Source organism: Parasulfuritortus cantonensis (genome assembly GCF_004337445.1).
In the GTDB taxonomy this organism is placed as follows: domain Bacteria; phylum Pseudomonadota; class Gammaproteobacteria; order Burkholderiales; family Thiobacillaceae; genus Parasulfuritortus; species Parasulfuritortus cantonensis.
Window position 1 is genome coordinate 1 of the sequence record NZ_SJZB01000027.1, and the last position, 109,356, is coordinate 109,356.

Below are 109,356 nucleotides of genomic sequence, written 5' to 3' on the forward strand. Positions count from 1 at the left end.
CAGCAGGGCCATGCCGCCCGAACTGTCGTTGAGTATCTGGCAGGCCACCGGCTCGGCGCCATCGCCAGGCGCGTCCGCCGAAGCAAGCCGGCCATGCACGGCCGGCAGCCCGATCAGGACGGTGCGCTGGCTGCGCTGGGCCGGCCGATGCCGGGAGGCAGTACGCTGGGTCGAGGCGCCCCAGCACAGCTTGAGGCGCTGCAACAGATCGCGATAGCCCGGGTGCCGGATGGCCGGAACGTCCTCGGGCGCGGCCCGGCCACGCTCGACCTGGCTGATCAGCAGGGCCAGCTTGCGTACCAACGGAGCGGTATTCAGGACCAGGTCGCAGTCCGGCACGACGTTGCGCTGCCAGGCGAGCGGGAAGGGCGGCCTGTCCTGGTGCGCCCGGATGCCGAAGACGCCGCTGTGGCGCGCCGATGCCGGCGGTTCGAGGGTCGCCAGGGCGCCATGGCGGGCGATCAGGTCGGTGACCCAGACGCGCTCCTGCGCGGACAGGTGATAGGGATCGGCGCTGGCTTCCAGCAACAGGGCCAGGTAGAGGTCGCGCAGGCTGGCCGGCGTACGGACCAGGTCCGGCGTCTCGGCCAGGCCGGACTGGAGCAGGCGCAGGCCGATCCGGTGGCAGTCTAGCCAGAAGCCCTCGGGCAGTTGGCGGTGGCTCAGGTGGCAGATGTCCATCGCCTCCAGCCGGGCGTGCAGGAAGCGGCTGTAGTAGACCGGCAGCGGATTGCCGCCGAACAGGTGCAGCGCCCGTTCGCCACTTTCCAGGAGCAGGTGCTTGGCGAAGTCGGCGACCGCGCCGAGCAGGGCGACGGCGCCCTCGACGTGGGCCTGCTCGACCTCGTCCATGGGCAGGGCCATGTGGCGGAACTGCCTTTCCAGGACGTTCAGGGTACGCCGGACGTCGGCCGAGACGAGATCGAGCAGTTGCTTGCGGAAACCGGCCGGCAGCTCGGCGCGGTCGTGCGCCGCCAGGTACCCGGTCAGGCGCCGCGCGCTCTCCAGGGGATCGTCGAGCGGCAGGGCGGCGAGCCAGGACTCGACTTGCCCGGCTTTCGTGGCAAGGGTTATATTGGCCCCCGCTTCCGGGCCGGACTGCTGTTGGGACGGCTTCATGGGACGATCCGTTTCTCGTCAGCCCAATCTATTCCGTCATTCTCGTCAAAAATCCATGAACCTGCTGGAAAAACTGTTTGAAGGCCTGATCTGGCGCAGCCGCTACGCCGTCCTGTTCGCGGTCGTCGCCAGCCTGGCCGCCGCCCTGGCGATCTTCTACATCGCCACCGTCGACGTCGCCTACATGGTCGGCCACCTGCTCCACTACGCCGACCCGAACCTCGACGCCGAGGCGCGCAAGGCCATCCACGACAGCACGGTGACCCACGTCGTCGAGGTGGTCGACGGCTACCTGCTCGGCACCGTCATGCTGATCTTCGCCCTCGGCATGTACGAGTTGTTCATCAGCGACATCGACGAGGCCAAGGGCAGCAAGGCGTCGAGCAAGATACTGGTGGTGGAGAACCTGGACGACCTCAAGCAACGCCTGGCCAAGGTGATCATCATGATCCTGATCGTGACCATCTTCGAAATGGCGCTCAAGCTCTCGGTCGGCACCACCCTGGACCTGCTCTTCCTGTCCGGCGCGGTCGCCCTGATCGGCCTGGCCCTCTACCTCACCCACGCCTCGGACGGCAGCGACCGCGGCGGCGGCCACCCGGCGGGCCCCGGGCATTGAGCGAACTTGCGGCGCCGCAGCCGGTCCACCGCCTGTTGCCCTGGATACCCGAACCATGCTGAAACGTGCCCTGCTGACCCTGTTCCTGCTCGCCTTTGCCGGCGGCGCCGCGGCCTTCGACCTGGTGGACAGCCAGGGCCGGAGCCACAGGCTGGCCCAGTACAAGGGCAAGTGGGTGCTGGTCAACTACTGGGCGACCTGGTGCCCGCCCTGCCGGATGGAGATCCCCGACCTGGCGGCCCTGCACCGCGACAAGCGGAACAACCTGGTGGTGCTGGGCATCGCCATGGATTACCAGGACCCGCGCGAAGTGCTCGAGTTCGCCAAGCGCAAGGCGATCCCCTACCCGATCATCCTGGGCGACGACCGGGTCGTCGACCAGGTCGGCCCGGTACGCGGGCTGCCCACCACCTACCTGTACGACCCGCAGGGCAAGCTGGTGGCCTACAATGTCGGCGCGCTCACCCGGGACGCCGTCGAGGAGTACATCGGCGCCAGGAAGAAGACGCCAGCCAGATAAGGCCGGCCCGGCCGCCGAACTTGAAGAGGAGATGAATCGTGCGTTGGATACTGTTGTTTCTGGCCCTGCTGAGCCTGCCGGCCGCCGCCGAGGTACGCGACCCGAACGAGAACTTCTTCCAGCCCAAGCTGGGCGACCTCAAGGATGACCTGGCCGCCGCCCGTTCCGAAGGCAAGCAGGGCATCCTGCTCATGTTCGAGATGGACGACTGCCCGTTCTGCGACCGCATGAAGCACACCGTGCTCAACCAGTCCCAGGTGCAGGACTACTACCGCAAGCATTTCATCATCTATCCCATGGACACCAAGGGCGACGCCGCCCTGGTCGACTTCAAGGGCAAGAACACCACCGAAAAGGACTTCGCCCTCGAGCAACGCGCGCGCGCCACGCCCACGTTCATCTTCTACGACCTCGACGGCAACGCCATGGCCCGTTTCACCGGCGCCACCCAGACGGTCGACGAATTCCTGCTCCTCGGACGCTACGTGGTGGAGGGCACCTACAAGAGCGTGCCCTTCAACGTCTACAAGCGCCAAGCCGCGGCCAAGTAAGCCGTGCGCCGCCTGATCGCCTCGTTCGGCCTGGCGCTGGCGCTGAACGCCGGCGCCGCCGACGAGCCCCTGACCCTGGAGCAGGCGCTCGCCTACGCCGACCAGCCGCACCCGGACCTCGGCCTCTACCAGGCGGAGGTCGACCTGGCCAAGGCGCAGGAACTCCTGGCCGAGAGCCAGAACGACTTCCGCGTCACCCTGGCGGCCGGCCTGCGCAGCGGCCGCAACAGCCTCAACCACGACGGCTTCGAGTCCGACAACCTGGCCAGCCTGAACGCCCGCAAGACCATCTGGGATGGCGGCCGCACCGAACTCGCCACGGCCGCGGCCCGTCTGGAGAGCGCCGGCCGGGTCAACCGGCTGCTGGACGCCCGGGCCCAGCGCCGCTTGGCCCTGATGACCCGCTTCTTCGACGTCCTGGCCACCGACCTGCAGTACGCCGCCGACTCGGAGTTCACCGCGGTCGCCTACGTGAACTGGGACAATGCCAAGGACCGCCAGCAGGTGGGCGAACTGTCCAGCGTCCAGATGGCCGACCTCGAGGCGCGCTTCCAGGAAGCCCGGGTGAAGCGCAACGACACCCTGCGCCAGGCGCGCGCGAAGCGGGCCCTCCTGGCCGCCGCCATGAATCGGCCGGGCGAGTTGCCGGCCGAACTGGCCGACCCGGTGCTGCGCGGCAACGACCGGGCCCTGCCCGAGTTCAAGGACCTGCTCGCGGCCCTGGAGGCCAACAGCCCCTTGCTGCAGGCCCAACGACAACTCCTCGAGGCCTCCCGGCAACGCCTGCAGGCGCAACGCGCCGAGAACCGTCCCAGCCTGGACGTCGAGGCCGAGACCGCCACCTACAGCCGGGAGACGGCCACCCGCGACAATCTCCGCGCCGGCCTGAACCTGACCTGGCCGCTCTGGCAGGGCCGCCGGGTGGACGCCGCCGTGGCCGTCGAACAGGCCCGTTTCCAGAGCCTCCAGGCCCAGTACGACCGCCTGCTCCTGGACCTGCGCCAGGCCCTCTTCGAAACCCGCGAGGAGATTGCCTTCCTGGTCGAGAGCGAACGGCCGGCGGCGCGCGCCAACGCGGCCATGGCCGACTGGAACCTGGAACGCGCCCGCGCCGAATACGAACTCGAACTGAAGACCACCCTCGGTACCAGCATGGCCGACAGCCAGCGCGCGCGGATGCGCAGCAAGGCCGCGGAATACCGCCTGGCCCTGGCCTGGGCACGCCTCGACGCGCTGGTCGGGCAACCCTGCTGCCAGGTGGCGAGCGCGGAGGCCGGCCGCTGATGTCCGTCCGCCCACCACTCCCCGCGCGCCGTGCGGGACGTCCGCCCCGGAGAACGACGATGATGACCCGTACCCTGATCCTGGCGCTGTTCGCCGCCCCGGCCTGGGCCGCCGACCTGTCCGGCCAGCTCGACTGGTCGCAGCGGGTGGTGATCGCCACGCCCCTGGCCGGCGTGGTCGAGACGGTCGAGGTCCTGCCCGGCCAGCGCATCGCCAAGGACGGCGTCCTGCTGAGCCTGAACCAGACCGTCTACAAGGCCGGCCTGATGGAGGCGAACGCCGACATCAGCCGGCTGACCGAGGAACTCGCCGACGCCCGGCGCGAGCTCGACCGCGCCAACGAGCTGTACAGCCGTACCGTTTCCTCCACCACCGAGCTGGACGCCGCCAAGCTGCGCCACGCCCGCGCCGCCGCCCTGCTCGCGGCCGCCGAGGCCCGGGTCGAAAAGGCGCGCCGGCTGCTCGACGAGAGCGCGCCGCGCGCCCCCTTCGACGCCCTGGTCCTCGACCGCCTCGCGGAACCGGGCATGGCGGTGGCCGGGCAATGCCAGCCGACGCCCCTGCTGGTGCTCGCCCGGGCCGACGAGATCGTCGCCCGCGCCGGCCTGCCGGCCGGCCAGGCCACCGGCCTGAAGCCGGGCGCAAAGGCCACGGTCGCGGTGGCCGGCAAGTCGGTGGCCGGCCGCATCGCGGCCGTGCGCGCCAAGGCGGACGGCCGCTACGAGGTCGACGTCGCCATTCCGCGCGGCGGCCTGGTGGCGGGCATGGCGGCGAGCATCCGCCTGCCCTGAACGGGCGACCGGCCCTGGCCGCGACGGCGCAGCAACCCGGCTGACGACATGACACCGCTGGCCGGCTTCGCCGATCGCCTGGTCGCCTGGCAGCGGCAACACGGCCGCCACGACCTGCCCTGGCAGGTCAGCGACCCTTACGCCGTCTGGGTCTCGGAGATCATGCTGCAGCAGACCCAGGTCGACACCGTCATCCCCTATTACGTCCGCTTCCTGGCCCGCTTTCCCGACCTGGCCAGCCTCGCCGAGGCGCCGGAGGACGCCGTGCTGGCGCTCTGGAGCGGCCTCGGCTACTACGCCCGGGCGCGCAACCTGCATGCGGCGGCCAAGCGGGTGCTGGCCGATCACGGCGGCGTCTTCCCGGGCGACGTCGCCGCCATCGCGGCCCTGCCGGGGATCGGCCGCTCGACCGCGGCGGCGATCGCCGCGTTCGCCTTCGGCGGACGCCACGCCATCCTGGACGGCAACGTCAAACGGGTGTTCTGCCGCCTGTTCGGGGTCGACGGCTGGCCGGGCGAGAAGGCCGTGGAGACCGCCTTGTGGCACCTGGCCGAGGCCCTGCTGCCGGAGCGCGAGATCGTGCCCTACACCCAGGGCCTGATGGACCTGGGCGCGACCTTGTGCCGGCGCAGCCGGCCGGACTGCCCGTGCTGCCCGTTCGCCGACGACTGCGTCGCCTGCCGCGACGGCCGCCAGGCCGAGCTGCCCGCGGCGCGGCCGCGCAAGGGCCTGCCCGAGCGGAGCACGGTGATGCTGGTGCTCCGCCACGGCGGCGAGATATTGCTCGAGAAACGGCCCCCGTCGGGCATCTGGGGCGGCCTCTGGAGCCTGCCCGAATGCGCCCCCGGGGACGACCCGGTGGCGGCGGCCCGGCGCCTCGGCTACAGCGCCGAACCGCTCGCCGAACTGCCCGGCCTGAGCCACACCTTCAGCCACTTCCGCCTGGCGATCCGGCCGGTCGCCCTGGCCGTGGCACGGCGCGCCCCCGGCGCCGGGGAACCGGGTGCCCTCTGGCTCGCCCCGGCCGATGCCGTCCAGGCGGCCCTGCCGACCCCGGTGCGGCGGATCATCGCGGCCCTGTAGGCGCGTTCCCGGCGTTGCCCTGGCAAGCCTCGGCGGCCGCCAGCAGGACGGCCTTCTCGGAACTGCCCAGTATGGGCAGGGACTGCACCACGGTGGCCAGGCTCGCGCCGGTCAGGTGGGCGGCCTCGGCGACGTCGTGCGGCAGGGCCGGGTCGTCCGGGCCGTTGCCCAGGTGACGCGCGGTGTCCACGGCCAGGCGGGCGAGACGGGCACGCAGGCTCTGGTCGCCGCGGATCAACTGGACGATCAACGTGGGCAACTGCCAGCGTTCGCACAGCAGCAGGGTCAGTTCGCGGAAGTCGAAGCCGCAAGCCTGGTGCTGGGCCTGGTCGCTACGCTCGGCACCGCCCCGGGCGAGGACGTCGAGGGCGGCCTGGGGAAGCTCCGGGGCGAAGGCCCACAGCTCGATCTCGGCCAGGTTGGCCAGCAGGGTCGCCAAGGCCAGTTCGTCCGGGTCGAGGTCGTAGTGATAGGAGCCGAACAGATGAGCGATGCGGGCCGCCAGGACGGCGCGCCATTCGCATACGACGAAGCCGGCGTTGTTCTCGTCGGCCACCTCGGCCTCGCGCAGCAACTGGCTGTACGTGGCGGTGCCGAGGGCGAGCACGGCGCCGAGCGGGGCGGTGATGTCACGCGCCAGGTGGCGGGGCAGGCGCCGGTTCGCCTCCTTGAGCAGGCGCAGCGAGAACAGGGGGTCTTCCAGCATGAGACCGGCCAGGTCCTTGGGCGCCAGCAGATCGCCCCGATTGGCCAGCAGTTCGTCCAGGGCCCACTTGGTGGCCTGCTTGACCGGCGGGTCCAGGGGCTCGAGGTAAGCCGCCCACTGGCTGGCGCCCCACCACTTGTGCCAGGTCATGCTCTCCTCCTTCCCCGGGCCGACCGGCGCCCGGCCGCATTATCGTTCGAGCGATTCCGACCAGATCAGGGCATTGACGTGGGCCAGGTTGACCTCGTCGGCACTCAGACCCTGAGCCGTGGCCAGGCTGGTCACCGCTTCCTGGTCGAAATGTTCGCATGCCCGGGCCAGTGCCAGCCAGGGGGCGTAGGGCCCCTGGCCGGCAACCAGCGCCTCGCGCATGGGGTTGGGCAGGCGCAGCGGCTCCAGGGCGTGCGCCATGGGCAGACTGAGCAGGGCGTCGAGATGCGACAGCACGCCGACGATGAACAGGCCGCCATGCAGGTCGGCGGCGAGATGGCCGCTGCCGAGGTTCTCCATCAGGCGGGCGCGCACCAGGGCGTTGCGCAGGAGGGCATCGTCGCGGCCGTCGCCGCGGCCGGTGCTGAACAGGAGCAGGGTCAGCCAGCGATAGAGCGGCTCGTAGCCGAGCCAGACCAGGGCCTGGGCGATCGACTGGATGGTGCGTATGAGGCCGTTCGCCGACGAGTTGATGTAGCGCAACAGCTTGTAGGTCAGCGTGGCGTCGCGCTTGAACACCGCCTCGAGCTTCTCCACCGGGGCCTGCTCGCGCGCCAGGTTGAGCAGGTCCATGACCTGCATGACGCCGCTGTCCAACCTGCGCAACCCGCCTGCCCGCGGCCGGGCCAGGAAGTCGCCCTGGCAGAGGTCGAAGGTCAGCTTGCGGCAGACCTCGAAGGACTCCTCGGAGCCGACGTTCCCGGCGATCAGGTGGCGGATGCCGTGCCGGCGCAGATACGCCGCCCGCTCACCCAGGGCCGGGGCGTCGTAGCGGGCGCAGTCCAGGCGCGCCCACTGGCACGCCGGCGGCGGCACGCTGGCGTCGTCGCCGGCGTCCTCCAGCACCGGGATCAGGCCGACCTCGGCCAGGCGGCTGGCGCGCGGGGCGAGGTCGGGATCCGCGCCGGGCAGGATCACGCCCACCTTGGCCGCCGGCAGTTGGCCGAGCATCGGGTTGTCGAGCGTGCCCGGGGCGAGGTCGAGCAAGGCCAGTCGGTTGCCGAGCGCGCCCTGGTAGTCGAGATCGACGATGCTGGCGATCAGGTGCTCGTCGCGCACCTGGTCCAGGTCCGCGGCGCCCGGCAGGACCTCGACGGGGATGCGGTCGCGCAGGCTGAACTGGTAGCCCGCCACCCGGTAGTGGGCGTCCAGGAGCGGCTGGCGGATCAGGAAGCTGGGCAGGCGCGGGGTCGGCTCATGCGGCATGGCGCTGCAGTTGGTCGATCATGCTGGTCACGGCGCGGTCCAGCAGGGGTGCGGCGTCGAGTACGCGTACCTCGCCGGCGCTCAGCTTGGCGGCCAGGCCGGCGGCGTTGATCGACATGGCGCGCAGGCCCTGGCGGTCGGTGAACAGGAAGATACCCTTGAGCGGACTGATCCACGACAGCTTGGCGCGCAGTTCCCTGCCGTCCTCGCCCCGGTAGGCGATCCAGGTACCGCGCTTCACGTTGGCCAGTTCCTTGAAGGCCAGCACGCCGGCGTCCGGTTCGGTCCCCGCCTCCAGGCTCTCGACGCCGTCGGCGTTCCCCGGCGGCAACTCGATGGGCTCGAAATCCGCGCTCAATTCCACCACCGGCACCCCCTCGGCACCGTCCTGGCCCGCCTCGCCGCGGGTGTCGTGCTCGGCCAGGCGGCCGGCGCGGATCAGCTCGGCATGGTATTGCACCAGCTTGGTGAAGAAGGCATTGCGCGTCGCCTCCGGCAGACCGAGGTAATGCACGCCCTCGTCCAGGCGCTTGAGCAGGTTGGGCAAGCGTTCGACCAGGCGGTCGCGGTACTTGGTGCCGGCCTTGGCCGAGACGCTCCAGATCAGCTCCTTCATGGTCTTCACGGCGCTGTTCCAGACGTCGCCGTTCGCCCCGGCCCGGACGTAGAGGATGGCCAGCAGGGCCGCCCAGTGCTCGGTCAGGAAGGCCCGGATGACCGGCGGAACGGCCTGCCCCTCCAGGCAGGCCGCCACCTCGGACAAGGCGGCCCGGCGCCCCATCTCGACCAGTTCGCGCGACTTCACCACCCGGGCGCTGCGCGCCGCGCGGCGGTCCGCCTCGCGTTTTTCGGCATCGAGCCACGCCTTCAGCTCGGTCAATGCGCTCTCGAACACCGCCTGGTCGGATTCGAAGTGCTCCAGGATGCCGGAGACCAGATCGGACGCCTTGCGGTACAGGCCACCGTCGCGGCCCTCGCGCGGGTCCCAGCCGACCGCCGCCTCGGCCAGCAGGTCGAGGAAGCGGCGCACCGGGTGGTTCTTGTGCGAGAAGAAACCCTTGTCCAGCACCGCCACCTTGAATACCGCGATCTGCAGGCGGCCGAGCATGGCCTTCATGGCGTCCGGGATGCGGGCATCGCCGTAGATGTAGTCGAACACCATCGCGACGATGTCCAGGGTCATCCGGTCGAGCGGGTCCATGACCCGGGCCAGGTCGCTGTCGTGCAGCCGGCGCAGCAGATTGGCGCGGCCGTCGCGGAAGGCCACGACGTCGACGCCGACCGGGGCGTTGGCGTGGCGGCCGTGCTGGATGGTATCCAGGGCGGCGACCAGGCGCTGCCTGTCGGTCACCTCATGCGCCGGCTGTCCGGGCAGGGCCGGCCCGGCGATTCCGGCGACCAGCCCGGCCAGGGCGGTCGGGCTGCCGCTCAGCAGGTCCTGCAGCACCTCGTAGAGGCCGCCCGGCTTGGCCGGCGCCGCCGCGAGGGCACGGCCGCCCGCGGCTGCCACCGGGCTCGCCACCGGCAGGCTGCACGGCACTTCCGGGAGGACATTGCGTTCCGCCAGGCGGACGTTGAGTTCCTGGTAGATGTCGCGCACCCGCTCGGGCAGGAAGCGGGCCAACTGGGCGACCAGCAGCAGGCGCACCTTGACCGGCACGCCCAGGCCGCCCAGGGCGCCCACGACCGCCTTGCCGATGGTAACCGGGCCGAGCGGGTTGTCGCCCTCGGCCAGGCCCGGATCGCCGATCAGCAGGCCGATCCGTCTGTCGAGACCGGGCAGTTCATCGGGGCAGGCCTCGACGATCGCCGCGGCCAGGTTGTCGACCGCCCCGGCCAGTTCCTGGTCGTAGGCGTCCTGCAGGCTCAACTCGCCGGATGCGCCGGGCACGAACGGGCTCTTCTGACGCCGGGCCTTCCAGTTGAAGGCGGCCAGGTAGTTGGCGCGGAAGGACTCGCCGATCTTGTCGGCGCGGTCGCGGGACAGCACCATCGCGTCCATGTACAGGCGGCAGATGTCGGCACCGCTGGATTGTTCGAACATCTGGCGCAGTTCGCCGGCGGCCAGGACCAGGCAGTCGCGCAGGGCCTTGCCCAGACGCAGGGCCGAGATGTCCCGGCTCTCCTCCAGGGGCTCCCGCCCGCGGGGGCCGCGCCGGCCGCGTGGGGGCCGATAGGCGTGACGTTGTTGCGACCAGCTTCCATGACCCGACTCCTGACCGAATGCGCGCGTCGACCGGCGACCGACGAAGGGGAAGTCAGGGATGGCCCAGCATGCCGGCGCCGATAAACCGCCACCGTTACCTTAGCGATCCCGCCGTCATGAGGCCGCAGCCTGTTAGACCGGTGACTTTGCGTCCCCGCCTTTCGGCGGGTTTGCCCCTGTAAGGTCGCGCCCACAATGAACTGTGACGCGCAATGTCATTATCGGGAAAACAGCAAAAAATTAAGTACTTTTTCAGTATTCGACGACGGACGGCGGACCGACACGGCGTCGGCGGTCATGTCAAGTCTTGTCACCCGCCGGTGCTTGGCCCATCCTGCCCGACCTTTCGTTCCCCCCGACGAGACATGCTGCCGAGTATCGAAGAACGCATCGCCCGCGAACTGGGCGCCCATATCGCCCAGATCGCCGCCGCCGTGCGCCTGCTCGACGAAGGCGCCACCGTGCCCTTCATCGCCCGCTACCGCAAGGAGGCCACCGGCGGCCTCGACGACACCCAGCTGCGCACGCTCGAGGAACGCCTGACCTATCTGCGCGAACTGGAGGAGCGCCGTGCCGCGGTCCTCGCCAGCATCGCCGAACAAGGCAAGCTGACCGACGTCCTGCAGGCCGAGATCGAGGCCGCCGACACCAAGCAGCGCCTCGAGGACCTCTACCTGCCCTACAAGCCGAAGCGCCGGACCAAGGCCCAGATCGCCCGTGAGGCGGGCCTGGAGCCGCTCGCCCTCGCCCTGCTGGCCGACCCGGGCCTGACGCCGGAAGCCGAGGCCGCGGGCTACGTCGATGCCGACAAGGGCATCGCCGACGTCAAGGCCGCCCTGGACGGCGCCCGCCAGATCCTCATGGAACGCTTCGCCGAGGATGCCGAGCTGGTCGGCAAGTTGCGCCGCCACCTGCAGGACTACGGCATGCTGGTGTCCACCCTGCAGGACGGCAAGGAGGCGGAAGGCCAGAAATTCCGCGACTGGTTCGCCTATTCCGAGGCCATCCGCGAGGTGCCCTCGCACCGCGCCCTGGCCATGTTCCGCGGCCGCAACGAGGGCATCCTGCGCCTGGAACTGAAGCTGCCGGAGGACCTTCAGGAGACGGCCGCGGCCGGCAAGGCGGCAAACGCCTGCGAAGGCATGGTGGCGAGCCACTGGGGCATCCGCGACGGCGGCCGCCCGGGCGACCGCTGGCTGCTCGACACCGTCCGCTGGACCTGGCGCGTGAAGCTGTCCCTGGCCATGGAGCTGGAGCTGTTCAACGCCCTCTTCGAGCGCGCCGAGGACGAGGCCATCCGGGTTTTCGGGGCCAACCTGAAGGACCTCCTGCTGGCCGCCCCGGCCGGCCCCAAGGCGGTGATCGGCCTCGACCCGGGCATCCGTACCGGGGTCAAGGTAGCCGTGGTCGACCGCACCGGCAAGCTGCTCGACACCGCCACCGTCTACCCGCACGAGCCGCGCAACGATTGGGAAGGCGCCCTGCGCACCCTGGCCATCCTGGCCGACCGGCACAAGGCCGAGCTCATCGCCATCGGCAACGGCACCGCCAGCCGGGAGACCGACAAGCTGGCGGCCGAACTGATCCGGCGTTTCCCGGAGGCGGGCCTTTCGAAGGTGGTGGTGAGCGAGGCCGGCGCCTCGGTCTATTCCGCCTCCGAGTTCGCCGCGCGCGAATTCCCGGAACTGGACGTCAGCCTGCGCGGCGCGGTGTCCATCGCCCGCCGCCTGCAGGACCCGCTCGCCGAACTGGTAAAGATCGAGCCGAAGGCGATCGGCGTCGGCCAGTACCAGCACGACGTCTCGCAAAGCAAGCTGGCGCACGGCCTCGACGCCATGGTGGAGGACTGCGTGAACGCGGTCGGGGTGGACCTCAACACCGCCTCGGCACCCCTGCTCGCCCGGGTGTCCGGCCTCAACACCAGCCTGGCCGCGAACATCGTCAGTTGGCGCGACCAGCACGGCGCCTTTCCGGACCGGGAAACGCTCAAGGAGGTGCCGCGCCTGGGCGCCAAGACCTTCGAGCAGGCGGCCGGCTTCCTGCGCATCCAGGGCGGCGACAACCCGCTCGACGCCTCGTCGGTGCACCCGGAGGCCTACCCCGTGGTGGAACGCATCCTGACCGAGACCGGACTGCCGGTGAAGGGCGTGATCGGCAACACCGACGTCCTGCGTCGGCTCGACGCCAAGAAGTTCACCGACGAACGCTTCGGCCTGCCGACCGTGCAGGACATCCTCAGGGAGTTGGAGAAGCCCGGCCGCGATCCCCGGCCGGAATTCCGCACCGCCCACTTCAAGGACGGCGTCGAGGACCTCAAGGACCTGCAGCCGGGCATGATGCTGGAAGGCACGGTGACCAACGTGACCAACTTCGGCGCCTTCGTCGACATCGGCGTGCACCAGGACGGCCTGGTGCATGTCTCGGCCCTGTCCAACAAGTTCGTCAAGGACCCGCGCGAGGTGGTCAAGGCCGGCGACATCGTCCGGGTCAAGGTCCTGGAGGTGGATATCGCCCGCAAGCGCATCGCCCTGACCATGCGCATGAGCGACGAGGCGCGCCCGCAGACGGCCGGCGCGGCGGCGCGCCCCAGCCGCAACGCGCGCGCAGCCCAGCCGGCCAAGCCGGCCGGCGGCGCCATGGCCGAGGCCCTGGCGCGGGCCTTGCGCCGCTGATCGTCCGGCTGGGCGGGCGCGCCGCTCAGCCGCGGATCAGCTCGCGCATGTCGCGTTCGAGCAGCCGGCTGTCGCCCAGATTGAGTTCGATCAGCCGGCGCAACTGGCCGATGCTGTCGGAGTCGATGCTGACGCAGCGGAAGCCGGCGTGGTTGCCCGCCAGGTGCGCCAGGGCCACGTCCATCTCGATCCGGATGGCGTAGGTCAGCTGGATGCTGAGGTGGTAGATCTGGCCCGGATCGAGCAACCTCGGCTCGGTCAGGTCGACCAGGCAACCGTTCAACGACAGGTCCTCGACCAGGCACGACCACGCCCGGCCGGCGCTGGTGAGGGTCGCCCGGGCATCATGGGCGACACGGTGGAAATGGCGTTTCTCGGCGTACATGCAGCTCCCTGTTCTTAGCTTGTCAGTATCAGGCTCCAGATTACCACCACATTGACCAGGGAAACGAACACCGCGGCGCTGCCGATGTCCTTGGCCCGCTTGGCCAGTTTGTGGTTCTCCAGGGAGATGCGGTCGACCGTGGCCTCGATGGCCGAGTTGATCAACTCGACCAGGAGCACCAGCAGGACGCTGCCGATCATCAGGGCGCGGGCCACCGCCGCATCGGCGAGCAGGAAGGCGGCCGGGATCATGAAGGCGGCCAGGATGGTCTCCTGGCGGAAGGCATCCTCGTGCTTGAAGGCGGCCTTGAAGCCGGCCATGGAGTAGAACAGCGCGTTCCAGACCCGCTTGGCGCCGGTCTTGCCTTTGAACTCGTTGGTTTCGGCCGGGGGCGGCGTCATTTCCATGCCAGATCCAGTTCGCGTGCCGCCTTGACGTCGTCCAGACGCTTGGCCGGGAGGGTGTGGGGGGCGCCCTTGACCCATTCGGGATCGCTCTCCGCCTCGGCCTTGACCTTGGCCATGGCGGCGACGAAGGCATCCAGGGTCGCCTTGCTCTCGGTCTCGGTCGGCTCGATCAGCAGGCACTCGGGCACCAGAAGCGGGAAGTAGGTGGTCGGGGCGTGGAAACCGTAGTCGAGCAGGCGCTTGGCGAAGTCCATGGCGGAGACGCCGGTGCTGTCCTTGAGCGGCTTCAGGGTGACGATGAACTCGTGGCTGGCCCGGCGCGCCGGGAAGGCCAGGTCGAAGCCGGCCTTGCGCAGCTCGGCGGCCAGGTAGTTGGCGTTCAGGGCGGCGTAGTCGGCGACCCGGCGCATGCCCTCGCGGCCGAGCATGCGGGCGTACACCCAGGCGCGCAGGAGCACCCCCATGTTGCCGCCGAAGGCGCTCATGCGGCCGATGCTGGCCGGACAGTCGGCCTCCCCGGCCAGCCGGTAGAAGCCGCGCTCCTCGACCACGTAGGGGATGGGCAGATAGGGCACCAGGCGCTCCGACACGCCCACCGGGCCGGCGCCGGGGCCGCCGCCGCCGTGCGGGGTCGAGAAGGTCTTGTGCAGGTTCATGTGGATGACGTCGAAACCCATGTCGCCCGGCCGTACCCGGCCCAGGATGGCGTTCAGGTTGGCGCCGTCGTAGTAGGTCAGGCCGCCGGCCTGGTGGACGATCTTCTGGATCTCGACGATGGTCTTCTCGAACACGCCCAGGGTGGACGGGTTGGTCAGCATCAGGCCGGCCGTCTTCGGGCCGACCGCCGCGCGCAGGGCGTCGAGGTCGACGTTGCCGTCCCGGTCGGTGGGTATCTCGCGCACGGCGTAGCCGCACATGGTGGCGGTGGCCGGGTTGGTGCCGTGGGCGGCGTCCGGCACGATGATCTCGGTGCGCGCCGTATCGCCGCGGGCGTCGTGGTAGGCCCGGATCATGGCCACGCCGGCGAACTCGCCGTGCGCGCCGGCCATCGGCGCCATGGACACCGCCGCCATGCCGGTGACCTCCTTGAGCATGGCCTGGAGGTCATGCATGGCGGACAGGAAGCCCTGGCCGGTGTCGGCGTCGGCGAGCGGGTGCCGGGCCAGGAACTGGGGCAGCATGGCCAGGCTGTTGCAGGCGCGCGGGTTGTACTTCATGGTGCAGGACCCGAGCGGGTAGAACTGGGTGTCGATGGCGAAGTTCTTCTGCGACAACGCCGTGTAATGGCGCACGACGTCCAGCTCCGAGACCTCCGGCAGGCCGGGGGCGTCGGCGCGCAGCAGTTCGGCCGGCAGGTCGTCGGCCGCGGCGACGGCCCGGGGTGCCTGGGCAGCCGCCCGGCGGCCCGCGCGGGAGTGTTCGAAGATCAGCATGGCCGCACGCCGGTCACTTGAGCGGCTCGCCGCGCGCCGCGGCCAGGGCGGCCTCGTAGTTCGGCTCGTGGGTGATCTCCGGGACCATCTGCGTGTAGATCACGCGGTCGTTCTCGTCCAGGACGATGACCGCCCGGGTGAGCAGGCCGGACAGCGGCGGGTCCATGATCATGACGCCGTATTGCTTGTGGAAGTCGCGCCCGCGCATGGTCGACAGGGTGATGACGTTGCTCAGGCCCTCGGCGCCGCAGTAGCGCGCCTGGGCGAACGGCAGGTCGGCGGAGATGACCAGGACCACCGTGTTCGGCAGGGTCGCCGCCTCGGCGTTGAAATAGCGCGCCGAGGCCGCGCACACCGGGGTATCCAGGCTGGGCACGATGTTGAGGATCTTGCGCTTGCCGAAGAAGGAGGACAGGGCGACGTCGTTCAGGTCCTTGTCGACCAGCATGAAGCTGGGGGCCAGTTCGCCCACGCGCGGGAAGTCGCCGCCGACGTTTACGGGTTCGCCCATCAGGGTCACGGTAGTGGACATGCGTATGCTCCTATTGCTCGGTTGGTCGTTTCAGGACTTGTAGGCGCAGGGCGGGGCCTCGCGCCGCTTGCTCAGGATGCGCTCCAGCTGGTGCGCATAGCGTTGCAGGTCGGCCTCCGTCTTGGTCTCGGTGGCGCAGAACAGGATGGCGTCGGCCAGGTCCGGGTAGTCCCGGCCGAGCGCGTAGCCGCCCAGGATGCCCTGGGCGCGCAGGGCGCGCAGGACCTCCTCGACGTTGCCGCCGATGCGGATCGCGGCTTCGTGGAAGAACGGCCCCGCGAAGGCGCGCCTGACGTTCGGGATGACCGTCAGGGCGTCGGCCAGTGCCCGCGTGTTGGCATGGCTGGCGAGGGCGACGTCGCGCAGGCCCCGGGGGCCGAGCAGCGCCATGTAGAGGGTGGCCGCGGTGACCATGAGGCCCTGGTTGGAGCAGATGTTGGAGGTCGCCTTGGCGCGCCGGATGTGCTGCTCGCGCGCCTGCAGGGTGAGCACGTAGCCGCGCCGGCCGTCCTTGTCCACGGTGGCCCCGACGATGCGGCCGGGCATCTGCCGGACCAGGGCCTGGCGGCAGGCCATGAAGCCGAAGTGCGGGCCGCCCGAGGCCAGCGGCACGCCGAGCGGCTGGCCGTCGCCGACGCAGATGTCGGCGCCCTTCTCGGCCCAGCTGCCGGGGGCCTTGAGCAGCGCCAGCGAGGTCGGGTTGGCCAGGGCGATGGCCAGCATGCCGTGTTCGTGCGCCCACGCGGTCAGGGCGTCGACCGCTTCCAGGGCACCGAAGAAGTTGGGCTGCGGGACGACCAGGGCGGCGGCCGGGCCGTCCGGCAGGTCCGCGACCCGGGTGGTGCCGGTGTCCGGGTCGTATGGGACGGTCACCATCTCGATGCCCTGGTTCTTCACCATGGCCTGCGCCACCGCCCGGTAGCGCGGATGCACCGTCGCCGGCACCAGCACCCGGCGCAGGCCCGTCCTGCTCGCCCGCACCGCCATCAGGACCGCCTCGCCGAGCGCCGTGGCGCCGTCGTACAGGGAGGCGTTGGCGACGTCCAGCCCGGTCAGCCGGGTGATCATGGTCTGGTATTCGTAGATCAGCTGCAGGGTGCCCTGGCTGGCCTCGGCCTGGTAGGGCGTGTAGGCGGTGTAGAACTCGCCCCGGGTCGCCAGTTGCCAGACCGCGGCCGGGATGTGGTGCTCGTAGGCGCCGGCACCGATGAAGCTGAGATAGAAGCCGTCCTGGGCCGCCAGTTCGTGCGCCCGCCGGGTGACCGCCATCTCCGATTCTCCCGCCGGGATGCCGGCCAGGCCCGCGCAGCGCAGGCCGGCCGGTATCTCGTCGAACAGGGCCTCGATGTCGGGCGCGCCGATGCTCGCCAGCATCTCGGCGACGTCCTGCTCGGTATGCGGGATGAAGGGCATGTCAGTGGGCTTCCGCGTCCACGTGGGCCTGGTAGGCGGCGGCATCCATGAGGCCGGCCAGGGCACCGGCGTCGGCCGGCTTGACCTTGAACATCCAGGCCCCGTACGGGTCCTTGTTGAGCAGGTCCGGGCTGCCTTCCAGTTCCTCGTTGATGGCGACCACCTCGCCGGAGATGGGCGCGTAGACGTCGGAGGCGGCCTTGACCGACTCGACTACGGCGCATTCCTCGCCGGCATTGAGGACGCGGCCCATGACCGGGTTCTCGACGAAGACCATGTCGCCCAGGAGTTCCTGGGCGTGGTCGGTGATGCCGATGGCGACCGTGCCGTCGGCCTCCAGGCGGGCCCATTCGTGGGATTGGGTGTACTTCAGTTCGGCGGGGATGCTCATCTAGGGGTCTCCATTAAACCAATGCCTTGCCGTTGCGCACGAAGGGATACTTGACCACCCGTGCCTTCAATTTCTTGTCGCGTATCTCGATCTCGACCGTATCGCCGACCTCGACGCCGAGCGGCACCCGGGCCAGGGCGATGCCGGCGTTCAGGGTCGGCGAGAAGCTGCCGCTGGTCACCTCGCCGGCGCCCTGCGCGGTATGTACCGTCTGGTGGCTGCGCGGCACGCCGCGCTCCTCGAGCAGCAGGCCGACCAGCTTGCGGGTGACCGGCAGGCGCAGCAGGGCGTCCTTGCCGATGAAGTCGCGCTCGGACTTCAGGTCCACGGTCCAGGCCAGGCCGGACTCCAGCGGCGTAACCTTTTCGTCCATGTCCTGGCCGAACAGGTTCATGCCGGCCTCCAGGCGCAGGGTATCGCGGGCGCCCAGGCCGACCGGCTTGACGCCGGCCTCCAGCATGGCCTGCCACATGTAGGGCGCGGCGCGCCCAGGCATCATGATCTCGAAGCCGTCCTCGCCGGTGTAGCCGGTGCGGGCGACGAACATGGTGCCTATCACGATCGCGGTGAACGGCTTCATCAAGTGGGTGGGGCCCTCGCTGCCGGGTAGCGATTCCCAGAACTTCCGGGCCGCGTTGGGACCCTGGATGGCGATCATGGCCAGATCCCGGCACGGCAATATCTGCACTTCCGGGGCGTACTGGTTGCGCTGGGTCTCCATCCAGGCCAGGTCCTTCTCGGCGCAGCCGGCGTTGACCACCATGCGGAACCAGGTCTCGGTCATGAAGTAGACGATGAGGTCGTCGACCACCCCGCCGCCCTCGTGCAGCATGCAGGAATACAGGGCCTTGCCGGTGGTCTGCAGCTTGTCGACGTCGTTGGCCAGCAGCTTCTTCAGGAAGGCCCGGGAGCCCTCGCCCTTGATGTCCACCGGCAGCATGTGGGAAACGTCGAACACGCCGGCATCGCTGCGCACGGCGTGGTGTTCCTCGATCTGGGAGCCGTAGTGGATCGGCATCTCCCAACCGGAAAAGTCGACCAGCTTGGCGTTGGCCTCGCGGTGCTTGGCGTTAAGCGGCGTCTGTTTGAGCATCTTGGATCTCTTCGGCGTAATAGGAACTGCGCACCAGGGGGCCGGCCTTCACCCAGGTATAGCCCATGGTGCGGGCGTCGGCCTCGTAGGCGGCGAACTCGTCGGGGTGCACGTAGCGCGCCACCGGCAGGTTGGCGAGCGACGGGCGCAGGTACTGGCCCAGGGACAGCCGGGTCACCCCGGCCGCGCGCAGGTCGGCCAGCACGGCCAGGACCTCGGCGCGGGTCTCGCCCAGGCCCAGCATGAGGGCGGACTTGGCCGCGACGCCGGGCAGGCCGGCGGCCAGCCGCAAGAGGTCGAGGGAACGTTCGTACTGCGCCCCCTTGCGTGCCTCCTTGTACAGGCGCGGCACCGTCTCCACGTTGTGGCCCCAGACCAGGTCGCGGCGGGCGGGCTCCGGCAGCCCGGCCAGGGTGGCGGCGAACAGGTCGGCGGCGGCGGCCTGGCAGGCGCGGAAATCGGGCGTGAGGAACTCGACGCCCATGTCGGCTTTGGCGTGCCGCAGTTGGGCCAGTGTCGCGGCGAAGCAGCCGGCGCCGCCGTCGGCCAGGTCGTCGCGGTTCACCGAGGTGAGCACCACGAAGGACAGCCCCATGTGCAGGGCCGCCTCGGCCACCCGGCGCGGCTCGTCGGCATCGGCCCAGGTCGGCCGGCCGGTCTTCACGGCGCAGAAGCCGCAGGCGCGCGTGCAGGTATCGCCCAGGAGCATGAAGGTGGCGGTGCCGCGGCTCCAGCACTCGCCCTTGTTCGGACAGCGCGCCTCGTCGCACACGGTATTGAGGCCCTGGACGGCGCGCGCCGTATCCGGGAAACGGTGGCCGCGGCCGAGGTTCTGGCGGATCCAGGCCGGCATGCGGGTCAGGTTGGCTTGCGGCTGCAATCTGGCCTCCATGGTTGCGGTGCAGAGCTTAGCTTCGCCACCCCTCTGTCCGGTTACCTGAGAGTTTTGCCCCATCGGTGGCCACCGGCAACCGGCGGCGCTCTCCAGAGTCGCCCCGAATCCGGCCCCGCCGCGACGAATCCGCCTCGTCGGCCGGCACCGAAACCTGGTCTTCCGTGGCCCTTTTGCCTGAGCGATTGACGGGTGGGTTGCGCCTTCGGCGAGGTCTCGCGACCTTCTCTCCCACGGAGACTGATGGGCGGATGCCACTATACCGAGGCCGCCCCATGCGGACAAGCCGTCCCGCCTGGGCTATCATTGCCCGCCTGAATCCGCCCTTCCGCCATGAGCAAGCCGAGCAAATCCACCCCGCCCAAGAGCTTCGAAGCCGCCGTCGCCGAGTTGGAAGGGCTGGTCGCGGCCATGGAGGCGGGCGACCTTTCCCTGGAGGACTCACTGGCCGCCTACAAGCGTGGCATGGAACTGACCGGCTACTGCCAGAAGACCCTGGCCGAGGCGGAACAACAGGTGCAGATACTGGAGAAAGGCCAGCTCAAGGACTTCGACCCCGAGGCGCCTGGCGGCCCGGAACAAGGATGACCGATTTCGCACTCTGGACGCGTGCCGTCCAGGCCCGCATCGAGGCCGCCCTGGCCCGCGCCCTGCCCGCCCCCGAACTGGAACCGAAGCGCCTGCACGAGGCCATGCGCTACGTCAGCCTGGGCGGCGGCAAGCGGGTGCGGCCCATGCTGGCCCTGGCCGCCGCCGAGGCGGTGGCTGCCGACTGCGCCCTGACCGAGGCGGCCGCCTGCGCCGTGGAACTGATCCACGTCTATTCCCTGACCCACGACGACCTGCCCTGCATGGACGACGACGACCTGCGCCGGGGCAAGCCGACCTGCCACGTCCAGTACGACGAGGCCACCGCCCTCCTGGTCGGCGACGCCCTCCAGAGCGCCGCCTTCGAGATCCTGGCCGAGGCCGGCGCGACCGCCGAGATGGTCGCCCTGCTCGCCCGCGCCGCCGGCTCGCGCGGCATGTGCGGCGGCCAGGCCGTGGACCTGGCCAGCACCGGCAAGCACCTCGACCTGGCCGAACTGGAGTTCATGCACATCCACAAGACCGGCGCCCTGATCCGCGCCGCCGTCCTGCTCGGCGCCCTGTCGAGCGGCCGACTGGCGGACGACCGGCGCGCCGCTCTGGAGCACTACGCCAAGTGCATCGGCCTGGCCTTCCAGGTCATGGACGACGTCCTCGACGCCGAGGCCGATACCGCCACTCTCGGCAAGACCGCCGGCAAGGACGCCGCCCAGGGCAAGGCCACCTACCTGACCCTGATGGACATCCGGGAGGCGCGCGGCTACGCCCGCGAGCTGATCGACGACGCCCTGGCCGCCATCGCGCCGTTCGGCGAACGCGGCCAGCGCCTGGCCGAGATCGCCCGTTTCATCGTCGAGAGGCAGTATTGAACGACTCCGTCCTTGACCGCGTCGGCGACCCGGCCGACCTGAAGTCGCTTTCCCGCGCCGAACTCAAGCAACTGGCCGGCGAGCTGCGCGAATTCATCATCGCGACGGTGGCCAAGACCGGCGGCCACCTGGCTTCCAACCTGGGCGTGTGCGAACTGACCGTGGCCCTGCACGCGGTGTTCGACGCCCCGACCGACAAGATCGTCTGGGACGTCGGCCACCAGACCTATGCCCACAAGATCCTCACCGGCCGGCGCGAGCGCATGGCCACCCTGCGCCAGACCGACGGCCTGTCCGGCTTCCCGAAGCGCGAGGAGAGCGAATACGACGCCTTCGTCGCCGGCCATTCCAGCACCTCGATCTCGGCCGCCCTGGGCATGGCCACGGCGGCCAAGCTGAAGGGCGAGGACTACCGCACCGTGGCGGTGATCGGCGACGGCGCCATGACCGCCGGCATGGCCTTCGAGGCGCTCAACAACGCCGGCGCCATGGACGCCAACCTGCTGGTCATCCTGAACGACAACGAGATGTCCATCTCGCCCAACGTCGGTGCCCTCAACGCCTACCTGACCAAGCTGCTCTCGGGCCGCTTCTACAATGCCGTGCGGCGGGGCAGCGAAAAGGTCCTGGCGCCCTTCCCGCCCATCCTGGAACTGGCCAAGAAGGCCGAGGAACACGTCAAGGGCATGATGACCCCGGGCACCCTGTTCGAGGAGTTCGGCTTCAACTACCTGGGCCCGATCGACGGCCACGACGTCGACGCCCTGATCGCCACCCTGACCAACATCAAGAAGCTGTCCGGGCCGCAGTTCCTGCACATCGTCACCCAGAAGGGCAAGGGCTACGCCCCGGCCGAGGAGAACCCCTGCGGCTACCATGGCGTCGGCAAGTTCGACCCGGCCGCCGGGCTGTCCGCCAAGGCGGGCGGCAAGCCGACCTACACCGAGGTGTTCGGCCAGTGGCTGAGCGACATGGCCGCGGCCGACGACGCCCTGGTCGGCATCACCCCGGCCATGGGCGAGGGCTCCGGCCTGACCGATTTCGCAGCCCTGTTCCCGGAGCGCTACTTCGACGTCGGCATCGCCGAGCAGCACGCCCTCACTTTCGCGGCCGGCCTGGCCTGTGCCGGCATGAAGCCGGTGGTGGCGATCTATTCGACCTTCCTGCAGCGCGCCTACGACCAGCTCATCCACGACGTCGCCCTGCAGAACCTGCCGGTCACGCTGGCGATCGACCGCGGCGGCCTGGTCGGCGCCGACGGCCCCACCCACGCCGGCGCCTACGACCTCAGCTTCCTGCGCTGCGTGCCCAACATGCTGGTCGCCGCACCGTCCGACGAGGCCGAATGCCGCATGCTGCTGTCCACGGCCTACCGGCACCCGGGCCCGAGTGCGGTGCGCTACCCGCGCGGCGTCGGCCCCGGGGCGCCCCTGCCGGAAGACCTCGAACCCGTGCCGGTCGGCCGCGGCGTCCTGCGCCGCCAGGGCGGCAAGGTCGCCATCCTGGCCTTCGGCAGCCTGGTACGTCCGGCCCTCGCCGTCGCCGAGCGGCTCGATGCCAGCCTGGCGGACATGCGCTTCGTCAAGCCGATCGACCGCGAACTGATCCGGCAACTCGCCGAATCGCACGACCATCTGGTCACGCTCGAGGAAAACACCGTCATGGGCGGTGCCGGCTCGGCCGTGGCGGAAGCCCTGGCCGACCTGGGCCTGGCCCGGCCGATCCTGCACCTGGGCCTGCCGGACCGTTTCGTCGAGCACGGCGACCCGGCCGTCCTGCTGGCCCGCTGCGGCCTGGACGCGGACGGCATCGAACGCTCGGTCCGCAGATTCATTTCCGAGTAGTGTACTCAACTATTGTGGGTGGCTTATACTTCGGCCGTCCATCGAACAGGAATACAGGTAATGAGTAACGGCAACTGCGACAGCGTCTGCGAGACCAACACCCCTTGTCCCAGCGACGCCATGCCGGACGTGCAGAACTATCACGACGCACGCCGGATCGCCATCGACAAGGTCGGCATCAAGGCCATCCGGCACCCGATCCGGGTCGCCGACCAGAACGGCGGCGTCCAGCACACCATCGCGACCTTCAACATGTACGTCTACCTGCCCCACCATTTCAAGGGCACCCACATGTCGCGCTTCGTCGAGATCCTCAACAGCTATGAGCGCGAGTTCTCGGTCGAGTCGTTCGAGGCCATGATGCGCCAGATGGTCGAGCGTCTGGAGGCCGAATCCGGCCACGTGGAGATGAACTTCCCCTACTTCATCAGCAAGAAGGCCCCGGTGTCCGGCGTCGAGAGCATGATCGACTACGACATCACCTTCATCGGCGAGATCCGGAACGGCGAATACATCCAGACCATCCGCGCCGTGGTGCCGGTGACCAGCCTGTGCCCCTGCTCGAAGAAGATATCCGACTACGGCGCCCACAACCAGCGCTCCCACGTCACCCTGACCGTGCGCACCAACAGTTTCGTCTGGATCGAGGATCTGGTCCGCTTCGCCGAGGACAACGCCTCCTGCGAGCTGTACGGCCTGCTCAAGCGGCCGGACGAAAAGTTCGTCACCGAGCGCGCCTACGACAATCCCAAGTTCGTCGAGGATCTGGTGCGCGACGTCGCGGCGGCCCTCAACAGCGACGAGCGCATCGACGCCTACGTGGTCGAGGCGGAGAACTTCGAGTCGATCCACAACCACTCCGCCTACGCCCTGATCGAGCGCGACAAGCAGGCCAAGGCGTAAGCCCGAAGCCGGACTACCCATGAAACCGGTCGCCATATTCCGCCACGTCGCCCACGAAGGCCCCGGCCGCCTGGGCGAGTTCCTCGACCGTCACGGCGTCGCCCGGCAGTTGATCGCGGTCGACCGCGGCGACCCGATACCGGAATCGCCGGCCGGGTTCGCCGGCCTGGTGTTCATGGGCGGGCCGATGAGCGTCAACGACGACCTGCCCTGGATCGCCCGCTCCCTGGCCCTGATCCGGGCCGCCGTCGCCGCCGACGTCCCGGTGCTCGGCCACTGCCTGGGCGGCCAGTTGATCGCCAAGGCCCTGGGCGGTGCCGTCACCGGCAACCCGATCAAGGAGATCGGCTGGGGCGAGGCCCAGGTGACCGGCGCGCCCGAGGCGGCGGCCTGGTTCGGCGACCTGCGCAGCTTCCCGGCCTTCCACTGGCACGGCGAGACCTTCTCCATCCCGGACGCCGCCGTCCGCGTCCTCGAGACGCCCTATTGCGGCCAGCAGGCCTTCGTCCTCGGCAAACACCTGGCGCTCCAGTGCCACGTCGAACTGACCGCGGAGATGATCGAGGAATGGTGCCAGGTCGGCGCCGACGAGATCGCCGCCGCGCAAAGCCCGGGCGTGCAGACGGTCGCGGCCATCCTGGCCCAGGCGCCCGCCAAGTTGCCGGCCATGGCCGCGGTCGCCGAGCGCCTGTACGGCCACTGGCTGGCCGGCCTGCGCCCCTGAGCCGGCGGCGCCGGCACGAATCCGGGCCACCGGCCCGCGCTTCATACTAAAATGGCGGCGGCCGGACGCCAGACGCCGGCCCGACACGTCGACACGGAACCCGCCCGCACCATGCACGGCTACACGCGATCCCGGCCCCGAGCCATCCTTTCCGGCAGCCTGCTGGCGGCCCTCCTGGGCGCCGCGCCGGCCGCCCTCGCCGCCCCCGGCGACTGCCCCGCCACCTGGCCGGCCTGGCTGCTGGCCGGCCTCGCCATCGCCCTCGCCATCGGGCTGACCAGCCGGCGTCGCCAGCCGCCGTCCCCGGCCGAAGCCACCCTGAACGCCCTGCCCGACGCCGTGATCCTGCTCGACCCGGCCGGCCGGCCGCGCTACCTGAACCCGGCCGGCAGCCAGATGTGCGGCGCCGGCCCGCAGGACGGCGGCGCGCCGGGCTGGCAGTTGCTCGACCACGACAGCCGGGCGCCGCTCCTCGATACCCTGCTCGCCCGGGCCCGGCGCGAGGGCCCCGCCCGCATCCCCGCCGGCACCCGTCTGCTCGGCAGCCATGGCCTGGAACTGGAGGTGGAGGGCTACTGCCAGCCGCTCCATGACGACGCCGGGGCGATCACGGACTTCCTCCTGCAACTGCGCGACGTCACCGAGGAAAGCGAATGGCGCCGGCGCCAGCCCGACCTATGGAACCGCGACCCGGTCTCCAACCTGCCGGGCCGGATATTCATGGAGAACCGCCTCAACCTGGCCCTGCTGAACCGGCGTGCCAGCGACCTGCCGATGACCTACATCCTGGTCCAGGTGAGCGGCCTGCGCGCGGTCTACGACAGCGCCGGCGGCGAGGCCGGCGACAGTCTGGTACGCCATCTGAGCGGCCTGCTGCATGCCAAGGTGCGCGATACCGACCTGGTCGCGCGCATGGCCGACGAAGCCTTCGCGGTACTCCTGGCGGCCTGTCCGGCCGAGGCGAGCCGGCGCATCGCCGGCAAGCTGCGCGCCAGCCTGGACGGTTTCCACTTCGAATGGGCGGGCCGCCGCCATGACATCCGGGCGACCCTCGGGGAGGTCGACGTACCCCCGTTCGCGGGCGGCCTGGACGAACTGCTGGCGACGGCACGCACCGGTACCGAGCCATGATCCTGGTCGCCGACATCGGGGGCAGCAACACCCGGCTGGCCCTCGCCGACGTAAGCCCGGACGGGGTCACGCTGCACGACCGCACGGCCTATGCCAACGCCGAGGCCACTTCCCTCGGCGATCTGCTGGCGCGCTACCTGGCCGACCGCCCGCGCCCCGAGCGCGCCTGCCTGGCCGTGGCCGGCCCGACCGACGGCCGCACGGTCGCCCTGACCAACCTGGACTGGCGCATCGATGCCGATGCCCTGGCCGGCGAATTCGGCCTGCCGTGCCGGCTGGTGAACGACTTCGAGGCGGTGGCCTGGGGCCTGGCCGCATTGACCCCGGACGGCCTGGCCAGTCTGCAGGACGGCCGGGCGGACGCCGGCGCGCCGCGCCTGGCACTGGGCCCCGGCACCGGCCTGGGCGTGGCCCTCGGCATCGGCGCCGGCGCCGGCTACCGCGCCCTGCCGGGCGAAGGCGGCCACATCGGCTTCGCGCCGACCAACGCCGAGCAGACCTCGTTGCTGCGCCACATGCAGGCGCTGTACGGCCGCGTCTCGGTCGAGCGCATCCTGTCCGGGTCGGGCATCGCCGACCTGTTCGCCTTCTGCCGGGCCGGGTCCGGGCGCCCGGTCAAGCGCGCACGCACGCCGGCCGAGGTGACCGACGCCGCCCTGGCCGGCAGCGACCCGATCGCCGCCTGGGCCATGCGCCTGTTCTGCCGCATCCTCGGCCAGACGGCCGGCGATCTCGCCCTGGTCGCCGGCGCCCGCGCCGGCGTCTACATCGCCGGCGGCATCCCGCCGCGCATCCTGCCCCTGCTCCAGGACGGCGAATTCCTGGCCGGCCTGCGCGACAAGGGGCGTTTCTCGGACTGGACGGCCGGCCTGCCGGTACACGTCGTCACCGACCCCGACGTCGGCCTCAAGGGCGCCGCCCTGGCGGCGCGCTGATCACGGCTCGATGCCGAGCCGCTCGATGCGGTAACGCAGGCTGCGGAAGGTGACCCCGAGCAGGCGCGCCGCCGCGGTCTTGTTGCCGCGGGTCTGCTCCAGGGCCTGGCTGATCTTGTCGCGCTCGACCTGGTCCAGGTAGTCCTGCAGGGCCAGGCCTTCGCCGGCGCTGGCCCCGGCGGTATCGCCGCCGAAGCGTTCCGGCGCCAGGTCGAGGTCGGCCACCTCGATGACCGCGCCGTCGCCGAGCGCGAGGGCACGTTCCAGGATGTTCTCCAGTTCCCGCACGTTGCCCGGGAAGCTGTACTGGCCGAGCGCCGCCAGGGCCGCCGGGGCGAGCCGGGCCGGGCCGCCGCCGACCCGCTCGATGATGAATTCGACCAGCGGCTCGATGTCCTCGCGCCGTTCGCGCAGGGCCGGCATGCGCAGGTCGATGACGTTGAGGCGGTAGTAGAGGTCGTGGCGGAAGCGGCCGGCGTCGACGGCGTCGGCCATGTCCTGGTGCGAGGCGCTGATGACGCGCACGTCGACCGGCTCCTCGGCCGTGCCGCCGACCCGGCGCACGCTGCGTTCCTGGAAGGCGCGCAGCAGCTTGACCTGCATGCTCATGGGCAGGTCGAGCACCTCGTCGAGGAACAGGGTGCCGCCGTTGGCGGCCTGGAAAAAGCCGTCCCGGTCGCTCTCCGCGCCGGTGAAGGCCCCCTTGCGGTAGCCGAAGAATTCACTCTCCATGAGGTTCTCCGGGATGGCGCCGCAGTTCACCGCCAGGAATGGCTTGCCGGCCCGGGGACCGAGCTCGTGGATCAGGCGCGCCGCGACCTCCTTGCCGGTGCCCGATTCGCCGGTGATGAATACCGGCGCCTGGCTGCGCGCCAGCTTCTCGGCCTTGGCCCGGATCTGGCGCATGGGCGGCGAATCGCCGATCAGGCGTGCCTTGCGGGGCCCGCCCGTCTCGTGGTGGGGCACCCGGAGCGCGGTGCGCACCAGGCTGCGCAGCTGCTCCAGGGAAACCGGCTTGGACAGGTAGTCGAAGGCGCCCGCCTTGAGCGCCGCCACGGCATTCTCGGCCGAACCGAAGGCGGTCAGCACGGCGACCGGGGTGAACGGCGCATGGGCACCGATGTGGCGGACGATCTCCAGGCCGTCGCCGTCCGGCAGGCGCATGTCGGTCAGGCAAAGGTCGTATTGCCGGGCGTTCAGGTGCGCGAGGGCGCTGGTCACGTCGGCGGCGCGCTCGACGTTCAGGCCCATGCGGGCCAGGGTGAGGTCGGCGAGATCGAGCAGGTCGGGTTCGTCGTCGACGATCAGGACGGTGGGAATCTGCGTCATCTCGCCATTTTAGCGGTCAGGCGGAAACGCGCACCCTGGCCCTGGCCCAGGCAGCGCAACTGGCCGTCGTTGGCCTCGGCCAGCTCCAGGGCGATGTACAGGCCGAGACCGGTGCCGGATTTATCGGTCGAGAAGAACGGCTCGAACAGGCGCAGACGCATCGCCTCGGGGATGCTGGCGCCGTCGTTGGCGATCTCGATCGCCACGCTGTCGCCGCTCGCGGCGTAGCTGAAGACGACGCTGCCGGGCTGGCCGGAACAATGCCGGCAGGCGTTGCGGCACAGGTTCCAGAGTATCTGGTGCAGGTGCAGGCGGTCGAACCAGACCGCCAGGTCGGCGCCCGGGTCGAGCCGGATCACGCCGGGGGCGACGCCCTCGGACTGCTGGTACTGGTGGACGAAGTCGGGCAGGAACTCGGCCAGCCGGATCGCCTCGCGGTTCTGGCGGTCGCGCCGGGACAGGGACAGGACATCCTCGACCAGGTAATTGAGGCGGCTGACGTTGTCCTCGATGATCCGGGTCAGGCGGGCCGCGCCGGGGTCGGCGCCGACGTCCTCGCCGAGCAGCTGGGCGGCATGGTTGATGGCCGAGAGCGGGTTGCGTATCTCGTGGGCCAGGTTCGCGGTCAGGCGGCCGAGCGCGGCCAGCTTCATCTGGGTCGCCTCCTGCTCGAGTTCGCTCATGTCCTCGACGATGACCACGGCGCCGGCACGCCGGTCGGGGCCGAGTTCGAGCAGGCGGTAGCGCAGCCGGACGCCGGCGTCGTTGGCCGCCAGCACCGCGGAACCGTTGCCCTGTCCGGACAGCCAGGCCTGCCAGGCGCCGGCCAGGTCGGCATGGCAGGCGGCCAGTTCGGCGCGCCCCGCCATCGGGCAGCCGAGCAGGCGCTCGGCCTGCTGGTTGTGTTGCATCACCAGGCCGTCGCCGGACAGGACCAGGATGCCGTTGGGCAGATCCTGGATCACCTTGGCGTTGATCCGGGCCAGCTCGGCCACCTCGCGGGTCTTTTCGCTCGCCGTGCGGGCGGCCCCGAGGGCGCCCTTGGCGAGGATATGGGAGATGCCCGCCACGGTGACGAAGCCGACCGAGAGCAGCGCGGCGCGCAGGTAGCCGCCGGTGGCGTCGTTCAGGGCCCCGCCGGTCAGGCCCTGCTCCACCAGCATGGCCAGGCTGGCCAGGGCCGGCAGGGCCAGCATCATGCGCGTGTTGGGGTGCAGGCCGGCGGCCGCCATGGGGACCGTGAGAACCAGGCCGAGACCGGTCTCGTTGCCGCCGCCGAAGTGCATGAAGGCGGTGATCAGCAGGATGTCGATGGCGAGCTGCAATTGCAGCTGGCGGCCGAAGTCGAGCAGGCGGATGCGGAGCAGGAAATGGAAGATCAGGGCGGCCGCGAGATAGCCGACGCCGAGCACCACCAGCAGGGGCAGCGGTCCCGGCTCGATGACGTGCAGACGCGACGAGAACAGCGCCGAAGCGGTGAAGAACACCGCGATGAACAAACGGAAGGCATTGAGCTGCTTGAGCGAGCGCCAGAAACTGTCGGGATAGAAGTCGGCGCCGGTCATGCCCGTGCGCTCAACCGAGGTCGCGGCGGCGGTGTTCTTCGCAGCAGTAGAAGCGGCCCTGGCTCAGGATCGCCTCGGAGCGCGGCAGGTTCACGCCGCACACCCGGCAACGCACCATGTCCTCGACCTGGGACCGCTGGCCGCCCTCCAGGTCCTGGCGGGGCCGGCCCATGTGCTTGAGCCAGAGCACGACGGCCCCGACCACGACGACGAGAAAGAGCAGCTTAGTCAACGTCGAGCCCGTTCTTGTGCGTTTCGTTGATGGTCATGAGCAGGCGCTGGAAGGGAATGAAGCGGCCGTACTTGACCACCAGGGGCATGAACGGCAGGTCCTCGCCGAACCCCCAGGCATAGCTGCCGCCGACCATGTCGTTGTAGATCTGGCGCACCAAGGCGTCGAGGTGCTCGATGAAGGGGCCGTACATCTCGGCGTTCTCCGGCTCGTACTCGAGGCCGGTACGGAATTCGTCGATCTCGTACACGGCCTGGTGCACCAGGTCGACGTACTCATCCACTGTCTTGGGGCGTTTCATGGCGGCGAATCTTCGGATTGCAGATACAAGGGCGCATTATGCGCGATAGCCGGCCGAAATGCAGGGCCGGCACGCCGCGGTTCCCCTGGCCCGCCGCTTGGCATAACCTAGCCGGCGGAAGCGAACGGCGTCCGACCGCCCTCGGCCGCCCGGAACCCGCGGAGGAAACCCACTTGCCGACCCGACCTGCCCGGACCCGGCGTCATCGCGCCCGGTCGAGCCTGACCATCGCCTGCCTGCTGTTGGCGGCGTGCGGGCGGCCGTCCGATCCGGCGCCCGTGCCGGAGGAATTCACCCTGCCGGCCACCCGGGGCGGCCTGGCCGGCCGCGTGCTCAAGGTCAGCCGGCTCGACGGCGACGGGCCCGGCTCGCTGCGCGCCGCGCTGGCGACGAGCGGCCCGCGCGTGGTGGTGTTCGAGGTCGGCGGCATCATCGACTTGGGGCGCCACGACCTGGAGATTCGCGAACCCGAAGTCACCGTGGCCGGCGAGACCGCGCCGGAGCCCGGCATCACGCTGATCCGCGGCGGCATCCGGATCACCGGCCACGACGTCCGCCTCAGCCACCTGCGGGTCCGCCCCGGCGACGCCGGCCAAGCCCCGGGCAGCGGCTGGCAACCGGACGGCATCAGCACCGACGGCGCCGGGGCCTACAACGTCGTGGTCGACCACTGCTCGGTCACCTGGGCGGTGGACGAGAACCTGAGCGTGTCCGGCCCCGTCGACGCCGCGCCGGAGGCCACCTCGCACGCGATCACCTACAGCAACAACATCGTCGCCGAGGGGCTCAGGCGGGCCTCCCACAGCAAAGGACCCCATTCCATGGGTTCGCTGGTACACGACAACTGCCGCGAGGTGGTCCTGGTCGGCAACCTGTATGCCCACAACGACACCCGCAACCCGCGCTTCAAGGCCGGCACCTCCGGCGTGGTGGCCAACAACCTGATCTACGACCCGGGCCACGCGGCCATCGTCCTCGGCCCGCCCACGAACGCCTCCGAAGGGCCGGCCGGCGCGCGCCCCCCGGCGCGGCTCAGCATCGTCGGCAACGTGTTGCGCCGCGGTCCGGACACGCGCCCAGGCCTGCCCCTGGTCGCCGGCCGCGGCCTGGCCTACCTGGACGACAACCGGGTCGACCGGCGCGACGGCAAACCCCACGAGCCGGCCCGGCTGGAACCGGCCCCGCTGGCCGGCAAGCCGGTCTGGGCGCGCGGCCTGACCGTGCTGCCCGCCGGCCAGGTGACCGAGTCGGTACTGCGCAACGCCGGTGCCCGGCCATGGCAACGCGACGCCGTCGACCGCCGTATCGTCGAGTCCGTGCGCGCCGCCGGCGGCCGCATCATCGACAGCCAGGACCAGGTCGGCGGCTATCCGGCCGCCGGCCCGAGCCGGCGTCCGCTCACGGTCCCGGAGGGCGACCTGGGGCCTTGGCTGGCCTCGTTCGTCCCGTCGGGCTGGCGCTGAGCGCGCCCTATTCCAGGTCGGCGCGCCGGTACAGCCGCGCCGGGCCCGGCAGGCGCCGGTAGTGCCCGACCAGGTAGGCATCCAGGTCGGGCCAGGCGAAGCGTTCCAGGAGGATCAGTTCCGGGCGCCAGACCGCCAGCGCGCGTGCCACCTCCGTGCCGGTCAGGCCACCGGTCTGCAGACGTTTCCAGGACACCACGGCGAGTGGCGGCGGCACCGCCAAGCCGGCGCGGAAGGCGTACATGGGCCGGTCGGTGTAGAGCCAGCGCACCCGTCCGGCGTAGCCGGAGAGCTGTGCCACCAGGGCGGCCTGGGCGGCCGTCACGGCAGTGTCCCGGGTCCGGAACGGGTAGGACTTCTGCAGCCGGGCCGACGAGTACGCCAGCGTGCCGACCAGCAGCAGGGTGACGGCGACGGCGGCACCGGCCATCCCGCGCGGCACGCCCTTGGCGACCAGACCGGCGTGGCCGGCCCGGGCGGCCAGGGTCACGGCATAGGCGGCCAGCAGGGCGGCCGGCAGGGTGGCCAGCAGGGTCAGGTGGTCCCAGACCGGCGCGTGCCCCGACAGTGCGATCAGTGCGCAGGCCAGCCAGCCGGCCGGATACAGGACCAGCTGATCGCCGCGCCGCCACCCCAGCACGGTCCCGAGCACGGCCAATGCGAACAACACCGGGACGATGCGGTAGCGGCCGACCTCGGCCAGGAACGAGAAATCCCGGAAGGCGGCCAGGGTGCGGGCCTGGACGTGGCCCGCGCTCAACTGTCCGTAGCCTTCGCCGGTCACGCTCGCGGCAAAAATGACCGCACCGACCAGACCGAACAAGGCCAGCCAGACCAGGGCCGGGCGCAGCCGCGCGCCGAACCCCGCGGACCCTGGCCGCTCGGCCAGGATCAGGACGAACACGATCACCGGCACCAGGACGACGGTGAAGGCCTTGGTGCCGACCGACAGCGCGAGCAGGCCGGCGGACAGGGCCAGGGCCGTCCGCGACCGGCGCCGGTGCCAGCCGACCAGGGCGGCCAGCGCCAGCATGGCGAGGGCCAGGGCCGGCAGGCCGATCATGATCGAAACGCTCAGGCGGGTGAAATAGGGCAGCACGCAGATCAGCGCGACGCCCAGGTGGCCGCAAGCCCGGCCGGCCAGCGCCGCCAGGAAGCGCCAGGCGGCCCAGAGCAGCAGGGCGGCAAAGGCCAGCACGGTCAGGCGGCCCACGTATACCGATGGGCCGAAACAGTCGAACACGGTGCTGAGCAGGAGCGTGAAGACGGGCGGCTGGTCGCTCCATATCTCCGCGTACAACCCGTATCCCTGGCCGACCAACATGGCCTTGATCAGGTTCAAGCCCTCGTCGCCGTCGAGCTCGAACGGTTCGTGGCCGTGCAGGCGCAGGGCCAGGACGATGAAATAGAGCAGCGGCAACAGCCAGCCGGCCAGACCGGCATACCGCTCGGGCGCCGCACCGCCCCGTTCCACGCCTGTCGTCATGATCCTGTCCCGCCACGCCATCGCGCGGCTATGGTAACCCACGCCCGCGCGGATCCCGATGACCCGGGGCGGGGCGGGAACCGGCACAGGCGCCGCCCGCTTCAGTCGAGGTGGTTTGCCTCGATCACCGTCTTAACCGACTTCCTCATGAGCTTGGCCAGGACGCCGTAGCCCTTCGCGGTCATGTGGTTGTCCGTCTGCCCGCCCTTCTTCATCTGCCATTCGCCCATCTGGACATGGTCGGCGTCCTTGGGCACGGCCCGGAACAGGCTGCCGTAGTAGACGGCGCCATGGCGCTCGGCCATCAGGCGTGCCTCGTCGTCGCTTTGCACGCGGCGGTTGGAAATCAGGATCGCGGGCAGGTGGTGGTCCTCGAGCCAAGCCAGGGACTTCTCCGTGTACTCGATCGAGGCCACGGAGTCGTTGGTGCTTTCCTGGAGGATGACGATCCGGGTCTTGTCCGTGACCTCGCCATGGATCAGGCGGTCGTAGATGTCGAAGGAACCGTTACCGTCGATGCCGGAATTCCTGACCGCGACGTCCAGGCCATCGGCGCGCAGGAGCGACTCGAGCTGCTCCGGATAGGAGCCGCCGGGCTCGACCCCCTTGCCGTTGGTCTGGCTGTCTCCGATGGCAAGGATCTCGAAGCTGCCCCCGCGGACACGGACGAACTGGCCAGGAACAAGGCAAGGAAGAAGGGGGCTGTTTTCATCACGGCTCCGGCTCGATGGGCGTCACGGCAATTTAGTATCGGGCCGGGGCGTTGACAACCGCCTGGCCGGCTCGGGCCCGCAACCGGCGCGCCGCCGCCACCATGTTGGCGAGCGCCGCCTCGGTCTCGGGCCAGGCCCGGGTCTTCAGGCCGCAATCGGGGTTGACCCAGAGCCGCTCGGCCGGGACGCGTGCGGCCGCCTTTTCCATCAGCCTCGCCATGGCCGCCACCTCGGGCACGTTCGGGGAGTGGATGTCGTAGACGCCGGGACCGATCTCGTTCGGATAGGCGAAGCCGGCGAAGGCGTCGAGCAGTTCCATGTTGGAACGCGCCGTCTCGATGGTGATGACGTCGGCATCCAGGTCGGCGATGGCGGCGATGATGTCGTTGAACTCCGAATAGCACATGTGGGTGTGGATCTGGGTCCGGTCCGCCACCCCGGCGCTGGCCAGGCGGAAGGCCTCGGCCGCCCAGGCCAGGTAGGCCTTGCGCCGGCCGCTGCGCAGGGGCATGGCCTCCCGGAAGGCGGGTTCGTCGACCTGGATGACGCCGATGCCGGCGGCTTCCAGGTCCCGGATCTCGTCGCGCAAGGCCAGGGCGATCTGGAAAGCCGTGAGGCGCCAGGGCTGGTCGTCGCGCACGAAGGCCCACTTCAGCATGGTGATGGGGCCGGTCAGCATGCCCTTCATCGGCTTGCCGGTGAGCGACTGGGCGTAGACGCTCCAGGCCACGGTCATGGCGGCCGGGCGCGCCACGTCGCCGTAGATGACCGGCGGCTTGACGCAGCGGGAGCCGTACGACTGCACCCAGCCGTTGCCGGTGAAGGCGTAGCCGTCCAGTTGCGCCCCGAAGTACTCCACCATGTCGTTGCGCTCGGCCTCGCCGTGCACCAGGACGTCCAGGCCCAGGCGCTCCTGGACCGCGACCGCGTGGCGGATTTCCGCGCGCATCGCCTCCTCGTAGGCCGCCCGGGCGATCCGGCCGGCCTTGAAATCGCGCCGGGCGGCGCGAATCGCGGCGGTCTGGGGAAAGGAGCCGATGGTGGTGGTGGGATAGAGCGGCAGTTGCAGCCAGGCGCGTTGGCACGCCGCCCGGGACGCATAGGGCGACCGGCGGCGGCTGTCCTCCGGTCGGACGGCCGCCAGGCGGGCGCCCACCTCGGCCCGGTGCACCCGGGCCGAGGCCCGGCGCGCGGCCAGGGCGGCGCGTGTTTCCGCGAGGGCCGCGGCGGCCGCCTCGCGGCCGTGGTCCAGGGCCTGTGCCAGGGTCGCCAGCTCGGCCAGTTTCTCGCGTGCGAAAGCCAGCCAGGGCTTGATCTCCGGATCGATCCCGGTGTCCGGCGCCAACTCCAGTGGAACGTGCAACAGGGAACAGGACGGCGCCAGCCAGAGCCGCTCGCCCAACCGGGCGCGGACCGGCGCCAGGCGGTCCAGGAGCGCGTCCAGGTCGGCGCGCCAGACGTTGCGGCCGTCCACGCAGCCGACCGACAGCACCTTGGTGGCCGGCAGCCAGTCGAGCGCCTGGACGAGTTCCTCCGGGGCGCTCACGGCGTCCACGTGCAGGCCGGCGACCGGCAGCTTGGCGGCCGTCGTCAGGTTGTCCTCCAGGGCGCCGAAATAGGTGGCCACCATGAGTTTGGGCCCGGCGCTCTGCAGCACGTGGTAGGCCCGCTCGAAGGCGGCCCGCCAGGCCGGCGCCAGGTCGAGTGCCAGGATGGGTTCGTCCAGCTGCGCCCAGGCCACGCCCTGGCCGGCCAGGCGCGCCAGGATCTGCCCGTATACCGGCAGCAGGCCGTCGAGGAGTTCGAGCTTGTCGAAGGCGCCCTGCGGCCGGGCCAGCCACAGCCAGGTCAGCGGCCCCACCATGACCGCCTTGGCGGCGTGGCCGAGGGCCTGCGCTTCGGCCACCTGGTCGAACAGATCGTCGCGTGCCAGGACGAAGCCTTGCCCCGGCGCCAATTCCGGGACGATGTAGTGGTAGTTGGTGTCGAACCATTTGGTCATGGCGCAGGCGAAAGCCGGTTCGCCGCGCGGCGCCCGCCCCCGTGCCATGCGGAAATAGGTGTCGATGTCGACCTCGCCGCCGGGCCAGGCGAACCGGGCCGGGACGACGCCCAGGCGGGCGGTCATGTCGAGGACCTGGTCGTACAGGGAGAAGTCGCCCACGGTCACGTAGCGGCAGCCGGCCGCTACCTGCATGTCCCAGTGCCGGGCACGCAGTTCACGCGCCCGGCCCAGGAGCGCGTCCCGGTCCGTGTCGCCCTTCCAGTAGCCCTCCAGGGCCCATTTCAGTTCGCGCCCGGCGCCCATGCGGGGCAGGCCCAGGGTATGGATGACAGTCATGCGATCAGCCTCGAAAAATGAAAGCGCGCAGTTTCAGGCCGGTGCAGAATGAAAACAAACGAAACGTTTTCAGTATTTGATGAGGATTTTTCATGATCGAACTACGCCACCTGCGTACCCTCGCCGCCCTCGCCGAGGCCGGCAGCCTGACCGCGGCGGCGGCGCGCCTGCACCTCACCCAGTCGGCCCTGTCCCATCAACTGAAGGAACTGGAAGAACGCCTGAATCTCAGCCTGCTGGACCGGGCCGCCCGGCCGCCGACGCCGACCCAGGCCGGCCGGCGCTTGCTGGAACTGGCGAACCGGGTGCTGCCCCAGGTGGACGAGGCGCTGGCCGACCTGCGCGGCTTGGCCGCCGGCCGGACGGGCCGGCTCTACATCGCCAGCGAATGCCACAGCTGCCTGGAATGGCTGCTGCCGCGGCTGCGCGGCTACCGGGACCGTTTTCCCGGCGTCGAACTGGACGTCGTCTTGTCGGCCAGCCTCGACCCGCTCCCGCGCCTGCAGGAGGGCGCCCTGGACGTGGTGCTGAGTCCGGACCGGCGGCCGCTGCCCGGCCTCGAATGGACGCCGCTGTTCGACTACGAGATGCGCCTGGTCGTGGCCGCCGGGCACCCGCTGGCCGGGTGCCCGGCGGTGCGGCCGGAAGATCTGGCCGAGCAAACCCTGCTGGTCTACCCGGTGGCGCGCCCGCGTCTGGACGTGTTCGCCCGCTTCCTCTGGCCGGCCGGCGTGGCGCCGGCGCGGGTGCGCGAGGTGGAGAGCACGGCCATGCAGGTCGAACTGGCCGCGCTCGGCCAGGGCGTCGCCGTGCTGCCCGATTGGGCCTGTGCCCACGGCGTGGCGGAAGACAGAATCCGGACGGTCCGGCTGGGCGCGGCCGACGGCCTGACCGGCCGCCTGCACGCCGCCGTGCGCGGCGCCGAGGCGCGCCTGGCCCACCTGGCCGGCTTCCTCGACGCCATCCGCTGACGCCCACGACGGACGGCGTTCCGCCGCCCGGACGGGGGGCGGATCAGCGCGCGCCGGCGGCCGGCGCCTCGGACTGGTCTGCCGGCTTGTGCGAGGCGTGGAAGGCGACCATGCCGCCCCAGATGCTCTTCTTGCAGCGGATGTCGGTGAAGCCGACCAGGCGGAACACCTCGGATAATTCCTCCGCCGTGTAGAAGTTCGCGATCGCGTGCTTGAAATAGTCGCGGCACTGCCTGGAGGTGGCGGTGGAGCGGAAGATCACCGCCGTCCAGGCCACCGAGAAGTGCAGGAACATCAGGTAGAACCGTTCGACCAGGCGGGACTTCGGCTTCAGCATGTCGCAGTGGTAGAACGTGCCGCCCGGCTTGAGGACCCGGCGGATCTCGGGCAGGACCTTGTCCAGTTGCAGGTGGCGCGAAGCCGCCTGCAGCGTGACGGCGTCGAAGCTGGCGTCCGGGAACGGCAGCGCGTGCACGTCGTCGACCACGCTGTCGATATGCACGCCGTAGCTGCGCGCCCTGCGCTGGCCTTCCTCCTGCATCTCCCGGCTGCGGTCGATGGCGGTCACGGCCAGGTCCGGGCGCCGGCGCAACAGCCGGATGCCGATGTCGTTGGTCCCGGCACAGACGTCCAGCACCTTGGCGCCGGCCGGCAAGTCCATGGTACCCAGGAACTGCCACACCCAGACTTCCCAGAGGCCGAAACTCGCCACCACGTTGCCCACCCGGTAATACCGGGGCACGTCCTTGAACACGTCGGGGATCAAGGCCTCCCAGGTATGCGAAAACAGGGAACGCCGCCGGTGCTCCCGTTGCTCGAAGCCAGCCGCAGTCATCGCCGTGGATTCAGTCATGCTCATCGTTCGCGCCACTCCTTATCGTACTGCCCGCCAGGGGCTGAAAAACGGCTGGGAGGGGTAAAGGCATGGCCGGCCCGACACCGTCTGCGACGGCAACGACGCGCCCCTGTCCGCCGGTTTCCCGGAGACCCCGCCCAAGCTGATTAATGATGACCATGGAGGCCGGTGGTCCGGCATCGCGGACACCGCCCCCGGCGCCGCTGCCACCGGAATTCGCCGGCACCGGCCGACGCCGGATTGCCGTCCTGCCGGCCTTCCGGCCGATCGGCAACCCCATGGTTGGTCCGCACTGTAACGAGCCCGACAAACGACCGTCAACCCTTGCCGGTCCGGCGGCCGCGCCGGCAACGCCCGGCAGGTGGTTGCCGGCGCAAAAAAAAACGGGGGCCGAGGCCCCCGTTTCGCAGTCGGCGTCGCCGCGCCTACTTGCCGGCGAACTCCTCCAGCCTGCGCGCCCGGATCACCTGGCCGTTGAGGCCGGCATCCTTGGCGGAGCCGCCGTAGGCCAGCACCATCAGCTGCGAGTAGTAGAGCACCGGCAGTTGGAACTTGGTGCCGTACTTCTTGTTGATCTGGCCCTGGTAGACCTCGGTGTTGGCCTGGCAAAGCGGGCACGGAGTGACCAGCATCTCGGCGCCGGAGTCGTAGGCGGCCTCGATGATGTCCTTGATCTGGGCCTGCGCCTTGTCCGGCTCCGAGAACGCCAGGGCGCCGCCGCAGCAGGTCACCTTCTGGTCGAACTTGGTCGCCTGGGCGCCCACGCTCTCGATCAGCTTGTCCAGGTACATCGGATTCTCGAACGACTCGCCCTGGATGCCGAACGGCCGGTTGGTCTGGCAGCCGACGTAACCGGCGATCTTCATGCCTTCGAGCGGCTTCTTGACGTGGCTGGCCAGCTCGGCATAGCCCAGGTCCTCGATCAGGACTTCCACCATGTGGCGGACTTCGGGAATCACCTTGAGGTTCAGACCGGCTTCCTTGAGCGCCTTGTTGGTGTCGTCCATGAGCGTGTTGTTGTGCTCCAGGCGCTCCTTGGATTCCCGCGAGCCGAGCCAGCAGGCGGCGCAGGTGGCGACGATGTCCTGGCCGGGCAGGTGCTGCTCGGACAGGGCGAAGTTGCGGGCGTTCATCGCCAGGCGCGGCAGTTCGCCGGCCTCGGCATAGCTGATGGAGGCGCCGCAGCAGTTCCAGTCCGGAATCTCGGTCATCTTGATGTCCAGGGTCTTGCACATCGAGTCGACCGAAACCAGGTAGTTGGACGCCGAGGCGCCCTTCTGGGACGAGCAGCCGGGGTAGAACGCGTATTCTTTCTTAGCCATCTCTAATTGCTCCTTAGGCCGCACGGCCCTTGCGCTGGTTTTCCAGTTCCTTGGCCTTGGCCAGCATGGCGTGGATGCCCTTGATGTCCTTGCACTTGTGGCCCCCGCCGATGGCTTCCATGACGTTCAGGCGCCCGGCCTTGACCAGCCCCAGGGCGACGTCCTGCATGGCCATGGCCTTCTTGATGCCGTCCATGATGCCGTCCTTGAAGTACAGGCTCTGGGTGAGCTGGACCTCGTTGACCCGGCCGGTCTTGGTGGCGTTGTTCCAGAAGGTCTGCGACAGGTGCAGGGTGGGCTGGTTCTTGGGCGCCCGGCCGATCCGGTAGGCATACTCGGCGATGCCGTGCATGATGTGGGTGATCGGCACCTTGCGCGGGCAGCGCACGTAGCAGTTGTAGCAGGACACGCACATCCACATGGACTGGGAGTCGAGCACCTCATCGCGCTTGCCGGCCCGGATCATCATGAAGAGCTCTTGCGGCGGGTGCTCCCAGCCCGGGTGGAAGTTGGTCGGGCAGGAACCGGAGCAGACGCCGCACTGCATGCACATCTTCACCCATTCGCCCATCTCGGCCTGTTCCTCGATCTCCTTGAGGAAGTTGTTCTTGTACTTGGCCGACATTTGCTGGTTCATATCGCTCATCGCTATCTCCTCACAGGCCCTTGAACGGCGACATGCCCATTTCCTGGATCTTGGCCGCGTACTCGTTGATCTTCTTCGGCAGCGTATCCACGTCGGTGATGGCGACTTCCAGGTCCATCAGGCGCTCGGTCTCCAGGTTCATGCCCTTCAGGGTGTCATACACCTTGGACATGCGGTAGCGGCCCAGTTCCGAACCCTTGACGAAGTGGCACTGGTACTGGTCGCCGTGCTTGCAGCCCATCAGCATGACGCCGTCGAAGCCGGAGTTCAGCGCGTCGGTGATCCAGATGGTGTTGACGGAGCCCAGGCAGCGCACCGGGATGACGCGCATGAACGGGTCGTACTCGTTGCGGTTCATGCCGGCCATGTCGAGGGCCGGGTAGGCGTCGTTCTCGCAGGCCAGGATCAGCACGCGCGGCTTCTCGGAGAACTCGTCCGGAATGTCCACGGCCTTGATCTGGGCGCCGACGGTGTTGACCGAGTAGTTCTCGAACGAAATCACGCGCACCGGGCAGGCGCCCATGCAGGTGCCGCAACGGCGGCAGCGCGACTCGTTGAAGAGCGGGAAGCGCTTCTCGTCCTCGTCGATGGCGCCGAACGGGCATTCCACGGTACAGCGCTTGCACTGGGTGCAGCCTTCCAGGCGGGCGGTCGGGAACGACAGGTCGCCGGCGCGCGGGTGGGCGGCCTTGCCGAGGCCGGCGTTCTCCATTGCCTGGATCGCCTTCATGGCGGCGCCGGTGGCGTCTTCGGTGGCCTGGGCGATGTCCATCGGCCGGCGCGTCGGGCCTGCAGCGTAGATGGCGGTACGGCGGGTCTCGTACGGGAAGCAGATGAAGTGGCTGTCGTTGAAGCCGTGCTTGAACTGCGGCATGTCCGGGCCCTGGCGGTAGTCCAGGTTGAGCACCGAGGTGGACATCATCTGGATGACCTGTTCCTTGGCGACCGCGGCCTTCTCGTCGCTGCCTTCGGCGACACGGTTGGCCTCGGACAGGGCGTCGAGGTCGGGACCGGTGGTCGGCACCATGCCGGTGGCCAGGACCACCAGGTCGGCGTCGGCGGAGGTGTCCTCGTTCAGGATCAGGTCCTTGAACTGCACCTTGCAGCCGTCCCCGCTGGTGCTGACGCCGGAGACCACGCCCTTGGAGAAGATCACGCCCTTGTTCTGGGCGGCGCGGTAGAAGTCCTCGTTGTTGCCGGGCATGCGCAGGTCGGTGTAGAGCACGACCGTGTCGACATCCGGGTTGGCGTCCTTGAAGTACATGGCCTGCTTGACGCTGGTGGCGCAGCAGTGGCCCGAGCAGTAGGACAGGTGCTCGCCGCTGGTGTCGCGCTGGCCGGCGCACTGGACGAACACCACGGACTTCACTTCCTTGCCGTCGGCACGCTTGATCGGGCCGCCGTTGGCCGCCTTGGCCAGGGCCTCGAGGCCCAGCTGGTCGACCACGTTGGCCTGGCCGCCGCCCAGGTGGGACAGCTTGTTGACGTCGTAGGGGGTGAAGCCGGAGGCCTGGATGATGGCACCGACGTCCTCGGTGGAGACGGCGCCGGACTCGACGGCGATGTCGGCCTTGAAGCGGCCGGGGGCACCGGCGGTCTTGGCGACGACGGCGTTCAGGTAGACCTTGATGTTGGCATCCGCGTCGATCTGGGCGACCAGGTCGGCAACGCCGTTGTCCATCGGGGCCTTGAACGGCTCGCGGTTCGGGATGCGCTTCCACAGCTTGGCGGCCATGCCGCCCAGGGCGCCGGTCTTCTCGACCAGGACCACCTTGTAGCCGGCCTTGGAGGCCTCGACCGCCGCGGTCATGCCGGACATGCCGCCGCCGACCACCAGCAGGGTCTTGCTGGTACCGGTGTTCTGGTTGCCCTCGGGCACCTTCATGGCCTTGACCTCGGCGCAGGCCATGCGGACGTAGTCCTCGGCCATCTCCTGGGTGGTCTCGCGGGCCTCGTCGGTGTCGGGACGGATCCAGATCACGCCTTCGCGCAGGTTGCCGCGGCTCATGGCGACGGTCGGGAAGTTGAAGGCCTCGGTCTTGGCGCGGCGCGAGCAGGCGCAGATGGCGACGTGGGTGACGGCCTCGTTGTCGATGTCGTTCTTGATCATCGCCACGCCGTCGGCGGAACAGAGGAAGGCGTGTTCGCGCACCAGGGCGATCTTGCCGTCCTTGGTGGCGGTCTTGACCAGGGCGGCGGCGTCCAGGCGGGTGCCCAGTTCGCAGCCGGTGCAGATGTAAGCAGCGTGTTTATCAGCCATTTCTTAAGCCTCCGCACGAGCGACTTGGTTGACCACCTGGATGGCGCGCAGGGCCGCCGCGGTGGCACTTTGCACCGCGCGGTTCACGTCCAGTGCGTTGGTGGCGCAGCCGGCGCCGAAGATGCCGGCATTGCTCGGGTCGGCCATGACGAAGCCGGAGGAATCGCCCATCACCTCGGCGGGGATGGCGACGTTCTTCACCGAGGGCTCCATGCCCACGGCCAGCACGACCAGGTCATGCGGCTCGGAGTAGCGCACGTAGCCTTCCGTGTTGACGCCCCACAGGCGCGGGTCGCCGTTCGTGTCCTCGGAGATGCGGGCCACCTTGGACTTGACGAAGGAGACGTTCGGGTTGGCCTTCACTTCCTGGTAGAAGTCCTCGAAGCGGTCGATGGCGCGGATGTCGATGTAGTAGACGGTCGACTTGCCCTCGTCGCCGTAGGCTTCCTGCACATACCGCGTTTGCTTCAGCGAGGCCATGCAGCAGAAGCGCGAGCAGTGGCGCAGGTGGTTCTCGTCGCGCGAGCCGGCGCACTGGATGAAGGCCACGTTCTTGGCCTCCTTGCCGTCGCTCGGACGGACGATCTTGCCGCCGGTGGGGCCGTGCGGGTCGGCCAGGCGCTCGAATTCGACGTTGGTGATGACGTTCTTGAATTCGCCGTAGCGGTAGGGGGTGATCTTGGCGGCGTCGTAGGGCTGCCAGCCGGTGGCCCAGACGATGGCGCCGGCGTTCAGGGTGACGACCTCTTCCTTCATGTCGAGGTCGACCGCGCCGTACTTGCAGGCGGCCTTGATGGCCTCGCCCTCGGCGGTGCCAACCACGGAGCCGTCGATCACGTAGCGCTGGGGATAGGCCATGTTGGCCGGCAGATAGGCGGCCTTGACCTTGCCCAGGTTGTAGTTGAAGGCGTCGGCGACCTCGCTGGTGGCGGCCTTGTTGCACTCGCCGCAGGCGGTGCAGCTCTCATTGACGTAGCGCGGGGCCAGCTTCACGGTGACGCTGTAGTTGCCCTTGTCGCCGGTGATGCCGGTGACCTCGGCCATGGTCAGGACCTGGATGCGCGGGTTGGCCTTGAGGCGGCGCAGGTTGATTTCCAGGCCACAGCTGGGATGGCACATCTTGGGGAAATAGCGGTACAGCTGCACGGTGCGGCCCCCGAGGTAGGGGTTCTTTTCCACCAGCACGACCTGCTTTCCGGTTTCCGCGGCCTCGAGTGCCGCGGTCATGCCGGCGATGCCGCCGCCCACGACCAGAATGGTCTGGTTGGTCGCCACAACAGACGTCATGTGTCGCCTCCAAAAGATACAAGACAAAAGAATCGGCACGTGGCCAAGGACCGGCCACGCGAAATGGGCTGAATGTTACCCGAGATACCCGGCCAGCGGACCACAAGCGCAATCGAAACTTCTTATGCACGAATAGACTCGCTAAATCGGACATTCGGCTAAGGATATGAATAGAAAGAAGAATCCAGGAGGCGCCCGGCACGCGGCCGGACGCGGCCGGCGGCCACCGGACGACGCCCGCGGGCCGCCGCGATTTACATGCTTTTACCCCAAGCCGCGGCGCCGAAACACGTCGCGCGCGAGCCTCCCCCTAGAATCGTCGGACCCCCTCATCCAGGAGCCTACGCCATGGCACACCGTCTCCTCGCCACCCTCCTGCCGGCCGCCATTTTGCTGGCCGGCTGCTGTGCCGGTCCGGGCGGCCGCGGCGGCCCGCCCGGCGGCGCTCCGATGACCGACTCCGGCGACGGCAGCCGGCGTTCGGTGAGCGTGCGCGGCGGCGCCGGCTACGTCCTCGAGCAGACCGAGCGGCAGCTCGCCGAGACGGCCGCCGCCCTGCACCTGACGGCGCGCCAGCAACTGCTCTGGGAGACCTACCAGGTCCGGGTCGGGCGCCTGGTGGCCGACCAGACGCGGGTCGACCTGAACGCACCGATCCGGCGCGGCGCCCCGGCCGAGATCGACGCCAAGGTGGACACGGTGCGCAACCGCCTGGCCGCCATGGAGGACATCGCCGAGTCGGCGCGGGCGCTCTACGCGACCCTCGACGACGACCAGAAGGCCGTCGCCGACCAACGCCTGGCCGGCACGGTGCCGGCCCTGTACTCGGGTCTGGTTGGCAGCTTCGAGGCCGGCGACCGGCCGGAACGCCCGGAGCGGGGTGCCCCGGGCGGCCCCGGCGGCATGCCGCCGAGTCGCTGGTGACGGCTCAGACGTGCACGCTGGCCGGCCTGACGTTGCAGGCCTCGCCCGGCTCGGCCGGCACGTCGTAGATATCGAAGCGGAGGTTGTCGAGGTCGGCCAGGATATAGGTCGGCGACTTGCCGACCCCGCCGACGGTCCCCGGATTGACCAGCCAGGTGGTGCCGCCCTTGACGTTGGCGACCGGCCGGGTGCTGACCCGGTGGTCGTGGCCGCAGCAGACGATGTCGTAATCGCCGGTCAGGGCCATGCCCTCGGCATAGTGCGGGTAATGGACCATGAACAGGGTGCGGCCGCCCAGGTGCAGGACGGCGTCCTGGCCGTGGTAGCGCACCACGCTGTCGGGCTCGTGGGCAAGCTGGTGCATGACGTGCATGTCGCCCATGTTGTTGCCGTGGATGGCATGCACGGGCAGGCCGAAGCGCTTGAGCACCCTGAGGGTGGTCGGGGCGACGATGTCGCCGCAATGGAGGATCGCCTCGACCCCGCGACCGACCGCGTCCTGCACGGCGTGCTCGAGCAGCCGGCGGTTGTCGTGGGAATCGGAGACGATGCAGAGCTTCATGGTCGGGGCGGACGGCCGCGGCCGCCCGCTCGAAAGGTCAGAACTTGGGCTTCTCGGCGGCGCTTTCGTACATCGCCAGGCTGGATATGATTTCCTGCTTGGCCGCCTCGGCGCCTTCCCAGCCGCCGACCCGAACCCACTTGCCTTCTTCGAGGTCCTTGTAGTGTTCGAAGAAGTGGGCGACCCGGTCCAGGAATTCCTCGGACAGGTCATCGGGACCCGCCACCTTGGCCCAGCGCTTGGACAGCTTGTTCACCGGCACGGCCAGGACCTTGGCGTCGTCGCCGGATTCGTCGGTCATGCGCAGCAGGGCGACCGGACGGCAGCGGATCACCGAACCGGAAATCAGGGGGATGGTGGTCAGGACCAGGACGTCGCAGGGGTCGCCGTCGTTGGACAGGGTGTGCGGGATGTAGCCGTAGTTGCACGGATAATGCATCGCCGTGCTCATGAAGCGGTCCACGAACAGGGCACCGGTCTCGTGGTCCACCTCGTACTTGACCGGGTCGGAATGCGCGGGGATCTCGATGATGACGTTGATCTCCTCCGGTACGTTGGCTCCCGGGCTGACACGGTCCAGATTCATGATGCTCTCCAGTGGGTTGCTAGGCGTCGCATTATAGCGACGGCACAGGTCAAAATGCTGACCTATCTGTCCGAATAGTCCAGCCGGCGCCACAATGCACCGCAGCCGGCGCAACTGACCTTGGCCGGGGACTCGATCGGGATGGGATACCCGCGCCACCACCGCGAAGGACGGGGCAGGACACGGGAGTGGGGGGGTTCGCTGCCGCGACCCGGATGGGACGCGGCGGGTTCAGCGAGGTGCGTTGAACGACCTGCCGGAACCGGTCAGGCCATGGCCTTGATGGCGGCGGACAGGCGGCTCTTCTGGCGGGCGGCCTTGTTCTTGTGCACGATCTTCTTGTCGGCGATGCTGTCCATGGTCGACATGGAAATCTGCAAGGCGGCCTGGGCGGCGGACTTGTCGCCGGCCAGGATGGCCTTGCGCACCTTCTTCACGGCGGTGCGGTACTCGGAACGCTGAGCCATGTTGCGCTCGCGTTGCACGTCGTTCTGGCGGGCGCGCTTGCGCGCCTGGACGGTGTTGGCCATGTCGGCAACTCCTAAATATTCGGGTTGAAGCGGAAAGCCGCGCATGATACCCATCTCGCCCGGGCATGGCAAGACCCGGTCAACTTGTTCTAACATGCCGGGCTGCCCGCCCCCTACGCCCTCGTCCAGATGAACCTCCTCAAGGCCCTCGCCGCCGTCAGCTCCATGACCCTGCTGTCGCGCATACTCGGCTTCGTGCGCGATGCGGTCATCGCCCGCAGCTTCGGGGCCGGGGCGGCCACGGACGCCTTCTTCGTCGCCTTCAAGCTGCCCAACCTGCTGCGCCGGCTGTTCGCCGAGGGCGCCTTCTCGCAGGCCTTCGTGCCGGTGCTGGCCGAATACAAGAACCGGCGCGGCGAGGCCGCCACCCACGTCCTGGTCAACCGGGTCGCCACCCTGCTGTTCGTCATCCTCATGGCGGTCGCCGCCCTGGGCGTGATCGGCGCCCCGCTCATCGTCCTGGTCTCGGCACCCGGCTTCACCGCGACGCCGGACAAGTTCGAGCTCACCGTCACCCTGACCCGGATCGTCTTCCCGTACATCGTCTTCATCTCCCTGGTGTCGCTGGCCGGCGGCGTCCTCAACACCTGGAGCCGCTTCCAGATACCGGCCTTCACGCCGGTCTTGCTCAACGTGGCCATGATCCTGGCCGCCGCGCTGGCGGCGCCCTGGTTCGACCCGCCGGTCCTGGCCCTGGGCTGGGGCGCCTTCCTGGGCGGCATCCTGCAGTTGTCCATCCAAGTCCCGGCCCTGCGCAGGCTGGGCATGGTGCCGGGTTGGGACTGGGCGCCGCGCGACGAGGGGGTGCGCCGGATCCTGAAGCTGATGGGGCCGGCCGCGCTGGGCGTCTCGGTGGCGCAGATCAGCCTGATCATCAACACCCTGTTCGCCTCCTTCCTGGACACCGGCAGCGTGTCCTGGCTGTATTACGCCGACCGCCTGATGGAATTCCCGACCGGCATGCTGGGCGTGGCCCTGGGCACCATCCTGCTGCCCTCCCTGGCCAAGCACCACGCCGACAACGACGCGGGCGAGTATTCCAAGCTGCTCGACTGGGGGCTGCGCATGACCCTGCTGCTGGCCGCGCCGGCGGCGATCGCCCTGGGCATCCTGGCGGTGCCGCTGGTCGCCACCCTGTTCTACCACGGCGAGTTCTCCGGCCACGACGTCGAGATGACCCGCCAGGCCCTGGTCGCCTATTCGGTCGGCCTGCTCGGCCTGATCCTGGTCAAGGTCCTGGCGCCCGGCTTCTATGCCCGGCAGAACATCAAGACGCCGGTGAAGATCGCCGTCTTCACCCTGCTCGCGACCCAGACCATGAACCTGGCCTTCGTCTGGCAGCTGCGCCACGCCGGTCTCGCCCTGGCGATCGGCCTGGGTGCCTGCCTGAACGCCGGCATCCTGTACCACCACCTGCGCAAGCAGGACATCTTCCGACCCCAGCCGGGCTGGCCGGCCTTCCTGGCCCGGCTCGCCGTCGCCCTCGCGGTCATGGCCGCCACCCTGTGGTTCGGCATGCTCGACGAAGCCCGCTGGCTCGCCTATCCCACGGTGACGCGGATCGGCCACCTGGCCCTCCTGGTACTCGCCGGAGCCACCAGCTACTTCGTCGCGCTCGGCCTGCTCGGCTTCCGTCCCAGCCAATTCCGACGCCGCGCCTGATCCAACTGTACCGGTATCCCCGGTTCCCGTTTTCCCCTATGATCCGCCCGGATCGGTATATCTACTCATTTCAAAATAAAAAAAGGGGGTAGCCCCCGATGAGGTTGGTTTACAAGATTTGGCTCGGGATCGGCACGACCCTGCTGGCCGCGCTCGCGGTCATGGCGTGGCTGGGCTATCGCCATTCCCAGGACGACGTCGAGGCCAGCCTGCTCGACGAGGGCCGCACCCTGCAGGCCGTCCTGATGGCGGTCCGGCGCACCTACCAGGAGGCCTTCCTGGCCAGCGGTCTCCCCATCGACGAGCACACCCTGGCGCTGCTGCCGGCCCATGCCATGCCGCACATCGCCAAGGCCTTCGAGGCCTTCGACGACCGCGGCATCCGTTTCAACAACGTCAGCGACCGGCCGCGCAACCCGGCCAACCGCGCCGACGCCATGGAGATGACGGCGATCCGCTACTTCCGCGCCAACCCGACGGCCCGGGAACAACTGGTGACCTTCACCGACCCGAGCGGGGCGCGCTACTACCAGTACGCGGCGCCGATCTGGATCGAACCCTATTGCCTGAAATGCCATGGCGATCCCAAGGACGCCCCGGCCAGCATCCGGGCCGCCTACCCGGAGGCCTGGGGTTACCGGGCCGGCGACCTGCGCGGCATCATCAGCGTCCGCCTGCCGGCCGCGACCACGGAGGCGCGCGTGCTGGGGCGTTGGCAACTCGAGCAGGCCACCCACCTCGGCGTCGTCCTGCTGGCCGTCCTGTTGAGCGGGGCCTTCGTCCATTTCCTGGTGGTCCGGCGCCTGCGCAACCTCAACCAGGCGGTCAAGAAGCTGGCCGCCGGCGACTACGCCTGCCGGGTCGAGGACCAGGGCGGCGACGAGGCCGCGGCCCTGGCCAGGGGCTTCAACGACATGGCCCGGACCCTCCAGAAGGACAACGACGACCTGCGCCTGGCGGCGAGCGTGTTCAGCCACACCCAGGACGGCATCCTGTTCACCGATGCCCATGGCGTCATCTTCGACGCCAACCCGGCGTTCACCCGCATCACCGGCTACGAGCGTGAGGAGGCCCTGGGCCGGACGCCGGTGTTCCTGTCCTCCGGACGTCACGACCAGGACTTCTTCCGGGAGATCTGGCGCACGGTCGAGCACCAGGGCAATTGGTCGGGCGAGGTCTGGAACCGGCGCAAGGACGGCGACGTCTTCCCCGAGCGGCTGACCATCACCGCGGTCAGCGACGACGACGGCCGCCTGATCCACTACGTCGGCGTCTTCAACGACATCAGCCAGATCAAGCAGCAGGAGGCCCAACTGGTCCACCTGGCCCAGCACGACGCCCTGACCGGGCTGCCCAACCGGGTCCTGCTCGCCGACCGCATGCGCCAGGCCATCGGCCAGGCGCGCCGGAGCGGCCTGCTGCTGGCGGTGTGCTACCTGGACCTGGACGGCTTCAAGCCGGTCAACGACGAATACGGTCACGCACAGGGCGACCGCCTGCTGATCGAGATGGCCCGTCGGATGCGCTCGGTGGTGCGCGGCGGCGACACCGTGGCGCGCCTGGGCGGCGACGAATTCGCCTTTCTCCTCCAGGGCCTGAAGAACACCGAGGAGTGCGAGCAGTCGCTCAACCGCCTGCTCGGCGCCATCTCCCGCCCCATCCTGATCGCCGACAAGCCGGTCAGCCTGACCGCCAGCATCGGCGTCAGCCTGTATCCGAACGACGACGAAGACCCCGACACCCTGATCCGGCATGCCGACCAGGCCATGTATTCGGCCAAACAGGACGGCCGCAGCCGTTACCACTTCTATGACCTGGAAGGCGACCGCCGGGCGCGCAGCCACCGCGAGAGCCAGGAAGGCGTGCGCCAGGGCCTGGCCGGCGGCGAGTTCGTGCTCCACTACCAGCCCAAGGTCGACATGCTGACCGGCCAGGTCATCGGCGTCGAGGCCCTGGTCCGCTGGCAGCATCCGGAACGCGGCCTGCTCATGCCGGGCCAGTTCCTGCCCGCCATCGAAAACAGCGACCTGGACACCGCGCTGGGCGACTGGGTCCTCGACGAGGGCTTGCGCCAGGTCGACGCCTGGCGGCGCGACGGCCTGACCATGCCGGTCAGCGTGAACATCTCGGCCCACCATATCCAACGCCCCGATTTCGTCGACCGCCTGGCCGGCAAGCTGGCCGGCTATCCCGCCTTCCAGGCCGGCGACCTGATCCTGGAGATCGTCGAGACGGCCGCCCTGGCCGACCTCGGGCGCGTCTCCGCGATCATCGCCGAGTGCCGCCGGCTGGGCTGCCATTTCGCCCTGGACGACTTCGGCACCGGCTATTCCTCGCTGACCTACCTCAAGCGCCTGCCGGTCGAGTGGCTGAAGATCGACCGCGGCTTCGTGCGCGACATGCTGCACGACCCCGAGGACCTGGCCATCGTCGAGGGCGTCATCGCCCTGGCCGAGGCGTTCGGCCGCGGCGTCGTGGCGGAAGGCGTCGACAGCGTCGAGGTCGGCCTGCTGCTCATGCAGCTGGGCTGCCGCAACGCCCAGGGCTTCCGCATCGCCCGCGCCATGCCGGCCGCCGAGCTGCCCACCTGGCTGGTCCGCTGGCAGCCCCCCGAGACCTGGAGCGAGGACAGCTACCGGCACTGGAACAAGGAAAACTTCGCCCTCCTCCTGGCCGAACACAACCACCGCGCCTGGATAGACAACCTGGCCAACCACCTCGAAGGTATCGACGGCCTGGAACTGCCGGTCGAGGTGAATCCCAACGCCTGCGCGTTCGGGGCCTGGTACCGCGAGCACGGCCGCCAGCGCTACGGCCACCTCGCCGAATTCGCCGCCCTGGCCGAGCCGCACGAGCGGGTCCACGCCCTGGCCGTCGAACTGCTCGCCCAGCAACGCAACGGCGAGGGCGAACGGGCGCGGGCCCGGCTGGCCGAACTGTTCGCCCTGCGCGAGGAACTGGTGGCCGGGCTGCGCGCGCTGCAGGCCCGCGTCCTCGGCCGCGAAACCGGCACCGCCTGAGCCGGCGGCCACCGCGCTGGAGCGGCGAATGGACTCGGCCCCGGCCGGGCGGCTAAAATTCAGCCCTTTCAAGCAGATATCCGCCCGATGCTCATCACCCACGGCTGGCCCGCCGCCACCCGGCCCAACGCCGTCACCATCGGCAACTTCGACGGCGTCCACCTCGGCCACCAGGCCATGCTGGCCCGCCTGACCGCGCGCGCGGCCGCCGCCGGGGGCTTGCCCACGGTGCTCACCTTCGAGCCGCATCCGCGCGAAATCTTCACGCCCCAGGACGCCCCCACCCGCCTGACCAGCCTGCGCGAGAAGCTGGAAATCCTCAAGCGTCTGGGCGTCGGCCATGTCCATGTCTGCCGGTTCAGCAAGGCGTTCGCCGCCCTCTCGCCGGAGGACTTCGTACAGCGCATCCTGGTCGAGGGCCTGAAGGCGCGCTACGTGCTGGTCGGCGACGACTTCCGTTTCGGCGCCCGACGGGCCGGCGACTTCGATAGCCTGATGGCCTACGGCGAGAAGTTCGGCTTCCAGGCCGAGGCCATGCATACCGTGGAGGCGGCCGGCCGGCGCGCCTCCTCGACCGCGGTGCGCGAAGCCCTGGCGGGCGGCGACATGGCCGGCGCGGCACAGATGCTCGGGCGCCCGTATTCGATCTCCGGGCGGGTCGTCGGCGGCGACCAACTGGGCCGCAAGATCGGCTTCCCGACCGCGAACATCCTGCTCAAGCACAACCGGCCGCCGGTCAAGGGCGTCTTCGCGGTCCGCGTCCAGGGCCTGTCGAGCCCGAACTGGCCCGGCGTGGCCAACCTGGGCACCCGGCCGTCGGTGCATCCGAACGGCAACCCGACCCTGGAAGTGCACCTGTTCGACCTCGACCGCAACCTGTACGGTCGCCACCTGCGCGTGGAATTCCTGCACAAGCTGCGCGACGAGGTGAAATTCCCGAATTTCGAGGCCTTGGTGGCGCAGATCGGCAACGACGCCCGCCTGGCACGTGAACTCCTGAACGTGAATTGACATGGCTGACTACAAAGACACCCTGAACCTGCCCGACACCCCCTTCCCCATGCGCGGCGACCTCGCCAAGCGGGAGCCGGGCTGGATCGCCCAATGGCGCGAGAGGAAGCTGTACGAGAAGATCCGGGCCCAGTCCAAGGGCCGGCCCCTGTTCGTGCTGCACGACGGCCCGCCCTATGCCAACGGCGACATCCACATCGGCCACGCGGTGAACAAGATCCTCAAGGACATCATCGTCAAGGCGGCCACGCTGGACGGTTTCGACGCCCCCTACGTGCCGGGCTGGGACTGCCACGGCCTGCCCATCGAGCTGGTGGTCGAGAAGGCCCACGGCAAGGACATCCCCGCCGCCCGCTTCCGCGAGCTGTGCCGCGAATACGCCGCCGGCCAGGTGGAGCGCCAGAAGGCCGACTTCATCCGCCTGGGCGTCCTGGGCGACTGGGACCACCCCTACCTGACCATGGATTTCCGCTTCGAGGCGGACATCATCCGCGAACTGGGCAAGATCCAGCGGAACGGCCACCTCTACCTGGGTGCCAAGCCGGTGCACTGGTGCGTCGACTGCGGCTCGGCCCTGGCCGAGGCCGAGGTCGAGTACGAGGACAAGGCCTCGCCGGCCATCGACGTCGCCTTCCCGGTCGCCGACTGCGCCGACCTGGCCCGCCGCGTCGGCCTGCCGGCCGACGGCGACTGCCCCGCCTACGCGGTGATCTGGACCACCACGCCCTGGACCCTGCCGGCCAACCGGGCGGTCGCGGTACATCCCGATTTCGTCTATGACCTGGTGCGCACGCCCAAGGGCATCCTGATCCTGGCCCGCGACCTCGCCGAGGCGGCGATCAAGCGCTACGGCTTCGAGGCGGTGGAAACCATCGCCCAGGTTCCGGGCGCCGCCCTCGAGGGCATGCAACTGCAACACCCGTTCTACGACCGCCGGGTGCCAGTCATCCTGGCCGACTTCGTCAGCCTCGACGCCGGCGTCGGCCTGGTCCACATCGCCCCCGGCCACGGCCACGACGACTACGTCGCCGGCCTCAGGTACGGCCTGGAAGTCGCCAACCCGGTCGGCGGCGACGGCAAGTTCTACCCCGACACCCCCATCGTCGGCGGCCAGTCGATCTGGGCCGGCAACAAGACCGTGCTGCAGACGCTGACCGACAACGGCCACCTCCTGGCCCAGGAAACGATCAAGCACAGCTACCCGCACTGCTGGCGCCACAAGACGCCCATCATCTTCCGCGCCACCCGGCAGTGGTTCATCGGCATGGACAAGGAAAGCCTGCGCGCCAAGGCCATGCAGGCGGTCGAGGACACCGAGTTCTTCCCGTCCTGGGGCCGCGCCCGCCTTGAGGCGATGATGAAGACCCGGCCCGACTGGTGCGTCTCGCGCCAGCGCAACTGGGGCGTGCCGATCACCTTCTTCATGCACAAGCAGACCGGTGAGCTGCATCCGCGCTCGCAGGAGATCCTCGAAGAGGTCGCCAAGCGGGTCGAGAAGCGGGGCATCGAGGCCTGGTTCAGCCTGGAGCCAAGTGAATTATTGGGCGCCGACGCCGAGCACTACGAGAAGGCCGGCGACACCCTGGACGTCTGGTTCGACTCCGGCGTCACCCACGCCTGCCTGCTCAAGGAACGCGAAGGGCTCAAGCACCCGGCCGACCTCTACCTGGAAGGCTCCGACCAGCACCGCGGCTGGTTCCAGTCCTCGCTCCTGACCGGCTGCGCGACCGACGGCCACGCCCCCTACGAGGCCCTGCTGACGCACGGCTTCGTGGTCGACGGCAAGGGCATGAAGATGTCCAAGTCGAAGGGCAACGTCATCGCCCCGCAGAAGGTGTCCGACACCCTGGGCGCGGAAATCCTGCGCCTGTGGGTCGCCAGCACCGACTACTCGGGCGAACTGACCATCTCGGACGAGATCCTCAAGCGCGTCGTCGAGGCCTACCGGCGCATCCGCAACACCCTGCGCTTCCTGCTCGCCAACACCGCCGACTTCCGCATCGAGGACAACGGCCTGGCGCCCGAGGCCTGGCTGGAGATCGACCGCTATGCGGTGGCGCTGACCCGGCGGATGCAGGAAGAAGTCCTGGCCGACTACCGGGTCTACAGCTTCCACACCGCGGTGCAGCGCCTGCACAACTTCTGCTCCGAGGACCTGGGCGCCTTCTACCTCGACATCCTGAAGGACCGCCTGTACACCGCCGGCGCCGACTCGCGCGCCCGGCGCTCGGCGCAGACCGCGCTGTGGCACATCCTGCACACCCTGACCCGGCTCCTGGCGCCGGTCCTGTCCTTCACCGCCGAGGAAATCTGGGCCCTGCAGTGCAGCGGCGACAGCGTCTTCCTGACGGTCTGGCACGAACTGCCGCAACAGGCCGGCGCGGACGACCTCCTGGCCCGCTGGGCCCGTCTGCGCGAGCTGCGCGGCCTGGCCACCAAGCGCATCGAGGAACTGCGCGCGGCCGGCCAGGTCGGTTCCTCCCTGCAGGCCGAGGTCACCTTCCTGGCCGACGGCGCCGACTATGACCTCCTGGCCGGGCTGGGCGACGACCTGCGCTTCGTGGTCATCACCTCGGCCGCCAGGGTCGAGCGCAGCGCCGGCGAGACGCGCGTCGAGGTCGGCGCGCTCGGCCACGAGAAATGCGAGCGCTGCTGGCACGTGCGCGCCGACGTCGGTGCCGATCCGGCCCACCCGGGCCTGTGCGGCCGCTGCGTGAGCAACCTGTACGGCGAGGGCGAGTCGCGTGACAAAGCCTAAATCCGGCCTCGCCTGGCTCTGGCTGGCTGCCCTGGTCCTAGCCCTCGACCAGGCCAGCAAGCTGGCGGTCGTCGCCACCCTCGCCCCCTACCAGGACGTCGTGCCGCTGACCGGCTTCTTCAACCTGGTCCACGTCCACAACACCGGCGCGGCGTTCTCGCTGTTCGCCGACCAGCCCGGCTGGCAGCGCTTCTTCTTCATCGCGCTGGCCCTGGTCGCCGCCGCCGTGATCGTCGACATCCTGCGCAAGGTGCGCGGCCGTGCCCGCTTCTGCATCGGCCTGGCCCTGATCCTGGGCGGCGCGGTCGGCAACGTGGTCGACCGCGTGCTCTACGGCCACGTCATCGACTTCCTCGACGTCTACGCCGGCGCCTGGCACTGGCCGGCCTTCAACGTCGCCGACTCCGGCATCACCGTGGGGGCCGTCCTGCTGGTCCTGGACGCCTTCCAGGGCAAGAAATGACGGCGCGCGTACGGCCCGGCGACCGGGTCACCCTGCACTACCGCATCGCCAGCTACGGCCAGGAGATCGCCGACACCTTCCCGAACGCGCCGGAGAGCTTCTCGGTCGGCGCCGGCGACATCGACGCCCGCCTGGAGCAGAACCTGATCGGCTTGGCCGAAGGTGAGCGCCGGACCCTGGAACTGATGCCCTGGCAGGCCTTCGGCGAGCGCGACGAGGACCTGGTGCAGGACCTGCCCAGGCACGAGTTCCCGGCCGACGCCGAACTGGAGCCGGAGCGGCAGGTCGATTTCGAACTGCCCAACGGCCAGGTCCTGACCGGGACCATCCTGGCGGTCGAGGACGCGGTCGTGCGCATCGATTTCAACCACCCCCTGGCCGGCCTGCCGATCGAATTCGACGTCCAGATACTTGCGATAGAACATGCCTGACCACGTCCTGCTCGCCAACCCGCGCGGCTTCTGCGCCGGCGTCGACCGCGCCATCGCCATCGTCGAGGCCGCCCTGGCCCGCTTCGGCGCCCCCATCTACGTGCGCCACGAGGTGGTGCACAACAAGTTCGTGGTCGACAACCTGAAGGCCAAGGGCGCCGTCTTCATCGAGGACCTGGCCGACGTCCCCGACGGCGCGACCCTGATCTTCAGCGCCCACGGCGTGCCGCAATCGGTGCGCGTGGCCGCCGAGGCCCGCGGCCTGAACGTCTTCGACGCCACCTGCCCGCTGGTCACCAAGGTGCACAAGGAGGTGGTCAAGCAGCGCAAGGAAGGCTACGAGATCGTCATGATCGGCCACAAGGGCCACCCGGAGGTCGAGGGCACCATGGGCCAGGCCGACGGCGGCATGTTCCTGGTCGAGACGCCGGCCGACGTCGCCGGCCTCGCCGTCGCCAATCCGGACAAGGTCGCCTACGTCACCCAGACCACCCTCTCGGTGGACGACGCCGCGCGCGTGGTCGAGGCCCTGCGAGCCCGTTTTCCGAACATCGTCGGACCGAAGAAGGACGACATCTGCTATGCCACCCAGAACCGCCAGGACGCGGTCAAGCAGTTGTCGGGACACTGCGACGTGGTGATCGTGGTCGGCTCGCCCAACAGTTCCAATTCCAACCGCCTGCGCGAAGTGGCGGCCGGCCTCGGCCGCGCCGCCTACATGGTCGACAACGCCGACCAGCTCGACCCCGCCTGGCTGGTCGGCAAGTCCTGCGTCGGCGTCACCGCCGGCGCCTCGGCGCCCGAGGTGCTGGTGGACGGGGTCCTGGCCCGCCTGCGCGAGTTGGGCGCCCGGGACGTGCGCGTCCAGGCCGGCATCGAGGAAAAGGTCAGCTTCGCCCTGCCCAAGGGCCTGGCCTAGGCCAGGCCGCTAGGCGAGGCCGCCGCGCTTCAGGCGGCGGTACAGGGTGTTGCGGCTGATGCCCAGCCGGCGCGCCGCCTCCGACATGTTGCCGGCGCTCGCCTCCACGGCACGCCGGATGGCGACGGCGGACAGGCTGCGCAGGTCCTCGCCGGCCTCGCCGCCCGCCCGGCGCAGGCAGCGCGCCGGGGCGCGCAGTTCCTCGACCAGATCGTCCGGCAGGTGCGCCCAGCCGATGCGCGTCGCGCGCTCGTCGAGCAGGGCGCAGGCCGTACGCAAGGCGTTGACCAGTTGCCGGATGTTGCCAGGCCAGGCGAAATCGGCCAGGGCACCGGCCACCTCCGTCTCGAAGCCGATCCGGCGGCCGGGTGCCAGGTCCGCCAGCAGGCGGTCGAGCAGGAAGGGGAAGTCGGTGCGCTCGCGCAGGGCCGGCAGCATCAGGGTGAGGCCGTTCAGCCGGTAGTACAGGTCGGCACGGAAACGGCCGGCCTCCATCTCGGCCTTCAGGTTGCGGTGCGTGGCGCAGACCAGGGCGAAGTCCACGGCCACCGGCTTGCCGCCGCCCAGCGGCGTCACCTGGCGCTCCTGGAGGACGCGCAACAGCCGGCTCTGCATGGCCAGCGGCATGTCGCCGATCTCGTCCAGGAACAGGGTGCCGCCATCCGCCTCGCGGATGCGCCCGGGCGAGCCGGTCCGGCGCGCGCCGGTGTAGGCGCCCGGCGCGTAGCCGAACAGCTCGGCCTCGATCAGGTTCTCCGGCAAGGCCGAGCAATCGACGGCGACGAAGGCCTGCTCCCGGCGCGGCCCGGAATCGTGCATGGCCTTGGCGAACACCTCCTTACCCACCCCGGACTCGCCCTGAAGCAGGACCGGGATGGCCTTGTCGAGGACCCGGCGTGCCTTGGTCACGGCGGCACGGATGTGGCCGCAACCGGTATCCAGGGCCGCCAGGGCGTCCGTCGGCGCCGCGGCCGGCACCGGCGCCGCGGCCGTCATGCGCAACACCCGCCCGGCCTCGACGCGCACGAACAGACGGCCGCCCCGGCTCGCCTGCACCGGCATGATCTCGCTGCCGCGCCGGTACGCCCAGGCGAGCAGGTCCTCCAGACGCACGTGCAGCAGGCGTTCCAGGTGCTGGGCGCCGAGGTCGGCCGGACGCAGGCCGAGTATCTCCAGGCCAGCCCGGTTGGCGCCGATCACGTAGCCGTCCTCGGACAGGGCCAGGACCCCCTCGGCGACCGTGCCGATGCCCTCCGCGAGGGGGTGGAAGCGCAGTTGCAGGTTGCCGCCGTGGCGCGCCTCGAAGAGGCCGTTCTCGATCATCTGGGCGGCCGAGCGGACCAGGCAGAAGGTGTGCGGGTGGTGCCGGCGATGGTCGCCGGAGATGTCCAGCACGCCCAGCAGGGTGCCGTCCGGCGCCGCCACCGGGGCGGCCGCGCAGGTCAGGAAGGCGTTGCGCTCCAGATAGTGCTCGGGGCCGTTGATGACCACCGGTTCGGCTTCGGCCAGGGCGGTGCCGATGGCGTTGGTGCCGCGGTAGCGCTCGGCCCAGGAAGCGCCGGGCGCCAGGGCGACGCGCTCGGCGCGGCTCAGGAAGGCCGAGTCGCCCATGGCCTGGAGCAGCAGGCCGCGGTCGTCGGCCAGGATCACCATGCTGTCGCTGTCGCGCGTCTGCCGGTACAGGTATTCCATCACCGGACGGGCGTGGGCGAGCAGTTCCTGCTGGCGCTCGCGCAGGCGGGCGAGCTGCGCGCCGCTCAGGTGCACGACCTCCGGCAGGCGGCCGGCCGGCATCAGCCCGGCGCGCAGGCTGCGCCGCCAGGAACGGGCCACCACCGCATCCACCGGCAGTTCGCTCGGAATGTCGCCGCTCTCCAGCAAGCGGCTGCGGGCCTGGCGCAGGACGGCGCCCGGCCCCTTGGGCTGGGTATCGAACATGACAGCATCCTCCTCCTCGGATCGCAGGCTATCGGGACTTGCCGGCGGCTGGCAAGAGCAACCCCGGGCAAGGCGCCGCGACTGTGTCATTTCGGGACAGTGTTCCCGGATGATACGTACCCGCCTGCCCGGAGGACAAGTCCTTCCGCTTGTAGATCAATGGCTTGCCGTCCGAGCGGCCGCTGGCACGCGGCTTGCCCCCTGGGCAGTCGTCCCGGCGCCGCGCCGGACGCATAACACCACTTCGTTAGGAGACGACCATGATTTACGCCGCACCCGGCAGCGCCGACGCCAAGGTCCAGTTCAAGGCCAAGTACGACAACTTCATCGGCGGCAAGTGGACCCCGCCGGTCCAGGGCCAATACTTCGACAACGTCACCCCGATCAACGGCAAGGTGTACTGCCAGGCCGCCCGCTCCTCGGCCGAGGACATCGAGTTGGCCCTGGACGCCGCCCACGCCGCCGCCGACGCCTGGGGCAAGACCTCGGTCACCGAGCGGGCCAACATCCTGAACAGGATCGCCGACCGCATCGACGCCAACCTGGAGGCCCTGGCCTACGCCGAGACGGTGGACAACGGCAAGCCGATCCGCGAGACCCTGGCCGCCGACATCCCCCTGGCGGCCGACCACTTCCGCTACTTCGCCGGCTGCATCCGCGCCCAGGAGGGCAGCCTGGCCGAGCTGGACGAGAACACCGTCGCCTACCACTACCACGAGCCCCTGGGCGTGGTCGGCCAGATCATCCCCTGGAACTTCCCCATCCTGATGGCGGCCTGGAAGCTGGCGCCCGCCCTGGCCGCCGGCAACTGCGTGGTCCTGAAGCCGGCCGAGCAGACCCCGGTCAGCATCCTGGTCCTGATGGAAACCATCGCCGACCTGCTGCCCGCCGGCGTCCTCAACATCGTCAACGGCTTCGGCCTCGAGGCCGGCAAGCCCCTGGCCTCGAACAAGCGCATCGCCAAGATCGCCTTCACCGGCGAGACCACCACCGGCCGCCTGATCATGCAGTACGCCAGCCAGAACATCATCCCGGTCACCCTGGAACTGGGCGGCAAGTCGCCCAACATCTTCTTCGACGACGTCGCCGCCACGGACGACGCCTTCTTCGACAAGGCCATCGAGGGCTTCGTCCTGTTCGCCTTCAACCAGGGCGAGGTGTGCACCTGCCCGAGCCGCGCCCTGATCCAGGAGTCCGTCTACGACAAGTTCATGGAGCGCGCCATTGCCCGGGTCAAGGCGATCAAGCAGGGCAACCCCCTCGACACCGAGACCATGGTGGGCGCCCAGGCCTCCACCGAGCAGTTGGAAAAGATCCTGTCCTACATGGACATCGGCGCCAAGGAAGGCGCCCAGTGCCTGGCCGGCGGCGACCGCGCCAGGATGGCCGGCGACATCGCCGGCGGCTACTACGTCCAGCCCACGGTGTTCAAGGGCCACAACAAGATGCGCATCTTCCAGGAGGAGATCTTCGGCCCGGTGGTGTCGGTGACCACCTTCAAGGACGAGGCCGAGGCCCTGGCCATCGCCAACGACACCCTGTACGGCCTCGGTGCCGGGGTGTGGAGCCGGGACGGCAGCCGCGCCTACCGCATGGGCCGGGCCATCAAGGCCGGCCGCGTGTGGACCAACTGCTACCACGCCTATCCCGCGCACGCGGCGTTCGGCGGCTACAAGCAGTCCGGCATCGGGCGCGAGACCCACAAGATGATGCTGGACCACTACCAGCAGACCAAGAACCTGCTGGTGAGCTACAGCCCGAACGCGCTCGGCTTCTTCTGAGCGTGACCTGAACGCGGACGGGCCCCGGGCCCGTCCGCCCGGACACAGGAGGCATCCATGACCGAACGCGTGGTGGCCACCGACGCCACCCTGGAGCTGATCGAGCGCCTCAAGGGCAAGCACGGTCCCCTCATGTTCCACCAGTCCGGCGGCTGCTGCGACGGCAGCGCCCCCATGTGCTACCCGCTCGGGGAATTCCTGGTCGGCGACGCGGACGTCCAGTTGGGCGAGATCGGCGGCTGCCCGTTCTACATGAGCCGGGCCCAGTTCGAATACTGGGAACACACCCAGCTGATCATCGACGTGGTACCCGGCCGGGGCGGCATGTTCTCCCTGGAAGGCCCGGAAGGCCTGCGCTTCCTGACCCGCTCGCGCCTGTACACGGACGAGGAATGGGCAGAGTTGAGCACGCGGCCGGTGGGCTGAGGATCGGCGCTCAGGCTCCGCGGATCGGTTTCCAAACGAGCGCTACCGTCCGCCAGGCAGCCAGCATTCCGGCCTCGTTCGCTTGGCAGAATCGCCCCATATCAAGCATTGTCAAATCGCGAGGCGCCGCGTCAATGAAGCCGTCAAATAGTTGCTTAAGATTCTGATCTATCGTCCGTAGATCTGGAGCATATTCGATTGAGAAGAAATACTGGAGCAGCAAAACAGTTGTCGAATCCGATTTGCCCATATTCTGTTCTGGATTGGGTTGATAGTCAGATTCCACTCGGCACATCGGGTGGGGAAATTGGTGCTGACTGTTGTCCATGCAACGCATCTTTATTAGGCCGCGCGTAGGCTTGTCGTCACTCAGATAAACATCCTCCCTCGACGCCGAATCGTAGAAGTGATGCATCCCATATATTGTAGATGAAGCAGGTCTACTTATAAGATGAGGAAATGTGTTTCTAAAATAGTAATCCCAAGACCTACCGTAGGTTAGTGAAACGGATATTTTTTGCCAGGCCCCATTACCCCAAAGTCTCCCATATTTGATTCGCATATCGGGGACAATTCTGGGAGTAGCGCCTTGATATGGATATAATCGACGTCATACGGGCGGCACCCTTTGACCATTTTTCTAGGTATAGTTCGCCATCCAAACGCCCTCCTGTCATAAGCTTGGCCCATGTAATTTAGTGGAATTTTAAATGTCATGCCCTTAAGCTTTGCACAGGCGCTCAGATCCTGAGCCTGTTCTATTGATATATAGTCTTCGTTGTTTTTTAACAACGACTCAACGATGTGTTGCTTTATTCTTCCCGAAAACACGATTGCCACGGCAATAGCAATCGAAATTACAGCCATTGCGATAAAAGCGATGCGTATCATACTAGCAAACCATTTAAAAACTCATTTGACGCCTAAAATCGTGCGATTTCATAGCCACCTTTACCCTTCCAAGAAGTGAGATCGTCGATTCGGGAGCAATTGGTGAGATCGACTTTATCGAGCTATTGCATCCATCGGACTCTTCAACGGCTTAACAAGAGCACCATGAGATTGGATATGCGAATCGAACGAGGCTGTAGAAAAACATGACCTGATTTAAAAAAGCGATTCGCAGGAGGTAGCCAGCAGTGTGGATAGGGTTATTACCATTCTGAAAGCACGCGTTCAATACGCGAACAGAACACCTGAACCTCGCTTGGCGCGAGGCGCTCGGCTTTGTAAAGCGACAACATTTCAAACCGACAGGCAGGGGCACAGGTCCCTAGCAGAGCCGTCTTCAGTACCCGTTTTACTGGCTGCCGAAGTACCAGACGATCAACCCACCACGGCGATCCAAGCGAAGTAACTGCAAGCGCATTTCGAAGGAGGTTAAGTCTTGGCTTGATTGGACCAAAATCGGTTGCATGGTCGTAGGCGACGCCGGGAGCCCATACGCGGTCAAACCAGCCTTTCAGGATTGCCGGGAAACCAAACCACCATGTTGGGAAAACGAGAACAAGGGCGTGGGCGGAGAGCAAGCGGGCGACTTCGGATTGAATCGCGGTAGTGTCGAATGCCGGCGAATAATAGCTCAGGCGTTCGCTAGCCGTGAGGGCGGGCGCGAAACCAGATTGGTAAAGATCTTCGATCTGTACTTCGTGACCGTTGGCGGTCAATGTCTCGATAGCCGACCGGGCCATGGCACTGCACAAGCTATCGCTACGCGGGTGAGCGACGACGACTAAGCATTTCATTGGCGGGACAGGGTGCATCTGCTGGCTAACGTCCCACATGCCCGGCATGCCCCGGCTTACTGGGGCATACCCGCTCGATGGAAAGGTTAGCTGTCACTCGCGACCTCGGAGAATAGTTGATTGATGAGTTCGGCACACGTGCGCAACGTGTTTGCGCCGTGCATGTGGAGCGTACTGCTTCCATGGGCTAGCGAATTGCGAAGGTAGGGCATTGCCTCTACAAGCGTAACGGCATAATCAGCCACGGGCGCATCTTCTTGGATAAACACGCCCCACTCTTGGCGCTCCTGCTCTCTTGCCTGAATGATAGAAAAGCCCGAATTCGTCACCGTGCCATCCTCGACAGCACGGCGCAGGAGATTCTTGAACGAGGCTTTCTCGTTGCCGGGGTAGCAGAGCTTGAGCGCAAACTCTACCGAGACATACGCCAGTAGCTCCGCCGTTACGTTGAACGGATAGTAGAACCATGAGTAGGCAATCAGATTCTGCGCAGTAGCGAAATGACCGCGAACTGCTTCTGGTACTCCTTCGTGGAGCCGGACATCCTCGATAAGCGCGTACGTATCCTCGGCTCGTAAGGGACGGAAATCACCAATAGCCGGGTCGAAGCGCGCGAAAGAACGCTGCCGCTCATCTGGCTCCATGAGTGTATTGAATGGCTTCAGTTGTTCCATTTGTGAGAGCCCATTGGCGAGTAACGTATCGATTCACCGGGCTGCGCGGCTTCTTGCGCAGGCCCGTTGGAATGACGGATTATCCATTGTGAACTCATATCTTTATGTTTTCTCGATAGAAATCACCGTCGATCTCGATTTCTAGTGTCGAACCATTGACTGAGTGAAGCCGAGCTTTTCCATAGCGTTCGTTTGCCCAAATCGTGCGAACGAACTTAAAACCAAAAGGTGTATCTAGTTCCTTACGCAAAATAGTGAATGGCTGCGCAGTAACAAAGCCTGGGGTTCGCATATAGATACGATACGTCACCGAATCGAGCGACAAAGAATCTTGTAACTCGCTGGCAACTGGATTAACCACTCCTAAAAACGAAAACAAAAACATTGGCACTGACAGCACTGCGACGGCAAGAAACGTTAGGTAACGTGCGAAGCGGAGAGTGAAAGCTCTGCCGATAAACACTAGTGAGACAGGTATGGATACCGCCGCCATAGCAAAGATCCATCCGTTTAGCGGTAAATACACGAGGCGAATTGAGTAAGGCCATTCGGATACGCCGTTCGCGACAAGGGCTGTGCTAGTAAGAAAGCACGCTAGCGGAAGCCGAGTATTAATATGCATAAGCTTTGAATTAACCAGCCCCTACGGCCATTCTATCAGGTTCAGTTAGATGAACGGTTAGCCAACGTCAAGGTTGAGGGGCGCGGAGGCAGCAAGCAGCCCTTGCTGGCGGAGCGTCCTGCTCGAACGCATTGTTGGGCGCACGGCTACAAACAAGCATCAGGCAAATGCCCATTAGGAAGTTTCAAAATAGTGGCTTGAACAATTGTTTTTTCTTTATTTAGCACGAAGTCGATCTTTAACTTCTGATTGCAAACCAATCCCTTCGTTTGCTTGTAGCAGTAATGCTCTTTACACAGAAAACCCTGTTTCCGAAGGAAAGCCATAGCGTCGCTTTCTGACTTCCCAACCAACCGCCACGATTCCACCGCCGCCTCAAACTCTGCCGCATTTTTATACTGGGTATCAGCAGAGCATGCGCTAGCACTCACGGCCAAAACGGCGACCAGCAAGGCGCGCATGCGGTTATGCCCAACGTCTAGCTTGCAGGGCGGAGGGGACCTGCAAGCGCAGCTTGCGGGCCGTCCCCTCGAAGCGAGGGTTAGCCCACACGCTCACAGTCTGCACCATATGGCTGCGCCTATCGCGCAAGGTGGCCCTCGGAGACAATCTCACCGGTCTTCGCATCGATCATAAAATGGGCCTTCGTGCCTCGCTTGCCGGTATTTGTTTCGATCTCAAAGCGACTTGTACCTCCGAACCAGCCCCGACGTACGATGATCTCTAGTGGCTCACTAAACGCCCACCCCAACGCTGTCGCACGATCCCGCGCAATTGTGATGGCTTGGTCTCGGTCAATCATGGCTCGCGATTTGTCCCTGTGAGATCGATACAAAGAACAGTGTTCCGCCAAGTGTGAGCGAGGTTGAGCGCCATGCTATGCCTTGGCCGAAAACTCACTTGAGAACCACCTTACGAAACTGCACTTCAGGCTGAGAGTGGGGGGAACTGAAAACCGTAAGCGTTACTTGGGGGTCTGGTTGCCGCGTGTGAGCCTCTTTGAATTTTGAAACGATCGCATCGACTAGCGCGGGGTCTTGCGTGGCATAGAGATTGACGTAAGCACCGCCCCAACCGACCACACCGAGATTTACCTCGCCACCCTCCCAAAACAACAACTCTTTCCTCTGGCAATCGGAGGCAGAGGCGCAAATGCCGTTCGCAATCAGCACTCCTTCTGCCAGAGTTAAATATTGCTGAGCGGCAGCACGATGCGGCTCGCCACAAGCGGCCAATGCAAAAGCGGTCACCGCTATTGCTGAAGAAGCGTTGATGCTAGGCATAACCATTTGATGGAGAGACGCCCCCATCCGGACATTTGTTGCTATGGAGACAGGCCAGAAGACTCCATATCCACCTGATCTTGTTGATATTTATCACCCCCCCATCTCTATATGCGCGGCAGAAAAGCCGGGCGCCGGTCTGGCCAGCTTTGCTGCGATTGTATGCCTAACCAGGGAAGCAACAATCGGCCGAAAGTTATAGCCGCATGGGTTGGGAGAGTGGTTGCCGATGGGTGTACCGCATCGGCTAACCGTGCTTTTCCTCCACCATCCTGTCGATGATCTGCATGACGCCGGAACTGCCCGCTTCCATGGTTTCCAGGGCGGCGTAGATGCGTTGCTGGACGTCGACGCTGTGCTCCCAGTCCTCGTGCAGCAGCGCAAGCGCCTGGTGGGCCTGCTGGTGGACGTCGCAGTGCGGTGTCTCCATGGCGGCGAACGACGGCACGTCGTGGAAACGCTGCCAGCCGTCGCCCTCGTAATACCACTTGCCGAGCCGGCAGCCGTGGCAGTCGGTCCCGACCGGCTTGGCGTATTCGTCGGCGCCGTTGCTGTTGATCGCCATGTAGGTGCGCTGCTTGTAGATGACGTGGTCGACCTTGATCAGGGACGCGAAACTCTTGTCCAGCGCCCGTTGCGACTCGTCCAGGGTGTTGCGCGCCGAATCGGCGAACTGCCTGAAGCTGGCCGACAGCGCCTCGACGGAACCGCGTGAAACCTGGGCCAGGTCGGTCATGATCGTGGAGTCCTCCTGCATCACCATGGCCTCGCGCAGCAGGTCGTCCATGATCTTGCCGATGGAGACCGAGGCGCTCTTGGTATTCTCGGCCAGCTTGCGCACCTCGTCGGCGACGACCGCGAAGCCACGCCCCGCCTCGCCGGCGCGCGCCGCCTCGATGGCGGCGTTGAGGGCGAGCAGGTTGGTCTGGTCGGCGATGGCGTTGATCAGGCTGACGGCCTGCTGGATTTCAGTCCCCTTGGCGTTCAGTTGCCCGACCGCGCGGCTGGCATGTTCGATACGCCCGGAGATGTCGCCCAGGTTGCCGACCACCTGGCGTACCGAGCCCTGGCTGCTCTCGGCCAGGTCGTTGGTACGGTGCGCCTCGGCGGAGACCGCCTTCAAGGTCTCGGTGATGTGCATCAGGTCGGCCTGGTTGGAGGCCAGGTTGACCAGCAGGTTGCGGGTGTTGAGGCCGTGCACCATGGACAGCAGCAGGTTGCGCATGTGCTGGTGGGTGTTGGTGGCCAGGGCTTCGAGCATGACGTTCTGGTTCTCCAGGCCTTTCCTGAAGGCGCCGTGCATGCCGCAGGGCATGGCCTTGCGGAAGAACTGGCCATCGATGTGCATGCGGAAGGTGGTGTTCTGCTCGCGCGTGAACGACTCCAGCTGGTCGAGCATGTCGTTGACTTGCCAGGACAGGCGGCCGATCTCGTTGTCGTCCCGGATGCCGGTGATGCGGCGGCCGAAACAACCCTGGCTGATGTCCTGGATCACCTCGGAGAGCTGCGCGAGGGGCGCCACGTAGCTGCGCCCGAACGACCACATCCAGACGCCGATCAGCAGGGACAGGCTGAGGAACATCAGGTTGTCCCAGTGGAAGCCGCGCAGGAGGGTCCGCGACGTGAAGTCGACCAGCATCAGGCCGATGAACAGGGCGGCAAAGAAGGTCAGCCTAGAGGGTAAGGATGAATTCTGCATAGCTCGCGCCCTTTCCCGTGAGTTGTTTCGTGAGGAACGCCAGGGAGGCCGCGCAGGCGTCCCGGGGTCCGGCCTTGGCCTCGACGGCGAGCATATCCCGGTAGATGTCGGCGACGATCTTGACCGCCTCGGGACGGGGCTTGCGGCGCACCGAGAAGTAGCCCGTCACCTCGCCGGCGGGGCTGAAGTTGGGGGTGACGTTGGCGAACACCCAGTAGAAGCTGCCGTCCTTGGCCAGGTTCTTCACGTAGGCGAAGCATTCCTGCTTGGCCTGGATGGTGTCCCAGAGCAGCTTGAACACGCCGCGCGGCATGTCCGGGTGGCGGATGATGTTGTGCTGGGCGCCGAGCAGTTCCGCCTCGCCGTAGCCGGAAAACTCCATGAAGATGCGGTTGCCGTAGGTGATGCGGCCCGAGAGATCGGTCTTGGAGACGATGAAATCGTCTGCCCGCATGACCCGTTCGACCGCGCTGGGGGTGACCCGGTTTTTCATGTCCGCTCCATCCCGGGCCTGTTGCGGCCCGTTTATAAGATGGCGGAGATAACGGCAGCGCGGCGCAGGGTCTTTAATGCCCCGGGGCGCGATCCGGCCGGCTTCAGCTCAGCGCGATGGTCAGGTAGGTGACGTACAGGCCGCCGTTGATCGCCAGATGCCAGATGCGCAACTGGCCGCGCGCCAGCATGAAGCGCACCCAGGCCGCCGCAACCAGGGTGATGACCACGCCGGCGAGCACTTCCTTGACCGGCACCCAGGGCGTCAGCAGGATGCCGATGGCCGGCAGCAGGGTGCCCTGGAACACCATGGCGCCGGTGATGTTGCCGAACGCCAGGGTGTCCTTGTGCCGGCGTATCCAGAGTATGGAATTGACCTTCTCGGGCAGTTCGGTGGCGATCGGCACGATCATCAGGGACAGCATCAGGGCCGAGATGCCGAGCAGCGGCGCGGCCTGCTCGATGCCGTGGATGAAGCCCTTGGCGCCGCCCACGAGCAGGGCGAGGCCGACGCCGAGCTGGAAAAAGATGGTGACCCAGCCTTCCGGCAGGCCCAGCCTGGTCAGGAACATCGGCTCCTCGGCCTCGGTACCGTGGCCGTCCTTGACCAGCTTCTCGGAGGCCTTGATGGTCAGCATGAGGTAGAAGAAATAGATCGTCACCATGACGAAGGCCAGGGCGGCCCGGATGCCGGCGGTTTCGTGCGGCACGAACAGGGCCAGGCAGGACAGCGAGAAGGCGGCCAGGAAGAAGTTGAGGTCGCGGGCCAGGCCGGTGCGCTCGGGGTTGAGGTGACCGTGGGTGCCGCGCCGCTTCCAGACCGACAGGGCCATCAGGAAGATCGACAGGGTGGACAGCATGAGGGGCGCGCCGAGGATGGCGCCGACGCCGATCTCCTCGTTCAGGCGCTGGTTCTGGGTGCCGCCGAAGATGGCGATGAGCGGCACGATGGTCTCCGGCAGGGCGGTGCCGATGGCGGCGAACACGGAACCGGTGACCCCCTCGGAAATCTTCAGGCGCTCGCCCAGGTGCTCCAGCGCGTTCACGAACACCTCGGCGGCGATCAGGATGAGCACCAGGAAGAACAGCAACTGCAACACCAGCATGGCGACACTCCGCGTCTTGGAGGCGGCATTCTAAGTGATAATGCCGCGATGCAGCGCAGCCCGTTCCAGCCCCTCGACGAATTCGACTACCACCGCCGCCTGGCGGCGACGGCGGGGCCGGCCCTGGTGCTGTTCTCCAGCCCGACCTGCTCGACCTGCCGGCAGGTCGAGCGCCTGCTGCCCGGGGCCGCCCCGGACGGCGTCGCCCTGTTCAAGGTGGACGCGCGCGACAGCCTGGCGCTGACCCGGGCCTTCGACGTATTCCACCTGCCCGGCCTGTTCCTGTATCGGGACGGCCACTACCACGCCCGCCTGGACTGCCAGGTCACCCCCGCGATCCTGCGCCCCGCCATCTCCCGCGCCCTGGCGGCGCCGGCGGAGGAGGAACCATGACCGGCCTGGACGCCGAGGGCTGGCTGGCCGGGGTGCGCCGGCTGCCCTCGGACAACTTCGACGAACGTCCCGAAGACATGGCGGTCGAACTGGTCGTGGTGCACAACATCAGCCTGCCGCCCGGCCAGTTCGGCGGTCCCGGCATCCTGGAACTGTTCGGCAACCGCCTCGATCCCGCCGAGCACCCGTTCTACGCCACGATCAAGGACCTGCGCGTGTCGGCGCACTTCCTGATCCGGCGCGACGGCGAGACGATCCAGTTCGTCGCCTGCGCCAAGCGCGCCTGGCATGCCGGCCTGTCGAGCTGGCGCGAGCGCGCGCGCTGCAACGACTTCGCCGTCGGCATCGAGCTGGAGGGCAGCGACGAGCAGCCCTTCACAGACGCCCAGTATGTGCGCCTGAACGAACTGCTCGGGGAGTTGTACGCGCGCTATCCGATCGCCGACGTGACCGGCCACTCGGACATCGCGCCGGGCCGCAAGACCGACCCGGGACCGTGCTTCGACTGGGGACGGGTCAGGCGGCCTGGGCAGGGATCGCCGAGCCGATCCGCTTGACGCGGTTCTTGTCGTCGACGTAGACCAGGGTGGGCTCGTGCTTGGCCAGCTCGACCTCGTTGTAGTCGGCGAAGGAGGCGATGATCAGGACGTCGCCCTCGGCCGCCTTGCGGGCCGCAGCGCCGTTCACCGAGATCATGCCGCTGCCGCGCTGGCCGCGGATGGCGTAGGTGGTGAAACGCTCGCCGTTGTTGACGTTGTAGATGTCGATCTGCTCGTACTCCCGGATATCCGCCGCCTCCAGCAGCAGCTCGTCGATGGCGCAGGACCCCTCGTAGTTGAGTTCCGATGCTGTGACGTGCACGCGGTGCAGCTTGGATTTCAACATGGAGCGTTGCATGGCGGTGAGAGTATTAATAGATCGGAGGAATAATTATAAAAAAAATCCACACTCCGAATAGTCGAAAAATTTCAATGCTCCCGGCCCGCCCGGGCCACCGCCGGCCTCAGCCGCCGGTCATGTTCATGAAGCGGACGACCTTTTCCGGTTCCTCGCGGAATTCGTGGCGCTCCGGCTTGAGGTCGATGGCGTGGCGGATGGCCGCAACGATCTCGGCATCCGAGGCGCCACCGCGCAGCAGGGGCCGGAACTCCATGCGCTCCTCCTGGCCCAGGCACAGGTGCAGGGTGCCGTCCACGGTCAGGCGGACCCGGTTGCAGGTGTCGCAGAAATGCTGCGAGATCGGCGTGATGAAGCCGACCGTGAAGCGGCCATCCCGGCTGGCCAGGTAGCGGGCCGGGCCGCCGCCGGGCAGCAGGGCGTCGACCAGGCCGAAGCGCCGGCGCAGCTGCTCCTTGATCGGCTGCAGGTCGACGTAGCCCATCCGGCGCGCGGTGTCGCCCATGGGCATGAGTTCGATCAGGCGCAGGACGAAGCCCTGCTCGATGCAATAGGCGACCATGGCGTCGATCTCGTCGACGTTCTCGCGCATGGCCACCATGTTGAGCTTGATCGGCGCGAAGCCGGCCGCGCGTCCGGCGGCCAGGCCGTCCAGGACCTGGCCGAGGACCGGCCGGCCGTTGATGCGCGCCACGCGGTCGCCGCGCAGGGAATCGAGGGACACGTTCAGGCGCGTCACCCCGGCCGCCTTCAGGGCCTCGGCGTGCTGGGCGAGCTGGGTGGCGTTGGTGGAGATCGACAGGTCGTCGATGCCCGGGATGGCGGCCACCCGGCGCGCCAGGTCGCTGACGTTGCGGCGCAGCAGCGGCTCGCCGCCGGTGAAGCGCACCCGCCTGAGACCGAGGCTGGCGAACAGTCCGAGCAGGCGCTCCAGTTCGTCGAAGGTGAGCCAGTGCTCCGGCTCCTCGAAGCCCTTGAAGCCTTCCGGGATGCAGTACACGCAGCGCAGGTCGCAGCGGTCCGTGACGGACAGCCGGAGGTATTCGATGCGGCGACCGAAACGGTCGATGAGTGCGGGGTCGGACACGGCGGATTCAGCGGGGTGGTTGGCTGTGGCGCTTAGATTCTCGCGATTGACGCGGCGCCGCCTTGACCTAGATCATGTCCGGACGCCTCCGCCATGCGATCATGATGCCATGAAAGTCCTGGGAATCGCCGGTTACAGCGGCAGCGGAAAGACCACGCTCCTGGAGCGCCTTTTGCCGCGTCTGCGCGCCGGCGGCCTGCGCGTGGCGGTCGTCAAGCAGAGCCACCACGACGTCGAGGTCGACAAGCCCGGCAAGGATTCCTGGCGCCACCGCCAGGCCGGCGCCAACGAGGTCCTGCTGGCCTCGCCCAAGCGCTGGATGCTGGTGCACGAACTGGCCGGCGCAGCGGAGCCGGCGCTGGCCGAGTTGCTGGCCCGGCTGTCGCCCTGCGACCTGGTCCTGGTGGAAGGCTTCCGGCACGGCGACCACGCCAAGCTGGAGGTGCACCGCGACGCCCTCGGCCAGCCCTGGCTGTATCCGGGCGACCCGCACGTGCTGGCGGTCCTGGGCGACCCGCCACCGACACCGATGCCCCACTTCGGCCTGGACGACCTCGACGCCATCCACGCCTTCATCCTGCAGACCCTGGAAATGAAATGAGCCACGCCACCCTGACCGTCGACGAAGCCCGTGCCCGCCTGCTGGCCGCGGCAACACCACTGGCCGAGACCGAGACCCTGGCGGCCGACCTGGCCCTCGGGCGGGTCCTCGCGCGCCCCCTGGTCGCCGCGGTGACCGTGCCGCCGTTGGACAATTCGGCCATGGATGGCTACGCCCTGCGCCTGGCGGATGCGGCCGACGGCGCCTGGCTGCCGATCGGCCAGCGCATCCCGGCCGGCCATCCCGGCGGCGCCCTCAAGGCCGGCGACGCCGCCCGCATCTTCACCGGCGCCCCGGTGCCCGAGGGCGCCGACACGGTGGTGATGCAGGAGGATTGCGAGACCGACGGCGACCGGGTCCGGGTCGTGCGCCCGGCCAAGGCCGGGGCCAACATCCGGCGCGCCGGCGAGGACATCCGCGCCGGCCAGGCCGTGCTCGCCGCCGGCCAGCGCCTGACCCCGGCCCGGCTCGGCGTGGCGGCCTCGGTCGGGGCCACGGAACTCGCCGTCTACCGCCGCCTGCGGGTGGCCGTGTTCTTCACCGGCGACGAGATCGTCATGCCCGGCCAGGCCCTGGCGCCCGGACGCATCTACAACTCCAACCGCGCCAGCCTGCGCGGCCTGCTCGGCCAGCTCGGCTGCGAGATCGTCGACCTCGGCCAGGTCCCGGACCGGCTCGACGCCACCCTGGCCGTGCTCGAGCAGGCCGCCGCGGCCGCCGACGTGGTGATCACCAGCGGCGGCGTCTCGGTCGGCGAGGAGGACCACGTCAAGGCCGCCCTCGAACGCCTGGGCCGCATCGACATGTGGCAGGTGGCCATGAAGCCGGGCAAGCCGCTGGTCTACGGCCGGGTCGGCGCGGCGGACTTTCTCGGCCTGCCGGGCAACCCGGTGTCCGCCTACGTGGTGTTCTGCCTGTTCGCCCGCCCCTTCCTGCTCGCCCGCATGGGCGCCGAGGTCGGCCCGGTCAAGGCGTACACGGTGCCGGCCGGCTTCGACTGGCCGAAACCCGGCAAGCGCCGGGAATACCTGCGCGCCCGCTACGAGGATGGACGCGCCCTCCTCTACCCGAGCCAGAGCTCGGGCGTGCTCACCTCGCTGGCCTGGGCCGACGGCCTGGTCGACATCGCCGCCGGCGCCACGGTCAAGGCCGGCGATCCGGTCGCCTTCCTGCCCATGACGGAGCTGCTGGCATGAACATCAACGTCCTCTACTTCGCCCGCCTGCGCGAGGCCTTCGGCACCCCCTCCGAGGAGGTCGAACTGGCCGCCGGCGACGTCGCCGACCTGCTCGCCCTGCTGTGCACGCGCGGCAAGCCCTGGGCCGACGAGCTGTCCGGCCAGCGCGCCTTCCGGGTCGCCGTGAACCAGGACCTGGCCGGGCCGGACACGGCCCTGGCCGACGGCGACGAGGTGGCCATCTTCCCGCCCGTGACCGGGGGCTGACGTGAAGATCGCCGTCCAGCCCGAAGCGTTCGACCTCGGCGCCGAGGTCGCCGCCCTCTACCGCGCCAATCCCAAGGTCGGCGCCGTGGCCAGCTTCCTCGGCCTGGTGCGCGACATCAACGAGGGCGACGGCGTCCATGCCCTGACCCTGGAGCACTACCCGGGCATGACCGAGAAGGCCCTGGCCGGCATCGTCGGCCAGGCCGTGGCGCGCTGGGAACTGCTCGACGTGACCGTCATCCACCGGGTCGGCCAGCTGCGCCCCAGCGACCCCATCGTCATGGTGGCGGTCGCCTCCGGGCACCGTGGCGAGGCCTTCGCGGCCTGCGAGTTCATCATGGACTACCTCAAGACGCGGGCACCGTTCTGGAAGAAGGAGGTCACCCCGGACGGCGAACGCTGGGTCGAGGCGCGCGATACCGACGACGCGGCGGCGCAACGCTGGTAACGACGCCGTGCGGCCGGTGGCCGGCGGCTGCCGGCAGCGCTAACATAGGCCGCATGTCCGACCTCGAGCGTCTGATGGGCGACTGCCCAACCCTGGCCGACCTGCCCGCGGGTGCGCGCGCCGCCGTGGCCGGCCAGGCCATCGCCATGGCCGTGCCGTCCGGCACCCTGCTGTTCGATACCGGCCATGCCTGCCAGGCCCTGCCACTCGTGGTATCCGGTTCCATCCGGGTATTCAAGCGTGCCGAGAGCGGGCGCGAGATCAGCCTGTACCGGGTACGCCGGGACGAACTCTGCATCGTCACCATCAGTTGCCTGCTGGGCGCCGACGCCTATCCGGCCACCGGGGTGGCCGAGACCGAGGTGACCGCCGTGGCCCTGCCGCGGCCCCTGTTCCTGCATCTTACCGAGCACCATCCGCCGTTCCGGCAGGCGGTGTTCCACCTGTTCGCCGAACGCCTGGCCGGCCTCATGCAACTGGTCGAGGAGATCACCTTCCGCAAGCTGGACCAGCGCCTGGCCGGCCTCCTGGCGGCACGCGCGCCGCTGATCCTGGGTTCGCACCAGCAGCTGGCCGACGAGCTGGGCAGCGTGCGCGAGATCGTCAGCCGCCTGCTCAAGCAGTTCGAGGAACAGGGCTGGCTGGCCCTGGCCCGCGAACGCATCGAAATCCTGCGCCCGGACGCCCTGGCCGAATTCGCCTCGGGGCCTCGGTGACCAAAGTCACCGACGCCGCGCCGGCCATGACCTATGCTGTCCAAATACCGCGCGATGGCCGCGTGGACCTCAACCGAAGGAGATAGGCATGAAAGCAAACGTCGGCGGCATCGACCGCATCCTGCGCATTGTCCTGGGCGCCGCCCTGGTCCTCTGGGCGGCCGTACTGGGCGGCCCGGTCTGGGCCTGGATCGGCATCGTTCCGCTGGCCACCGGCCTGATCAAGTTCTGCCCGCTCTACCCGCTGCTGGGCCTGAGCACCAACAAGTAAGCCCGCGCTTACCGTGAAAAAGGCCCCGGTCGGGGCCTTTTTCATTTCAGGAACAGCTTGTAGGCCGGGTTGCGGCTCTCGTTCCAGTAGCGGTAGCCGAGGCCGTCGAGGAATTTCTGGAACGCCGCCTTCTCGCCGCTCGGCACCTGGATGCCGCACAGGACGCGGCCATAGTCGGCGCCGTGGTTGCGGTAGTGGAACAGGCTGATGTTCCAGTCATGGCTCATGCTGTTGAGGAAGTTCATCAGGGCGCCCGGCCGCTCCGGGAACTCGAAGCGGTAGATCACCTCGTCCTTCACCTGCGGCGCCCGGCCGCCGACCATGTGGCGGATGTGCAGCTTGGCCATCTCGTTCTCGGACAGGTCGAGCACGGGCAGGTTGTTCTTGTTCAGGGCGGCGACCAGCTTGTCGATCTCGGCCCGGTTGTGGACCTGGATGCCGACGTAGACATGGGCGACCGACGGATCGGCGAAACGGTAGTTGAACTCGGTGATGACCCGGCCGCCGACCAGGGAGCAGAACTTCTTGAAACTGCCCGGTTTCTCGGGGATGGCGACGGCCAGGACGGCCTCGCGCTTCTCGCCCAGCTCGGCGCGCTCGGCGACGAAGCGCAGGCGGTCGAAGTTCATGTTGGCGCCGGAGGCGATCGCCACCAGGTGCTTGCCCTTGGCCTTCTCGCGCGCCGCCCAGGCCTTGAGGCCGGCCACGCCGAGGGCGCCGGCCGGTTCCAGGATCGAGCGGGTGTCCTCGAAGACGTCCTTGATGGCCGCGCAGATGGCGTCGTTGTCGACCCGGATCACTTCGTCGACGTACTGCTGGCAGAGCCGGAAGGTCTCGGCGCCGACCTGCTTGACGGCGACGCCGTCCGCGAAGATGCCGACCTGGGGCAGGGTGATGCGCTCCTTCTTGCACAGCGAGCGGGCCATGGCGTCGGCCTCCTCGGGCTCGACGCCGATGACCTTGATCTCCGGCTTAAGGCGCTTGATGTAGGCGGCGATGCCGGCGATCAGGCCGCCGCCGCCGACGGGCACGAACACGGCGGCGATGGGGTCGCGCGCCTGGCGCAGCAGTTCCATGGCGATGGTGCCCTGGCCGGCGATCACCTCGGGGTCGTCGTAGGGGTGCACGAAGGTGCGCTTCTCCTTCTTGACGATGGCCATGGCGTGCTTGTAGGCGTCGTCGTAGGAATCGCCGAACAGGACCACCTCGGCACCGCGCTTGGCCACCGCGTCGACCTTGATCTGCGGCGTCGTCGCCGGCATCACGATGATGGCCTGGCAGCCGAGCACCTGGGCCGCCATGGCGACGCCCTGGGCGTGGTTGCCGGCCGAGGCGGTGACGACGCCCTTGGCGAGCTGCGCCTTGCTGAGGTGCGCCATCTTGTTGTAGGCGCCGCGCAGCTTGAAGGAGAACACCGGTTGCATGTCCTCGCGCTTGAGCCAGACGTGGTTGTTGAGCCGGCGGGACAGATTGGGGGCGGCATCGAGGTCGGATTCGACGGCGACGTCGTAGACGCGGGCGAGCAGGATTCTTTCCAGGTAGTCGGACATGGACCGGTTTGATCGAGGCGGGAAAGCCCGATATTCTCGGCGTTTCGCCAAGAACTGGAAAGAACAAAGCCATGATGAGCCAAGACGAAATGAAACAAGCCGTGGCCCGGGCCGCGATCGAACACGTGCCGGCCGGCATCATCGGGGTGGGAACCGGCTCCACCGCCAACTTCTTCATCGACGAACTGGCCCACATCAAGGGCCGCATCGACGGCGCCGTGGCCTCCTCCGTGGCCACCGCCGAGCGTCTCAAGAAGCACGGCATCCGCGTCCTCGACCTGAATGAAGTGGGCGAGATGGAGGTCTACGTCGACGGCGCCGACGAGATCACCCCGCACATGGCCATGATCAAGGGCGGCGGCGGCGCCCTGACGCGCGAGAAGATCGTCGCCGCCTGCGCCAAGAAGTTCGTCTGCATCGTCGACAGCAGCAAGCTGGTCGACGTCATGGGCAAGTTCCCGCTGCCCGTCGAGGTCATCCCCATGGCTCGTTCCTACGTGGCCCGCCAACTGGTCAAGCTGGGCGGCGCCCCGGTCCTGCGTTCCGGCTTCACCACCGACAACGGCAACGTCATCCTGGACGTGCACAACATGAACATCCTCGACCCGGTGGCCATGGAGACCGAGATCAACCAGATCGTCGGTGTCGTCACCGTCGGCCTGTTCGCCCGCCGCGGCGCGGACGTCTGCCTGATGGGCACGCCGGAAGGGGTCAAGACGCTGACGCGTTGATCGTCCCGGCCCGCGCATGAGCGATCCCGGCGTACTGATCAAGGCCCACCAAGCTGCGCTGGGCCGTTGCACGCGCTGTCCCGAGATGATCGGGCCGGTGGTCATGGGCCGGCCGGTGGCCTCCCGGATACTCCAGATCGGCCAGGCCCCGGCCCCTACGAGGGCAAGATCGGCCGGCCCTTCGCCTGGACCGCCGGCAAGACGCTGTTCAAGTGGTACGACAGTATCGGCGTTGACGAGGAGACCTTCCGGGACCGGGTCTACATGGCGGCGGTATGTCGTTGTTTCCCAGGCAAGAACCCCAAGGGCGGCGACCGCGTGCCGAACGCGCAGGAGGTCGCCCACTGCGGCGAGTGGATGCGCGCCGAGGTCGGCATCATGAAACCCGAGCTGGTCATCCCGGTCGGCAAACTGGCCATCGCCCAGATGCTGCATGCACCCCGCCTGGACGATGTCATCGGCAAGGTGCACCGGATCCGCTATTTCGGCCACGAGACCGACGCCATCCCGTTGCCGCACCCGTCCGGCCTGTCGACCTGGTTCAAGATCGAGCCGGGCAAGACGCTGCTCGGACAAGCCCTGGCGCTGATCGCCCGGCATCCGGCCTGGCAGGCCGTCTTCGCGCCGGCTCAGAACACCTGACGCCGGCGCAGAAAGACCGGGAAGCGCGGCAGCCCGGCCTCGGTCAGGCCACGGTAGCGATAGGTGACCAGACTGCCGATGGGGGGCGGGTTTTCGCGTTCCGCCGTGGAGAACCCGGTGCCGATGCGGAACCGGCGGCCCGTCTCGTCTTCGACCAGCAGCGCCCCCATCTTGCCGGCGAACCGTCCTTTGCCCGGGCTGTGGCCGACGACCTTGGCCTCGCGGTCCAGATAGGGTTTTAGCTTGACCAGGTCGCCGTTGCGGCCCGCGGAGTACGGGGCATCGGCGCGATGCAGCATCAGGCCTTCGCCGCCGCCGGCGACCACCTGGTCGAGCCTGGCCCCGAGCGCCTCGCGGTCGCGGACGCGAAACTGCTCGACGGCCTCGAGCCAGGGTAGCCCTGCCGCTTGCACCAATGCCAGAAGGCGATCCTTGCGCGCCGTAAAGGCGCCCGGCGCGCCCGGCAGTTCGAACACCATGTAACGCACCCGACGCCACTCGCCATCCACCGGCTCGCGCTTGCGGACGATACCCGCCAGGCGGGAAAAGGTGCCGCGGCCCAGCCAGAGTTCCCCATCCAGCGGCTCAGCCGGGAAGTCGCGGGTGAACCAGGCCGGCGCCGGCACCGGGTTGCCGCTCCGGAAATACAGGCCGTGGCCATCCCAATAGGCGCGGACGCCGTCGAGCTTTTCACTGACCCAGTAGGCCGCCGGGTCGATGCCGTCGCGATAGACCTCGGCCAGGATCAGCTCGGGCGGCGCGGCCGCCGCCTGGCCCGGGACAATGCCGGCAACGGCCAGCCACAAGCCGGCCCAAAGGCTTCTGATGGTTACCATCCCCGTTCCCCATTCGTATATGACGGCCAGTGGCCGTTGACGGGGATTTTAGGGCGTATTCACCGGGATGGCTTGCCGCTTCAACCGCGACCGTTGTCGGACGGGTCGCCGGACCCGCCCTCCTCGGCCGGCACCCGGTACTGCTCGGCGGCCCACTCACCCAGGTCAATGAGCTTGCAGCGCTCGGAGCAGAACGGCCGGTAGGTGTTTTCCGGCCGCCACTCCACGGGCTTGCCGCAGGTCGGGCAGGCGACGGTCTTGATCTTCTTTTCGCTCATGAAAGACAAAGGGCGGCTTGCGCCGCCCTCTCCGATCCAGCCCCGGTATCAGACCGAGAAGGACGAGCCGCAGCCGCAGGTGGACACGGCATTGGGGTTGCGGATGACGAACTGGGCGCCTTCCAGGCCCTCGGTGTAGTCGATCTCGGCACCCATCATGTACTGCATGCTCATGGAATCGATCAGCAGGGTGACGCCGTTCTTTTCCATGCTGGTGTCGTCGTCGTTCTGGACTTCGTCGAAGGTGAAGCCGTACTGGAAGCCCGAGCAACCGCCACCGGTGACGAACACGCGCAGCTTCAGATCGGGATTGCCTTCCTCGGCGATCAGTTCCTTGACCTTGTTGGCGGCGCTGTCGGAGAAGTTCAGGGGGGTGGGCATATCGGACATGTTGGCAACTCCAAAAAATAGTTGAGCGATTATCTCGGTTAATTCAGCCGGCGTCAATCAGGGCGAAACCGGAATCTGAGTCAGGCCCAGGTTTTCGGCAAACCCGAACAGTATATTCATATTCTGAACCGCCTGTCCGGCGGCGCCCTTGACCAGGTTGTCGATCACCGACAGCACCACCACGGTGTCGCCGCCCTGGGGCCGGTGCACGGCGATCCGGCACAGGTTGGAGGCGCGCACCGAGCGGGTCTCCGGGTGGCCCTTGGCGGGCAGCACGTCGACGAAGTACTCGTTGGCGTAGCGGTTTTCATACAGCGCCTGCAGATCGACTTCCTTGGTCAGGCGGGCGTACAGGGTGGCATGGATGCCGCGGATCAAGGGCGTGAGGTGCGGCACGAAGGTCAGGTTGACGTCGTGGCCGGCCATGCGCGCGAGGCCCTGGCGAATCTCGGGCTGGTGCCGGTGGCCCGGGACGGCATAGGCCTTGAAGTTGTCCGAGGACTCCGGGAACAGGGTGTGCACCTCGGCCTTGCGGCCAGCGCCGGAAACGCCCGACTTGCAGTCGGCGACCAGGAAGTTGGTGTCGATGGCGCCGGCCTCGATCAGCGGCAGGAAGCCCAGTTGCACGGCGGTCGGGTAGCAGCCGGGGTTGGCGATCAGGCGGGCACCCTTGACCTGGCCGCGGTTGATCTCGGGCAGGCCGTAGACGGCCTCGGCGACCAGGTCCGGGCAGGCGTGCTCCATGCCGTACCACTTCGACCAGACGCCGATGTCCTGGATGCGGAAGTCGGCGGCCAGGTCGATGACCTTGACGCCGGCGTCGAGCAGTTCGCGGGTCTGCTGCATCGCCACGCCGTTGGGGGTGGCGAAGAAGACCACGTCGCAGTCCTTCAGGGGCGCCTCGTCGGGCGTGGAGAAGGCCAGGTCGAGGCGGCCGCGCAGGGACGGGAACATCTCCCAGACCTTCATGCCGGCCTCCTTGCGGGAGGTGATGGCGGTGACTGCCACCTCGGGGTGCTGGGCCAGGAGCCGCAGCAGTTCGACGCCGGTGTAGCCGGTGCCGCCGACGATGCCTGCCTTGATCATGTGCTTTCCTCTCGAAATTCCGGGTACGCGATGATAGCCATAAAAAAAGCCGCCTGACGGCGGCTTTTCCTGGTCCAGGCGATTAACGCTTGGAGAACTGCTTGCGCCGGCGGGCCTTGTGCAGACCGACCTTCTTACGCTCGACCTCGCGGGCATCGCGGGTCACCAGGCCGGCGGCCTTGAGGGGCGGCTTCAGGCCGGCGTCGAATTCGATCAGGGCGCGGGTGATGCCGTGGCGGACGGCACCGGCTTGGCCGGATTCGCCACCGCCGTTGACGTTGACCATGATGTCGACGCTGTCGACGCGGTCGACGACCTGCAGGGGCTGGCGCACGATCATGCGGCCGGTTTCACGGGCGAAATATTCGTCCAGGGGCTTGCCGTTGACGACGATCTTGCCGGAGCCGGTCTTGAGGAAGACGCGGGCCACGGAGCTCTTGCGACGGCCGGTGCCATAGTAGTAGTTGCCGATCATGATTCGATTCCTCAGATTTCCAGGACTTGCGGCTGTTGCGCGCTGTGCGGGTGCTCGCCACCGGCGTACACCTTCATCTTCTTGATCATGGCGTAGCCCAGGGGACCCTTGGGCAGCATGCCCTTGACGGCCTTCTCGAGGGCGCGGCCGGGATGCTTGGCCTGCATGTCGCCGAAGTTGGTCTCGTAGATACCGCCGGGGAAGCCGGAGTGGCGGTAGTACTTCTTGTTGAGTTCCTTGGTGCCGGTCACGCGCATCTTCTCGGCGTTGACCACGACGATGTAGTCGCCGGTGTCGCAGTGCGGGGTGTAGATGGGCTTGTGCTTGCCGCGCAGCCGATGGGCGATCTCGGCGGCCAGCCGGCCGAGCACCTTGTCGGTGGCGTCCACCACGAACCAGCCGCGCTGGACTTCATGCGACTTAGCGGAAAACGTTTTCATGATTCGGTCCTGATTCTGGGCCCCTGGACAACCCATGGGCCGGGCATTACGGAAAGAGGCGGATTCTATTGGATATTTCTCGGCCGTGTCAAACACATTGGCCGGCGCCGGCAAAGCCCGGATAATCCGGCCATCGCAACGAGGAGATGAGCATGAAAGCACGCGTCAAGTGGATCGAGGGCATGGCCTTCATGGCCGAGGCGGACAGCGGCCATGCCGTCGTCATGGACGGCGCCCCGGACATCGGCGGCCGCAACCTGGGCGCCCGGCCCATGGAGATGGTGCTCATGGGGGCCGGCGGCTGCACCTCGATCGACGTCGTCATGATCCTGCAGAAGAGCCGCCAGGACGTCACCGACTGCCAGGTCGAACTGACCGCCGAGCGGGCCGGCGACCATCCCAAGGTGTTCACCCGGATTCACTTCCATTTCGTGGTCAAGGGCCGCGGCCTGAAGCCGGAAGTGGTCGAGCGGGCAATCAAACTGTCGGCCGAGAAATACTGCTCGGCCACCATCATGCTGGCCAAGACGGCCGAGATCACGCACGACTTCGAGATCGTCGAGGAAGCGCCTCAGACCGCCTGACCGTGCCAGGCCCGGCCGTCGGCCGCGATGGCCAGCAGGCGGTCGATGTTGGGATGCTTGCCCGGATTGGCGCGGGCATCCAGGGTGTGCTCCGCATACATGATCAGGCCGGCGTTCGCCGCCGTGCGGTCGAGCACGCCGAACTTGTCCAGCAGGTAGTGGTACACCTTCAGCGAGCCCTGGCTGCCGGGCTTGTTCTCCACCCGCTCCTGCTCGCCGTCGGGGCCGGTCAACTCGATGCCGGACAGATGGTCGACTTCCGGCAATCCGGCCAGTACTTCAGCAAAGCTCATAGGTAATACGCCGTCTTGGTCATCAGTTTGGAGGAAAGCTTCATGGCCATCTTGACCGGCAGCGGCAGGTCGGCGCCGCCGTGGGCCAACGCGGTCTCGGCATGCTTGACCTCGTCGATCTTCATCTGCTCGACGATGGCCCGGCTCTTGGCGTCCTGCTCGGGCAGCGAGGCCAGGTGGGAATCGAGATGGCCCTCGACCTGGCGCTCGGTCTCGGCCAGGAAGCCGAGGTTCCATTTGTCGCCCAGGGCGCCGGCCAGGACGCCGAGTCCGAAGGAACCGGCATACAGGACCGGGTTCAGGAAGCTCTTGCGGCTGCCCAGTTCGTTCAGGCGCCGCTCGCACCAGGCCAGGTGCTCGGTCTCCTCGTCGCTCGCCTCGATCAGGGCCTGGGCCGCCTCGGGGTTGCGCGCGGTGAGCGACTGGCCCTGGTAGAGGGCCTGGGCGCAGACTTCGCCGCTGTGGTTGACCCGCATCAGGCCGGCGGCGTGATGCTTCTCGGCCTCGCTCAGTTCCGCGTCCTCGACGCCGGCGTCGGGATAGGGACGCCGGCTCGCGGCCGGCGCGAAGACCGTGCGCAGGGCCTTGTCGAAGTTGATGATCAGGGAATCGGGGATGGGCAGCATGGCGGTATCCGGTGACAGCTATGGCGCGATTATACGTCGCCGCCCCAGCGTGGCAGGAGCACGTTGGCGACGCCGATCTGGTCGAGCACCCGGGCGACCACGAAATCGACCACCTCGCCGACGCTCGCCGGACGGTGGTAGAAGCCCGGGTTGGCGGGCAGGATGGTGGCGCCGGCTTCGGCCAACTGGGTCATGTTCCTGAGGTGGACGAGCGAGAACGGCGTCTCGCGCGGCACCAGGATCAGGGGCCGCCGCTCCTTCAGCATGACGTCGGCGGCGCGCTCGATCAGGTTGTCCGCCATGCCGTGGGCGATGGCCGCCAGACTGCCCATGGTGCACGGGCAGACCACCATGGCGGCGGCGGGGTTGGAGCCCGAGGCGGCCGGCGCGAACCACTCCTTCTCGCCGTAGACGTGCAACTCGCCCGGCTGGCGCGCCGTCAGCATGGCGGCCAACTCGCCGGTGTCGCCCGGCAGGGCGAGGTCGAGCTCCTGGCGCGCGACGATGCGCGCGGCCTGGGACACCAGCAGGTCGACCCGGCAACCGGCGCCAAGCAGGCAGTCGAGCAGGCGCACGCCGTAGGCCATGCCGGAGGCGCCGGTCCAGGCCAGGGTCACTCTCTTCATCTCGTCTTCTCCAGCAAACCGGCCACCACCAGGCCGTTGACCAGTCCGGACAGCCAGGCGGCGGCCAGGAACACCGCCAGCAAGGGTAGCAGATTGACGCCCGGCATCAGCCAGACGGCGACCACGCCCAGCTGCGCGCCGATATGGGCGAAGGCGGCCAGCACCGAGAGGCCGACCGGCCCGAAGCCGCGCCTGGGCAGGTGCACGAGCAGGCCCAGCGCCGCCAGGCTGGCGAGGCCGCCGGCCAGGCTCATGACGAAGGTCGGGGTCAGGAAGGTGCCCAGGGCGAGGCCGCCGGCGACGATGCGCAGGAGCGATACCCAGACCGCGGCCCGCCAGCCGAACCGGTACAGGACCAGCAGGGTGACGATGTTGGCGAGGCCGGGCTTGACCCCGGGCAGGGGCAGCGGGATGGCCGCCTCGGCCAGGGTGAGGCCGACCGCCGCCGCCGCCAGGGCGGCGATGCGGCGGTCCTGGTCGGTGACCGTCAGCTCAATAGTTGAGCGAGTCATAGATCACCACGCCGCGTTCGACGCTGACCCGGTTGGGCAGGCAGATGGCCACCTGGCCGGGCATCAGCCAGCCCTGCTTGACGCAGACCTGGTGCGGGCCGGGGTCGGACTTGACGCGCACCCGGCCGGCCCGGATCTCCACCACCGTCTCGCCCAGCGGGCCGGACACGGCGACCTCGCGGTCGAGCCGGGGCGTGGTGTCCAGGAACACCCGGCCGTCCTGCTTGATGAGGACCCGGTCGCCGCCGCTGCCATGGTTCCAGAGCAGGCCGGCGGCCGCCGCGGTCAAGGCCAGGATCAGCCAGTCGCCCGGCCGCAGCAGGGCGTACCAGCGGATCAAGGCAATTCCCGATGCCGGACCAGGACCGGGTAGCCGGCCCGGAAGTGCTCGACCAGGGTCTCGGCGAACCAGACCGAACGATGCTGGCCGCCGGTACAGCCGAGCGCGACGGTGAAATAGCTGCGGTTGTCCTCGATGTAGGCGGGCAACCATTTGGCCAGGTAGGCGCGGATGTCCTCGAACATCGCCAGTACGGCGGGCTGGGCGCGCAGGAAGGCGACGACCGGGGCGTCGCGCCCGGTCAGCGGGCGCAGGTCCGGCTGGTAATGCGGGTTGGGCAGGCAGCGGACGTCGAACACCAGGTCGGCGTCGAGGGGAATGCCGTGCTTGAAGCCGAAGGACTGGAACACCAGGGTGAAGGCCGCGCTCCTGATCTGGCAGAACTCGCGCATCCAGATGCGCAGGCTGTTGGCCGACAGGTCGCTGGTGTCGAGCGGGTGGGCGAGCCGGCGCAGGGGCGCGAGCAGGTTGCGTTCGTCGCGGATGCACTCGGTCAGGGAACGCTCGCCGGTGCTCAGCGGGTGGCGCCGGCGGGTCTCCGAGAAGCGCTTGACCAGGGTGTCGTCCTTGGTCTCCAGGAACACCACCTTGAGGTCGAGCGCCTCGCGCAGGCCGCCCAGGTCGGCCGGCAGGCGGGCCAGGCTGGTGGCGCTGCGGGCATCGATGCTGACCGCCAGCTCGCGGCATTCGGTCGCCCGCAGATGTTCGACGACGGCGGGCAGGAGGTCGGCCGGCAGGTTGTCGATGCAGTAGTAGCCGGCATCCTCGAGGGCCTTGAGGGCGACGCTCTTGCCGGAACCGGACAGACCGCTGATGACGACGAGGCGCATTTAGGGCGTGTCCACACCGATTTCGCGCATGCGACGGGGGCGATTTGGGATGCAGCCCACGAAGCAAGACGCGAAGTTGTGCCAGCCACAACGAGCGGCTTGCGACACCGGGATGCGCCCAAAGCGCCCCCGTCCCGAAGGGTTGTGGCGAGAAATGCGCGTCTGCGGCGTTGCACGGCTTGCGAATGGAATAACCATTCGCCGCGCCGCGCGCCTTGCATCCATCGCATTTTCGCCGCAATGCATGGGTGAAATCGGTGTGGACACGCCCTAATCAACCCCGAAATTCGGATCCATCATCATGGCCCGCTGGCGCTCGGCGAACTCCTCGGCACTGTTGAAGCCGCGCAGGCGCAGGATGTGGTTGCGCACCGCCACCTCGACCAGCACCGCCAGGTTGCGGCCGACCGCCACCGGGATGCGCACCTCGGGCACCATGACGCCCAGGATGTCGCGGCTCTCCGCCTTCATGTCCAGGCGGTCGATGGTGTGCCACTGCTCGGCCGGGGTGAGGTGGATGATCAGCTTGACGTTCTTCTTCGGCTTTACCGCGGTTTCGCCGAACAGGCGCCGGATGTTAAGCACGCCCAGGCCGCGCACCTCCATGAAGTCCTGCAACAGGGTCGGGCAACGGCCCTCGACCGTCTCCGGCGACACCGCATAGACCTCGAGGGCGTCGTCGGCGATCAGGCGGTGGCCGCGCGTGATCAGCTCCAGGGCCAGTTCGCTCTTGCCGACCGACGGGTCGCCGGTGATCAGCACGCCGAGCCCGAGCACCTCCAGGAAGACGCCGTGCATGATGGTCGACGGCGCCAGGGCCTGGGTGATCAGGTGGCTCAGCACCTGCATCAGGAAGGGGCTCTGTTCGGGCGAGGTGAACAGCGGCGTCTCGGTCCGTTCGGCCGCCTCGACCAGGGCCTCGGGGACGCGCTCGTCGTTGGCCACGACGACCGCGGCGAGTTCCGTCGAATACAGGTTGTCGACCGCCTTCTGGAGCGCCTCCGGATCGAGCTTGCGCAGGTAGTCCATCTCCGCGCAGCCGAGCACCTGGACCCGGTTCGGATGGACGAAGTTGAGATGGCCGATCAGGGCCAGGGAGGGTTTCTGGATGGTGTCGGAGGTGAGCCGGCGACCACCGCCGAGGCGCCCGGCCAGCCAGGTCAGGCGCAGTTGCTCGGCGGCCCGGCTGAACAGCTCCTCGACCGAGACGTGATGGATCAGGGCGTCCATTCCCGGATCAAGGTGGACAGGCTCTCCGCGTCCGGGGCGGCGCGCAACCGGTCGCGCATCTCCTTCTCGCTGAACATCTGGGCCAACTCGGCGAGTATCTGCAGGTGCAGATCGGACGCCGCCGCCGGCGCCAGCAGGATGAACAACAGGTCGACCGGCAGGTTGTCCGGGGCATCGAAGTCGATCGGCGTCTTCATGCGCACGAACGCGCAGGCGGTTTCCTTGAGGCCCTTGATGCGGCCGTGCGGGATGGCGATGCCGTGGCCGAGCGCGGTGGAACCCAGCTTCTCGCGCGAGAACAGGCTCTCGAAGACCTCGTTGGCGGGCACGCCCTCGGTCGATTGCAGGGCCTGGCCGGCCAGTTCGAACAGACGCTTCTTGCTGCCCGCTTCCAGGCCAAGCAGGACGTTGGCCGGTTTGAGCAATTGCGATACGAGATTCATGGCGTATTCCCGCGCCCCGCCCGCAGGCGGGACGCTAATCCGACTATTCGGCGCCCTGGCGCTTGAGATCGTTGCCGTGGCCGCTGATCTTTTCCTTGTGCTTGAGCACCTGGCGATCCAGCTTGTCGGCCAGCGTATCGATGGAGGCGTACATGTCGGCCTCGATGGACTCGACATAGATGTCCTTGCCGGGGGTATGCAGGCTCACTTCGGCCTTGTGCTTCAGCTTGTCGACGCTGAGGATGACCGAGACGTCGATGACGTTGTCGAAATGGCGCATCACGCGCTTGAGCTTTTCTTCCACGTAGCCACGGATGGCAGGGGTCACTTCCAGATGATGGCCGGTGATATTGAGGTTCATAAAAGCTCCTGAGTTATAGGGCAAGTCACAGCGACTTGCGTTGGTTGGCGGGAGGAATGTTCATCTGCTCCCGGTATTTGGCGACAGTCCGGCGCGCCACCACGAAACCCTGCTTGCCCAACATCTCGGACAAGGCGCTGTCGGAAAGCGGCCCGGTTCGGTCCTCGGCCTCGACGAACTGCTTGAGCAGGGCCTTGATGGCGGTGCTCGACGCCGCGCCCCCGGCCTCGGTGGCAAGCGCATTGCCGAAGAAGTACTTGAATTCGTAGAGCCCTCTCGGCGTCATCATATACTTCTGGTTGGTGACGCGGGATATGGTCGACTCGTGCAGGCCGACCGACTCGGCGATCTCGCGCAGCACCAGCGGCCGCATGGCCACCTCGCCGTGCTCGAAGAACATGCGCTGGCGGTCGACGATGGCCTGGGCCACCTTGAGGATGGTCTGGAAGCGCTGCTGGACGTTCTTGATCAGCCAGCGCGCCTCCTGCATCTGGCCGGACAGCTGGCCGCCGCTGCCGCGGTTCTGGCGCAGTATGTTGGCGTACACCTCGTTGATGCGCAGCTTGGGCATCGCTTCCGGGTTCAGGCTGACGACCCACTCGCCCTTCACCTTGCGCACGAAGACGTCGGGCACCACGTACTGGGTGCGGCCGGAGTCGAAGCTGGCCGCCGGGCGCGGGTTCAGGGAGGTGATCAGCTGGCGCACGCCGATGAAGTCGCGGTCGTTGTCGATGCCGAGCAGGCGCTTCAGCTTGCCGTACTCGCGCTCGGCGAGCAGGTCGAGATGCCGGCTGACCAGCACTTTCGCTTCCGCCAGGTAAGGGGTATCCGGCGGCAGCTCGTTCAACTGCAGGAACAGGCTCTCGCCCAGGTCGCGGGCGCCGACCCCGGGCGGGTCCATGCTCTGCAGCAGGCGCAGGGCGGTGAGCAGTTCGTCCTCGTCGACCTCGAGCGACTCCGGCACCATGTCGACCAGTTCGTCCAGGCTGGCGCCCAGATAGCCGTCCTCGTCGAGCGCCTCGATCATCAGGGCGACCAGGCTGTGGTCGCGCGCCGAGAGCGGAATCATGGCCAGCTGGCTGTGCAGGTGCTGGCGCAGGCTGCGGCTTTCCTCGTCGCTCTGCTGGAAGCCGCGGTCGTCGTCGTCATCGTCGTCGCTGCCGCCGGACGACACGTGGCGGTCGCCCCAGGCCATTTCGTCGTAGACGGTATCGGCGACCTCCTGGCTGCTGGTCTCGGCCGGCGCCGGCTCCTCGCTGCCACCCGGGCCGCTCTCCATGCCGGCATCGTCGGCACGCTCGAGCATGGGGTTCTCCTGGAGCATCTGGCCGATCTCCTGGTTGAGCTCCTGGGTGGATAGCTGCAGCAGCCTGATCGACTGCTGCAATTGCGGCGTCAGGGCGAGCTGGTGGGATAGCTTGAGTTGCAGGCTCTGCTTCATTGAAGCCGGGTCGATCGCGTCAGGGACATGCGTTGATTAAAGGCGAAAATGCTCGCCGAGATAGACTTTGCGGACGCTTTCATTATAAATGATCTCGTCGGCACCGCCGGAAGCCAGCACCCGGCCCTCGTTGAGGATGTAGGCACGGTCGCAGATGCCCAGGGTCTCGCGCACGTTGTGGTCGGTGATCAGGACGCCGATGCCGCGCTCGGTCAGGAAGCGGATGATCTTCTGGATGTCGATCACCGAGATCGGGTCGATCCCGGCGAACGGCTCGTCGAGGAGGACGAAACTGGGCTGCATGGCCAGGGTGCGGGCGATCTCGACCCGGCGCCGCTCGCCGCCGGACAGGCTGATCGCATCGTGGTCGCGCAGATGGCTGACGTTGAGGTCCTGGAGCAGGTATTCCAGGTGCTCGGCCACGCCCTCGTCGTCGAATCCCTTCAGTTCCAGTACCGCCGCGATGTTCTCGGCCACCGTGAGCTTGCGGAAGATGGACGCCTCCTGGGGCAGGTAGCTGAGACCGAGCCGGGCGCGCTTGTAGACAGGCAGGTGGGCGATGTCCTGCTCGTCGAGCAGGATGCGGCCGCCGTCGGCGCCGATCAGGCCGACCAGCATGTAGAAGCAGGTGGTCTTGCCGGCGCCGTTCGGGCCGAGCAGGCCGACCACCTCGCCGCTGTGCACCTCGACCGCGACGTCGTCGACCACCTGGCGCGATTTGTAGCGCTTCCTCAGCCCTTCGGCACGCAGGGTGCTCATGGCTTGGCCGCCCCCGTCTCCTGGGTGGTGCGCGGCCGGATGATGGCCCGGATGCGGCCCTTGCTGCTGTCGTCCGCCGCACCTTGGGCCTGGTAGCGCTCGGTGCGCATGTCGTAGACGATGACGCCGCCGCGCAACTCATCCCCGGCCTGGTTGATGTAGGCGTTGCCGATCAGCTTCACGATCCCGGTCCGGGCGTCGTAGAGCGCCCGCTTGCCGTGCGCTTCCATGTACTCGTCCCGCCCTTCCATCTTCTGGCGCATGAACACCGGTTGGCCGGTGGCCTCGCCGCTGGCCAGGCCCTTGTCGTCCTGGCGCACGTCGACACGGTCGGCGGTGATGGTCAGGGTACCCTGGGTGAACATGACGTTGCCTTCGTAGACGGCGGTCTTGTTGAGGTCGTCCAGGCGTACCGAATCGGCCTCGATCTGGACCGGGCGGGTCCGGTCGGCCTGCTCGGCGCGGGCACCGAAGGCCGCCAGGCCGGCCACCGCCAACAGCAGTAATGGACTAATGCCGAGTTTCATATATGCCTTTCACGCGTCCGCTCAGTTCCAGCGTCTTCTGTTTACCGTCCGCCTGCATCGCGGCGCCGCGCAGTTGTCCGCCACCGTCCTTGATCAACACCGGCTTGTTGGTGACCACCAGGTCGCGGTCGGGATACGCCCGCAGGTAATCGGTGGTGAGGTCGATGGGCGGGCCATCCTGGAGACGCTCGCGCAACATGCGCACGTCGCCGATGAAGTCCACCGTGTCCCCGTTCGCCGAAACCACGCCGCGCAGCGAACGTACCACGACCCGCGCCACGCCGGCACCCTCGCGCACGAAGCGGGGCGCGATCAGATCGGCGGTGTCGTCGTCCATGTAGTGGGTCAGGCGCACCGCGGTGAGATGGTAGCGCGGCTGTCCGGAGACATCGTAGGCCGTCGCGTTGAAATTCTCGACGAAGTAGTCGGGATCGTGGCGCAGCACGGTCGGCGCCTGCGGCAACGGTTGCTCGGCCAGCTGCCCGAGCCAGGTGGTCAGGACCACGAGGCCGCCGACGATGACCAGCGGCAGCCAGAAATGGCTCGCTTGCTGGAACGGGCCGTCGGTCATCGATCGTAGCGGGCCAGTTGCGCCGCCCAGGTGCCCTGGGCACGCATGATCAGCTCGCATACCTCACGGGCGGCCCCGTGCCCCGCCATCGCCCGGGTGACGTAATGCACCCTGGCCAGGACCTCGGCGGGCGCATCCGGCACCGTGCAGGCCAGGCCGCAGCGGCGCAGGACCGGCAGGTCGACGATGTCGTCGCCGAGGTAGGCGACCTGCTCGGGGACCAGGCCCGACTCGGCCAGCATCGCCTCATAGGCCGCCAGCTTGTCGTGGGCGCCCTGGACCACGCGGGCGATGCCGAGGTTGCGGGCACGATGCGCCACCACCTGGGACGAGCGGCCGGTCAGGATGGCCACTTCGACGCCGCTGTCGCGCAACATCTTGAGGCCGTGGCCGTCGCGCGAATTGAAGGCCTTGTACTCCTGGCCGTCGTCGCCGAAGAACAGGCCACCATCGGTGAGCACCCCGTCGACGTCGAGGAACAGCGCCCTCACGGCGCCGGCCCGGGCAAGCAAATCGGCTTCGGTCATACCACCCCCGCGCGCAGCAGATCGTGCATGTTGAATGCCCCGGTCAGGCGACCTTCGCCATCCAGGGCCAGGAGGCCGTTGATCTGGCGCTCCTCCAGGAAACGCGCCGCCTCGGCCGCCAGGGCGTCCTCCGAGATGGTCTTGGGGGCACGGGTCATGACCGCCTCGATCCGGGTCGCGGTGATGTCGAGGTCATGGTCCAGGCAACGGCGCAGGTCGCCGTCGGTGAACACCCCGACCAGGCTGCCGGTGGCGTCGACCACAGCGGTCATGCCGAGTTTCTTGCGCGTCATCTCCAGGAGCGCCTCCTTGAACGGCGTGCCGACGCCCACCACCGGCAGGGCGTCGCCCTTGTGCATGACGTCGCGGACGTGGACCAGGAGGCGGCGCCCCAGGGCCCCGCCCGGATGGGTGCGGGCAAAATCCTCGGCGGTGAAACCGCGCGCGTGCAGGGCGGCGACCGCCAGGGCGTCGCCGAGGGCCAGCGCCGCCGTCGTGCTGGCGGTGGGCGCCAGGTTGAGCGGGCAGGCCTCCTGGGCCACGCCGGCATCGAGGTGGATGTCGGCGGTACGCGCCATGGTCGACTGGGGCCGCCCGGTCATGGTGATCAGCTTGGCGCCGCGGCGCTTGATCAGGGGCAGGATGGCGATGATCTCCGGGCTCTCGCCGGAGTTCGACAGGGCCAGGACGACGTCCTGGCCGGTGATCATGCCGAGGTCGCCATGGCTGGCCTCGGCCGGATGCACGAAAAACGCGGGCGTCCCGGTACTGGCCAGGGTGGCGGCGATCTTGTTGCCGACGTGGCCCGACTTGCCCATGCCGGTCACCACCACGCGGCCCTTGCAGGCCAGCAGGGCATCGACCGCGCGCACCAGGGAATCGTCCAGGCGATCCTTGAGGGCCGACACGGCGTCGGCCTCGATCGCCAGCGTACGGCGGGCGAGCTCCAGGATGTCGGAGGCGGTGACGGGACGAGATGTCATAATGGCGCGCAGTATACGTGCCGATGCCGCTACCATCCAGCCATGCACTCGACCCTGGCCCTGATCCTGCTTCTGCTTGCCGCCGCCGTCCTGGTTACGACATTGTTCCGGGTCGCCCGGCTGCCGGCCCTGCTCGGCTACGTCGTGGTCGGCATCCTGCTCGGGCCGTCGCTGCTCGACATGGCGCCCAACGACGAGGAGACGCGCAGCATCGCCGAATTCGGCGTCGTCTTCCTGATGTTCTCGATCGGCCTGGAGTTCTCCCTGGCCAAGCTCAGGGCCATGCGCCGCCTGGTATTCGGCCTGGGCGGCCTGCAGGTGCTCCTGACCATGGTCCTGGCCACCGCCCTGGGCCTGGCGGTCGGTCTCAGCCTGGAGGCCGGCCTGGCCCTGGGCGGCGCCCTGGCCATGTCGTCCACCGCCATCGTCAGCAAGATGCTGGTCGAGCGCAACGAACTGGAAACCCAGCACGGCCGCCGCATCTTCGGCGTCCTCCTGTTCCAGGACCTGGCCGTGGTCCCCCTGCTCATCTTCATCCCGGCCCTGGCGAGCGGCACCGACGCGATGGCCGAGGCGATGGCCTACGCCGGCGTCAAGGCGGTGTTCGCCCTCGGCATCATCCTGGTCCTCGGCCAGCGCCTGCTGCGCCCCTGGCTGCATCTCGTGGCGGCGCGCAAGACGCCCGAGCTGTTCATGCTCAACGTGCTCCTGATGACCCTGGGCCTGGCCTACGTCACCGGCATGGCCGGCCTGTCCCTGGCCCTGGGCGCCTTCGTGGCCGGCATGCTGATCTCGGAAACCGAATACCGCTACCAGGTGGAGAGCGACATCCGGCCCTTCCGCGACGTCCTCATGGGCCTGTTCTTCGTCACCATCGGCATGACCCTGGACCTCGCGGTGGTGATCCACCAGCTGCCCGGCACCCTGGTCATGCTGGCCCTGCTGGTGTTGGCCAAGCTGGGCCTGATCACCCTGCTGACCCGGCGCTTCGCCGACGACTGGGGCACCGCCCTGCGCACCGGCCTCGGCCTCGCCCAGGCGGGCGAATTCGGCCTCGTCCTGCTGGCCCTGGCGGGCGACTACCAGCTCATCCCGTTCGAAATCCGCCAGGCCGCGCTGGCGGCGATGATCCTGTCCATGCTCCTGGCGCCCTTCCTGATGCACTACGGCGAACGCTGGGCCCGGCGCCTGACCGGCTGGAACTGGCTCAGCCAGGCCAAGGGCGTGCACGAGATCGTCCTCAAGAGCTTCGGCGTCAGCAACCACGTCATCCTGTGCGGCTACGGGCGCAGCGGCCAGAGCCTGGCCCGCATCCTGGAGACCGAGGGGGTGCCGTTCATCGCCCTGGACGACGATCCCAAGCGGGTCAGCGAGGCCGCCGCCGCCGGCGACAACGTCGTGTTCGGCGACTGCACCCGGGCCGAGGTGCTGACCGCGGCAGGCCTCAACCGCGCCCGCGCCGTGGTGGTCAGCTTCGCCCATACGCCGGCCGCCCTGCAGGTACTGGCCACGGCCCACCGCTTGCGCCCGGGCGCGCCGGTGATCGTACGCACCCTGGACGAGTCGGATCTCGACCAGCTCATGGCGGCGGGGGCCATGGAGGTCGTGCCCGAGGTGCTCGAGGGGGCCCTGATGCTCGGCTCGCAGACCCTGCTGATGGCCGGCGTGCCGCTCGGCGCCGTGCTCAAGCGCATCCGCAAGATGCGCGAACTGCGCTACAGCACCCTGCGCGGCTATTTCCAGGGCACCACCGACGAAACCGCGGAGACCGGCGGCCAGGAACGCCTGGCCTCGGTCCTGATCGAGGCCGGCCAGCCCGGCGTCGGCGCGAAGCTCGGCGAACTCGGCCTGGCGGCGCTGGGTGCCAACGTGCTGGCCGTCCGCCGGCACGGCATCCGGGCCACCGACCCGACCGACGAGACTTGCCTGGAGGCCGGCGACACCCTCATCCTGCGCGGCACCGCCGAGGTCATCGAGGCGGCCAAGCTGCGCCTCGGCGTGGCCTGAAGCGCCCGGGGCCCGCTCAGCGCCCGGTGGCGGCCTCCACCATCAGGCGCTTCATTTCCCGCACGGCCGCCTCCCAGCCCATGAACACCGCCTCGGCGACGATGGCATGGCCGATGTTCAGTTCGCCCACGCCGGGGATGGCCGCCACCGCCTGGACGTTGTGGTAATGCAGGCCGTGGCCGGCATTGACCTGCAGGCCCAGGGCCAGGCCGTGCTCGATCGCCGTCCGCACCCGCGCCAGTTCGCGTTCCGCCTCGGCCTCGCCGACGGCATCGGCGTAGCGGCCGGTGTGGATCTCCACCACCGGGGCGCCGGCGGTATGGGCGGCATCGAGCTGGCGGGGATCGGGGTCGATGAACAGCGACACGCGGATGCCGGCCTCGGCCAGGCGGGCGCAGGCATCGGCGACCTTGTTGAGCTGGCCGGCCACGTCGAGGCCCCCCTCGGTGGTCAGTTCCTGGCGCCGCTCCGGCACCAGGCAGACATCCTGCGGGCGCACGCGCAGGGCGACGGCGATCATCTCCTCGGTAACCGCCATCTCGAGGTTCATCTTGGTACGCAGGAGGCCGCGCAGGATGTCGACGTCGGCGTCCTGGATGTGGCGGCGATCCTCGCGCAGGTGCAGGGTGATCGAGTCGGCGCCGGCGTTTTCCGCCATCAGGGCGGCCTGGACCGGACTCGGGTAGCGGGTGCCGCGCGCCTGCCGAAGCGTGGCGACGTGGTCGATGTTGACGCCTAGTTTGATCATGGAACGGTGACGGGTGGGGAATTGGAACGGCGAGTATAGAGCTACAGTGCCTGCAGCTCGACCAGAAGCTGGCGCGTCAGCAGGGGCTTGTCGGCCAGGTAATGGTTGATCAGGGTGCGCATGAGCGCCTTGCTCTCGGCCAGGGTACGCGGGTCGGCGTAGTCGCCCGCCGCCATGTCGAGCAGGGTCTTGCCGGCATAGCTCGGCCCGGCGCCCGCCGCCACGACGCCCTGGTCCAGGCTGTAGCCATAGCGCCGGCCGGGTTCGACCGCCCCCCCCTCGGCCAGCTCGGTCAGGGTCTGGGCATAGCCGAGGGCGGACAACAGGTCGAGTTCGAAGCGGCGCAGGATCGGCTCCGGGTCGGCCTGGCCGGACAACTCGGCCAGGGTCTCGGCGTAGCGGTCGTACAGGGCCTCGTGGGGGTCGTCCGGCGGCAGCAGCTTGAGCAGCAGTTCGTTGAGATAGAAGCCGCACATGAGGGCCCGGCCGGACAGGCGCAGATCGCCGCCCTGCCATTCGGCGGCGTGCAGGGTGCGCAGGCCGCCCTTGCCGAACCAGGACAGCTCCAGGGGCTGGAAGGCGAGCAGGCGCGACTTCAGCGACGACAGCGGCCGCCGGGCGCCGCGCGCCACCAGGGCAAGGCGGCCATGGCGGCGGCTGAAGGTCTCGACGATCAGGCTGGTCTCGCGCCAGGGGTAGGTGTGCAGGACAAAGGCCGGTTCGTTGTCCCGCTTCTCACTCATGTCCGAGCGATTTCAGGAGGGCGGCGTTGTCGGTCCAGCCGCTCTTCACCTTGACCCAGCATTGCAGGAAGACCTTGGCGTCGAACAGCTTCTCCATGTCCTGGCGCGCCTCGGTGGAGATGCGCTTGAGGTGTTCGCCGCCCTTGCCGAGCAGGATCGGCTTGTGGGCGTCGCGGTCGACCCAGATCACGGCATGGATGCGGCGCAGGCCGGACGGCTCGGTCTCGTACTGCTCGATCTCGACCGCGACGCCGTAGGGGATCTCGTCGCCGGTCAGGCGGAAGACCTTCTCGCGCAGGATTTCGGCGGCCAGGAAGCGCTCGCTGCGGTCGGTGATGGCATCCTCCTCGAAGAAGGGTTCCGACTCGGGCAGGTACTTGCCGACGATGCCGAGCAGGCGGTCGCCGTCCTTCCCGTCCAGGGCCGACAGGGGGACGATCTCGGCGAACGGGAAGCGGCCCGCGGCCGCCTGCAGGAAGGGCAGCAGGCGCGGCTTGTCGGCCACCTGGTCGACCTTGTTGACCACCAGGACGACCGGCGTTCCCGTGGGCAGCAGCTTGAGGACGCGCTCGTCGGCCGGGGTGAACTTGAGGGACTCGATGAGGAACAGGACGGCGTCGACCTCGGCCAGGACCTGGGTGACCACCCGGTTCATGCTCTGGTTCAGCGCATTGCGGTGCTTGGTCTGGAAGCCCGGGGTATCGACGAAGACGAACTGCGCGTCGACCTCGGTGCGGACGCCGAGCACCCGGTGCCGGGTCGTCTGCGGCTTGCTCGAGACGATGCTGACCTTGGCCCCGACCAGGGTGTTGATCAAGGTCGACTTGCCGACGTTGGGGCGCCCGACCACGGCGATGTAACCGGCGCGCCGGATTCCGGCCGGGCTCGTCATGGCCGGGCCAGCCTCTGGTAGGCCGCCTGGGCGGCGGCCTGCTCGGCCGCCTTGCGGCTCGCCCCGGCACCCTCGGTGGCCAGGCCCAGGGCACCGATGCGGCAAGCGACCCGGAAGGTCTGGGCATGGGCCTGGCCGCTGGTGCCGAGCAGTTCGTACTGGGGCAGGCCGTGCTTGCGCGATTGCAGCCATTCCTGGAGCAGGGTCTTGGCATCCTTGCCGTGGGTGGCCGGGTCGATCTCGGCCAGGCGGCTGGCGAACAGGTGCAGGACGATCGCCCTGGCGGCGTCGAAACCGGCGTCCAGGAAGGCCGCCCCCAGGATGGATTCCATGGCGTCGGCCAGGATGGACGGCCGGCCGGCGCCGCCGCTCTTCAGCTCCCCCTCGCCCAGACGCAGATGGCGGCCGACGTCCAGTTCCGTGGCGATCTCGTAGAGGGGCTGCTGGTTGACCAGGTTGGCGCGCAGGCGGGACAACTGGCCCTCCCGGAGTTCCGGGAAACGTTCGTAAAGCAGGGCCCCGACCACGCAATTGAGGACGCCGTCGCCGAGGAACTCCAGGCGTTCGTTGTTGGCGACGCTGTAGCTGCGGTGGGTGAGCGCCTGCTCGAGCAGTTCCGGGCGCGTGAAGGCAAAGCCCAGGCGGGCCTGCAGGGCGTCCGGGGCATGCACCATCAGAGCGGTGCCGAGGCCGTGGCCACCAGGTCGACGCTGATGCTGATGCCTGCGCCCATGGGCTTCTTGCTGCTGACCGGTACGGACAGCGTCAGCATGCCGCCGTCGCGGCTGATCTCGAGGTCCTCCGCGTTGACCGTGTAGACGGAGTTGACGTCCATGCGCTTTGTGAAGGTCTGGCGCAGTTCCATGGCGCTCTGGTCGGTACCGTCGTGGAGGATGTTTTCGAGCGCCGACTTGACCGTGTAGTACTCGATGTAGGTCGGTATCGTCTTCATGGCGACCATGGCGGCGAAGCCGGCCAGGATGAGCAAGAAGATCAGTGTCGCCAGCGTGAATCCGCGTTGTCCCTGCATGCCGCCCTCCTATTCGATGAAATGGCCGATCCGGGAGAACTCGCCGAAGTTCCACCAGATCATGAAGGCGCGCCCGACGATGTTCGCGTCCGGCACGAAGCCCCAGTAGCGCGAGTCGTTACTGGCGTCCCGGTTGTCGCCCATCATGAAGTAGTAGCCGGACGGCACCTTGCACTTGAAGCCCTGGTCATTGTAGGTGCAGTTGTCGCGGTAGGGGAAATCGCCCGCCACCTGGTAGGGGATCACCGGCGGGATGCCGTACTGGGTCATGGCGATGTGGTCGTGGTTGCCGAGCTGTTCGTGCCAGGTCTGGCCGGTGATGTAGTTGAGCCCGTTGCCGACGTAGCTGTATTCGCCGGCGGCCGCCAGTTCGACCGGCTTGCCGTTGATGACCAGGCGCTTGTCGACGTACTCCACGGTGTCGCCGGGCAGGCCGATGACGCGCTTGATGTAGTCGAGGCTGGGATCCTTCGGATAGCGGAAGACCATGACGTCGCCATGGCTGGGCTGGCCGATCTCGATGATCTTCTTGTTCAGGATCGGCAGGCGGATGCCGTAGGCGTACTTGTTGACCAGGATGAAGTCGCCCACCTTGAGGGTCGGCAGCATGGAGCCGGACGGGATTTTGAACGGCTCGACCAGGAAGGAACGCAACACGAAGACCAGCAGGATGACCGGGAAGAAGCTCTTCGAATAGTCGACCAGGATGGGCAGCTTGGCGTCATGGGGCCGGTTGCGGCCGGCCGTAAGCGCGTCGACCAACCAGATGGCGCCGGTGATGACCAGCGCGACGAACAGGATCAGGGCGAAATTCACGTCTATTTGTCTCCGGTTTGCAGGATGGCCAGGAAGGCCTCCTGCGGGATTTCCACGTTGCCGACCTGTTTCATGCGCTTCTTGCCCTCCTTCTGTTTCTCGAGCAGCTTGCGCTTGCGCGTGATGTCGCCGCCGTAGCATTTGGCCAGGACGTTCTTGCGCAGCGCCTTGACCGTTTCGCGGGCGATGATGTGCGAGCCGATCGCCGCCTGCACCGCGACATCGAACATCTGGCGCGGGATAAGTTCCCGCATCTTGGCGACCAGTTCGCGGCCGCGGTACTGCGAGGTGGACCGGTGCACGATCAGGGACAGGGCGTCGACCTTCTCGCCGTTGACCAGGACGTCGAGCTTGATCAGGTCGTCCGGACGGAACTCCTTGAACTCGTAGTCGAGCGAGGCGTAGCCCCGGCTGGTGGACTTCAGCTTGTCGAAGAAGTCCATCACCACCTCGTTCAGGGGCAGCTCGTAGTGCAGCATGACCTGGTGGCCCATGTACTTCATGTCGCGCTGGATGCCGCGCTTCTGGTTGCACAGGGTCATCACGTTGCCCAGGTATTCCTCCGGCACCAGGATGGTGGCGGTGATGATGGGCTCGCGGATCTCTTCCATCTTCGACGGATCGGGCAGCTTGGAGGGATTCTCCAGCAGGCTCACGGTGCCGTCCTTCATCACCACTTCATATTCGACCGTCGGCGCGGTGGTGATCAGGTTCTGGTTGTACTCGCGCTCCAGTCTCTCCTGCACGATGTCCATGTGCAGCAGGCCCAGGAAGCCGCAGCGGAAGCCGAAACCCAGGGCCTGCGAGGTTTCCGGTTCGAAGTGCAGGGAGGCGTCGTTGAGCTGCAGCTTGGTCAGGGCGTCGCGCAGCTGGTCGTATTCGTGGGAGTCCACCGGATACAGGCCGGCGAACACCTGCGACTTGATCTCCTTGAAGCCGGGCAGCGGCGCCGGCGCCGGGTTGGCCACCGTGGTGACGGTGTCGCCCACCTTGGCCGAGGCCAGCTCCTTGATGCCGGCGATGATGAAGCCGACCTGGCCGGCCGACAGCTCGGGCCGGGCCACCGAGCGGGGCGTGAAGACGCCGACCTGCTCGCACAGGTACTCGGCCCCGGTGGCCATGAAACGGATCTTGTCCTTGGGCCTGAGGGTGCCGTCCACCACCCGCACCAGCATCACCACGCCGACGTAGTTGTCGAACCAGGAATCGGTGATCAGGGCCTTGAGGGGCGCGTCCGGATCGCCGACCGGCGCCGGGATGCGCGCCACCACGGCCTCGAGGACGTCCTCGATGCCCAGGCCGGTCTTGGCCGAGCAGCGCACCGCGTCGTCGGCCGGGATGCCGACGACCTCCTCGATCTCCTCGATCACCCGGTCCGGCTCGGCCGAGGGCAGGTCGATCTTGTTCAGCACCGGCACCACCTCGACGCCCAGTTCGATGGCGGTGTAGCAGTTGGCCACGGTCTGGGCCTCGACGCCCTGGGAGGCGTCCACCACCAGGAGCGCGCCCTCGCAGGCCGACAGCGACCGGCTGACCTCGTAGGAGAAGTCCACGTGCCCCGGGGTGTCGATCAGGTTGAGCTGGTACTCCTGGCCATCGCGGGCCTTGTAGCTCAGGGCCGCGGTCTGGGCCTTGATGGTGATGCCGCGCTCGCGCTCCAGGTCCATGGAGTCGAGCACCTGTTCCTCCATCTCGCGATCCGACAGGCCGCCGCACAGGTGGATGATGCGGTCCGCCAGGGTCGACTTGCCGTGGTCGATGTGGGCGATGATGGAGAAATTGCGGATGTTGCGCATGGACGAGGCGGAATACGGGTTATTGCAGGCGCGCCATTCTACCCGATGCCGGCCCTAGCCGGTCGTCAGGCCCATCATGGCCAGGTAGGCATCGGCGCTGGTGGTGCTGTTGTATTCCGCCACCGCGGCGCGCAGGACCTCCGCCGGCAGGGGCTGCGCCAGGGTGCGCAGGATCGCCGCGGCCAGGGCATCGACGTCGCCAACCGGCACCAGGACGCCGTAGCGGCCGTCGGCCAGGATCTCGTCCGGGCCGCTCGGGCAGGCCGTCGAGACGGCCGGGACACCCAGGGCCAGGGCCTCGGTCAGGGCGTTCGGCGACCCCTCCCAGGCCGAGGACAGCACGAACAGGCTGGCGCGCGCCAGCCACGGATAGGGGTTGGCCATGAAGCCCGGCATGGCCACGGCCTCGGCGATGCCGAGCGACTCCGCCAGACCGGCCAGGGCGGTGCGGTCGCGCCCCTCGCCCAGGATCACCAGGCGCGCCGGGCGCTCGCCGTGCACCTTGGCGAAGGCGCGTATCAGGGTCGGGAAGTCCTTCTGGCGGGTCAGCCGGCCCATGCCCAGGACCACGGGCGGCTGGCCGGGCCGGAACCAGGGATGGTCGAGCGGCTCGGCGGCCTTGGCATGGATGTCCGGGGTGATCACCGGGTTGCGGATGACGCGCACCCGCTCGGCGGCCAGGCCGGTGATGGCCAGGGTGTCGTCGGCGACGCCGCGCGAGACGGCGACGACGCCGTCGGCCAGCGGGTAGAGCCGGCGCATCGGCTGGTAGCGCAGCCAGCGCACCAGGCCCGACTTGTCCTTCATCGCCTCGGACAGGGTGGTGCCCAGGCGGATGTAGATGGGCACCCGGACGCCGGCCAGCTTGCGTGCCAGGAGGGCGGCGCGGCCGGCCCGGTCCTTGGCCACCAGCATGGCGTCCGGGCGGGCGCGGCGCAGGTAGCGGGCGATGGCGGCCAGGCTGAGGCCGCTGTGGCGCACGCCCAGGCGGACGACGTTGACGTTGGCCGGCAGGTCGCGCAGGTGGCGGCTGTCGTCGCGCAGCAGGACCAGGTCGACGGCGAGGCCGGGCCGGCGGGCGAACTCGACCACCAGGTTGGTCACCATGCGTTCGACGCCGCCCTCGCCGGAGAACGAGATCAACACCGCCAGGCGCTTCACGGCGTCAGCTCCAGGGCCGCCAGGTAGGCCTCGGCGCTGGCCGCCACCGTGTACGGGCGCGCCGCGGCCTTGAGCGCCTCCCGCTCGGGTGGCCGGCGCAGCAAACCCTCCAGGGCGTCCGCCAGGGCGGCATCGTCGGCCACCGCCACGAGCGGTCCGTAGCGGCCGTCCGCCAGCACCTCGCGCGGGCCGCTCGGGCAATCGCAGGCGGCGGCCGGGGTGCCCAGGGCCAGGGCCTCGACCAGGACGATGCCCAGGCCTTCCCAGCGCGAGGTCAGGGCGAAGGCCGCGGCACGCGCCATGTAGGGATAGGGATTGGCGACGAAGCCGGGCAGGTCCAGGCGATCCGCGGTGCCCAGCTGCCCGGCCAGGCGCATCAGGGCGTCGCGCTGGCGGCCCTCGCCGAGGATCACCAGCCGGCAATCCAAACGTTCGACCAGGCGCGCGTGGGCACGGACCAGGGTGGCGAAGTCCTTGCGCGTGCTCAGTTCGCCGACCCCGAGCAGCACCGGCGGCGCGCCGGCCGCGAACCAGGGGTGGGCGACCGGCTCGGCGGCGAGCGCCGCCATGTCCGGCCGCACGACCGGGTTGGCCACCACCCGGATGGCGTCCCGGGCCAGGCCGGCGTAGGCCGCCAGGTCGTCGGCGGCGCCGAGCGAGGGCACCAGGACGTGGTCGGCGTGCCGGTAGAGCAGGCGCATGGACCCGGTCTGCACGACGCGGTCGAGCCAGCTGCGGCTGGCCAGGTTCTGCGACACCGTGGTGCCCAGGCGCAGGGCCAGGCGGGTGTCGCCGCCGGCCAGGCGGCGGGCCAGCCAGGCCGTGCGGTTGACCCGGTCCTTGTCGGCCAGGAGGACGCGCGGCCGCTCGCGGCGCAGGTAGCGCACCAGGTACGGCAAGGCGGTCGCCACGTGGCGCACCGGGAAACGCAGGTGGCGACCGCCGGCGGGCAGGGCCGGCAGCTCGGGGCCGTGGCCCTGGATGCCGAGGACGTCCACGCGCACGCCGCGCCCGATCATGGCCGGCACCAGGTTGGCCAGGATGCGGTCGACGCCGCTATGGCCGGAGGTGGCGGCGAAGATGGCAAGTTTCACGGCCTGAACCGCGCCCGAGTCAATCGACATATAACACCCATCGTCCCCAATAAACGCCTGTCGCCACACATTCGGCGACGCACATCCGGATTCATCTCGCTGGCTGCGAAATTATTGCCACCTACGCCAGACTACGTGCAATCGGGTGGCATGGACCGTAAGTGTACATTAATGAAACAACGGCGCTAGCACTTCATCGCTAAAGGCATCCATGACTTTCCTTGCACCGATTGAATTCAGATGATCCCCGTTAAAATATAAAGGCAAGCCATTCTCGGCGGCAATGCACCCACCGTTTTTACAAAACAATGGAACCGGGTCAAACACTTGCACCGATGGAAACCTCTTCAGCAAAGAATCAAGAACCTCATCATACGGGGCGATACGCCTTGCATAGGCAGAATATGACATCGAACACTTTCCGCCAACGTTTCGTCTGTCTGTGATAGTAAAAGGCCGGATGGCAAAACATTCATGAATATCGAAATCCAGATCAGGCACATCCTTCATAAGAATGACCTTCCGGCCACCGAGAAGCGCCGCGTTCAGAAATTTCTCGCCGTTCTTAATAAAATTGCCAACTTCGTCCGGACCAAATTCGCCAGCATGCCTCCAGTTGACTCCCTTAACGCCAACCTTTCCTGGGATAGCCTTAGACCAATAGGCCGACAGGATGATGGTATTGATTCCGTGATCGCGCTTTAAGAAAGCTATCAAATCATTATATTTCTGAAGGCACGCCCCCTCTTCCTTATAGTTTCCGGAAGCAAAAGGCAGGCAACTGGTACCGATGATCTTGAGTACGGCATGACCGGCCAAATAATCTGGCATAACCGCGGCGTAGTGCTGAGCATGAGAGTCCCCGAAAAACGCAACCGTTGGTTTTGAGTCACCCACAACCGTACACTCGCCGCGTTCAAAATGAGAAGATCTCAGATCAGGGAAGTACTTGTCGCAATCAGACTGAATCAGATTTGGCTGTGGATGCGCAAAAATCTTGGCGACCCCAACAGGATCGTCGATTCGGGATTCATAGCCGTCATTCTCGTATACGACATAGCCCAGCCACCCTACTACGGCCATGAGAAGCGCGAGGACGGTGGCCTTCGCAACACTACGAATATCTCGCCTAATTGGTTTCTCGACAAAAATATACGTCACATATGCAAACATAATAGATAACGCGACGCACGCCAGACGAATCATTACATTTGGCGTATCCTCCTCAATAATCCTCGAAAACGACAACAGAGGCCAATGCCACAAATATAATGGGTAACTAATCAATCCGAACCAGACAAATACCCTGCTTGACAGAATTGCACGGTTAAAAATGGCGTCGGCGCCGGCGAGAATGATAAGTACAGCACCCAGCACGGGAATCATGGCCCATGCTCCCGGATACGGAACATCCCTATCTACCAAGACGAAACCACATACCAGCGTAAATAAGCCAGTAACGGAAAAAATGTCCGATAGCTTATGTTTTGTGTTCTGCCAACCATTTCCCATCCAGGAAACGAATGCCGCCGCGGATTTATGGACGACGACATTATTGCCCAACGTCTTGTTGACAGATATCCACGCCAGCAAACTCCCACATGACAGTTCCCAAAACCGCGAGAAAGGCATATAGAATGCCATTCCGTCGTCGTCCACCACCCAACGCATATTGAAGTAAAACGACAAAACGATCACGCCAACAATCAAGGAAAACGTCCTCAGCCAACTCTTCCAGAGCAACCAGACAAGCAAGGGCCAAACGATATAAAATTGCTCTTCAATCCCGAGGCTCCAAAGATGCAACAGAGGCTTTGTCTCGGCTGCATTGTCGAAATATCCAGACTCACTCCAGAGCGCAAAGTTCGACACAAACCCCGCACCGGCCGCGATATGTTTGCCTAGTTGTTTGTATTCATCGGCCATCAAGACAAACCAGCCAAGTGCATTACAAAACAACAAGACAATTAATAACGTTGGAAATATTCGTTTGATTCGACGCACATAAAACTCGACAAAGCTAAATCTTCCCTTTCTATGATTCTCAAAGATAATTGTCGATATCAGATAGCCAGATATGACAAAGAAGATATCAACCCCTGTAAACCCGCCCGGAGCCAACGTTGGGAAAGCATGAAATATCACGACTGGAATGATCGCAAGCGCTCTAAGACCATCGATGTCGGGACGATATCTAGGGTGCGAAAGATGAGGATGCCGAGCGGACGTCATGTACGTTATCCGAGTGGACGCGATGCGGCAGGCAACGCTTTGTCAAATGCGATCTTCAACAAAGAGAACACCTCCCTGGGGAAATCCCGGAGCCATCAACGGCACGATAGCCCGTCGGCCGATCTTCGGCGCGAAACGAGAGCAGCGGAACCCTGCATCACTTCGCTGCAATCCCGAAAGTCTGCAGGTAGCCCCGGCAGGCCCGTTCCAGGGTGTATTCGGCGACCGCCGCGCGCAATTCGTCGGCCGCCAGCGGCTGCGCCAGCACCTGCCGGATGGCCCGCTGCATCGCGTCGATGTCGCCGATCGGCACCAGGGGGCCGTAGCGGCCGCCGGCCAGGATCTCGCGCGGGCCGCTCGGGCAGTCGGTCGCCACCGCCGGGGTGCCGCAGGCCAGGGCCTCGGTCAGCACGTTGGGCGAGCCCTCGCGTTCCGAGGCGAGGACGAACACGGCGGCGTCGCGCATGTAGGGGAGCACGTTGGTCACGAAGCCGGGCAGGTCGACCCGCTCGGCGATGCCCAGGCGGGCGGCCAGGCGGGTCAGGTTGTCGCGCTCCTTGCCCTCGCCCAGGATCACCAGGCGGCAGTCGGTTTCCGCCATCACCCGGGCCGCCGCCTGCATCAGGTCGTCGAAGCGCTTCACCGGCGCCAGGGAGCCGGCGCCCAGGATCACCGGCGCCTGGCCGGGCGCGAACCAGGGATGCGGGTTCGCCGCCGCGCTCAGGGCCGCGAAGTCGGCCAGGATGGTGGGGTTGCGCACCACCGCGATGCCGGCGCGGGCCAGGCCGGTCACCTCGGCGAGGTCGTCCGCGACCCCGTCGGAGACGCAGATGACGCCGTCGGTACGGGCATACAGGCGGCGGATGTCGCGCCGGTGCCACCAGCGCCGCAACGGATTGGCGCCGGACATCTTGGGGCGCGACGACAGGTGGATGCCGCAGCGCAGGAACACCCGGGTGCCGACCGCGGCGGCATCGCGCGCCGCCACGGCCTGGCGGTCGTCCTTGCCCTTGGCCGACATGAGCACCGCCGGGCGTTCCCGGCGCAGGTAGTCGACCGTCGCCTGGAACTGGCGCGCGCGCTCGGCGGGCAGGCGCAGCAGCCGCACGGTCGGCGCCAGGTGCTGCAGGTAGGGCAGGTCGCCGGTCTCGGCGACCAGGAAGTCGGTACGGTAGCCGAGCGCCGCGAAGCCGGAAGCCAGCACCACCATGTTGCGTTCGACGCCGCCGTCGCTGAAGCTCGGTATGTAGACCGCGATGCCTGCGCTCAACGGCCCAGCCCCATGATTTCCAGGTAGCGGCTGGCGCTGTTCTCGAGCGTGTAGCGCTGCGCCGCCTGGCGCAGGTCCGCGGCCGCCGGCGGCTGCGCCAGGGTCGCCAGCATGGCCGCCGCCAGGGCGTCCGGATCGGACATCGGCACCAGGGGGCCCCAGCGACCGCCCTCCAGGATTTCGAACGGCCCGCTCGGGCAGTCGGTCGCCACCAGCGGCACGCCGACAGCGAGCGCCTCGGTGAGGCCGTTCGGCGAGCCCTCCCAGAGGGACGACAGCACGAACAGGGACGCCCGCGCCATCCACTGGTAGGGGTTGGCGACGAAGCCGGGCATGGCGAGGTTGTCGCTGACGCCCAGTTCCGCGGCCAGGTCCTGCAACTCGCCGCGCAGCTTGCCCTCGCCCAGGATCACCAGCCGGCAGGGCCGCTCCCGGCGCACCCGGGCGAAGGCCCGGAGCAGGGTCGGGAAGTCCTTCTGCGGCTCCAGGCGGCCGACGCCCAGGACCACCGGCGGCTCGCCCGGGGCCAGCCACGGGTGGTCGAGCGGCTCGGCGGCCATGGCGTACAGTTCCGGGCTCACCACCGGGTTGGGGGCGACCTGGATGCGCGGCGTCGGCCAGGGCCAGCCGAGCAGGCCGGCCAGGTCCTCGGCGACGCCGTTCGACACCGAGATGATGCCGTCGTCGCGCGGGAAGTAGTCGCGCAGCAAGGCCAGGTGGTGCGGCCGCTTGGCCGGCTTGAGGGCCTCGATCTCGGTCGTCATGTGGGTGTTGGCGGTCACGAACACCCGGGTCGGCACCCGGGCGATGGCGCGCGCCCGCAGGGCCAGGGCGTTGACCCGCAGGCGCTGGGCGAGCAGGACGCGGGGCCGCCTGCGGAACAGGTAGGCGGCCAGGAAGGGGACGCCGGTCAGGGCGTTGGAGGTCGGCATGTCGACCACCCGGATGGCCGGATCGAGGCGGTCCATGTACGGGCTGTCGCGCTCGGCGAGCAGGAGATCGACCTTGACGCCCCGGCGGGCGAATTCGTTCATCAGGTGGACGCGCATCTTGCCCACCCCGCCATGGAACAGCGAGGCGACGAAGATGGCCAGATCGGCTGATGGGGCGGTCATAAGGCTGGGGCCTGGAGGTTGCTGCCCACCGGCACGGCGGGCTGGGACGTAATCGCGGCCTTGCGGGCAAGGCGACGGCAGTTTACCCGCTCAGCGACGCCCGTGACCAGTCTCCGCCGGCCCTCAGAAGCGGTAGCCGTAATCCGCTATCGCGTCGGCGAACAACCGCGCCACCGCCGCCCGTCCCTGCGTCGAGTAATGGTCCCGGTAGTGGCCGCGGCCGCTGCTGCGCTTGGCATGGGGCAGGCACAGGGGCTCGGCAAAGCCGATCCGGCGCCGCACCGCGTCGAGGTCCTCGGCCAGGTTCTCGAAGCGGCCGACCATGTCGCAGACCGGCCGGCCGTCCAGGGTGAGGCCGAAGTACCAGCGCCGCATCCGGGCCGCCTCGGCGGTGTCCGCCTCGAGACGGGCCAGGTAGGTGGCGAAATCCGGGCGCCGCTCGGGCGGGCGGTTGCGGTAGGTCCAGAAATACGCCGACACCGCCCAGTCCCACGGGTTGCGGACGAAGGCGAACTTGAAGTACCCGGACCAGTCGGCGTCCAGGTAGTCGCGCACCTCGGCCGGCGTCGCGTGCGGGCCGGACAGGCCGCGCCGACGGTAGTACGCCTTGACCGCCGAGTTGAGGCCGCCCGCCAGGCGCCGCTGGCGCACGCCCCCCCGGACCAGACGCGGCCAGAGCGGCGGGCTGAGCGCGACCGACCAGCTGCCGGGGTGGACCGGGATGCCGTGCGTCAGGGCATCCTCGAGGCCGCCGATGACGACGTCACGCGAACCCAACTGCGGCAACAGCGCCAAGGTGACCGAACTGCCACCGGTCTTGCCGAGATGGAAGAAAACGAATCGATGTCGATGAGAAATGATCACGCGAACCTGCCCGAGTGCCCGGCCGGATACACGCCTGCTCGAAAGCGGAACGCCAGAGGCGCGACGGCCGATTGAAACCCATGGAAAGACCGGTTCCGGCCGGTGCCACGAAAGAGTGAAACCGCCGTCCCCAGCCTCCAGACTTAAGGAACACTTATAATTGCGGCAGTCAGGCGGGTACAAGTACCTTTACCCGGTTTTAATCTGCGCCGGCATGCCGTGGACGCCTGCACGCCGGCTGGCTAGAATGCGCCCCTCCCCGCCCGCGGCCGGCTGCCCCGATCGAAAATCCGGAGAACTATCTTGCTGGTCACCTGGAATCTGACCTCCCGCGTCAACAAGTTCCGCTCCGCCGACGTGCTCGTCCTGTCGGTCGGCAAGAGCGGCCGCACCTGGCTGCGTGTCCTGCTCAACAAGTACCTCGCCCTGCACTTCGGCCAGGACTTCACCCTCGACGACCTGCACGAACAGGCCGCCGGGGTGCCCTCCATCCTGTACGACCACGAGCTCTGGTCGCACTTCAGCGATGCCACCTGGTACGAGCGCCTGCTCGGCAGCAACATCGCGCCGCCCGCCGTGCTCGGCAGCAAGAAGGTGGTCATCGTCTACCGCGATCCGCGCGACGTCGTGGTCTCCATGTATTTCCAGAAGACCAAGCGTTCGCGCCGCAAGATCGAGATCGCCATCGCCGATTTCATCCGCGACGCGCGTTATGGCGTCGACAACATCGTCCGGGTGATGAACCTCTGGCACCGACGCCTGGCCGGCCACAAGCAATGCCACTGGCTGTGCTACGAGACCCTCAAGGCCGATACCGCGGGCGAGTTGCGCCGGCTGCTCGAGTTCATGGCCATCGCGGACATCCGCGACGACCTGATCGCCGAGGCGGTCGCCTTCGCCGAGTTCGGCAACATGAAGAAGATGGAGGCCGCGGACGCCTTCGGCAGCCCGATCCTGCGCGCCCGGGATACTGCCGATCCGGATTCGTTCAAGGTCCGCGAGGGCTCCGTGGGTGGCTTCCGGAAGCACTTCCAGGCGCCCGAACTGGCCTACCTGGACGACGCCCTGACCCGTCTCGACCCGTTCTTCCCCTATCGCGGCGGCGCGGCGGCCGACTAGCCCAGTTTGGCGATGATGCCGGTGGTGCTGCGTCCGGCCAGGACCGGGATGAGCGCCACCGAGCCGCCCCAGGATTTCACTTCCGCCGCCCCGACCACCTGGTCCTCGCGGTAGTCGTCGCCCTTGACCAGGACGTCCGGGCGCAAGGCCAGGATCAGGTCCAGAGGCGTCTCCTCGCCGAACAGGACCACGGCGTCGACCGCCTCCAGCGCCGCCAGCACGCGGGCCCGGTCGGCCTCGTGGATGACCGGCCTGGCCGGCCCCTTGAGCCGGCTCACCGAGGCATCGGTGTTGAGCCCGACCACCAGGCGGTCGCCCAGCTTGCGCGCCTGCTCCAGGTAGCCGACGTGGCCGGCGTGCAGGAGGTCGAAGCAGCCGTTCGTGAACACCACGCGCCGGCCGTCCCGGTGCCAGGCCTCGACCTGGGCGCGCGCGCGGGTCCAGTCGCAAATCTTGTCGGCCTGGCTGATGCCGCCCTGGCGCTCCATCTCGCGCGCCAGTTCCCAGGCCTCGACCGGTACCGTACCGACCTTGCCGACCACGATGCCGGCGGCCAGGTTGGCGAGCACGCCGGCCTCTTCCAGGCCGAGGCCGGCAGCCAGGCCGGCGGCCAGACTGGCGATCACCGTGTCGCCGGCGCCGGAGACGTCGAACACCTGGCGTGCCCGGGCCGGCAGGTGCACCTGGGACCCGGCGCGCACCAGCGACAGGCCCTCCTCGCCACGGGTCAGGGCGACGAAGTCGAGTCCGAGATCGCGTACCAGGCCGGCCACGCCGGCGAGCAACGCCTCGGTGTCGCGCACGGAGACCCCGGTCGCCTCGGCCGCCTCGCGCTTGTTCGGGGTCAGCCCGGTGGCGCCGCGGTATTTCCGGTAGTCGCTGCCCTTGGGGTCGACCAGGACCGGGACGCCGGCGCCCCGCGCCATGGCGATGACGGCTTGGCACACCTCGGCCGGCAGGCAGCCCTTGGCATAGTCGGAAAGGATCACCACGTCGGGGACATCGGCGGCCAGGGCGGCGCGCACGGCGTCGAGCAGGCGCGCCTGCTCGACGGCCGGGAAGGCACCCGTCTCCTCGCGGTCGAGGCGGATCATCTGCTGGTGGCTGCCGATCACCCGGGTCTTGCTGATGGTCGGGCGCGGCCCCCGCAACAGCCCGTCGGCGGCGATGCCGGCGGCCGCCAGTTCGGTTGCCAGGGCGCGGCCGTCGAAGTCCTCGCCGACGTGACCGTACAAGTCCACCCGCAGGCCCAGGCCGGCCAGGTTGGCAGCCACGTTGCCGGCCCCGCCCAGGCGGACCGTCTCGCGGCCCAGGCGGACCACCGGCACCGGCGCCTCGGGCGAGATGCGCTCGACTTCGCCCCACAGGTAGCGGTCCAGGATCAGGTCGCCGACCACCAGGGCCCGGGGCGTCCGCCCGGCCGGCGTCGGAAAGCCGTGGCGGACGGCATCGACCAGGCTATTCAAGGTCGCCGCCCTCCACCAGGTCGCACAGGATGTGGCCGATCAGGATGTGGGCCTCCTGGACGCGCGCCGTGTCGTCCGAGCCGACCACCAGCGCGAGGTCGCAGGTTTCCTTGAGCTGGCCACCCCGGCCGCCCAGCAGGCCGACCGTGTAGGC

118 protein-coding genes and 3 riboswitches (1 of these 121 only partly in view) are annotated in these 109,356 nt (G+C 68.0%); of the genes, 40 read left to right on the top strand and 78 right to left on the bottom strand.

The features are described from left to right. The coding region (locus EZJ19_RS06815) for a hypothetical protein (RefSeq protein ID WP_131445947.1) at nt 1–1,119 on the bottom strand (1,119 nt) is incomplete at its 3' end. A gap of 55 nt (nt 1,120–1,174) precedes the next feature. Between EZJ19_RS06815 and EZJ19_RS06820 the strand changes: the two genes are divergently transcribed. The 6 genes from EZJ19_RS06820 to mutY are packed head-to-tail and all read left to right on the top strand — an operon-like array spanning nt 1,175 to nt 5,967. Further along, entirely contained in the window at nt 1,175–1,738 is a 564-nt protein-coding gene (locus tag EZJ19_RS06820; protein ID WP_131445950.1) for a YqhA family protein, read from the top strand. A 55-nt stretch (nt 1,739–1,793) separates the two neighbouring features. Then, complete coding sequence (locus EZJ19_RS06825) at nt 1,794–2,258, top strand: TlpA family protein disulfide reductase (RefSeq protein ID WP_131445952.1); 465 nt, start codon at nt 1,794–1,796, stop codon at nt 2,256–2,258. Nucleotides 2,259–2,296: 38 nt separating this feature from the next. Continuing rightward, complete coding sequence (locus EZJ19_RS06830) at nt 2,297–2,809, top strand: thioredoxin family protein (protein WP_240754689.1); 513 nt, start codon at nt 2,297–2,299, stop codon at nt 2,807–2,809. Between the two features lie 3 nt (nt 2,810–2,812). Further along, a complete protein-coding gene (locus EZJ19_RS06835) occupies nt 2,813–4,093 on the top strand; it encodes a TolC family protein (RefSeq protein WP_131445956.1) in 1,281 nt (426 codons plus the stop codon). A 59-nt stretch (nt 4,094–4,152) separates the two neighbouring features. After that, nucleotides 4,153–4,884 carry an efflux RND transporter periplasmic adaptor subunit gene (locus EZJ19_RS06840; protein ID WP_165873501.1) on the top strand — a complete coding sequence of 244 codons (732 nt, stop codon included), beginning with the start codon at nt 4,153–4,155 and terminating at the stop codon, nt 4,882–4,884. Between the two features lie 48 nt (nt 4,885–4,932). Further along, a complete protein-coding gene (gene mutY / locus EZJ19_RS06845) occupies nt 4,933–5,967 on the top strand; it encodes an A/G-specific adenine glycosylase (RefSeq protein WP_338069417.1) in 1,035 nt (344 codons plus the stop codon). On the opposite strand, the gene EZJ19_RS06850 is transcribed toward mutY, so the two are convergent. Genes EZJ19_RS06850 through EZJ19_RS06860 form a run of 3 tightly spaced genes read right to left on the bottom strand, consistent with a single transcriptional unit; the run spans nt 5,951 to nt 10,355 of the window. Next, nucleotides 5,951–6,823 (bottom strand): HDOD domain-containing protein, encoded by an 873-nt coding sequence (locus EZJ19_RS06850; RefSeq protein WP_131445960.1) that lies wholly within the window; start codon nt 6,821–6,823, stop codon nt 5,951–5,953. The genes mutY and EZJ19_RS06850 overlap by 17 nt on opposite strands. A 39-nt stretch (nt 6,824–6,862) precedes the next feature. Next, nucleotides 6,863–8,089: an EAL and HDOD domain-containing protein gene (locus tag EZJ19_RS06855; RefSeq protein ID WP_131445962.1), complete on the bottom strand. Its 1,227-nt coding sequence runs from the start codon at nt 8,087–8,089 to the stop codon at nt 6,863–6,865. Then, nucleotides 8,079–10,355 carry a DUF1631 family protein gene (locus EZJ19_RS06860; RefSeq protein ID WP_131445964.1) on the bottom strand — a complete coding sequence of 759 codons (2,277 nt, stop codon included), beginning with the start codon at nt 10,353–10,355 and terminating at the stop codon, nt 8,079–8,081. The genes EZJ19_RS06855 and EZJ19_RS06860 overlap by 11 nt, the downstream gene beginning before the upstream one ends. 38 nt (nt 10,356–10,393) lie before the next feature. Beyond that, a riboswitch (cyclic di-GMP riboswitch) is annotated at nt 10,394–10,480 on the bottom strand. Nucleotides 10,481–10,660: 180 nt separating this feature from the next. Here EZJ19_RS06860 and EZJ19_RS06865 point away from each other — a divergent pair. Continuing rightward, nucleotides 10,661–12,967: a Tex family protein gene (locus tag EZJ19_RS06865; RefSeq protein WP_131445966.1), complete on the top strand. Its 2,307-nt coding sequence runs from the start codon at nt 10,661–10,663 to the stop codon at nt 12,965–12,967. A 25-nt stretch (nt 12,968–12,992) separates the two neighbouring features. On the opposite strand, the gene EZJ19_RS06870 is transcribed toward EZJ19_RS06865, so the two are convergent. The 8 genes from EZJ19_RS06870 to lipA are packed head-to-tail and all read right to left on the bottom strand — an operon-like array spanning nt 12,993 to nt 19,501. Beyond that, the gene (locus tag EZJ19_RS06870; protein ID WP_131445968.1) at nt 12,993–13,352 is read right to left on the bottom strand and encodes a PilZ domain-containing protein; all 360 of its coding nucleotides are present in this window, start codon (nt 13,350–13,352) and stop codon (nt 12,993–12,995) included. A 14-nt stretch (nt 13,353–13,366) separates the two neighbouring features. Further along, on the bottom strand, nt 13,367–13,753 hold the full coding sequence (locus tag EZJ19_RS06875; RefSeq protein ID WP_206199360.1) for a diacylglycerol kinase: 387 nt from the start codon (nt 13,751–13,753) through the stop codon (nt 13,367–13,369). Next, entirely contained in the window at nt 13,750–15,192 is a 1,443-nt protein-coding gene (gcvPB, locus tag EZJ19_RS06880; protein ID WP_131445971.1) for an aminomethyl-transferring glycine dehydrogenase subunit GcvPB, read from the bottom strand. The genes EZJ19_RS06875 and gcvPB overlap by 4 nt, the downstream gene beginning before the upstream one ends. A 13-nt stretch (nt 15,193–15,205) precedes the next feature. Continuing rightward, on the bottom strand, nt 15,206–15,724 hold the full coding sequence (tpx, locus tag EZJ19_RS06885) for a thiol peroxidase (RefSeq protein WP_131445973.1): 519 nt from the start codon (nt 15,722–15,724) through the stop codon (nt 15,206–15,208). A 30-nt stretch (nt 15,725–15,754) separates the two neighbouring features. Then, nucleotides 15,755–17,137 carry an aminomethyl-transferring glycine dehydrogenase subunit GcvPA gene (gene gcvPA, locus EZJ19_RS06890; protein WP_131445975.1) on the bottom strand — a complete coding sequence of 461 codons (1,383 nt, stop codon included), beginning with the start codon at nt 17,135–17,137 and terminating at the stop codon, nt 15,755–15,757. A 1-nt stretch (nt 17,138) separates the two neighbouring features. Then, nucleotides 17,139–17,528: a glycine cleavage system protein GcvH gene (gcvH, locus tag EZJ19_RS06895; RefSeq protein WP_131445977.1), complete on the bottom strand. Its 390-nt coding sequence runs from the start codon at nt 17,526–17,528 to the stop codon at nt 17,139–17,141. A gap of 13 nt (nt 17,529–17,541) precedes the next feature. Then, the gene (gene gcvT / locus EZJ19_RS06900; protein WP_131445979.1) at nt 17,542–18,621 is read right to left on the bottom strand and encodes a glycine cleavage system aminomethyltransferase GcvT; all 1,080 of its coding nucleotides are present in this window, start codon (nt 18,619–18,621) and stop codon (nt 17,542–17,544) included. Beyond that, entirely contained in the window at nt 18,599–19,501 is a 903-nt protein-coding gene (lipA, locus tag EZJ19_RS06905; RefSeq protein ID WP_240754690.1) for a lipoyl synthase, read from the bottom strand. The genes gcvT and lipA overlap by 23 nt, the downstream gene beginning before the upstream one ends. A 35-nt stretch (nt 19,502–19,536) precedes the next feature. Continuing rightward, a riboswitch (glycine riboswitch) is annotated at nt 19,537–19,619 on the bottom strand. A gap of 49 nt (nt 19,620–19,668) precedes the next feature. After that, nucleotides 19,669–19,757: riboswitch (glycine riboswitch) on the bottom strand. A gap of 89 nt (nt 19,758–19,846) precedes the next feature. Between lipA and EZJ19_RS06910 the strand changes: the two genes are divergently transcribed. The 7 genes from EZJ19_RS06910 (at nt 19,847) to glk (ending at nt 26,507) form a co-directional block, all read left to right on the top strand. Continuing rightward, complete coding sequence (locus EZJ19_RS06910) at nt 19,847–20,101, top strand: exodeoxyribonuclease VII small subunit (protein WP_131445983.1); 255 nt, start codon at nt 19,847–19,849, stop codon at nt 20,099–20,101. Then, on the top strand, nt 20,098–20,970 hold the full coding sequence (locus tag EZJ19_RS06915) for a polyprenyl synthetase family protein (protein WP_131445985.1): 873 nt from the start codon (nt 20,098–20,100) through the stop codon (nt 20,968–20,970). The genes EZJ19_RS06910 and EZJ19_RS06915 overlap by 4 nt, the downstream gene beginning before the upstream one ends. Beyond that, nucleotides 20,967–22,814, top strand: a complete 1,848-nt coding sequence (gene dxs, locus EZJ19_RS06920) for a 1-deoxy-D-xylulose-5-phosphate synthase (RefSeq protein WP_131445987.1) — start codon at nt 20,967–20,969, stop codon at nt 22,812–22,814. Before EZJ19_RS06915 ends, dxs begins: the two co-directional genes overlap by 4 nt. Before the next feature lie 120 nt (nt 22,815–22,934). Beyond that, a complete protein-coding gene (gene folE2 / locus EZJ19_RS06925; RefSeq protein ID WP_131446173.1) occupies nt 22,935–23,717 on the top strand; it encodes a GTP cyclohydrolase FolE2 in 783 nt (260 codons plus the stop codon). A gap of 19 nt (nt 23,718–23,736) precedes the next feature. Continuing rightward, nucleotides 23,737–24,441 carry a type 1 glutamine amidotransferase gene (locus EZJ19_RS06930; RefSeq protein ID WP_131445989.1) on the top strand — a complete coding sequence of 235 codons (705 nt, stop codon included), beginning with the start codon at nt 23,737–23,739 and terminating at the stop codon, nt 24,439–24,441. A 51-nt stretch (nt 24,442–24,492) separates the two neighbouring features. Next, nucleotides 24,493–25,572: a diguanylate cyclase domain-containing protein gene (locus tag EZJ19_RS06935; protein WP_131445990.1), complete on the top strand. Its 1,080-nt coding sequence runs from the start codon at nt 24,493–24,495 to the stop codon at nt 25,570–25,572. After that, a complete protein-coding gene (glk, locus tag EZJ19_RS06940; RefSeq protein WP_131445991.1) occupies nt 25,569–26,507 on the top strand; it encodes a glucokinase in 939 nt (312 codons plus the stop codon). The genes EZJ19_RS06935 and glk overlap by 4 nt, the downstream gene beginning before the upstream one ends. On the opposite strand, the gene EZJ19_RS06945 is transcribed toward glk, so the two are convergent. From EZJ19_RS06945 to EZJ19_RS06960, 4 genes are read right to left on the bottom strand one after another with little or no spacing between them, the layout of a single operon-like run. Next, on the bottom strand, nt 26,508–27,836 hold the full coding sequence (locus EZJ19_RS06945) for a sigma-54-dependent transcriptional regulator (protein WP_131445993.1): 1,329 nt from the start codon (nt 27,834–27,836) through the stop codon (nt 26,508–26,510). It lies immediately after the preceding gene. Then, entirely contained in the window at nt 27,833–29,401 is a 1,569-nt protein-coding gene (locus EZJ19_RS06950) for a two-component system sensor histidine kinase NtrB (protein ID WP_131445995.1), read from the bottom strand. Before EZJ19_RS06950 ends, EZJ19_RS06945 begins: the two co-directional genes overlap by 4 nt. A gap of 10 nt (nt 29,402–29,411) precedes the next feature. Continuing rightward, entirely contained in the window at nt 29,412–29,633 is a 222-nt protein-coding gene (locus tag EZJ19_RS06955) for a PP0621 family protein (RefSeq protein WP_131445997.1), read from the bottom strand. Then, nucleotides 29,626–29,934 carry a hypothetical protein gene (locus EZJ19_RS06960; protein WP_131445999.1) on the bottom strand — a complete coding sequence of 103 codons (309 nt, stop codon included), beginning with the start codon at nt 29,932–29,934 and terminating at the stop codon, nt 29,626–29,628. The genes EZJ19_RS06955 and EZJ19_RS06960 overlap by 8 nt, the downstream gene beginning before the upstream one ends. 173 nt (nt 29,935–30,107) lie before the next feature. On the opposite strand from EZJ19_RS06960, the gene EZJ19_RS06965 reads away from it, so the two are divergent. Beyond that, complete coding sequence (locus EZJ19_RS06965; RefSeq protein ID WP_206199353.1) at nt 30,108–31,397, top strand: pectate lyase family protein; 1,290 nt, start codon at nt 30,108–30,110, stop codon at nt 31,395–31,397. A 7-nt stretch (nt 31,398–31,404) separates the two neighbouring features. On the opposite strand, the gene EZJ19_RS06970 is transcribed toward EZJ19_RS06965, so the two are convergent. Together EZJ19_RS06970 and EZJ19_RS06975 are read right to left on the bottom strand one after the other, a co-directional pair. Further along, a complete protein-coding gene (locus tag EZJ19_RS06970; protein ID WP_165873502.1) occupies nt 31,405–32,883 on the bottom strand; it encodes a glycosyltransferase family 39 protein in 1,479 nt (492 codons plus the stop codon). Nucleotides 32,884–32,984: 101 nt separating this feature from the next. Next, nucleotides 32,985–33,299 (bottom strand): hypothetical protein, encoded by a 315-nt coding sequence (locus EZJ19_RS06975; protein ID WP_131446003.1) that lies wholly within the window; start codon nt 33,297–33,299, stop codon nt 32,985–32,987. Between the two features lie 57 nt (nt 33,300–33,356). Between EZJ19_RS06975 and EZJ19_RS06980 the strand changes: the two genes are divergently transcribed. After that, nucleotides 33,357–33,650: a hypothetical protein gene (locus EZJ19_RS06980; protein ID WP_131446005.1), complete on the top strand. Its 294-nt coding sequence runs from the start codon at nt 33,357–33,359 to the stop codon at nt 33,648–33,650. Here EZJ19_RS06980 and metE read toward each other — a convergent pair. Then, a complete protein-coding gene (gene metE, locus EZJ19_RS06985) occupies nt 33,628–35,937 on the bottom strand; it encodes a 5-methyltetrahydropteroyltriglutamate--homocysteine S-methyltransferase (RefSeq protein ID WP_131446007.1) in 2,310 nt (769 codons plus the stop codon). The genes EZJ19_RS06980 and metE overlap by 23 nt on opposite strands. Nucleotides 35,938–36,029: 92 nt before the next feature. On the opposite strand from metE, the gene EZJ19_RS06990 reads away from it, so the two are divergent. Further along, on the top strand, nt 36,030–36,908 hold the full coding sequence (locus EZJ19_RS06990) for a LysR substrate-binding domain-containing protein (RefSeq protein WP_131446009.1): 879 nt from the start codon (nt 36,030–36,032) through the stop codon (nt 36,906–36,908). Nucleotides 36,909–36,951: 43 nt separating this feature from the next. On the opposite strand, the gene EZJ19_RS06995 is transcribed toward EZJ19_RS06990, so the two are convergent. The 5 genes from EZJ19_RS06995 to EZJ19_RS07015 all read right to left on the bottom strand — a co-directional run bounded on the left by EZJ19_RS06995 (nt 36,952) and on the right by EZJ19_RS07015 (nt 43,279). Then, entirely contained in the window at nt 36,952–37,767 is an 816-nt protein-coding gene (locus EZJ19_RS06995; RefSeq protein ID WP_131446011.1) for a class I SAM-dependent methyltransferase, read from the bottom strand. Between the two features lie 422 nt (nt 37,768–38,189). After that, entirely contained in the window at nt 38,190–39,086 is an 897-nt protein-coding gene (locus EZJ19_RS07000) for a CoB--CoM heterodisulfide reductase iron-sulfur subunit B family protein (protein ID WP_131446013.1), read from the bottom strand. Nucleotides 39,087–39,099: 13 nt separating this feature from the next. Then, nucleotides 39,100–39,732 (bottom strand): 4Fe-4S dicluster domain-containing protein, encoded by a 633-nt coding sequence (locus EZJ19_RS07005; RefSeq protein ID WP_240754691.1) that lies wholly within the window; start codon nt 39,730–39,732, stop codon nt 39,100–39,102. Nucleotides 39,733–39,742: 10 nt separating this feature from the next. Next, complete coding sequence (locus tag EZJ19_RS07010) at nt 39,743–41,992, bottom strand: hydrogenase iron-sulfur subunit (RefSeq protein ID WP_131446015.1); 2,250 nt, start codon at nt 41,990–41,992, stop codon at nt 39,743–39,745. Between the two features lie 3 nt (nt 41,993–41,995). Next, nucleotides 41,996–43,279, bottom strand: coding sequence for a CoB--CoM heterodisulfide reductase iron-sulfur subunit A family protein (locus tag EZJ19_RS07015; RefSeq protein ID WP_131446017.1), 1,284 nt, complete (start codon nt 43,277–43,279; stop codon nt 41,996–41,998). A gap of 348 nt (nt 43,280–43,627) precedes the next feature. On the opposite strand from EZJ19_RS07015, the gene EZJ19_RS07020 reads away from it, so the two are divergent. Further along, the gene (locus EZJ19_RS07020) at nt 43,628–44,203 is read left to right on the top strand and encodes a hypothetical protein (RefSeq protein WP_131446019.1); all 576 of its coding nucleotides are present in this window, start codon (nt 43,628–43,630) and stop codon (nt 44,201–44,203) included. Nucleotides 44,204–44,207: 4 nt separating this feature from the next. Here the strand turns inward: EZJ19_RS07020 and EZJ19_RS07025 are convergent, their stop codons facing one another. The 3 genes from EZJ19_RS07025 to rpsT form a co-directional block, all read right to left on the bottom strand. Further along, nucleotides 44,208–44,765: a metallophosphoesterase family protein gene (locus tag EZJ19_RS07025; protein WP_131446021.1), complete on the bottom strand. Its 558-nt coding sequence runs from the start codon at nt 44,763–44,765 to the stop codon at nt 44,208–44,210. A 37-nt stretch (nt 44,766–44,802) separates the two neighbouring features. Beyond that, the gene (ppa, locus tag EZJ19_RS07030; RefSeq protein WP_131446023.1) at nt 44,803–45,351 is read right to left on the bottom strand and encodes an inorganic diphosphatase; all 549 of its coding nucleotides are present in this window, start codon (nt 45,349–45,351) and stop codon (nt 44,803–44,805) included. A gap of 266 nt (nt 45,352–45,617) precedes the next feature. After that, on the bottom strand, nt 45,618–45,881 hold the full coding sequence (gene rpsT / locus EZJ19_RS07035) for a 30S ribosomal protein S20 (protein WP_131446025.1): 264 nt from the start codon (nt 45,879–45,881) through the stop codon (nt 45,618–45,620). A 129-nt stretch (nt 45,882–46,010) separates the two neighbouring features. On the opposite strand from rpsT, the gene murJ reads away from it, so the two are divergent. From murJ to ispH, 7 genes are all read left to right on the top strand, one after another. Then, entirely contained in the window at nt 46,011–47,543 is a 1,533-nt protein-coding gene (gene murJ / locus EZJ19_RS07040; protein WP_131446027.1) for a murein biosynthesis integral membrane protein MurJ, read from the top strand. Nucleotides 47,544–47,641: 98 nt separating this feature from the next. Beyond that, the gene (locus EZJ19_RS07045; protein ID WP_131446029.1) at nt 47,642–50,563 is read left to right on the top strand and encodes an EAL domain-containing protein; all 2,922 of its coding nucleotides are present in this window, start codon (nt 47,642–47,644) and stop codon (nt 50,561–50,563) included. An 87-nt stretch (nt 50,564–50,650) separates the two neighbouring features. Next, nucleotides 50,651–51,574, top strand: a complete 924-nt coding sequence (locus tag EZJ19_RS07050; RefSeq protein WP_131446031.1) for a bifunctional riboflavin kinase/FAD synthetase — start codon at nt 50,651–50,653, stop codon at nt 51,572–51,574. Between the two features lies 1 nt (nt 51,575). After that, the gene (gene ileS, locus EZJ19_RS07055; protein WP_131446033.1) at nt 51,576–54,332 is read left to right on the top strand and encodes an isoleucine--tRNA ligase; all 2,757 of its coding nucleotides are present in this window, start codon (nt 51,576–51,578) and stop codon (nt 54,330–54,332) included. Beyond that, nucleotides 54,319–54,795, top strand: coding sequence for a signal peptidase II (gene lspA / locus EZJ19_RS07060; protein WP_131446035.1), 477 nt, complete (start codon nt 54,319–54,321; stop codon nt 54,793–54,795). The genes ileS and lspA overlap by 14 nt, the downstream gene beginning before the upstream one ends. Beyond that, the gene (locus EZJ19_RS07065) at nt 54,792–55,226 is read left to right on the top strand and encodes an FKBP-type peptidyl-prolyl cis-trans isomerase (RefSeq protein ID WP_131446037.1); all 435 of its coding nucleotides are present in this window, start codon (nt 54,792–54,794) and stop codon (nt 55,224–55,226) included. The genes lspA and EZJ19_RS07065 overlap by 4 nt, the downstream gene beginning before the upstream one ends. Next, on the top strand, nt 55,219–56,145 hold the full coding sequence (gene ispH, locus EZJ19_RS07070) for a 4-hydroxy-3-methylbut-2-enyl diphosphate reductase (RefSeq protein WP_131446039.1): 927 nt from the start codon (nt 55,219–55,221) through the stop codon (nt 56,143–56,145). Before EZJ19_RS07065 ends, ispH begins: the two co-directional genes overlap by 8 nt. A 9-nt stretch (nt 56,146–56,154) precedes the next feature. Here ispH and EZJ19_RS07075 read toward each other — a convergent pair whose 3' ends face one another. Then, a complete protein-coding gene (locus EZJ19_RS07075; protein ID WP_131446041.1) occupies nt 56,155–58,083 on the bottom strand; it encodes a sigma-54-dependent Fis family transcriptional regulator in 1,929 nt (642 codons plus the stop codon). Between the two features lie 260 nt (nt 58,084–58,343). On the opposite strand from EZJ19_RS07075, the gene adh reads away from it, so the two are divergent. Then, nucleotides 58,344–59,864: an aldehyde dehydrogenase gene (gene adh / locus EZJ19_RS07080; RefSeq protein ID WP_131446043.1), complete on the top strand. Its 1,521-nt coding sequence runs from the start codon at nt 58,344–58,346 to the stop codon at nt 59,862–59,864. Nucleotides 59,865–59,921: 57 nt separating this feature from the next. After that, nucleotides 59,922–60,290 carry a DUF779 domain-containing protein gene (locus EZJ19_RS07085; protein WP_131446045.1) on the top strand — a complete coding sequence of 123 codons (369 nt, stop codon included), beginning with the start codon at nt 59,922–59,924 and terminating at the stop codon, nt 60,288–60,290. Nucleotides 60,291–60,300: 10 nt separating this feature from the next. Here EZJ19_RS07085 and EZJ19_RS07090 read toward each other — a convergent pair whose 3' ends face one another. The 11 genes from EZJ19_RS07090 to EZJ19_RS07135 form a co-directional block, all read right to left on the bottom strand. Further along, entirely contained in the window at nt 60,301–60,705 is a 405-nt protein-coding gene (locus tag EZJ19_RS07090) for a hypothetical protein (RefSeq protein ID WP_131446047.1), read from the bottom strand. An 83-nt stretch (nt 60,706–60,788) separates the two neighbouring features. After that, nucleotides 60,789–61,181, bottom strand: a complete 393-nt coding sequence (locus EZJ19_RS07095) for a hypothetical protein (protein ID WP_131446049.1) — start codon at nt 61,179–61,181, stop codon at nt 60,789–60,791. A gap of 263 nt (nt 61,182–61,444) precedes the next feature. Further along, on the bottom strand, nt 61,445–62,083 hold the full coding sequence (locus EZJ19_RS07100) for an NAD(P)H-dependent oxidoreductase (protein WP_206199354.1): 639 nt from the start codon (nt 62,081–62,083) through the stop codon (nt 61,445–61,447). A 38-nt stretch (nt 62,084–62,121) separates the two neighbouring features. Then, nucleotides 62,122–62,709 carry a hypothetical protein gene (locus EZJ19_RS07105; RefSeq protein WP_131446051.1) on the bottom strand — a complete coding sequence of 196 codons (588 nt, stop codon included), beginning with the start codon at nt 62,707–62,709 and terminating at the stop codon, nt 62,122–62,124. Nucleotides 62,710–62,803: 94 nt separating this feature from the next. Beyond that, nucleotides 62,804–63,202: a hypothetical protein gene (locus EZJ19_RS07110; protein ID WP_131446053.1), complete on the bottom strand. Its 399-nt coding sequence runs from the start codon at nt 63,200–63,202 to the stop codon at nt 62,804–62,806. Between the two features lie 275 nt (nt 63,203–63,477). After that, a complete protein-coding gene (locus EZJ19_RS07115; RefSeq protein ID WP_131446055.1) occupies nt 63,478–63,792 on the bottom strand; it encodes a hypothetical protein in 315 nt (104 codons plus the stop codon). Nucleotides 63,793–63,911: 119 nt separating this feature from the next. Beyond that, nucleotides 63,912–64,133 (bottom strand): PepSY domain-containing protein, encoded by a 222-nt coding sequence (locus tag EZJ19_RS16790; protein WP_420813114.1) that lies wholly within the window; start codon nt 64,131–64,133, stop codon nt 63,912–63,914. A 94-nt stretch (nt 64,134–64,227) separates the two neighbouring features. Then, a complete protein-coding gene (locus EZJ19_RS07120) occupies nt 64,228–64,614 on the bottom strand; it encodes a hypothetical protein (RefSeq protein WP_131446057.1) in 387 nt (128 codons plus the stop codon). 247 nt (nt 64,615–64,861) lie between these two features. Further along, nucleotides 64,862–66,313 carry a methyl-accepting chemotaxis protein gene (locus EZJ19_RS16590; protein ID WP_131446059.1) on the bottom strand — a complete coding sequence of 484 codons (1,452 nt, stop codon included), beginning with the start codon at nt 66,311–66,313 and terminating at the stop codon, nt 64,862–64,864. After that, the gene (locus tag EZJ19_RS07130) at nt 66,288–66,806 is read right to left on the bottom strand and encodes a PAS domain-containing protein (RefSeq protein WP_131446061.1); all 519 of its coding nucleotides are present in this window, start codon (nt 66,804–66,806) and stop codon (nt 66,288–66,290) included. Before EZJ19_RS07130 ends, EZJ19_RS16590 begins: the two co-directional genes overlap by 26 nt. 103 nt (nt 66,807–66,909) lie before the next feature. Next, nucleotides 66,910–67,911, bottom strand: a complete 1,002-nt coding sequence (locus EZJ19_RS07135) for a sodium:calcium antiporter (RefSeq protein WP_131446063.1) — start codon at nt 67,909–67,911, stop codon at nt 66,910–66,912. Nucleotides 67,912–67,959: 48 nt separating this feature from the next. On the opposite strand from EZJ19_RS07135, the gene EZJ19_RS07140 reads away from it, so the two are divergent. Together EZJ19_RS07140 and ampD are read left to right on the top strand one after the other, a co-directional pair. Next, complete coding sequence (locus EZJ19_RS07140) at nt 67,960–68,304, top strand: thioredoxin family protein (protein ID WP_131446065.1); 345 nt, start codon at nt 67,960–67,962, stop codon at nt 68,302–68,304. Then, complete coding sequence (ampD, locus tag EZJ19_RS07145) at nt 68,301–68,861, top strand: 1,6-anhydro-N-acetylmuramyl-L-alanine amidase AmpD (RefSeq protein ID WP_131446067.1); 561 nt, start codon at nt 68,301–68,303, stop codon at nt 68,859–68,861. The genes EZJ19_RS07140 and ampD overlap by 4 nt, the downstream gene beginning before the upstream one ends. Here the strand turns inward: ampD and panD are convergent. Then, nucleotides 68,821–69,201, bottom strand: coding sequence for an aspartate 1-decarboxylase (gene panD / locus EZJ19_RS07150; RefSeq protein ID WP_131446069.1), 381 nt, complete (start codon nt 69,199–69,201; stop codon nt 68,821–68,823). The genes ampD and panD overlap by 41 nt on opposite strands. Before the next feature lie 106 nt (nt 69,202–69,307). Next, on the bottom strand, nt 69,308–70,288 hold the full coding sequence (moaA, locus tag EZJ19_RS07155; RefSeq protein WP_131446071.1) for a GTP 3',8-cyclase MoaA: 981 nt from the start codon (nt 70,286–70,288) through the stop codon (nt 69,308–69,310). A gap of 109 nt (nt 70,289–70,397) precedes the next feature. On the opposite strand from moaA, the gene mobB reads away from it, so the two are divergent. From mobB to EZJ19_RS07185, 6 genes are all read left to right on the top strand, one after another. After that, the gene (gene mobB / locus EZJ19_RS07160; RefSeq protein WP_131446073.1) at nt 70,398–70,889 is read left to right on the top strand and encodes a molybdopterin-guanine dinucleotide biosynthesis protein B; all 492 of its coding nucleotides are present in this window, start codon (nt 70,398–70,400) and stop codon (nt 70,887–70,889) included. Further along, on the top strand, nt 70,886–72,085 hold the full coding sequence (locus EZJ19_RS07165; RefSeq protein ID WP_131446075.1) for a molybdopterin molybdotransferase MoeA: 1,200 nt from the start codon (nt 70,886–70,888) through the stop codon (nt 72,083–72,085). The genes mobB and EZJ19_RS07165 overlap by 4 nt, the downstream gene beginning before the upstream one ends. After that, a complete protein-coding gene (gene moaD, locus EZJ19_RS07170; RefSeq protein WP_131446077.1) occupies nt 72,082–72,333 on the top strand; it encodes a molybdopterin converting factor subunit 1 in 252 nt (83 codons plus the stop codon). Before EZJ19_RS07165 ends, moaD begins: the two co-directional genes overlap by 4 nt. A 1-nt stretch (nt 72,334) precedes the next feature. Then, nucleotides 72,335–72,781, top strand: coding sequence for a molybdopterin synthase catalytic subunit MoaE (moaE, locus tag EZJ19_RS07175; RefSeq protein ID WP_131446079.1), 447 nt, complete (start codon nt 72,335–72,337; stop codon nt 72,779–72,781). Between the two features lie 53 nt (nt 72,782–72,834). Further along, on the top strand, nt 72,835–73,497 hold the full coding sequence (locus EZJ19_RS07180; RefSeq protein WP_131446081.1) for a Crp/Fnr family transcriptional regulator: 663 nt from the start codon (nt 72,835–72,837) through the stop codon (nt 73,495–73,497). A gap of 88 nt (nt 73,498–73,585) precedes the next feature. After that, nucleotides 73,586–73,768 carry a YgaP family membrane protein gene (locus EZJ19_RS07185; protein WP_131446083.1) on the top strand — a complete coding sequence of 61 codons (183 nt, stop codon included), beginning with the start codon at nt 73,586–73,588 and terminating at the stop codon, nt 73,766–73,768. A 41-nt stretch (nt 73,769–73,809) separates the two neighbouring features. Here the strand turns inward: EZJ19_RS07185 and ilvA are convergent, their stop codons facing one another. After that, complete coding sequence (ilvA, locus tag EZJ19_RS07190; RefSeq protein ID WP_276320100.1) at nt 73,810–75,369, bottom strand: threonine ammonia-lyase, biosynthetic; 1,560 nt, start codon at nt 75,367–75,369, stop codon at nt 73,810–73,812. A gap of 23 nt (nt 75,370–75,392) precedes the next feature. Here ilvA and rpiA point away from each other — a divergent pair, with 23 nt between their 5' ends. Continuing rightward, nucleotides 75,393–76,049, top strand: coding sequence for a ribose-5-phosphate isomerase RpiA (rpiA, locus tag EZJ19_RS07195; RefSeq protein WP_206199362.1), 657 nt, complete (start codon nt 75,393–75,395; stop codon nt 76,047–76,049). Between the two features lie 66 nt (nt 76,050–76,115). Beyond that, a complete protein-coding gene (locus tag EZJ19_RS07200; protein ID WP_206199355.1) occupies nt 76,116–76,691 on the top strand; it encodes a uracil-DNA glycosylase family protein in 576 nt (191 codons plus the stop codon). On the opposite strand, the gene EZJ19_RS07205 is transcribed toward EZJ19_RS07200, so the two are convergent. The 6 genes from EZJ19_RS07205 to rplM all read right to left on the bottom strand — a co-directional run bounded on the left by EZJ19_RS07205 (nt 76,679) and on the right by rplM (nt 80,196). Then, nucleotides 76,679–77,527 (bottom strand): DNA ligase, encoded by an 849-nt coding sequence (locus EZJ19_RS07205; protein WP_131446089.1) that lies wholly within the window; start codon nt 77,525–77,527, stop codon nt 76,679–76,681. The genes EZJ19_RS07200 and EZJ19_RS07205 overlap by 13 nt on opposite strands. An 80-nt stretch (nt 77,528–77,607) precedes the next feature. After that, entirely contained in the window at nt 77,608–77,805 is a 198-nt protein-coding gene (gene yacG / locus EZJ19_RS07210; RefSeq protein ID WP_131446091.1) for a DNA gyrase inhibitor YacG, read from the bottom strand. 48 nt (nt 77,806–77,853) lie between these two features. Beyond that, on the bottom strand, nt 77,854–78,195 hold the full coding sequence (erpA, locus tag EZJ19_RS07215; RefSeq protein WP_131446093.1) for an iron-sulfur cluster insertion protein ErpA: 342 nt from the start codon (nt 78,193–78,195) through the stop codon (nt 77,854–77,856). 57 nt (nt 78,196–78,252) lie between these two features. Continuing rightward, a complete protein-coding gene (gene argC, locus EZJ19_RS07220; protein WP_131446095.1) occupies nt 78,253–79,281 on the bottom strand; it encodes an N-acetyl-gamma-glutamyl-phosphate reductase in 1,029 nt (342 codons plus the stop codon). An 82-nt stretch (nt 79,282–79,363) separates the two neighbouring features. After that, nucleotides 79,364–79,756, bottom strand: a complete 393-nt coding sequence (gene rpsI, locus EZJ19_RS07225) for a 30S ribosomal protein S9 (RefSeq protein WP_131446097.1) — start codon at nt 79,754–79,756, stop codon at nt 79,364–79,366. A gap of 11 nt (nt 79,757–79,767) precedes the next feature. After that, complete coding sequence (rplM, locus tag EZJ19_RS07230; protein WP_131446099.1) at nt 79,768–80,196, bottom strand: 50S ribosomal protein L13; 429 nt, start codon at nt 80,194–80,196, stop codon at nt 79,768–79,770. Between the two features lie 152 nt (nt 80,197–80,348). Here rplM and EZJ19_RS07235 point away from each other — a divergent pair, with 152 nt between their 5' ends. Next, nucleotides 80,349–80,780: an OsmC family protein gene (locus EZJ19_RS07235; RefSeq protein WP_131446101.1), complete on the top strand. Its 432-nt coding sequence runs from the start codon at nt 80,349–80,351 to the stop codon at nt 80,778–80,780. On the opposite strand, the gene EZJ19_RS07240 is transcribed toward EZJ19_RS07235, so the two are convergent. The 15 genes from EZJ19_RS07240 to EZJ19_RS07310 form a co-directional block, all read right to left on the bottom strand. Beyond that, complete coding sequence (locus tag EZJ19_RS07240) at nt 80,768–81,073, bottom strand: DUF2322 family protein (protein WP_131446103.1); 306 nt, start codon at nt 81,071–81,073, stop codon at nt 80,768–80,770. The genes EZJ19_RS07235 and EZJ19_RS07240 overlap by 13 nt on opposite strands. Further along, nucleotides 81,070–81,699, bottom strand: coding sequence for a 2-polyprenyl-3-methyl-6-methoxy-1,4-benzoquinone monooxygenase (coq7, locus tag EZJ19_RS07245; RefSeq protein ID WP_206199356.1), 630 nt, complete (start codon nt 81,697–81,699; stop codon nt 81,070–81,072). The genes EZJ19_RS07240 and coq7 overlap by 4 nt, the downstream gene beginning before the upstream one ends. 29 nt (nt 81,700–81,728) lie before the next feature. Then, nucleotides 81,729–82,325, bottom strand: coding sequence for a flavin prenyltransferase UbiX (locus EZJ19_RS07250; RefSeq protein ID WP_131446105.1), 597 nt, complete (start codon nt 82,323–82,325; stop codon nt 81,729–81,731). After that, complete coding sequence (locus EZJ19_RS07255; RefSeq protein WP_131446107.1) at nt 82,322–82,837, bottom strand: Gx transporter family protein; 516 nt, start codon at nt 82,835–82,837, stop codon at nt 82,322–82,324. The genes EZJ19_RS07250 and EZJ19_RS07255 overlap by 4 nt, the downstream gene beginning before the upstream one ends. Continuing rightward, nucleotides 82,818–83,177 (bottom strand): NusG domain II-containing protein, encoded by a 360-nt coding sequence (locus EZJ19_RS07260; protein ID WP_240754692.1) that lies wholly within the window; start codon nt 83,175–83,177, stop codon nt 82,818–82,820. Before EZJ19_RS07260 ends, EZJ19_RS07255 begins: the two co-directional genes overlap by 20 nt. Further along, nucleotides 83,174–84,007, bottom strand: coding sequence for an RNase adapter RapZ (gene rapZ / locus EZJ19_RS07265; RefSeq protein WP_131446109.1), 834 nt, complete (start codon nt 84,005–84,007; stop codon nt 83,174–83,176). Before rapZ ends, EZJ19_RS07260 begins: the two co-directional genes overlap by 4 nt. 270 nt (nt 84,008–84,277) lie before the next feature. Beyond that, nucleotides 84,278–85,237 carry an HPr(Ser) kinase/phosphatase gene (hprK, locus tag EZJ19_RS07270; protein WP_131446111.1) on the bottom strand — a complete coding sequence of 320 codons (960 nt, stop codon included), beginning with the start codon at nt 85,235–85,237 and terminating at the stop codon, nt 84,278–84,280. Next, the gene (gene ptsN, locus EZJ19_RS07275; protein ID WP_131446113.1) at nt 85,225–85,680 is read right to left on the bottom strand and encodes a PTS IIA-like nitrogen regulatory protein PtsN; all 456 of its coding nucleotides are present in this window, start codon (nt 85,678–85,680) and stop codon (nt 85,225–85,227) included. Before ptsN ends, hprK begins: the two co-directional genes overlap by 13 nt. Nucleotides 85,681–85,723: 43 nt before the next feature. Beyond that, the gene (gene hpf / locus EZJ19_RS07280; protein ID WP_131446115.1) at nt 85,724–86,041 is read right to left on the bottom strand and encodes a ribosome hibernation-promoting factor, HPF/YfiA family; all 318 of its coding nucleotides are present in this window, start codon (nt 86,039–86,041) and stop codon (nt 85,724–85,726) included. 25 nt (nt 86,042–86,066) lie between these two features. Next, nucleotides 86,067–87,482 (bottom strand): RNA polymerase factor sigma-54, encoded by a 1,416-nt coding sequence (locus tag EZJ19_RS07285; RefSeq protein ID WP_131446117.1) that lies wholly within the window; start codon nt 87,480–87,482, stop codon nt 86,067–86,069. Nucleotides 87,483–87,518: 36 nt separating this feature from the next. Continuing rightward, nucleotides 87,519–88,241, bottom strand: a complete 723-nt coding sequence (gene lptB / locus EZJ19_RS07290) for an LPS export ABC transporter ATP-binding protein (RefSeq protein ID WP_131446119.1) — start codon at nt 88,239–88,241, stop codon at nt 87,519–87,521. Further along, nucleotides 88,238–88,768, bottom strand: coding sequence for a lipopolysaccharide transport periplasmic protein LptA (gene lptA, locus EZJ19_RS07295; RefSeq protein ID WP_131446121.1), 531 nt, complete (start codon nt 88,766–88,768; stop codon nt 88,238–88,240). Before lptA ends, lptB begins: the two co-directional genes overlap by 4 nt. After that, nucleotides 88,752–89,339: an LPS export ABC transporter periplasmic protein LptC gene (gene lptC, locus EZJ19_RS07300; RefSeq protein ID WP_165873503.1), complete on the bottom strand. Its 588-nt coding sequence runs from the start codon at nt 89,337–89,339 to the stop codon at nt 88,752–88,754. Before lptC ends, lptA begins: the two co-directional genes overlap by 17 nt. Then, nucleotides 89,336–89,866: a KdsC family phosphatase gene (locus EZJ19_RS07305; RefSeq protein ID WP_131446125.1), complete on the bottom strand. Its 531-nt coding sequence runs from the start codon at nt 89,864–89,866 to the stop codon at nt 89,336–89,338. The genes lptC and EZJ19_RS07305 overlap by 4 nt, the downstream gene beginning before the upstream one ends. Then, nucleotides 89,863–90,849 (bottom strand): KpsF/GutQ family sugar-phosphate isomerase, encoded by a 987-nt coding sequence (locus EZJ19_RS07310; RefSeq protein WP_131446127.1) that lies wholly within the window; start codon nt 90,847–90,849, stop codon nt 89,863–89,865. Before EZJ19_RS07310 ends, EZJ19_RS07305 begins: the two co-directional genes overlap by 4 nt. 42 nt (nt 90,850–90,891) lie before the next feature. On the opposite strand from EZJ19_RS07310, the gene EZJ19_RS07315 reads away from it, so the two are divergent. Next, the gene (locus tag EZJ19_RS07315) at nt 90,892–92,856 is read left to right on the top strand and encodes a monovalent cation:proton antiporter family protein (RefSeq protein WP_131446129.1); all 1,965 of its coding nucleotides are present in this window, start codon (nt 90,892–90,894) and stop codon (nt 92,854–92,856) included. Nucleotides 92,857–92,872: 16 nt separating this feature from the next. Here the strand turns inward: EZJ19_RS07315 and pdxJ are convergent, their stop codons facing one another. The 13 genes from pdxJ to EZJ19_RS07380 all read right to left on the bottom strand — a co-directional run bounded on the left by pdxJ (nt 92,873) and on the right by EZJ19_RS07380 (nt 106,617). Further along, nucleotides 92,873–93,604, bottom strand: a complete 732-nt coding sequence (gene pdxJ / locus EZJ19_RS07320; RefSeq protein ID WP_131446131.1) for a pyridoxine 5'-phosphate synthase — start codon at nt 93,602–93,604, stop codon at nt 92,873–92,875. Between the two features lie 41 nt (nt 93,605–93,645). Beyond that, entirely contained in the window at nt 93,646–94,347 is a 702-nt protein-coding gene (recO, locus tag EZJ19_RS07325) for a DNA repair protein RecO (protein ID WP_131446133.1), read from the bottom strand. Next, nucleotides 94,340–95,239, bottom strand: coding sequence for a GTPase Era (gene era / locus EZJ19_RS07330; protein WP_131446134.1), 900 nt, complete (start codon nt 95,237–95,239; stop codon nt 94,340–94,342). The genes recO and era overlap by 8 nt, the downstream gene beginning before the upstream one ends. Continuing rightward, complete coding sequence (gene rnc / locus EZJ19_RS07335; RefSeq protein ID WP_131446136.1) at nt 95,236–95,913, bottom strand: ribonuclease III; 678 nt, start codon at nt 95,911–95,913, stop codon at nt 95,236–95,238. Before rnc ends, era begins: the two co-directional genes overlap by 4 nt. After that, entirely contained in the window at nt 95,913–96,269 is a 357-nt protein-coding gene (locus EZJ19_RS07340; protein ID WP_131446138.1) for a DUF4845 domain-containing protein, read from the bottom strand. Before EZJ19_RS07340 ends, rnc begins: the two co-directional genes overlap by 1 nt. A 9-nt stretch (nt 96,270–96,278) precedes the next feature. After that, nucleotides 96,279–97,085, bottom strand: a complete 807-nt coding sequence (gene lepB / locus EZJ19_RS07345) for a signal peptidase I (RefSeq protein WP_131446140.1) — start codon at nt 97,083–97,085, stop codon at nt 96,279–96,281. A gap of 2 nt (nt 97,086–97,087) precedes the next feature. Continuing rightward, complete coding sequence (lepA, locus tag EZJ19_RS07350) at nt 97,088–98,881, bottom strand: translation elongation factor 4 (protein ID WP_131446142.1); 1,794 nt, start codon at nt 98,879–98,881, stop codon at nt 97,088–97,090. Nucleotides 98,882–98,935: 54 nt separating this feature from the next. Then, complete coding sequence (locus EZJ19_RS07355) at nt 98,936–100,042, bottom strand: glycosyltransferase (protein ID WP_206199357.1); 1,107 nt, start codon at nt 100,040–100,042, stop codon at nt 98,936–98,938. Beyond that, the gene (locus EZJ19_RS07360) at nt 100,039–101,136 is read right to left on the bottom strand and encodes a glycosyltransferase (RefSeq protein WP_206199358.1); all 1,098 of its coding nucleotides are present in this window, start codon (nt 101,134–101,136) and stop codon (nt 100,039–100,041) included. Before EZJ19_RS07360 ends, EZJ19_RS07355 begins: the two co-directional genes overlap by 4 nt. A 168-nt stretch (nt 101,137–101,304) precedes the next feature. Beyond that, nucleotides 101,305–103,368 carry an acyltransferase family protein gene (locus EZJ19_RS07365; RefSeq protein ID WP_131446146.1) on the bottom strand — a complete coding sequence of 688 codons (2,064 nt, stop codon included), beginning with the start codon at nt 103,366–103,368 and terminating at the stop codon, nt 101,305–101,307. Nucleotides 103,369–103,525: 157 nt separating this feature from the next. Next, complete coding sequence (locus tag EZJ19_RS07370; RefSeq protein ID WP_206199359.1) at nt 103,526–104,638, bottom strand: glycosyltransferase; 1,113 nt, start codon at nt 104,636–104,638, stop codon at nt 103,526–103,528. Then, complete coding sequence (locus tag EZJ19_RS07375; protein WP_131446148.1) at nt 104,635–105,753, bottom strand: glycosyltransferase; 1,119 nt, start codon at nt 105,751–105,753, stop codon at nt 104,635–104,637. The genes EZJ19_RS07370 and EZJ19_RS07375 overlap by 4 nt, the downstream gene beginning before the upstream one ends. A gap of 123 nt (nt 105,754–105,876) precedes the next feature. Beyond that, nucleotides 105,877–106,617, bottom strand: coding sequence for a sulfotransferase family 2 domain-containing protein (locus tag EZJ19_RS07380; protein WP_165873504.1), 741 nt, complete (start codon nt 106,615–106,617; stop codon nt 105,877–105,879). Nucleotides 106,618–106,920: 303 nt separating this feature from the next. Between EZJ19_RS07380 and EZJ19_RS07385 the strand changes: the two genes are divergently transcribed. Beyond that, nucleotides 106,921–107,736: a sulfotransferase domain-containing protein gene (locus EZJ19_RS07385; protein ID WP_165873505.1), complete on the top strand. Its 816-nt coding sequence runs from the start codon at nt 106,921–106,923 to the stop codon at nt 107,734–107,736. On the opposite strand, the gene rfaE1 is transcribed toward EZJ19_RS07385, so the two are convergent. Together rfaE1 and EZJ19_RS07395 are read right to left on the bottom strand one after the other, a co-directional pair. After that, complete coding sequence (gene rfaE1 / locus EZJ19_RS07390; RefSeq protein WP_338069418.1) at nt 107,733–109,202, bottom strand: D-glycero-beta-D-manno-heptose-7-phosphate kinase; 1,470 nt, start codon at nt 109,200–109,202, stop codon at nt 107,733–107,735. The two genes, EZJ19_RS07385 and rfaE1, sit on opposite strands and share 4 nt — an antisense overlap. After that, a protein-coding gene (locus EZJ19_RS07395) for an SIS domain-containing protein (RefSeq protein ID WP_131446191.1) crosses the window boundary here: on the bottom strand, nt 109,195–109,356 show its end. Its footprint extends 387 nt past the window's final position; only the last 162 of its 549 coding nucleotides appear in the window; the start codon falls outside the window, past its right edge — the gene reads right to left on this strand; it ends in the stop codon at nt 109,195–109,197. The genes rfaE1 and EZJ19_RS07395 overlap by 8 nt, the downstream gene beginning before the upstream one ends.

What these genes read in the sequence shown, in the direction of transcription:
- EZJ19_RS06970 (WP_165873502.1), bottom strand. Translation starts at nt 32,883, where the DNA reads ATGACGACAGGCGTGGAACGGGGCGGTGCGGCGCCCGAGCGGTATGCC.
- EZJ19_RS07090 (WP_131446047.1), bottom strand. Translation starts at nt 60,705, where the DNA reads ATGCATCACTTCTACGATTCGGCGTCGAGGGAGGATGTTTATCTGAGT.
- rpsT (WP_131446025.1), bottom strand. Translation starts at nt 45,881, where the DNA reads ATGGCCAACACCGTCCAGGCGCGCAAGCGCGCCCGCCAGAACGACGTG.
- EZJ19_RS06915 (WP_131445985.1), top strand. Translation starts at nt 20,098, where the DNA reads ATGACCGATTTCGCACTCTGGACGCGTGCCGTCCAGGCCCGCATCGAG.
- coq7 (WP_206199356.1), bottom strand. Translation starts at nt 81,699, where the DNA reads ATGCTGCCCATCCCCGATTCCCTGATCATCAACTTCGACAAGGCCCTG.
- ampD (WP_131446067.1), top strand. Translation starts at nt 68,301, where the DNA reads ATGACCGGCCTGGACGCCGAGGGCTGGCTGGCCGGGGTGCGCCGGCTG.
- recO (WP_131446133.1), bottom strand. Translation starts at nt 94,347, where the DNA reads ATGAGTGAGAAGCGGGACAACGAACCGGCCTTTGTCCTGCACACCTAC.
- EZJ19_RS07105 (WP_131446051.1), bottom strand. Translation starts at nt 62,709, where the DNA reads ATGGAACAACTGAAGCCATTCAATACACTCATGGAGCCAGATGAGCGG.
- EZJ19_RS07140 (WP_131446065.1), top strand. Translation starts at nt 67,960, where the DNA reads ATGCAGCGCAGCCCGTTCCAGCCCCTCGACGAATTCGACTACCACCGC.
- EZJ19_RS07075 (WP_131446041.1), bottom strand. Translation starts at nt 58,083, where the DNA reads ATGTTCGATACCCAGCCCAAGGGGCCGGGCGCCGTCCTGCGCCAGGCC.
- EZJ19_RS07250 (WP_131446105.1), bottom strand. Translation starts at nt 82,325, where the DNA reads ATGAAGAGAGTGACCCTGGCCTGGACCGGCGCCTCCGGCATGGCCTAC.
- EZJ19_RS06875 (WP_206199360.1), bottom strand. Translation starts at nt 13,753, where the DNA reads ATGACGCCGCCCCCGGCCGAAACCAACGAGTTCAAAGGCAAGACCGGC.
- EZJ19_RS07310 (WP_131446127.1), bottom strand. Translation starts at nt 90,849, where the DNA reads ATGACATCTCGTCCCGTCACCGCCTCCGACATCCTGGAGCTCGCCCGC.
- EZJ19_RS06960 (WP_131445999.1), bottom strand. Translation starts at nt 29,934, where the DNA reads ATGAAACGCCCCAAGACAGTGGATGAGTACGTCGACCTGGTGCACCAG.
- murJ (WP_131446027.1), top strand. Translation starts at nt 46,011, where the DNA reads ATGAACCTCCTCAAGGCCCTCGCCGCCGTCAGCTCCATGACCCTGCTG.
- ileS (WP_131446033.1), top strand. Translation starts at nt 51,576, where the DNA reads ATGGCTGACTACAAAGACACCCTGAACCTGCCCGACACCCCCTTCCCC.
- rnc (WP_131446136.1), bottom strand. Translation starts at nt 95,913, where the DNA reads ATGGTGCATGCCCCGGACGCCCTGCAGGCCCGCCTGGGCTTTGCCTTC.
- EZJ19_RS06950 (WP_131445995.1), bottom strand. Translation starts at nt 29,401, where the DNA reads ATGACCGGCGCCGACTTCTATCCCGACAGTTTCTGGCGCTCGCTCAAG.
- rapZ (WP_131446109.1), bottom strand. Translation starts at nt 84,007, where the DNA reads ATGCGCCTCGTCGTCATCAGCGGTCTGTCCGGTTCCGGCAAGAGCGTC.
- tpx (WP_131445973.1), bottom strand. Translation starts at nt 15,724, where the DNA reads ATGTCCACTACCGTGACCCTGATGGGCGAACCCGTAAACGTCGGCGGC.
- mutY (WP_338069417.1), top strand. Translation starts at nt 4,933, where the DNA reads ATGACACCGCTGGCCGGCTTCGCCGATCGCCTGGTCGCCTGGCAGCGG.
- EZJ19_RS07120 (WP_131446057.1), bottom strand. Translation starts at nt 64,614, where the DNA reads ATGCCTAGCATCAACGCTTCTTCAGCAATAGCGGTGACCGCTTTTGCA.
- ppa (WP_131446023.1), bottom strand. Translation starts at nt 45,351, where the DNA reads ATGAATCTGGACCGTGTCAGCCCGGGAGCCAACGTACCGGAGGAGATC.
- EZJ19_RS07015 (WP_131446017.1), bottom strand. Translation starts at nt 43,279, where the DNA reads ATGACGTCTGTTGTGGCGACCAACCAGACCATTCTGGTCGTGGGCGGC.
- EZJ19_RS16590 (WP_131446059.1), bottom strand. Translation starts at nt 66,313, where the DNA reads ATGCAGAATTCATCCTTACCCTCTAGGCTGACCTTCTTTGCCGCCCTG.
- EZJ19_RS07135 (WP_131446063.1), bottom strand. Translation starts at nt 67,911, where the DNA reads ATGCTGGTGTTGCAGTTGCTGTTCTTCCTGGTGCTCATCCTGATCGCC.
- hprK (WP_131446111.1), bottom strand. Translation starts at nt 85,237, where the DNA reads ATGGACGCCCTGATCCATCACGTCTCGGTCGAGGAGCTGTTCAGCCGG.
- lptB (WP_131446119.1), bottom strand. Translation starts at nt 88,241, where the DNA reads ATGAGCACCCTGCGTGCCGAAGGGCTGAGGAAGCGCTACAAATCGCGC.
- gcvH (WP_131445977.1), bottom strand. Translation starts at nt 17,528, where the DNA reads ATGAGCATCCCCGCCGAACTGAAGTACACCCAATCCCACGAATGGGCC.
- argC (WP_131446095.1), bottom strand. Translation starts at nt 79,281, where the DNA reads ATGATCAAGGCAGGCATCGTCGGCGGCACCGGCTACACCGGCGTCGAA.
- EZJ19_RS06995 (WP_131446011.1), bottom strand. Translation starts at nt 37,767, where the DNA reads ATGAGCATGACTGAATCCACGGCGATGACTGCGGCTGGCTTCGAGCAA.
- lptC (WP_165873503.1), bottom strand. Translation starts at nt 89,339, where the DNA reads ATGACCGACGGCCCGTTCCAGCAAGCGAGCCATTTCTGGCTGCCGCTG.
- rplM (WP_131446099.1), bottom strand. Translation starts at nt 80,196, where the DNA reads ATGAAAACGTTTTCCGCTAAGTCGCATGAAGTCCAGCGCGGCTGGTTC.
- EZJ19_RS07365 (WP_131446146.1), bottom strand. Translation starts at nt 103,368, where the DNA reads ATGACGTCCGCTCGGCATCCTCATCTTTCGCACCCTAGATATCGTCCC.
- EZJ19_RS06980 (WP_131446005.1), top strand. Translation starts at nt 33,357, where the DNA reads ATGGATCAGGCGGTCGTAGATGTCGAAGGAACCGTTACCGTCGATGCC.
- metE (WP_131446007.1), bottom strand. Translation starts at nt 35,937, where the DNA reads ATGACTGTCATCCATACCCTGGGCCTGCCCCGCATGGGCGCCGGGCGC.
- lepA (WP_131446142.1), bottom strand. Translation starts at nt 98,881, where the DNA reads ATGCGCAACATCCGCAATTTCTCCATCATCGCCCACATCGACCACGGC.
- EZJ19_RS06820 (WP_131445950.1), top strand. Translation starts at nt 1,175, where the DNA reads ATGAACCTGCTGGAAAAACTGTTTGAAGGCCTGATCTGGCGCAGCCGC.
- hpf (WP_131446115.1), bottom strand. Translation starts at nt 86,041, where the DNA reads ATGAACCTCAATATCACCGGCCATCATCTGGAAGTGACCCCTGCCATC.
- EZJ19_RS07045 (WP_131446029.1), top strand. Translation starts at nt 47,642, where the DNA reads ATGAGGTTGGTTTACAAGATTTGGCTCGGGATCGGCACGACCCTGCTG.
- EZJ19_RS06850 (WP_131445960.1), bottom strand. Translation starts at nt 6,823, where the DNA reads ATGACCTGGCACAAGTGGTGGGGCGCCAGCCAGTGGGCGGCTTACCTC.
- EZJ19_RS06935 (WP_131445990.1), top strand. Translation starts at nt 24,493, where the DNA reads ATGGCGGCGGCCGGACGCCAGACGCCGGCCCGACACGTCGACACGGAA.
- gcvPA (WP_131445975.1), bottom strand. Translation starts at nt 17,137, where the DNA reads ATGCCCTTCATCCCGCATACCGAGCAGGACGTCGCCGAGATGCTGGCG.
- lptA (WP_131446121.1), bottom strand. Translation starts at nt 88,768, where the DNA reads ATGAAACTCGGCATTAGTCCATTACTGCTGTTGGCGGTGGCCGGCCTG.
- gcvT (WP_131445979.1), bottom strand. Translation starts at nt 18,621, where the DNA reads ATGCTCAAACAGACGCCGCTTAACGCCAAGCACCGCGAGGCCAACGCC.
- EZJ19_RS07085 (WP_131446045.1), top strand. Translation starts at nt 59,922, where the DNA reads ATGACCGAACGCGTGGTGGCCACCGACGCCACCCTGGAGCTGATCGAG.
- glk (WP_131445991.1), top strand. Translation starts at nt 25,569, where the DNA reads ATGATCCTGGTCGCCGACATCGGGGGCAGCAACACCCGGCTGGCCCTC.
- rpiA (WP_206199362.1), top strand. Translation starts at nt 75,393, where the DNA reads ATGAGCCAAGACGAAATGAAACAAGCCGTGGCCCGGGCCGCGATCGAA.
- EZJ19_RS06825 (WP_131445952.1), top strand. Translation starts at nt 1,794, where the DNA reads ATGCTGAAACGTGCCCTGCTGACCCTGTTCCTGCTCGCCTTTGCCGGC.
- EZJ19_RS07180 (WP_131446081.1), top strand. Translation starts at nt 72,835, where the DNA reads ATGTCCGACCTCGAGCGTCTGATGGGCGACTGCCCAACCCTGGCCGAC.
- EZJ19_RS07130 (WP_131446061.1), bottom strand. Translation starts at nt 66,806, where the DNA reads ATGAAAAACCGGGTCACCCCCAGCGCGGTCGAACGGGTCATGCGGGCA.
- EZJ19_RS07010 (WP_131446015.1), bottom strand. Translation starts at nt 41,992, where the DNA reads ATGGCTGATAAACACGCTGCTTACATCTGCACCGGCTGCGAACTGGGC.
- EZJ19_RS07340 (WP_131446138.1), bottom strand. Translation starts at nt 96,269, where the DNA reads ATGCAGGGACAACGCGGATTCACGCTGGCGACACTGATCTTCTTGCTC.
- moaD (WP_131446077.1), top strand. Translation starts at nt 72,082, where the DNA reads ATGAACATCAACGTCCTCTACTTCGCCCGCCTGCGCGAGGCCTTCGGC.
- EZJ19_RS07020 (WP_131446019.1), top strand. Translation starts at nt 43,628, where the DNA reads ATGGCACACCGTCTCCTCGCCACCCTCCTGCCGGCCGCCATTTTGCTG.
- EZJ19_RS07305 (WP_131446125.1), bottom strand. Translation starts at nt 89,866, where the DNA reads ATGACCGAAGCCGATTTGCTTGCCCGGGCCGGCGCCGTGAGGGCGCTG.
- EZJ19_RS06855 (WP_131445962.1), bottom strand. Translation starts at nt 8,089, where the DNA reads ATGCCGCATGAGCCGACCCCGCGCCTGCCCAGCTTCCTGATCCGCCAG.
- EZJ19_RS06910 (WP_131445983.1), top strand. Translation starts at nt 19,847, where the DNA reads ATGAGCAAGCCGAGCAAATCCACCCCGCCCAAGAGCTTCGAAGCCGCC.
- EZJ19_RS07005 (WP_240754691.1), bottom strand. Translation starts at nt 39,732, where the DNA reads ATGAGCGATATGAACCAGCAAATGTCGGCCAAGTACAAGAACAACTTC.
- EZJ19_RS07315 (WP_131446129.1), top strand. Translation starts at nt 90,892, where the DNA reads ATGCACTCGACCCTGGCCCTGATCCTGCTTCTGCTTGCCGCCGCCGTC.
- EZJ19_RS07240 (WP_131446103.1), bottom strand. Translation starts at nt 81,073, where the DNA reads ATGAGCTTTGCTGAAGTACTGGCCGGATTGCCGGAAGTCGACCATCTG.
- gcvPB (WP_131445971.1), bottom strand. Translation starts at nt 15,192, where the DNA reads ATGCTGATCTTCGAACACTCCCGCGCGGGCCGCCGGGCGGCTGCCCAG.
- EZJ19_RS06990 (WP_131446009.1), top strand. Translation starts at nt 36,030, where the DNA reads ATGATCGAACTACGCCACCTGCGTACCCTCGCCGCCCTCGCCGAGGCC.
- EZJ19_RS07110 (WP_131446053.1), bottom strand. Translation starts at nt 63,202, where the DNA reads ATGGCGGCGGTATCCATACCTGTCTCACTAGTGTTTATCGGCAGAGCT.
- EZJ19_RS07095 (WP_131446049.1), bottom strand. Translation starts at nt 61,181, where the DNA reads ATGATACGCATCGCTTTTATCGCAATGGCTGTAATTTCGATTGCTATT.
- EZJ19_RS16790 (WP_420813114.1), bottom strand. Translation starts at nt 64,133, where the DNA reads ATGATTGACCGAGACCAAGCCATCACAATTGCGCGGGATCGTGCGACA.
- EZJ19_RS06840 (WP_165873501.1), top strand. Translation starts at nt 4,153, where the DNA reads ATGATGACCCGTACCCTGATCCTGGCGCTGTTCGCCGCCCCGGCCTGG.
- mobB (WP_131446073.1), top strand. Translation starts at nt 70,398, where the DNA reads ATGAAAGTCCTGGGAATCGCCGGTTACAGCGGCAGCGGAAAGACCACG.
- EZJ19_RS06930 (WP_131445989.1), top strand. Translation starts at nt 23,737, where the DNA reads ATGAAACCGGTCGCCATATTCCGCCACGTCGCCCACGAAGGCCCCGGC.
- erpA (WP_131446093.1), bottom strand. Translation starts at nt 78,195, where the DNA reads ATGTCCGATATGCCCACCCCCCTGAACTTCTCCGACAGCGCCGCCAAC.
- era (WP_131446134.1), bottom strand. Translation starts at nt 95,239, where the DNA reads ATGACGAGCCCGGCCGGAATCCGGCGCGCCGGTTACATCGCCGTGGTC.
- EZJ19_RS07235 (WP_131446101.1), top strand. Translation starts at nt 80,349, where the DNA reads ATGAAAGCACGCGTCAAGTGGATCGAGGGCATGGCCTTCATGGCCGAG.
- panD (WP_131446069.1), bottom strand. Translation starts at nt 69,201, where the DNA reads ATGCAACGCTCCATGTTGAAATCCAAGCTGCACCGCGTGCACGTCACA.
- yacG (WP_131446091.1), bottom strand. Translation starts at nt 77,805, where the DNA reads ATGAGCGAAAAGAAGATCAAGACCGTCGCCTGCCCGACCTGCGGCAAG.
- EZJ19_RS07025 (WP_131446021.1), bottom strand. Translation starts at nt 44,765, where the DNA reads ATGAAGCTCTGCATCGTCTCCGATTCCCACGACAACCGCCGGCTGCTC.
- ptsN (WP_131446113.1), bottom strand. Translation starts at nt 85,680, where the DNA reads ATGAATCTCGTATCGCAATTGCTCAAACCGGCCAACGTCCTGCTTGGC.
- rpsI (WP_131446097.1), bottom strand. Translation starts at nt 79,756, where the DNA reads ATGATCGGCAACTACTACTATGGCACCGGCCGTCGCAAGAGCTCCGTG.
- EZJ19_RS06870 (WP_131445968.1), bottom strand. Translation starts at nt 13,352, where the DNA reads ATGTACGCCGAGAAACGCCATTTCCACCGTGTCGCCCATGATGCCCGG.
- folE2 (WP_131446173.1), top strand. Translation starts at nt 22,935, where the DNA reads ATGCCGGACGTGCAGAACTATCACGACGCACGCCGGATCGCCATCGAC.
- EZJ19_RS07205 (WP_131446089.1), bottom strand. Translation starts at nt 77,527, where the DNA reads ATGGTAACCATCAGAAGCCTTTGGGCCGGCTTGTGGCTGGCCGTTGCC.
- EZJ19_RS07165 (WP_131446075.1), top strand. Translation starts at nt 70,886, where the DNA reads ATGAGCCACGCCACCCTGACCGTCGACGAAGCCCGTGCCCGCCTGCTG.
- EZJ19_RS07050 (WP_131446031.1), top strand. Translation starts at nt 50,651, where the DNA reads ATGCTCATCACCCACGGCTGGCCCGCCGCCACCCGGCCCAACGCCGTC.
- EZJ19_RS06945 (WP_131445993.1), bottom strand. Translation starts at nt 27,836, where the DNA reads ATGACGCAGATTCCCACCGTCCTGATCGTCGACGACGAACCCGACCTG.
- EZJ19_RS07375 (WP_131446148.1), bottom strand. Translation starts at nt 105,753, where the DNA reads ATGACCGCCCCATCAGCCGATCTGGCCATCTTCGTCGCCTCGCTGTTC.
- EZJ19_RS07000 (WP_131446013.1), bottom strand. Translation starts at nt 39,086, where the DNA reads ATGGCTAAGAAAGAATACGCGTTCTACCCCGGCTGCTCGTCCCAGAAG.
- adh (WP_131446043.1), top strand. Translation starts at nt 58,344, where the DNA reads ATGATTTACGCCGCACCCGGCAGCGCCGACGCCAAGGTCCAGTTCAAG.
- EZJ19_RS07285 (WP_131446117.1), bottom strand. Translation starts at nt 87,482, where the DNA reads ATGAAGCAGAGCCTGCAACTCAAGCTATCCCACCAGCTCGCCCTGACG.
- EZJ19_RS07185 (WP_131446083.1), top strand. Translation starts at nt 73,586, where the DNA reads ATGAAAGCAAACGTCGGCGGCATCGACCGCATCCTGCGCATTGTCCTG.
- EZJ19_RS07065 (WP_131446037.1), top strand. Translation starts at nt 54,792, where the DNA reads ATGACGGCGCGCGTACGGCCCGGCGACCGGGTCACCCTGCACTACCGC.
- EZJ19_RS07100 (WP_206199354.1), bottom strand. Translation starts at nt 62,083, where the DNA reads ATGCCGGGCATGTGGGACGTTAGCCAGCAGATGCACCCTGTCCCGCCA.
- EZJ19_RS07115 (WP_131446055.1), bottom strand. Translation starts at nt 63,792, where the DNA reads ATGCGCGCCTTGCTGGTCGCCGTTTTGGCCGTGAGTGCTAGCGCATGC.
- pdxJ (WP_131446131.1), bottom strand. Translation starts at nt 93,604, where the DNA reads ATGATCAAACTAGGCGTCAACATCGACCACGTCGCCACGCTTCGGCAG.
- EZJ19_RS06865 (WP_131445966.1), top strand. Translation starts at nt 10,661, where the DNA reads ATGCTGCCGAGTATCGAAGAACGCATCGCCCGCGAACTGGGCGCCCAT.
- ispH (WP_131446039.1), top strand. Translation starts at nt 55,219, where the DNA reads ATGCCTGACCACGTCCTGCTCGCCAACCCGCGCGGCTTCTGCGCCGGC.
- EZJ19_RS07255 (WP_131446107.1), bottom strand. Translation starts at nt 82,837, where the DNA reads ATGACTCGCTCAACTATTGAGCTGACGGTCACCGACCAGGACCGCCGC.